The organism is Winogradskyella thalassocola, from assembly GCF_900099995.1.
Lineage (GTDB): Bacteria > Bacteroidota > Bacteroidia > Flavobacteriales > Flavobacteriaceae > Winogradskyella > Winogradskyella thalassocola.
Map to the genome: position 1 here is coordinate 57,672 of NZ_FNCZ01000010.1, position 88,089 is coordinate 145,760.

Here is an 88,089-nt window from a genome sequence, read left to right on the forward strand (position 1 = left end):
AGCAGAACAAATCGTATTAACTAAGGTATAAATATGAATATTAAAAACGCACAAAAAGAAGTTGACGATTGGATTAATGAACACGGTGTACGTTATTTTAATGAACTTACAAATATGGCGCAGCTAACCGAAGAGGTTGGAGAAGTAGCACGTATTATAGCCAGACGTTATGGGGAACAAAGCGAAAAAGAAAGCGACAAAAATAAAGATTTAGGTGAAGAGTTATCTGATGTCATGTTCGTGGTATTATGTTTAGCAAACCAAACAGGTATAGACTTACAGGCTGCTTTTGATAAAAAAATGGATAAAAAAGCAAAACGAGACCACAACAGACATCACAATAATGATAAATTAAAGTAGTTTTGTCATTCATTTTATTTTAGAGCTTTCTTATGGACATTAGTATCCAAAAATCAAAACTGCATAATCAACAAAAGGTTCAAATTACGGGGTCAAAAAGTGAGTCTAATCGCTTGTTGCTCCTTCAGGCGTTGTATCCTCAAATTAGTATCAACAATGTGTCTAATTCAGATGATTCTGTGCTGATGCAAAAAGCATTAGTTTCAGAAGAAAAACTGATTGATATCCATCATGCTGGTACGGCCATGCGTTTTTTAACGGCCTATTTTTCAATTCAAAGTGGCAGAGAAACTGTAATTACAGGATCACCTCGTATGAAAGAACGTCCAATTAAAATATTGGTCGATGCTTTAAAAATGTTAGGAGCAGAAATTACGTATTTAGAAAATGATGGTTTTCCACCTTTACGAATAATAGGTAAAGAATTAACGGAGCATAAGGTGACTTTAGAAGCCAATGTGAGCAGTCAGTATATTTCGGCATTATTGCTAATTGCGTCTAAATTAGAAAACGGATTAGAATTAACGCTAAAAGGAAAAATAACATCTGTGCCTTATATTAATATGACTTTGAGTCTGTTAAATAGTATTGGTATAGAAACTAGTTTTGTAGAAAACACCATTTCAGTAAAACCTAATGCAGCAAACCTAGAACCTCAATCACTAACTGTTGAATCGGATTGGTCATCAGCCTCCTATTTTTATGGTTTAATAGCTTTAAGTGATGTCGATACAGAAATTACTATCGGAGCCTATAAAAACAAGAGTTTGCAAGGGGATTCTGTATTAGCTGATATTTATGAAAAATTTGGAGTTACCACTACTTTTGAAGATGATTCGATTACACTTCGAAAATCCTCAAATATTGACATTAAATCTATTATCGAATTAGATTTAAAAAATGCTCCAGATATTGCACAAACCATAGCTGTAACAGCATTTGGTCTAGGATTAAAATGTTCTATGATAGGTTTACATACCTTAAAAATTAAGGAAACAGATCGTTTAGTAGCGCTTAAAATCGAATTAGAAAAATTAGGAGCCGAAGTACACATTACAGACCTTTCTTTACATTTAGAACCGTCAAAAACAATCAATAGCAACGTAGCAATAGCAACATATAATGATCATAGAATGGCGATGGCTTTTGCTCCTTTAGGTTTAAAAGTGCCAATTGTTATCGAAAACGCTGATGTGGTGAGTAAATCATACCCTCAATTTTGGGAAGATTTTAAAGCGATTGGGTTCAATTTAAAATAAACCCTTATTTACTTGACAAGGCCTATGTTGAGATTGTATCTTTGCAATTCGAAAAAAAAATAATATACATGAAATTATCACATTTCCATTTTGACCTTCCAGACGAATTATTAGCAGAACGTCCTGCAGAACACAGAGACGAATCTAGATTGATGGTTCTTGATAGAGCAAAACAAACTATCGAGCACAAGCAATTCAAAGATATTATCGATTATTTTGATGAAGGTGATGTGATGATAATGAATGATACCAAAGTGTTCCCGGCACGTTTATTTGGTAATAAAGAAAAAACAGGCGCACGTATCGAAGTGTTTTTATTACGTGAGTTAAACCAAGATCAACGTCTTTGGGATGTATTGGTAGATCCGGCTCGTAAAATAAGAATTGGTAATAAATTATATTTCGGTGACGATGAGACTTTAGTTGCTGAAGTAATTGACAATACAACATCTAGAGGTAGAACGTTACGTTTCTTGTATGACGGATCTTATTCTGACTTTAGAACAAAACTAACGCAACTTGGTGAAACACCATTACCAAAGTATATTAATAGAGAGGTAGAGCCAGAAGATGAAGAGCGTTACCAAACTATTTATGCGAAAAATGAAGGAGCTGTAGCAGCACCAACAGCAGGTTTGCATTTTTCTAAGCATTTATTAAAACGTTTAGAGATTAAAGGAATTAAAACAGCAGAAGTAACATTACATGTTGGTTTAGGTACGTTTAACCCAGTTGAGGTTGAAGATTTGTCTAAGCACAAAATGGATAGTGAAGAGATTGTAATCAAACAAAGTGCAGCAGACATTGTAAATAATGCAATCGAAAATAAAAAGCGTGTGTGTGCTGTAGGTACAACATCAATGCGTACAATTGAAAGTTCAGTATCATCAAACGGAAGATTAAATGAATTTGAAGGTTGGACCAATAAATTTATATTCCCTCCGTATGATTTTAGTATCGCTAACTGTATGATCACTAATTTTCATACACCAAAATCGACGTTGTTAATGATGACATCAGCTTTTGCAGGTCATGATTTTATGAAGAAAGCATACGAAGAAGCCGTAAAAGAGAAGTATAGATTTTACTCTTATGGAGATGCTATGTTAATCATCTAAGCATTCAAAAATCATAAAGTTTTAAAAAAGTCTCTTCATTGAGGCTTTTTTTGTTTTTAATATTTTTGGCGTTACCCAAGGGGCAGGCTGTTCGCTGCAAGTCCTCGCAATTTGGATAAAAGATCCAAACTTCTGTGGGCTTTCCACTATAGCCAAGTTGAATATGTATTTTGGTAGAAATAAATTGAATTATTTTTAGATTAATAGAAACGAAAAAATCTTAGCATAGCCTGTGTTACGGTACTATTTTTTTGTGAAAAGTAAGCTAAAAAGAAACGATTTTCGACAACATTACATGTTTAATTTGGCATTTATCCTTAACGCGCCATCCGATGTTAAATTGTCGCATCAAACCAAATATGATACTCTCAATCGATATGAATTGAGATTTTTATCTTTGCAGCATCGCGACTTTACGAGAAGCCTAAATTTTAATAATACATTCACTACTTTTGCAAAATATGGAAACTAAGAAAAAAGACGTAAGAGCACTAACCAAAGACCAATTAAGAGAATTCTTTGTGTCACAAGGAGATAAAGCTTTTAGAGGGAATCAGGTTTATGAGTGGTTATGGCAAAAGTCAGCACATAGTTTTGAGGATATGACTAATGTATCTTTAGAAACACGACAAATGTTAGAAGCTAATTTTGTAATTAACCATATAAAAGTAGATCAGATGCAACGTAGCTCTGATGGTACTATTAAGAACGCTGTAAGACTCCACGATGATTTAATAGTAGAATCTGTACTTATTCCTACAGCGACGAGAACAACGGCTTGTGTGTCGTCTCAAGTAGGTTGTAGTTTAGATTGTAGGTTTTGCGCAACGTCGCGTTTAAAACGTATGCGAAATCTTAATCCAGATGAAATATACGATCAAGTTGTCGCTATCGATAACGAAAGTCGATTATATCACAACAGACCCTTGAGTAACATTGTGTTTATGGGAATGGGAGAGCCTTTAATGAATTATAATAACGTTCTTAAAGCAATCGATAAAATTACATCACCAGAAGGTTTGGGAATGTCGCCAAAACGAATTGTAGTATCAACCTCTGGAGTGCCAAAAATGATTAAGAAGATGGCAGACGATAATGTGAAATTTAAGTTAGCAGTTTCACTACATTCTGCAATCGATGAGATTCGTACGTCTATAATGCCATTTAATGCTACATTTCCGTTAAGTGACTTAAGAGAATCTCTTCAATATTGGTATGCCGCAACGAAGAATAGAATAACTTATGAGTATGTGGTATGGGATGGTATCAACGATAAGCGAAAGGACGCTGAGGCTTTAGTAGAGTTTTGCAAATTCGCACCAAGTAAAGTCAACCTTATAGAATATAACCCAATTGACGATGGTGAGTTTCAACAAGCCAATTCAAAAGCAATCGATATGTACGTCAGTGTTCTTGAGGCTAATAATATTACGGTAACCGTAAGACGAAGTAGAGGAAAGGATATTGATGCTGCTTGTGGTCAGTTGGCTAATAAGAGTTAAAGTAAAAATTATTTAGATTTTAGACATAAAAAAAAGCGGCAATTGCCGCTTTTTTTAGTTTAGAAGTTTTTTAATTCTTCGCAAATTTGATTGTTTCAGTATTACCATTAATACTTACTTTTGCTAAATACACTCCGGTACTTAATGAAGAAACGTCAATAGTTTCAGTTGTATTAGATAATGATTTTGATATTATATTTTGTCCTAATAAAGAATAGATTTCTACGCTTGTCATTGCCAAGTTAGAAGATTCTATGATTAAAGATTGACTATTTTTGTTATAAAAATGTTTAAAAGTATTAGCATTAAATTCAGTAACGCTAAGAGATTCACTTGTTACACTAAAAGCATCAACAACAACTGAGTTTCCTTGAGTAGCAGTAGCTAAGAAACTAGATTTATCATGAATACCAAAATAATATTCTCCATCAACTGTTGGAGTGAAAGTTGCCATACGTTGTGTGTAAGTTATATTATCTAAATCATCTAATGAAAGTATAACAGTGTCAGTAGTACCGTCATTGCTAGTTGAGATAGTAATGTCAATATCTTTATTTGGTCTAGTAAAAGAAGATGTAGCTATATTTCTTTGAAAAAACGAGAAAGTATATTCATTTAATGTTGATAGATTAAAAGGACCTACATACAATCTAGCGTCAGCATCTACAGTAGTTGTAGTATTGTTCGAGAATATTGATGCAACTCCATCGTATGCATAATCATTAGTAGTATCTCCATCAGTAGTGTCATCTACATTATAATTCCAATCACCATTACCTGCAAAGGAAAGTCCAAGATTCAATAATAAAGCCTGGTTAGCTTCTGCTTCTAGATCTTCGCTAAAAGGGATGGAATTAGATGGACTTGTGCCTACAATTAATTCAATATATTCAGAGTAATCTCCGCCACCACAATTTTGTCTTACAAAAACGTTATAAGAAGCCCCAGGTATTAATCCCGTTAATTGGTAGCTGTCATCAGCTGTAACTGTAGCTGTGCTTCCGCCCCCACCTTGCGTATAAGGAAAAACACCCCATTCTATGTCATAATTGTTAGCGGTTGTCATTGATATATCAACAGTTGACTGTGCGAAAGCATCAAAAGTAGCAACAGGATTAGCACAAGTAGGTGCTACTGTAAAATCAACATTATCAAGTGCCCAACCATCACCATCATTATTCTCCATAACAAATGCTACATAAACTGAACTTCCTATATAAGTAGATAAGTCTACAGACCAAGGCAAGAAACCACCACCATTGGTATCTAACTCATCTATTGTTAAAACAGTAGTAAAAGCCGAAGTATTAGTTTGGCTGGCATCCGTAGAAATTCTAACGGTAACTTGAGAGTTATAATCAGGAGCATTAAAATCCGTCATTTCAAATGTCAACAAGTTTGTAGTTGCTGTGACGGCTACTTGAGGTGTAACAATCCAATCTTCTGCTATCTGTCCAGCAGGAAGAATCTCGGACCATCTTACAGATACGTTCTCATTAACGTCATCTACGGTCCAAGAGTGCGTGGTTCCAATACCATTATCATAAACAGCCCAACCAGAGGGTATTGTGGTGCCTCCATCAAAACTTTCTGGGAATTGAGCATAGCTCATAAAGCTTACGCATAATGTTAATAATAATAAAGTAATTTTTTTCATGTGTTTTTGATTTTTTTTAATTAGTAGGGATAAAGTTACAAATTATTCTGAGTAGTAAAAGTTAAAATTCTATAATTCCCATTTTATAAATAAGTGGAATTACTTTTAAATATAATTAAGGAATGTATTCTTTATAAAGTAGTTTATTCTATGAATTTTAATTTAATTGAAAATTTATTTCAATAATGAAAACTGACTAAGTTGTTATTGAGGATATAACTACTAACGATTATAGCATAGTAAGCTTTTTTATCTCATCAGAATTAGCCTATCTATTTTGAAATATTTTGTTTCTGTAGAAGTCCAGTTTTTTTATAAAATAGCAACAATTAAGGAGGGGGATTTAAATGTAGAGTCATCCATTTATATTGCAAAAAAAAAACACCTCAATAGAATATTGAAGTGTTTTTTTTATTAAGGTTATTATATGTTATAATACTATTTTTTTGCGAATTACTGAATTCGTAAACGTATCTTCTAACTCTACAATATAAACTCCTTGTGAAAATCCTTTTGCTTCAATGACATAGCTGTGGTCATTGATTGAGCCATTTAATATAGATTTTCCAGAAATATCATATACATTATAATTTGTGTTTTCAGGCAAATTATATAATCCTATTGAGTTATCTAAACCCACAATCCTAACTTTTGTTATAGCGAACTGGTCAACACTTAAGGTTTGACCTGCTTGAATAGCTTCACCTGCAGTTGCATTATAAGCATATTCTTTAACTGTAAAACTATCACCAGATGCGCTTACGTCTAATTTTGCCCAACCGTAATGTGTGTTTCCTGCAATTTGAAAACGTAGACCTAAATATTTATCAGTTACACCGCACCAATTACTTCCTCCAACACCACCATAGCAACTACCATAGTTTAATGTACCTACACTGTAAAATGATGTCTGTGCAGAGCTTATAGCAGCTCCATTATCCAAAGCAAAAGGGTAAACAAAAGATGGTTGTGATCCTAAAATTGAATTTGAAGAAATTGAAGCGTTACTAATTTGAACAAAATTACCAGAAGAATATGTTGCACCAGCAAGTATATTAAAGTCAACAGTTCCGTCGTTATCAAGATCTAATCCGTAGTTAATTGTGACACCTCCAGTGAAATCAGGATCTACATCTGTGTAAATAATTTGACCACTTACATCTGTTAAGCCACCAATAGCGAGTGATAAAGCACCATAGTTGGCTAATTTTTTTGATAAATTTTTAGAAGTAATTTTTTTCATAAAAGAGTGAATTAAGAGTTAAAGAAAGTAATATAATTAAAAAATGCAAATCTTGTTGGGTTATGAGTTTAAAATGCTAAGACTGAGTGTCTTTTTTGTCGCATTAGTAAATAATGCTATTATTTTTAAGGATTTAATAAATTATTTTTTCAAAAATCTAAAAATTAGGTTTTCAGTATTATGTTTTGTTTTTTTATGTAAAATTACTTTTTATGACTATTGATAATGATAATTCAGTTAAAGCAAATAACTTTAATATAACAGAGAAAGGATCTTTAGGATTACTTGCCTTGGGAGATATTGGAATAAGAGAATGGAGAAAGGTGAAAAAGAATATAGAAAAAGCTAAGGGAAACACGGATGAAAAAAGATAAAGTACTGTTAATAGGATGGGATGCTGCAGATTGGAAAATTATTGGCCCGCTTTTAGCAAAAGGGCGGATGCCAGCCTTAAAAAAAATAATAGACCGTGGTGTTTATGGTAACATGAGCACCATGAATCCTCCATATTCACCTATGCTTTGGAGTACTGTTGCTACTGGGAAAACACCAGATAAACATGGAGTATTAGGGTTTATAGAAGTTTCTCCTGATAGAAAGGGGATTAGGCCTGTAACTGTAAATTCAAGAAAATCTAGAGCTTTATGGAATATTTTTCATAATCAGGGTTTAAAGAGTAATGTAGTAGGTTGGTGGCCTAGTTTTCCTGCAGAACCTATAAAAGGTGTAGTGGTCTCAGATAAATTTCAAAAAGTAAATAAAGATCCTAATAAAAAGAGTCCAATTGTAAAAGGTACAATCCATCCAGAAGATTTGGTCAAAGACCTTCATGATTTACGCTTATTTCCTCATGAAGTTACAGAAGCTCATATTTTACCTTTTATACCAAAAGCTGCTGAGATTGATCAAGAAAAAGAACAAAGTTTATATAGTTTTGCAAAGATGTTGGCAGAGAATACATCTGTACATGCTGCTGCGACTAACCTGATGAGGACTACAGAATGGGATTTTATGGCTGTGTACTATGATTTAATAGATCATTTTTGCCATGCCTTTATGAAATATCATCCGCCTAAATTAAAGCAGATACCACAAAGTAAATTTGAAATTTATAAGGATACTATATATGGAGCTTATATGTATCAAGATATGATGTTAGAAAGAATGGTGGACTTAGCAGGTGAAGACACAACTATTGTTATAATGTCTGATCATGGTTATGAATCTGGGAATAACCGAATTTTAAAAATGCCTAAATACCCAGCAGCTCCAGCTTTAGAGCATCGTAAATTTGGTATGTTCGTTGCTGCAGGTCCTAATATTAAGAAAAATGAAAAAATTTTTGGTTTAAGCTTAATTGATGTCGCTCCAACAATTTTGCACATATATGGTTTGCCTGTGGGAAAAGATATGGATGGTAAAGTTGCCTTAGATATATTTAAAGAGCCTAAAAAGGTAAATTATATTGATAGTTGGGAGGATGTAAAAGGAGATTTTGGAGAACATGAGTCAGATTTAAGCGATTTGTTAGATGAAGAAGAATCCATGCAACAATTAATAGATTTGGGTTATATTGAAAAACCTGATAATAATATAGAAATAGCCATACTTAAAACAAGTTGCGATTTAAAACATAATTTGGCTAGGGTGTTTTTAGGTAAAAAAGACTACTCTGAGTCTAAAAGAATACTTTTAGAGTTAATAAATTATCCATACCCTACTTATGATGAAAATGCATTTGAAGGTGAGAATAAAGACATGTTGACGACTCAAGGTTTTAAAGTTGGAGATACTGTTGTGGATACGATTCCATTTTACATGGATTTACTTTCTTTAGCACTTGCAGAACATGATTATGATGCCGCAGAAGTTTATCTTAACAATTTGCGAAATTTTGATAAAAAATTTGAGCTAAACACTTTGGTGTCTGAAGCTAAAATTTTATTAGGAAAAGGAAAAGTTCATCTTGCTTTAAAATGTTTAGAAGATGCTAAAAATAAAAACCCAAATTCATTAGTCTGGTACCAGATAGGTAAAATATATAAAAGATTAAGTCAATTTGAAAATGCTAAAGCTGCTTTTCAGTCAGCACTAGTTTTTGAGATTGATAATGCAAAATCACATCAAGCATTAGCAGATATTTTAATTGTGCTTAAAGATTATGAAGAAGCTGCAGAACATGCATTAACAGCAATAGAGTTGGTTAAGTATTTTCCGGCAGCACATTACACTTTAGGGCAAGCTTTAGAAAAGTTAGGGGATTTAGAAAATGCTAAAATGGCTTATGAAACTGCTTCCAAGTTAAAACCAAAGGATCATCAAAGAGCGGTAAAAGCAATTGAAAATATTAATGAAAAACTTAGTGAACCGATAAGTTTAATTGATAAAGCAGAATATAAATTTAGAAAAGATCAAATAATAATTGTTTCTGGTTTACCACGTTCCGGTACGTCTGTAATGATGCAAATGCTAAATAATGGAGGTATAGATGTGCTAACCGACGGAAATAGAAAATCTGATGAATCAAACCCTAAAGGGTATTATGAATATGAGCCTGTTATGGCTTTGCATAAAGATAATTCTTGGTTAGGTAAGGCGCAGAATAAAACTGTAAAGGTAGTGGCGCCATTACTTAAGTTTTTAGATCCTAAATATAGGTATAAGGTTATTTTCATGAATAGAGATTTAACTGAAGTTGTGAAATCTCAGCAAAAAATGGTTGGTAAAAATTCTGACATTCTATCTGTTAAACTTTTTGAATCTTATAACAAACATTTAAGCCAAGTAGAGGTTTGGAAAGATAATGAACCAGGCGTAGAGCTTATTTATGTAGATTATAAAGAGGTGCTTTTCAATACAGATCAGGTTTTAGATAAAGTGACATCTTTTATAGGTCTAGATTTAGATAAGCCTGAAATGATTAAAAGCATAGACAAAACATTGTATAGAAACAAATCCTAAATTTAAGTTGTAAAATAGTATATCAAAAGCATTTTTAGTACGTTTGTTTTATACGCATTTTTCAATTGAAAATAACTGAACAAATAAAACTACCAATCGCCTATGAGATGGATCTTTTTGAGCAAAAGTTCCAACTCTCCATGGCGAGTAAGGTCGCACTGCTTAATCGGATAACACATTACATAGTAAACCGAAAAGGGAAGCAAATGCGACCTATGTTTGTGTTTTTGGTGGCTAAAATGATGAATAATGGTGAGGTAAGTGAGCGTACATATCGTGGTGCTTCGGTAATTGAGCTTATTCATACCGCAACATTGGTTCATGATGATGTGGTAGATGATAGTAACCGAAGACGTGGTTTCTTTTCTATTAACGCACTATGGAAAAATAAAATTGCTGTTCTTATAGGTGACTTTCTTCTATCTAAAGGGTTGTTGTTATCTATAGATAATAATGATTTCGATTTACTAAAAATTATCTCCGTCGCAGTACGCGAAATGAGCGAAGGAGAATTACTTCAAATAGAAAAGGCTAGACAACTAGATATTACCGAAGCTATTTATTATGAAATCATCCGACAAAAAACAGCGACCTTAATAGCGGCTTGTTGTAGTTTGGGTGCCGCTTCAGTAAAACCAAATTCGCCAGAAGTAGAAACCATGCGAAAGTTTGGTGAATTAATTGGTATGGCATTTCAGATTAAAGATGATTTGTTCGATTATGGAAAAGAAGCTATCGGCAAACCTACCGGTATAGATATTAAAGAGCAAAAAATGACCTTACCTTTAATATATGTCTTAAATAACTGTACCAAGAAAGAAAAATCTTGGTTAATTAATTCGGTTAAAAATCATAATAAAGATAAAAAGCGAGTTAATGAGGTTATTGCTTTTGTAAAGGAAAAAGGAGGATTGGAATATGCGGTTTCTAAAATGAAAGCATTTCAAGAAGAAGCCTTAGGTATATTGGCAAATTACCCAGAGTCACCATACAAAGCATCTCTTAATCTTATGGTCGATTATGTAATTGATCGAAAAAAATAATTTTCAAACAACTTAAAATCAAGTAATTAAAAATTATTTTAATTATTTTTCACTTCCCAAGCAACCCTTGGCTACAAAATTGCGTCTTTATAAATAGAAAGGCATCTGAACGTATTCAGAATTTAAACCCAACCATGAAAGTTATACAACTTCATAAAAATGAAACAAAACTCATAGAGCGTGCAGCGAATAAAAATCGTGAAGCACAGCATATAATGTACGAGTTGCATGCTCCAAAAATGTTGAGTGTTTGCAGATACTATATTAAGGATGTGCACCAAGCTGAGGAGGTAATGTTGAATGGTTTTTTTAAAGTGTTTAAATATTTGAAGACCTATAAACATGAAGGCAGCTTTGAAGGTTGGATAAGGCGAATTATGGTAAGAGAATCCATATCCTATTTAAGGCAAAAAAAGAAAATTGAATTCGCTGTTGAAGATGATTTTTTAGATCAAGGTTCATCAAACAACATTAATACAAATATTGAAGTTGCAGAAATACAACAACTTATAGATAGTTTGCCAGAAGGGTACCGAATGGTCTTTGTAATGTATGCGATTGAAGGGTATAAACACAATGAAATTGCCGAATTATTAAAAATTTCTGAAGGGACTTCTAAATCGCAACTATTTAAAGCACGACAGATGCTTCAGAAAAAATTAAAAGAATTAAATAACAACAGTTATGGCACCAATTAAGTTTGAAGAAAATATAAAAGATAAGCTAGAAAAGCGCACGTTGACACCATCATCAGAAAGTTGGTCTAAACTATCTGAGCGTCTAGATGCAGAAGACAATTCATCAAAAAAACCAATTTTCTGGTGGTTGAGTATAGCAGCAGGTTTAATTATTATGATAGCGATATCAACACAGTTTTTTAGCACAAATGAATCGCAAAATGTATTGCCTCAAATCGTTAAAGAGGACGTTATTAATGAACAGTTAAATAATAAACAACTAGAGCCTATTCAAAAAGAAGCGATAGAAATCGTCAATGAAGACGACAGTATTGAAGCGTTAAAAGAGACATTTCCAGCGGTTAAAGAATCAAAAATTATAGATCATAAAAAAGTGATTCAGAAAAAGCCTGAGCCAAAAACTCAACTTGCTAACCAAAGTCAACCAGTTGAAGAACCTGTTAATTTAAATCAGCAAGAGCAGTTAAATAACGAAACACAACGTCTTTTAGAAGAGGCAAAACTAAAAATGGCGGTTGCAGAAGCCGTGACAACTATAAAATCGAAGAATACGACAATTACAGATCAAGAAATTGATTCTTTATTAAAAATAGCAAGCAAAGAACTTTTTAAGGACAACTTAAAAAACGAAATCTTAATAGCGGTAGATGCAAATACTTTATTAATGAGCGTTGAAGACGAAATGGGACAATCTTTTAGAAGCCGAGTTTTTGAAGCTTTAAAAGAGAGCTACGAAACGGTAAGAACTGCGGTTGCAGATCGAAATCACTAAATCAAAAATCAAATTATTTTGGTTACTAGCGTTACCGAAGTAAACATCAATAATCAATAAATCAAAAAACGAACAGTTATGAACAACATTACCAGATTAGTAGTATGCTTAGTGATCGCACTAACATTTACAACAGTACAGGCACAAGACACAAAGATTGACAGCACGCAAACGTCATCAAATCAACTAAAAATTAATGCACTTAAAGAACTCAAAACAAATATTGAGAATGAAGAGCGCGAATTTTTAAAATCTGAAGTAGCAGCAATAAATAAACGTTTAGATGATGGAAAAATAACAGCTTCAGAAGCAGAAAATTTAAAAAAAGAAGCAGCAAAAAACAGAGCTTTAAATATTGAAAACCGTTTAGCGATCATAGACAATAAAATTGCATTGTTAGAGCGTAACGATGATGGTTATGATGCAGAGGATGGTGACGGAGATGGGTTTGTGCTTAGAATAGGTGGAGGAGAAGAGGATAAAGAAAGCTTTGTTTACTTTGGTGAAAAATCTAATGATAAGCCGAGAAAATACGACAGACGTACTACGACAAATGTTGTTTTCGCATTAGGATTTAACAATGCTATAATTGAAGGGCAGAGCTTAGACGATTCACCATACAAAATAGAAAATTCTGATTTCTTTGAGTTGGGCTATGCTTGGAAAACCAGACTTTTTGAAAACACTAATTTCTGGAGATTAAAATACGGCTTCTCGTTTCAATGGAATAAATTTGAAATGAAAGACAATAATTACTTAGTGAATACTGATGGTGAGATAGCACTTCAAGAATTTCCTTCAGACTTAAACAAAGCAAAATTTAGAACGACCAATTTAGTGTTTCCAATGCATATAGAATTTGGGCCTTCTAAAAAAATTGAAAAAGACGATTACTTTAGATATTCAACGTACAAAAAGCTAAAAGTCGGGTTAGGTGGATATGCCGGTCTTAATATTGGTAGCATGCAAAAATTAAAGTACAAGGAAGACGGAGATAGAATAAAAAATAAACAACGTGGTGGTTTTGAAGTTAGTGAATTTGTATATGGATTAAGTGGTTATGTAGCTTTGGGTGATATTGCCTTATATGTAAAGTATGATCTTAGTCCAATATTTAAAGATCAACTAATAGATCAGAATAATATTTCGGTAGGAATACGTTTCGATATGGATTAAATCAATCATCAATCAATCAATCAATCAATCAATCAATCAATTTTTGAGTGTTAAAAGGCCTTAATCGAGTTTAGATTAAGGCTTTTTGTTTTTATAAAATCAATCTGCAATTGTGGGTTTTTATAACAAAATCAAATTAGTTTTTGCGAATAGCTTTTAATACAAATTGTTTTATCTTAAATTTGCAGACTTGCTAAAACTCTAAAATTGATCTCACAAAATTCTATTGCACAAGTATTTGAAACCGCTCGCGTTGAAGAGGTAATTGGCGATTTTGTACAGTTAAAAAAAGCAGGTACAAACTATAAAGGTTTAAGTCCTTTTAGTGAAGAACGCTCTCCGAGTTTCGTAGTATCTCCTGTAAAACAAATTTGGAAAGATTTTTCGAGTGGAAAAGGTGGTAATGCGGTGACATTTTTAATGGAGCACGAGCATTTTACGTATCCTGAGGCTATAAAATATTTAGCTAAAAAATACAATATTGAAATAGAAGAAACCGAACGTACCGACGAAGAAAAGGCACAAGCGGATAACAGAGAAAGCTTGTATTTGGTAAGTGAGTATGCGAGTAGCTATTTTCAGAATGTCTTACACAAAACAAACCAAGGGAAAGCTATTGGTTTAAGTTATTTTAAAGAGCGTGGCTTTACCGAAGAAACCATTAAGAAATTTGATCTTGGGTATTCGTTAGATGAGTGGCAAGCCTTTACCGATGATGCTTTGGGAAAAGGGTATAAACTCAATTTTTTAGAGCAAACGGGTTTAACTATTGTTAAAGGAGAAAAACGTTTCGATCGATTTAAAGGCCGAGTAATGTTTCCTATTCATAGTATGAGTGGGCGTGTTCTTGGTTTTGGTGGACGTATTTTAACTAATGATAAAAAAGCGGCTAAATACCTAAATTCACCAGAGAGTGAAATCTACCACAAAAGTAAGATATTATATGGTCTATATCATGCAAAACAAACGATAGCAAAAGAAGATAATTGTTATTTAGTCGAAGGTTATACTGATGTCATTCAATTTCATCAAACGGGTATTACTAACGTTGTGTCTTCTTCAGGTACGGCTTTATCCCCAGATCAGATACGCTTAATTAATAGACTAACAAATAATATTACCGTGCTTTTTGATGGTGATGCAGCAGGAATTAGAGCGTCGATTCGTGGTATTGATTTAATACTAGAGCAAGGTGTAAATGTTAAGATTTGTACGTTTCCTGATGGGGAAGATCCTGATAGTTTTTCTAAATCGAATACCTTAGAAGAACTTAATGCGTATCTGGAAGGTAATGCCAAAGATTTTATTCAGTTTAAAGCCTCGCTTTTAGTTAAGGAGGCTAATAATGATCCGATTAAAAAAGCGGAGACCATTCGCGAAATCGTGAACAGTATTGCTAAGATTCCAGATCAAATAAAACGTGAAATTTACATTCAAGAATGTGCGCGTATTATGGATATAAGCGAGAATGTTCTATTTACAACTTTAGCACAAATTAATAATAAACAGGCTCAGGATAATAATAAACCCAAATCTTATATTTCATCGAGTTCTTCTGACCCAAATGAACCTCCATTTGAAGTTTTTAGGAATGAAGAGCCTAGTCGTAAGCCAAAAGTTGATATTCAATATGAATTAGAAAAAAAGATTATTGAAATCTTGATGCTATATGGTGATAGGACCGAGGAATTTGAAGATTTAATTTTACAAGAGGACGAGACCTCAGGCGAGTTGCTTTTAGAGCCAACAAAACATGAAGCGCGCGTATTTGAAAAAGTATATTTAGATCTTCAAGAAGACGAAATGCAATTTTCTAATCCACAATTTAAAGCACTTTATTATTCTATTATTGATAGATTGAATCAAGAGGAAGGTTTTTCAACCAAAAATTTCATTAATCAATTAGATCAAGAGTCTGCAAGTACAGTCACAAGTATTTTAATGGAGGATGAGCGCTATAATCTTCACGATTGGGAGCGTAATCTAATTATACCTAAAGAAAAGAAAGATTCTGTGTCACAGCTGGTGAGTCAAACTATTTTAAGTTTGCGCTGTCATTTAATTGACCAAAAGGTTGCCGAATATAAAAATGAAACCTTGAAAGAAAACGTAGATATACGTGCGGTTATGGAGGATGTAAAAGACTACGTTGGTCTCAAAATGTTATTATCTCGTAAGTTAGGTAAAGTTTTGGGCTAAGTAAATAGTTTGTTAGGTTAAATTGTGGTGTTTTGCTTGGTGAATTAAATCTACGATATTCGTTACATTTAGCTTTTTAAACAATCTCGCTTTGTATGTACTAACGGTTTTTTCATTAATATCTAGCTCTTGTGCAATTTCTTTGTTTTTGCGACCAATAGATAGTAGTTTTAGAACTTCAATTTCTCTAGTGGAAAGCTTTTTAAACATGCGGCTTCTACTTTTGCGCGTATCTTCATAGCGGAAGTGTTTATCCATTTTTTCACTAAGAGACGTTTCTCCAGCACTAATCTTTCGTATTGCAGTTTCGAGTTCATCAACACTCGCACCTTTGTTTAAGTAGCCAGATGCACCTGCTTTAATTGTGCTTATCGCATAAATTTCTTCAGGTTGATTGCTAAACATTAAAACTTGTACAGACTTATTTTCTTTTTTTATAGCTCTCATTGCAGTAATTCCATTAAGTTCTGGCAAATCGACTTCAGATATTATAACGTCAACTTTATGGCGTCTTACAAATTCAAATATCTCAATTCCACTTCCTAAACTACCGATGACTTTAAAATCTGCTTTACTGTTTAAGAATAGTTCTAATCCTGTTCTCACAATCGGATGACTATCTACAATCAGAATATGTATCATGATAATTGTATTTTGGTTTTTGGTTAGGGTTAATTATTATTATAGATAATGTTAATTTCAAAAACTTTATGGATGCTTATTGAGTAAAAATAGTTAAAAATTAAATAATTTAGCTAATTTGTTTGGTGAAATGCAATAATTATTTTAAATTTTTAGGAATTTCGCAAACCGGTATTGGGTTCATTTTGTGTTTATTGGAAGAATTGTAACGTAAATAGATTTCAATTACTTCACGTTTTCGTCCTTCGAAATCAGTAACCGTTTTTCCGTCTTCCGTTACTTGCATAGCCCATTCTAATTCTGGGTAAGATGCTCCGATTTGATCCTCATCGCTACGAGCATCACCAAAAAGACCATCGCTAGGAGCAGCCTCTATAATTGATTGTGGTACGTTTAGATAATTACCAATGTCGTAAACTTCTGATTTCATTAAATCGGCAATAGGACTTAAATCAACACCACCATCACCATATTTTGTGTAAAAACCAACACCAAAATCTTCAACTTTATTACCCGTACCTGCCACTAAAAGGCCTAAAAGTCCTGCGTGATAGTATAAGGTTGTCATTCGTAAACGAGCTCTTGTATTGGCTAAAGCCATATCTACTGTGGTTTGTTTACCATCTAAACTGACCTCAGTTTTAAATTCTTCAAAGACGGGTGTTAAATTTACAACGGTATCTTTTACATTAGGAAACTTACTTTTTAAAAACGAAATGTGCTCTTGGGCTCTTGTTACATGACTTGGAGCTTGGTGAATTGGCATTTCTATGCATAATACGTCTAAGCCCGTTTTGGCGCAAAGTGTAGAGGTTACTGCAGAATCAATTCCTCCAGATATCCCGATAACAAAACCATTTACGTTGGCTTTTGTGGCATAGTCTTTTAGCCAATTTACAATGTGATTTACTACGTTTTCGGATTGCATAATTTTTTAATTTTTAAAACAAAGAAGTGTACCTTTGCACAACAAAAATAACGTAATCGAGTTAGGATTAAAAATATTTTACCAAATGCAGATAAGAATTTACTTTATTTTATTATTAGGATTTATAATGCTTTCCTGTAATGAGGAATCTAAAGTTAAAGAAGAAATTGCTAAAGTTGAAGTCGATTTTACAGTAGAACGTTTTGATAAAGCATTTTTTGAAGCGACACCCAAAGATTTGCCAAAGCTAAAAGAGGCTTATCCTTTTTTCTTTTCTAAGCATGTGCCAGACTCTATTGTGATTCAAAGAATGGAAGACACCCTACAGAACGAAATTTTACAAGAGGTTAATCAGACTTTTAAAGATTTTAAGAACACAAAGGAAGAATTAGTTTCCATGTTTCAGCATATTAAATATTATGATAAAGTGTTCTCTGTGCCAAGAGTAATCACCTTAACTAATAATGTGCAGTATAGAGATAATGTTATTGTTACAGACAGTATTGCGTTAGTAGCACTCGATAATTACTTAGGGGAAGAGCATCGGTTTTATGTAGATGGTAATATACCGGCGTATTTGGCTAAAAACTTTACAGAGGAACAAATTGTAGTGGATTTAGCGGATGGTTACGCAAAGAAATATGCTTTTCAATCTACTAGAAAAGCATTGTTAGATGAGATGATTTACTTCGGAAAATTACTTTACTTTAAAGATGTAATGATTCCGTTTAAAACAGATGCTGAAAAAATGGGTTATTCTGAAAATCAGATAAAGTGGGCAGAAGCGAATGAAAGTCAGATCTGGAGTTATTTTATTGAGAAAGAATTATTATACAGTACAGATCCTAAATTGCCAAATCGCTTTATTGCAGATGCTCCGTTCACAAAGTTTTATTTGGAGTTAGATAACGAGTCTCCAGGGCGTTTAGGTCAATATATGGGCTGGCAAATTGTAAAAGCTTACGCAGAAACTACAGGTGATGATATTATAAAAATTATGCAAACTGAACCTGAGGAGATATTTAGAAAATCGAAATTTAAACCAAAAAAGTAATGTCTAAAGTTATAAAATCTAAAATAGTATTAAACGTAGAACTCGATGAGAATAGAGTGCCAGAAAAATTAAACTGGTCAGCTCAAGACGGTGGAGTAGATAATGAAGAGGCTAAAGCGATTATGTTGTCTGTTTGGGATAGTAATGCGCAAGAAACATTGAAAATAGACCTGTGGACGAAAGATATGCCCGTAGATGAAATGAAACTTTTCTTTCATCAAACTTTAGTGACAATGAGCGATTCTTTTTTAAGAGCAACTCAAGACGAAAAAATGACAGAAACTATGAAAGATTTTTGTGATTATTTCGCTGAAAAATTAGAGCTTAAAAAGTAATATTATTTATTACTCACCTAAATCATGATTTACTTTGTAATAAGGAACAAGATTAAAGCTATCTGATTCTATGTTCATATAGTTTGTTCTGTTTTTTCTTTTGTGTTGTACAAAGTTAGTTGTGTCATAGATTTGCCAAACCGTAAGTTCATTTAATCGACCGGTTGAGGTTTTCATGTCAATTTCTATCTTTTGTATCATGCGGTCAACGGTTTTTTGATCTGCTATTTTTAGTACCTTTTCAGAACTCGAGCCATTGTTAATTTTATAAATGACCCAATAGTTAGAATGTGCGTTGTTGGTTATGGAATTCGCTATTCTCCTCGTTGGTAGTTTGGGTTTTGTAGATTTTACGCTCTCGACTTTATATAAAGGAATTCTATTGCTAATCAGAGTGTTTTTTTTAGCGGTAAGTTTTTCTTGGACTGTTTGTTCAGCGGGAGTCGCTTTTTTTCCAGATAATCTCAAGTCGGTTTGACTTCTATTGCTTTCAGATCCATAGGGTATGTTTTGAGCTAAAGAATCTAGTTTTACTGGGTGTTTGGCAAGTATTTTAAACTTTTTAGGTGGATTTTCCGCATTAGCAATGATTGTTTTTAGTTGTACTAACGTTTTACCACTAAGATTCGTTTTGTTAGTTATTGACGGAGTTCGTTCTTCTAGCCCAAAAGATTCGTTTCTTAATAATGTAATAATAATTAACTTATCGCGTAGTACGGCTTCAACAGCGTAGCGTCCAACCGGTATGTCCGAAATTTGGATTTTTGCGACAGTATCTTTAACTTTTATAACGCGCTCAAAATCATCATTAAAAATCATGAGTTCGTAAATAGTACGGTCGCATTTAAAGACTATACTGTCTTCAGTTTGGTTAAGGTGGTGCTTAAGCTCTTTGGCTCTTGTATTAGTGTTTTGAAGTAAAACGGATTTTTGACCATAAACTAAGGACGACAAAAAGAACAATACGATGAAGTATAGTAGTCTCATAATAAGTAGGTTTTTTGTTTTGGGAAACAATTTTAACACCAAACAAATCAATTAGATTGCTTTAATGTTATGTACAAAGTTATTGGCTTTTTAATGTGTTACATTAAATAATAGATGCGTGGTGAATTTTTGTAGCTAACGTGCTATGACGATCGATATAACACATATATTATCGTATAAAGTGCTGTAATTTAATCTTGAAATACGATCTAGTTCCATTGAAAACCATGAAAACGAAATATTTAAAATTCAATATCAGTTGTCAGATAGTTATAAACTTTGAAGATTATTAGTTGTTGAATAATAAGGAGTAGGATTAAATAGATCCGTTGTAGCTGAATAAACAAAGTCTGGGTTCGAAACCTGATTCTCCATAAATTCACTTTTTTTATAGACCTCCCAAACAGTTAATTTATTTAATCTTCCAGAATCACTGTTTGTTTCAAGTTTATGTCTGAGAATCATAGTTTCTACTGATTTCTGATCTACCAAACGCATTGTTTTACTAGAGCCACTATCGTTATTTATTTGTGCTTCAATCCAAAAGTATTTTTGATTTTTGGTGGTATGATTCTTGGTGCCTCCACGAGTTAAAAGAAACGCTATACTTTTGTTAGGGGAACTCTTAATGACGTTTAATTCTTCATCTAACATCATGCCTTTTCCTTCTATTATGTGTTCTGTATTACGAGATGTGTTTGAATTAGAGATATTATAAAAATCTTTATGTTTTGCTAAATCTAAAACTATAATCTTTTCTGCTAATTTAGTCTCAATGATAAAATTACCTATAGGAATGTCTTTTAAAGAAATTCTTGTTTTGTTAGCTTCGACTATAACTATTTGTTCGTAATCTTCATTGAAAATTTCAACTTTCTGAATTTTCGAATCACATTCCAATACTAAGCTATCCATAGTGGCATTTAAACCATGTCTTAATTCTTTAGCTTTTGGGTTGGTGTTTTGAAGTAATGTAATTTTTTGACCATAACTAATAGTAGTCAAAAGTAGGACGAGTAATATGCTTATGTTTTTAATCATAATAATCACTTTTTTTAGGTTAATGGGGTTGCAAATAATCCGTTTTTAAGCATCAATACTTGCGTTTCTAAAGGCTAATTTATGGCCTAATTACTTAACTTGCATTTATATAAGGTGTGTTGCGTTTTTTATAGATAATGGACGTTCAATCACGACGTAAAGCAAAAAAACAAGATTTAATTATACCTGATTTTGGGTTTGTTCAATTGTAATTTGTTTAAATTAGCCTATGCGAAAAATACTATTTGGTGTCATAATTACATTAGTTGTTGTATTCACTTTTAGATACTGTGATAATAAGCAGGCAGATAAAATTGTACTTAAAGAAAGTAGTGCTTTAATTCAAGAGCAAATTAAAAATGTTGGTAAACTCGTGGTTACCGAAGGGCATTTTAGTGAGGTGTTTACGTATAAGAATTCTAAAGGTGTTTTCGGGGATTTAATTTCAGCCGAAAAGAAAGCTGTAGTCATCGTAAATGCGGATGTAACTATTGGATACGATTTAAGTAAAATTGAATATAAAATTGATGAAGCAACTAAAACCCTTCAAATTCTAAGTATTCCAAAAGAAGAGATTAAAATCAGTCCAGATTTTGAGTATTACGATATGCAGGCAGATTATCTTAATCCGTTTGAAGCCAAGGACTATAATAGTATAAAGGAGACCGTGAAAAAGTCGCTAATGAAAAAGATTGAAGCGTCCGACTTGAAATCAAATGCACAAAACAGATTAATTAGCGAATTGTCAAAGTTCTTTATGCTGACTAATTCTTTAGGTTGGACACTAGAATATAATCAAAGTCCTATTTCAGAATTAAGCGAACTTAATAATTTAGAACGTATATTCGATTAAATCTTAGCTCAATTTTCTTTGTAAACTACCTATTCCGCCACCATTTATGGCATCAACACCTTTAGATTTTAATAGGCTAGTTGCGCTACCAGAACGCATGCCGCTTGCACAATAGGCAATTACTGGTTTGTTTAATTTTTTAACTTCATTAAATCTATTACCCAATTCCTGAACCGGAATATGTATTGCGTTTTTAATATGGCCGCCTTGGTATTCACTAGGTGTTCTAACATCTAAAATTACAGCGCCTTTTTCTAAGTATTCTGCAACGTTATTAGTCGGTTTTCCAAATAAAGCATTAAATAGTCCCATCGTATTTCTTTTTAGGCAAACTTCCGAAAAGTTAACGGAAGCCTTCGTAACCAAAGTTACATTAAAATTACGATGCGCCTAAAATTCTGACTATTTTAGTACTTTAGAGCGCTATGAAACAAGAGACACGTCAAGAAGAAATTATAAGAGTTGCAGCTCAACTCTTTAAAGAAAAAGGGTATAGTGCTGTCACTATGCGAGATTTAGCGACAGCCATGAACATCAAAGCTGCGAGTTTATATAATCACATCAATTCCAAACAAGATATATTAGAAAGTATTATTATTTCTATCGCAGAAAAATTTACGGTTGGTATGACTTCTGTTTTAGCAAGTGATGCTACCTGTATCGAAAAACTAAAAGAAATCATTGCGCTTCATGTCGAAATTTCAAGCCAAAACATATATGGAATGGCAGCTTTAAATCACGATTGGATGCATTTAGAAGCACAATTAAATCATTACAAAAAGTTGCGTAGCGATTATGAAAACGATTTTAAAACGATTCTTATCGAAGGTGTAAATTCAGGTGAAATCATAGATATAAAACCAGACGTAATGATGTTTTCTATCTTAACGACCTTGCGTTCTCTTTATTTATGGATTCCCAAAAAGGAAGATGTAAACCTTAAAGAACTCACCAATAACCTCAATGAAATTCTTATAAAAGGTGTTGTGAAATAAATTTAAATTTATTTACTAACTTTGTCAAACAAACTAACAAGTGTTAGTTTGTTAGTTCAACAACATCTATGGCGCAGTTTTATAAGCTTAAAATTAAAGATATATATAAGGAAACCGAAGATACTTCAGTCATAACCTTTGAAGTTCCCTTGGAATTACATAGTGCATTCAAATTTCGTCAAGGTCAGCATTTAACTTTAAAAGCAGACATTAACGGAGAAGATGTACGTCGCTCGTATTCACTTTGCTCAAGTCCATCAGACGGTCAATGGAAAGTTGCTGTAAAGCTGATTCCAGGCGGAAAATTTTCAACCTATATAAACGACGAATTAAAAACCGGTGACCAATTAGAAGTAATGTCACCTAGCGGAACATTTGGTGTAGAAGTTAACTCGTCAAAGCCCAAAAACTACTTGTTTTTCGCAGCAGGAAGCGGAATCACACCAGTGCTTTCAATGGTAAAAGCGCATTTACAAGCTGAACCAAATTCAACTTGTAAATTATTTTACGTTAATAAGACGGCAAAATCCATTATCTTTAAGGAAGAACTTGAGCAGCTTAGAAACACCTATTTCGGAAGATTCGAAATTTATTATTTCTTAACTAAAGAGCGTAGAGATATCGAATTGTTCAACGGAAGATTTGATGATGAAAAGATGCAGGTTTTAACAAAAACGTTTATTGATATTCCAGATACAAGTGAAGTATTTTTGTGTGGCCCGGAAAAAATGGTGAATTATGTCAGTGAATATCTCATCAATGCAGGATTACCAAAAGAGCTCGTGCATTATGAGTTGTTTGTAACCGGACTTTCAGATGAAGATATAAAGCGAGCAGAGCGTTTGGCTCAGCAAAATGTAGAAGGGGTCGAAGTCACTATTGTCGATGGCGGAAAAGAATTCGTTTTCACCATGACCAAGGAATACGATAATATATTAGATGCCGCTTTAGGAGCAGGCGCAGATTTGCCTTTTGCATGTAAAGGAGGCGTTTGTAGTACTTGTAAATGTAAAGTCATCGATGGTGCGGTTGAGATGAAAATCAATTACGCACTAGACGAAAAAGAAGTATCACAAAATCTAGTATTAAGTTGTCAAGCTGTACCAACAACAGAAAAAGTGGTTGTCGATTTTGATGTCTAAAAGTCCCTTTGAAAAAAGGGTCTCATGAATAATAACAAATTCATGAATTGAAATGAAAATTTTGGCGTTACCCTAAAAAGGGTCAGGCTTTCCGCTTAAATCTTTTTTGAGAAAAACAAAAAAGGATAACGCTGCAATCCTTAACGCGCCAACAGCGAAAGGCCAACAGCCACAGCTAATAAAAAATAAAGTTCAACAAGCTAAAGGCCAACAGCCAAAAGCTAAAAGCTTAAAAAAATGAGTGAAGAACAAATAAAAAATCTAGAAGTACAATTCGAAGCACGTATCGCAAGAGACGAGAAAATCGAACCTAAAGACTGGATGCCAGAAAAATATCGTAAAACGCATATTCGTCAGATGTCGCAACACGCACATTCCGAAATTGTAGGCATGCTTCCCGAAGGCAATTGGATTACTAGAGCACCTTCGTTGCGACGAAAAGTAGCTTTATTAGCAAAAGTTCAAGATGAAGCCGGTCACGGTTTGTATCTCTATTCTGCTTGCGAAACCTTAGGTGTTTCTCGAGATGAGTTATACGAACAATTGCATTCCGGAAAAGCAAAGTATTCTTCCATATTTAATTATCCAACCATTACGTGGGCTGATATGGGAGCTGTAGGTTGGCTAGTTGATGGAGCTGCGATTATAAATCAAGTACCACTTTGTAATACATCTTATGGTCCTTATGCAAGAGCAATGGTTCGTGTGTGTAAAGAAGAAAGTTTTCATCAACGTCAAGGTTTTGAAATCATGATGAAGTTGGCAAATGGAGCACCGGAGCAAAAAGAGTTAGCTCAAGATGCTTTAAACCGTTGGTGGTGGCCAAGCTTAATGATGTTAGGTCCTACAGACGCAGAATCTATACATACAGAACAATCCATGAAATGGAAATTGAAACGAAAATCGAATGATGATTTGCGTCAGCAATTTATAGACCAAACGGTTCCTCAAGCAGAATTAATTGGACTTACCATTCCAGATCCAGATTTAAAATGGAATGAAGAACGTCAAAGCTATGATTTCGGAGAAATTAATTGGGATGAGTTTTGGCAAGTGGTCAAAGGTCATGGACCAATGAATAAAGAACGAATGAAAGCAAGAGTTGGTGCATGGGAAGAAGGCGAATGGGTTAGAGATGCAGCTATGGCTTATGCCGAAAAGAAACAAGCAAGAAAACAAAAACAAGCAATTTAAGAAGTCGAAACTGAAACTGAAGTTGAAAAATGAGCGACAGGAAATTTGATTTAACGGAAAGACTTGAGGATTTTGCAGCTACAATCATAATTTTATATGATAAAAAGCCTTTGTCTTATGCAGGCGATTATCTAGCTAAACAATTGATAAGGTCGTCATGTTCTTCAGCTTTAAATTATGGTGAAGTTTTAGGTGCAGGAACCGATAGAGATAAAATAAATAAACTGAGAATTTGCTTAAAAGAGTTAAGAGAATCGCTAAGAAACTTAAATATTCAAACTAAAGCAAGGTTGTTTTCAGAAGAAGATTTAAAACGTCTGAAAGACGAAAATGACCAATTAATTAGAATAATAGTAACAAGAATTAAAAACATAGGTTGAATTTTAGATTGATGTATTTCAATTTCGAGTTCAACTTCAAATTCAATTTCATAATGAGTAAAAACTGGCCACTTTGGGAAATCTTCGTAAGAAGTAAAAATGGATTAGAACACCGTCATTTCGGAAGCCTTCATGCTGCAGATGCAGAAATGGCTTTAGAAAATGCAAGAGATGTGTACACAAGACGAAATGAAGGTGTGAGTATTTGGGTTGTGGAATCAGTAAATATCACAGCATCAAATCCAGAACACAATGGTGAAATGTTTGAGCCTGCTCAAGATAAAGTTTATCGTCATCCAACATTTTACGATTTGCCAGACGAGGTGAAACATATGTAACAGTGAAATCGAAATTGAATCTGAATCTGAAAATATGAATGGGATAAAATTTGATTTAACAGAACGACTTGAAGATTTTGCGGCTGCAATAATTATTCTGTATGATAAAAAGCCATTGTCTTATGCAGGAGATTATTTAGCAAAACAGCTTATACGCTCATCTTGTTCTTCAGCATTAAATTATGGAGAAGCATTAGGGGCTGGAACTGATAAAGATAAAATAAATAAATTGAGAATTTCTTTAAAAGAATTAAGAGAGAGCTAACGAAATTTGAATATTCAATCTAAAGCTCAATTATTTTCAGAGGAAAGTCTTTCAAATTTAAAAGATGAAAATGACCAATTAATTAGAATAATGGTCACAAGAATTAAAAACATTAATTAGATTTTTTGATTTCGAGTGAGTTTTCAACTTCGATTTCAAGTTCAATTTCAATTTAAAATGAAACAAAACTTATACAACTATATACTTGGCATAGCAGACAACAGCCTAATTTTAGGTCAAAGACTAGGAGAATTAACAGGTCATGGTCCAAGTTTAGAAACAGACATCGCTTGCACAAATATCTCATTAGATTTGTTTGGCCAAGTGCGAAGCTATTTTCAATATGCTGCAAAAATAGCAGGTGACGATAGAACAGAAGACGATATCGCCATGCTTCGAAAAGAGCGCGAATATAAAAGTGTATTGTTGGTAGAACAACCAAATACAAATTTCGCCTACACTATGGCGCGTCAGTTTTTATTCGATGTGTACCATTTAGCGTTTCTTGCCGAATTACAAAAAAGCACCGATTTAACATTGTCTGCAATTGCGAATAAATGTATAAAAGAAGTGAGTTATCACGAACGTTTTTCTTCAGATTGGATAAAGCGTTTAGGTGACGGTACAGAGGAAAGTAAAGCAAAAATGCAAGAAGCTATGGATGGTTTATGGACGTATACCGATGAGTTATTTCATCAAACTGAAGCAGATAAAGCTATGGTTGTAGAAGGAATAGGTGTTGATGTTACAAAACTGAAAGACGCTTATTATACCCGAGTGAGTGCGGTTTTAGAAGAATCAACCCTTGAAACACCTGAATCGAAGTGGTTTCAAAAAGGAGGGAAAGAAGGGATTCACACCGAACATTTAGGGTATTTATTAGCAGAGCTTCAATACATGCAACGTGCTTATCCTAATATGGAATGGTAAAAAATAAAAGAAATTGAAATCGAACTTGAATTTGAAAGAAGAACACTTCAAATTCAGTTTCAACTTCAACTTCAAATTCAAAAAATGAAAACAACAGAACAAAACATAGACGAAATCTTAATTCCAATTCTGGAAAAAGTTTCCGATCCCGAAATCCCCGTATTATCCATCATGGATATGGGAGTGGTACGTTCTGCGGTTATAAAAAATAATATCGTTAAAGTCGAAATCACACCAACCTATAGTGGTTGTCCAGCAATGGATGTGATTGGCGATGATATAAAATCAGCATTAAAACAAGCCGGATACGAGTCTAAAGTAGAATTGATTTTACATCCAGCATGGACCACCGATTGGATTACACCAAGAGGTAGAAAAGCTTTAGAAGATTACGGAATTGCAGCACCTTTAAGCGCAGAAGCAGATAAAGATGTATTGCTTAACGATAAAAGAATAGTTAAGTGCACCAATTGTGGTTCACAAAACACAAGATTAGTAAGTCAGTTTGGTTCCACAGCTTGTAAAGCGCAGTTTCAATGTGACGATTGTCAAGAACCATTTGATTATTTCAAGTGCTTAAAATAAAGTAAAAGTCAGATTTGAAACTAAAAATCTAAATCGAACGATTGTCCCCTTGAGGGGACTGTAGGGGTGTTTTAAATTAAAAATAAATTATAAAATGAACTCAATTCTTTTAAAAATAGAAAATAAAATAGCATACATAACGCTAAACCGACCAGAAGTATTTAATAGTTTCAATCGTGAAATGGCATTTTTATTGCACGACACATTAGATGCTTGTGAAAAAAATGAAGAAGTAAGAGCAATTGTTTTAACCGGAAATGGAAAAGCATTTTGTGCTGGTCAAGATTTAAAAGAAGTGACGGATCCAGATTTAAATCCTGGATTCAAAAAAATATTAGAAGAGCATTATAATCCAATAATTACTAGAATTAGAAATATTAAAAAACCAGTAATTGCAGCTGTAAACGGAGTAGCAGCAGGAGCGGGAGCAAACATTGCTTTAGCTTGTGATATTGTTGTCGCACATGAAAAAGTAAGTTTCATTCAAGCCTTTAGTTTAATTGGTTTAGTTCCGGATAGTGCAGGGACGTTCTTTTTGCCAAGACTAATCGGTTTTCAAAAAGCATTAGCATTAGCGATGCTAGGTGATAAAATTGGAGCTGAAGAAGCTGAAAAAATGGGCATGATTTACAAATGTGTTCCAACAGAAGAGTTTGAAGAAACGATTAATAAGCTAGCTTTGAAACTAGCAAACATGCCAACAAAAGCTCTTGGTATGATTAAAGAATTATTCAACAAGTCCATGACAAATGATTTAGAATCGCAATTAACCCTAGAATCTAAATTACAAATTGAAGCAGCACAAACTGAAGATTACAAAGAAGGAGTCGCTGCATTTATAGAAAAACGTCAACCAAACTTTAAAGGAAATTAAAATTATTCACCCGAGTATTGTCCCCTTGAGGGGACTTTAGGGGTGTTTTAACAAATGATAAAGAACTTTTAGGAATATCAAACAAGAGTGAGAAATAATATAATTCCATACAATCCAAAATTAAAAGAATACGCTAGGCAACTACGTAACAATAGTACTTTGGCGGAGGTATTGTTGTGGAAGAATATTAAGAATGAGGCTTTAGGTGTTCAGTTTCATAGACAAGTACCAATGTTAGATTATATCGTAGATTTTTATTGTCACGAGCTCATGCTAGCTATTGAAATTGATGGTGATTCTCATGACCATAGATATTTCGAAGATTTAAATCGGCAAAATAAGCTAGAAAATTTAGGTGTAAGATTTATTAGGTTTACTGATGGAGATGTTAAGAACAATATGTTTAGTGTTTCGATGTCTTTGGAAGAAAAGGTGAAATCGTTAAAAACACCCCTAAAGTCCCCTCAAGGGGACAATCCATTCGATTTAAGACAAACTCTCATAGAAATTCACAACCGAATAAAACCCTTTATTCACAAAACACCTGTGTTAACATCTCAGTTGTTGAATGAAAAAGCAGGGTGTAATCTGTTTTTTAAGTGTGAGAACTTTCAAAAAATGGGTGCCTTCAAAATGCGAGGTGCAGCTAATGCCATTTTATCACTTTCAGAAGAAGAAAAACAGCGAGGAGTGGTGACACATTCGTCAGGTAATTTTGCTCAAGCGGTGTCATTAGCGGCACAGAAATTAGGCGTTAAGGCATACATTGTAATGCCAGAAAATGCACCACAAGTCAAAAAAAATGCGGTTAAAACTTATGAGGGAGAAATCATAGAATGTGAATCGACACCACAAGCAAGAGAAGCAACAGCTAATAAAATTAAAGAAGAAAAAAGAGCATCATTTTTTCACCCATCTAATCAAGATGAGGTTATTTATGGCAATAGTACAGCAGCGATAGAGTTGTTAGAGGAGCAACCAAATTTAGATATTATTCTAGCACCTATTGGAGGAGGAGGTCTTATTGCAGGAACCGCTTTGGCAACACATTATTTTTCAAAAAAATGTAAAGTGATTGGTGCTGAGCCTAAAGCTGTAGATGATGCCTATCGCTCATTAATTTCAGGTAAAATAGAAACAAACACTACGTTTGCAACTATTGCTGATGGCCTAAGAACACATTTAGGCGATCGTAATTTTCCTATCATTCAAAAACATGTAGAGAAAATAATTTGTGTGGAAGAAGATGAAATTATAAATGCTATGCAATTAATTTGGGAACGTATGAAAATTATTGTAGAACCATCAAGTGCGGTAGCTTTTGCAGCCGTATTAAAAAATAAAGAAGAATTTGCAACTAAAAACGTCGGAATTATTGTTTCTGGTGGTAATGTAGATGTGAAAAACCTACCATTTTAGATAACTGTCACCCCGAGAGCAGTCGAAGGGTCTCAATTAAAAAATAAATAATTTTGTCATTCCTGCGTAGGCAGGAATCCACAATAATAGAAATTATATGAATATAGGAATTATAGGTTCTGGAACCATGGGAAGTGGCATCGCACAAGTTGCTGCAACGTCTGGATGTAAAGTGAAGTTATACGATACCAATCAAGTGGCTTTAGATAAAGCAAAAGCCTCACTAGAAAAAATATTGAATCGCTTAATTGAAAAAGGAAGAATTGATACGCCTGAAAAAGATAGAATTCAGTCAAACATCGCTTACGTCAACAACCTAAAAGATTTAGCCGATTCAAACCTTACTATTGAAGCTATTATTGAAAACCTTGACATCAAGAAAAAAGTGTTTTCAGAATTAGAAAGCTATGTTGCTGACGATTGTATTATTGCATCAAACACTTCTAGTTTATCCATAGCATCTATTGCTGCATCACTTAATAAACCAGAACGTTGTATAGGGATTCACTTTTTTAATCCGGCACCTTTAATGAAATTGGTTGAGGTTATTCCAGCCATTCAAACATCAAATGAGGTTCTTGAAAAATCCATACAAACCATTAAAGATTGGAAGAAAGTTGTAGCAGTTGCTAAAGACACACCAGGATTTATAGTAAACAGAGTGGCTAGACCATTTTATGGAGAAGCATTGCGTATTTATGAAGAAGGATTAGCAGATTTTTCAACGATAGATCATAGTTTAAAATCTTTAGGTGATTTTAGAATGGGACCATTTGAATTAATGGATTTTATAGGAAACGATGTGAATTACACAGTAACCGAAACTGTTTTTACAGCATTCTATTTCGACCCAAGATATAAACCATCATTAACCCAAAAACGCTTTTCAGAAGCAGGTTATTTAGGACGTAAATCAGGAAAAGGTTTTTATGATTATGATAAAAATGGAAAAATAATTGAGACAAACCATGCAAATACAAAGACTTTTGAAACTTATGAAGACGAAGAGTTTTTGAAAAATCAAATTTTCGATCGTGTATTGGTAATGCTCATCAACGAAGCAGCAGATGCCTTATTTTTAAATATTGCATCCGCAGAAGATATAGACAATGCCATGACTAAAGGTGTCAATTATCCAAATGGATTATTGGCTTGGGCAGACGAAAAAGGAATCGATTGGTGCGTAAATAAAATGGATGAATTGTATAACGAATATCACGAAGATAGATACCGTTGTAGTCCGTTATTACGTAACATGAAAAAAGAAAATAAAACGTTTTTTAACTAGGAGGTCATTCCGAACGAAGTGAAGGAATCTCATAATGAGATTGCCACGTCCTTCGTCCTCACAATGACAAAACAGAATATGAAAGGAGAAAAAATTCCACATAAAATGCTTTCCCAAGACGCCTACAGCACGTGGCTAGGCATAGAAATTCTAGAATGTGAAATCGGACGCTGTAAAGTCGGAATGACCATTAGAGGCGACATGCTAAATAGCATGAATAAAGCTCATGGTGGCATCAGTTATTCATTAGCAGATACAGCTTTCGGATTTGCCGCAAACACCCATGGTAAATATGCCGTTTCTATCGAAACAAGCATTAATCATATTGAAGCCTTAAACGAAGGTGATTATATTGTAGCAGAATCTGTAATAGAATCTGTAAAAAACAGATTAGGATTTAATATTATTGAAGTAAAACGAGGAGAAGAATTAGTCGCGCTTTTTAAAGGTGTCGTTTATAGAACTCAAAAGGATTGGGAATAAAATAGTAAAAATATAAAATTATGAAATGGAAAGGTAGACGACAAAGCGGGAATCTTGAAGACCAACGCGGCATGGGAACTAAAGGTAAAGTAGCAGCTGGTGGTGGAGTTATTGCCGTAGTTGTAATTTTATTGCAACTTTTTGGAGGTGAAACTGGTCAGCAAATAGCACCAATCATAGAGCAGGTAGCTAATAGTCAAACCACTCAGCAAGTAGAACAAAGAGATTTAACCAGCGAAGAGCTTGAAATGGGCGATTTTATGGCAACTGTTTTAGCCGACACCGAAGATGTGTGGAACCAAATATTTAGAGACTACAATCTAGGGGATTATAAAGAACCAAAAATGGTGTTATTCACAGATGCGGTTTCTACAGCTTGCGGTAGTGCAACTTCAGCTTCTGGACCTTTTTACTGTCCTGGCGATCAAAAATTATATATGGATTTAACTTTTTTTGACGAACTAAAAACACGTTTCGGAGCAAAAGGTGGCGATTTTGCAATAGCTTACGTCACAGCACACGAGGTTGGTCATCATATCCAAACACTTTTAGGAACTTCAAACAAAGTAAGACAATTACAAAGTCAAACAAATCAAACCGGAGCAAATAAATTGTCTGTTGCACAAGAATTACAAGCCGATTTTTACGCAGGAGTTTGGGCACATCACAATAAAAAATATTTACAAGCAGGAGATATTGAGGAAGCAATGAGCGCTGCCAATGCTGTGGGTGACGATGCTATACAAAAACGATCTAGAGGAAGTGTAAACTCTGATAGTTTTACCCACGGCACATCGCAACAACGTATGGAGTGGTTTATGAAAGGCTATAACACAGGTGATATTAGAAATGGAGATACGTTTTCTGCACTTTTAGATTAACCAATTCCAGCTAAAACAAGACAATTTATTGTTTATAACAATTTGTCATTCCTGCGTAGGCAGGAATCCACAATAAGAGTAAAAATATTAATTTGAAATAGAAGAATCAATTTCAATATCAATTTCAAACATGGAAGCATACATAATAGACGGCATTAGAACACCAATAGGAAATTACAAAGGCACATTATCTGCTGTTCGTACAGACGATTTAGGAGCCTTAGTCATTGCAGAAATCGTAAAACGTAATCCAAACATCCCAAAAGAAGCGTATGACGATGTGATTATGGGCTGCGCCAACCAAGCAGGTGAAGACAATCGAAATGTAGCGAGAATGTCATCTCTGTTAGCCGGATTGCCATTTACAGTGCCAGGAGAAACCGTAAACCGTTTATGTAGTTCTGGATTATCAGCAATCATTCACGCCAATCGTGCTATAAAAGCAGGAGATGGAGACGTGTTTATTTCTGGTGGAGTCGAGAATATGACACGCGGACCATACGTCATGGCAAAACCATCAACGGCTTTTGGAGGCGATTCAAAACTATACGATTCTACTTTCGGATGGCGTTTTATCAACCCGAAAATGCAACAAATGTATGGCACTGACGGCATGGGAAACACTGCCGAAAATCTTGTAGAGAAATATAATATTTCGAGAGAAGACCAAGATAAGTTTGCACTTTGGAGTCAACAGAAAGCAACCAAAGCACAAGAAAACGGTCGACTAGCAAAAGAAATTGTAACCGTTGAAATTCCACAGCGTAAAAAAGACCCCATCCTTTTTTCTAAAGACGAATTTGTAAAACCAACAACTTCTTTAGAAATCTTAGGAAAACTAAGACCGGCATTCAAAAAAGAAGGTGGTAGTGTAACCGCGGGAAACTCTTCAGGATTAAACGATGGCGCAGCAGCAACCATTATAGCATCAGCAGATGCCGTAAAAAAATACAATTTAAAACCATTAGCACGAATCGTAAGTTCTGCTGTGGTTGGTGTCGAGCCTAGGATTATGGGAATTGGCCCTGTTACAGCTTCTAATAAAGCGTTGGCAAAAGCAGGATTAACCATGGACGATATGGATATTATCGAGCTTAACGAAGCGTTCGCTGCGCAAGCATTAGCATGCACTAGAGCTTGGGGATTAGCAGACAATGATCAGCGATTAAATCCAAATGGTGGTGCTATCGCTATTGGTCACCCATTAGGAGTAACAGGCGCAAGAGTTGCGTATTCTGCCGCTTTGGAGCTGCAGGAGCAAAACAAACGTTATGCCTTAATTACCATGTGTATTGGAGTTGGACAAGGTTATGCAGCGATTATTGAGAATGTGAATTTGTAACATCATTTGGGCGTTACCACAAGGGTCGCGCTTTCCGCTATATCTTTTTTGCTTTTAATGGCCAATAAGGATGCCGCTGCAATCGCTAACGCGTGCGCAGTTAATTGAATAAAAATAACGTCACTTCGAGAGGTTTGAGAAGAATAACCAAATCGTATCGAAAAGACATAAATTAGATTTCCGTTTTTAAGGAAATGATAAATGAACGTATCAATGAAAAAATTACAAAATTACGTCACAGGACAATGGCTAGAAGGTAAAGGTGAAGGAGTTCCTATGTTCGACGCCATTACAGGAGAGCTTGTTGCACTTTCAGATACCGAAGGCTTAGATTTTGCCGAAATTCTTCAATATGGAAGAACTAAAGGTGGTGAAGTGCTTCGTAAAATGACTTTTCAAGAACGTGGCAACATGTTAAAAAGCTTAGCTTTATATCTTACGAAAAGAAAAGCTAGTTTTTACGAATTAAGTTACAGAACAGGAGCTACCAAAGTAGATAGCTGGATAGATATTGAAGGTGGTTTTGGAAATCTTTTTGCTAATGCGTCATTACGTAAACTATTTCCAAACCAACCGTATCATGTAGAAGGTGATGCTATTGATTTGTCTCGTGGTGGACGCTTTATGGCACATCACATTATGGTGCCAAAACGCGGTGTGGCGATTCATATCAATGCTTTTAATTTTCCAGTTTGGGGCATGTTAGAAAAATGTGCTGTCAATTGGATGGCTGGTGTTCCAGCTGTGGTTAAACCAGCAACAAACACTTCATTTTTAACAGAAGCAGTTGTTCGAGAAATTATTGCTTCAGGTATTTTACCAGAAGGTGCTTTACAACTGATTACAGGTTCGGCAAGAACAATTTTAGATACTGTCGAGTCTCAAGATGTTGTAACCTTTACAGGGTCTGCTACGACAGGAAGACTTTTAAAATCTCATAAACGTATCATTGATGAAGCAGTGCCTTTTACTATGGAAGCCGATTCATTAAATGCATCAATATTAGGTGAAGATGCTGTCCCTGGAACACCTGAATTCGATTTGTTCATAAAGGAAGTTCGTAATGAAATGACGGTTAAATGCGGACAAAAATGTACTGCAATCCGTAGAATTATTGTACCTCAAAATCTTATAGATGATGTACAGGCTGCTCTAGGAAAAGCCTTAGATAAAATTACCATTGGAGATCCACGACTTAAAGAAGTGCGTATGGGAGCCTTGGTAAGTAAAGATCAAGTTACCGAAGTTAGAGAACGTGTACAAGAATTAGCAAAAACAGCTAGTATTGTTTATGGAGATTTAGATAAAATTGAAACCATTGGTGCAGATGCTAAAAAAGGTGCGTTTTTAGCACCAATACTGCTTCGCGAAGATCAACCATTTAGCAACTTAGCCGTTCACGAAACAGAAGCATTTGGCCCTGTAAGTACCATAATGCCTTATAAGAGTTTAGACGAAGCTATTACTTTAGCGCAGATGGGTAAAGGCTCTTTAGTGTCTTCTATTGCAACTTATGACGATAAAATCGCCAAAGAGTATGTGGTTAATGCAGCTAGTCATCATGGTCGAATTTTAGTGGTTAATCGCGATATGGCCAAAGAAAGCACTGGTCATGGTTCTCCATTACCATATTTGGTACATGGTGGTCCTGGTCGAGCTGGAGGTGGAGAAGAAATGGGAGGCATGCGTGGTATTAAGCATTATTTACAACGTACTGCCATTCAAGGGTCACCAACAACGTTGACGGAAATCACTGGTATTTATCAGCAAAATGCAAAATATAAGGAAGCAGAGCAGCATCCATTTAAATACCATTGGGAAGACATCCAACCAGGAATGTCTATGAAAACCCACAATCGTACATTCACTGACACAGACATCATTAACTTTTCAAACCTTACTTGGGATCACTTCTATGCACATACAGACATCACCTCATTAGATGGTAGTATTTTCGAGAAGAGAACCGCACATGGGTATTTTATTATTTCAGCAGCTGCAGGATTATTTGTATACCCAAATAAAGGACCAGTGTCTGCAAATTACGGATTAGAAGAATGCAGATTCCTTCGTCCATTATATCACAACGATACCATTTACGTGCGCTTAACCTGTAAGCAAAAAGTAGATCGCGATGTGGCTTCAGCAGAACATCCAAGTGGCATTGTAAAATGGTATGCCGAAATTTTTGATGCAAACAACGATGAGAAAGTAGCATTCGCAACAGTCTTAACCATGGTTCAGAAAAAGCAAGAAGTGTTAACGGAAATGACGGAGGATAAAATAAGCGAATGTCTTTATGCATTAAAAGAAGATGCAAAACCAAAATGGGGAATTATGACACCTCAGCATATGATTGAGCATTTAGAGTATACCTATAAAATTGCTTCAGGAGAGATTCAAGATTTTGAAATCGCAACACCTTCAACCATTTTAGATAAAGTGCATAATAGTTTATGGAATTATGATAAGTTCCCTAAGAACTCTCAATTTCCACAATTAGAAAAAAACACTTTAGAACCTCTAAAGCATCCAGATTTAGCAACAGCAATCGAAAAGTTTAAAGCGCAACGTGAAAAGTATTTAGAGTTTTTTAAAGAAAACCCAGAAGCTAAATTAAAGAATTTAGTTTTCGGAGAATTGAATAAATACGAATCGTATTTATTAGAACGAAAACACCTGAATCATCACTTTGAGCAATTCAACCTTTTATAGAAGGCTGAATTGTTCAAAGTTCCCACGAAAGTGGGAATCTTATAAAAGACGTTCAAAATATGAAGCATTACGTCTACATAATTACAAATAAAAAGGATGGTGTTTTGTATATTGGTGAAACCAAAAGATTAAAGAAAAGAATATATCAGCATAAGAATAAAGTGCATCCAACAACATTTTCGGCCAGATATAATTTAGATACGCTTGTTTATTTTAAAGAATATAATACTGAAGCAGAAGCTAAATTAAGAGAAAAGCAAATGAAGAAATGGAATAGAGTTTGGAAAATTGAATTAATAGAGCAGTTCAATCCGGACTGGAAGGATTTATATGAAACAATATAAGTTTAATTCTTAAACTGAGTTTCCTATAATTAGAGTATCAATAAAGAAAAGTATAACATTTTAAAGATTACCGCTTTCGCGGAAAGTAAACATGAACACACCATACGTAAAACTAGACATAAAAAACGAAGTAGGATACATCGAGTTTTTCCATCCTGCACACAACTCGCTACCAGGAGATGTTCTAGCCAAACTAGCACAAACCATTTCGGATACTGGAACTAACGACGCTATTAAAGTGGTCGTTCTTAAAAGTGGCGGATACAGAACCTTTTGCGCAGGAGCTAGCTTTGAAGAACTAATAAACATCAACGATGCCGCAACAGGAAAAGTATTCTTTTCCGGATTTGCAAATGTGATTAATGCGATGCGTAAATGTCCAAAATTCATCATTGGTCGCATTCAAGGAAAAACTGTTGGAGGTGGTGTTGGTCTTGCTGCTGCAACCGATTATTGTATGGCTACCAAATTCGCTGCCATCAAGTTAAGCGAATTAAATATTGGTATTGGACCATTTGTGGTCGGACCAGCAATCGAGCGTAAAATGGGATTAAGCGCCATGTCGCAAATCGCTATAGACGCCAACACATTTTATCCTGCAGAATGGGCAAAACAAAAAGGTTTATTCACGCATATTTTCGATACCACAGAAGCATTAGACGAAGCTGTAAAAACAACAGCAGAACACTTGTGTACATATAATACAGAAGCGATGTTAGAAATGAAAAAAGTATTTTGGCAAGGAACAGACCATTGGGATGCGCTTCTTGCAGAACGTGCAGCAACAAGTGGAAAACTAGTTTTGAGTGAGTTCACTAAAGAAAAATTAAAAGGATTTAAATAAAACTTTCATTACGAGAAGGAAAAACGTGGCAATTTCTTGATGAGATTCTTCGCTTCGCTCTGAATGACAAACTCGAGAAAAAAAGATGGCTATTTATTCATTCAAAGGTTATACACCAGTAGTACATAAATCCAGTTTCGTGCACCCTTTGGCTGCTGTAACAGGAAACGTTATCATTGGCAAAAACTGTTATATTGGTCCAGGTGCAGCCATTCGTGGAGATTGGGGACAAATCATTTTAGAAGATGGTGTAAATATCCAAGAGAACTGTACCGTGCATATGTTTCCTGGCAAGTCCATTACGCTTAAGGAAAGCGCGCACGTTGGTCATGGAGCGATAATACATGGAGCTAATTTGGGTAAAAATTGCCTAATTGGTATGAACACTGTTATTATGGACGATTCCGAAATTGGTGACGAATGTATCATAGGAGCCATGTCTTTTGTAAAAGCAGAAACAAAAATTCCATATCGAAGTTTAGTGGTTGGAAATCCTGCAAAAATAATCAGAGGAGTTACCGATGAAATGATAGACTGGAAAACAAAAGGCACCCAGTTATATAAGCAGTTACCAGCAGACTGCCATGAGAGTTTAAAAGAAGTTGAGCCATTAAGAGAGGTGCCAGAAAACATGAAAGTTCAGGATGATATTTATAAAACACTTCGGGAAACGTTTAAAAAATAATGAATGAGAGACCTGTCAGGTTTTTAAAATCTGACAGGTCTTTTGAAGAATCACAAAACGCGACTCAAATCAATCTCATTAGTTTCCTTACTCGTAGAAAGCGCAATCAAACTTTGAACATTTCCTAGATAAGGAAGTAGCGTCAATTTTGAAATAATAAAAGTTTCATAAGCCTCAATATCTTCAACAACTAACTTTAATAAATAATCAAAGTTTCCGCTGACACGATGGCATTCTACAACTTCAGGAAAGTTGTTAATTTCCTTTACAAACTTTTCCAAATAACTTCGCGTATGCCCTTGCAACGTGATTCCTATAAAAACAGTCAGTTTTAATCCAATCTTCTTGTTGTTTAAAACAGCCACATATTTTTCTATATAACCTTCTTTTTCAAGCTTTTTAATGCGTTCAAATATTGGTGAAGTGCTCATGCCGAGTTCCTCAGCAATACTTTTTGTGGTTCGATTGCTATTTTTTTGTAGTATCGCTAACAGTTGTGTGTCTATTTTATCGAGTGTATGTGGCATGAGAAAATTAGTTGCTTTAAAGCGGTAAATTTAATGATTAAAAGTCAAATAATCTGTAATAGTATTTAATTTAAGAACAATATCCTTTTTGATAGTAAATTAAAAGATTTTAACAATTGTATAATTCAATATACATTATCTTTAATTCTTAGAATCCTAAACTACGATAGCTTGATGACTTTTGAATTAAAAATGCCTAAAATGGGTGAAAGCATAACTGAAGGTACTATTATCAATTGGTTAATTTCTGAAGGAGACTCTTTCGAAGAAGGAGATATTATACTAGAAGTAGCAACAGATAAAGTAGATAACGAAGTACCAGCACCAGCAGCAGGAACTTTAATTAAAACCATATTTCAAGCTAAAGATGTAGTTCCTGTTGGAGAAGTTATGGCTATTCTTGAAATTTCAGAAGAAGTAAAATCTTCTAATAAGAAGTCTGTCATTTCGAACGAAAGTGAGAAATCACATAAGCAAGAGAAAGCACCAAAAAGAACAAAACCAGTTCAGCAAGCATCAACTTCAACTTCATTTTCAACATCAAACACAAACACCTTCTTTTCGCCATTAATTATAAACATAGCCAAAGAACATCATATTAGCTTTGAAGAATTAGCACGAATACCTGCAACAGGAAATGAAGGCAGATTACGCAAAAGTGACGTCTTTCAGTATGTAGAAGACGGACGACCTTATAAATTTGCACAAGCTGTAACGCAAGATCCAACGGCTTACAGAATTCCACAATTAAATTTCGATAAAGGCAAAGGAAAAGTCATCGAAATGGACAGAATGCGCCAAATGATTGCAGATCACATGGTCTACTCCAAACATACATCACCTCACGTTACTGCTTATGTAGAGGCAGATATGACAAATATGGTCAACTGGCGTAATGCTAACAAAGTTGTCTTTCAAGAAAAGTATGGAGAACGTTTAACCTTCACACCATTACTTGTTGAAGCCGTAGCTAAAGCCGTTAAAGATTTTCCAAATATTAATGCTTCCGTAGATGGTAATAACATCATTGTAAAAGAAGATATAAATATTGGTATGGCAACCGCATTACCTAGCGGAAATTTAATTGTTCCTGTGGTAAAAAATGCAGATACAAAAGACCTAAAACAAATTGCAGTTAATGTTAACGAGCTCGCAAGAAAAGCAAGAGAAAACAAATTATCTGGCGACGATATAAAAGGAAGCACCTTCACCATTTCAAACGTAGGAACTTTTGGAAGTGTTATGGGAACACCAATAATTAATCAGCCCGAAGTTGCCATTTTAGCATTAGGAATAATCAAAAAACGACCAGAAGTTATCACTACAGAAAAAGGAGACGAAATCGCTATTCGTAGCATGATGTATTTATCATTATCATTCGACCACAGAGTCGTAGATGGCTTTTTAGGCGGAAGCTTCGTACGACGCGTAGCCGATTATTTCGAACAATTTGATACTAATAGAGAAATATAATGTCATTCTGAGCGAAAGCGAAGAATCTTATAAAGAGATTGCCACGTCCTTCGTCCTCGCAATGACAAACAAATACAAACCACATGAAACCTAACATTTCAATCACTAAAGTAGAAACATCAAAAGTTGATGCCTTAGACTTCAACAATATACCATTAGGCACCACATTCACCGATCACATGTTTATTTGCGACTACGAAAACGGAGAATGGGTTAACCCAAGAATTGAACCATTAGGATTAATTCCTACACATCCAGCTGCAATGGCTTTACATTACGGACAAGCTATTTTTGAAGGGATGAAAGCCTATAAAGATACCGAAGGTGCACCAATGTTGTTTCGACCAGAAGAAAATGCCAAGCGTTTAAACAAAAGTGCAGACCGAATGGGAATGCCTCATATTCCTGAAGATTTATTTGTAGAAGGACTTAAAGAATTAGTCGGCTTAGAGCATAATTGGATTCCGCCAACCGATGGAAGCGCACTCTATTTAAGACCATTCATGTATGCCGATGAGCCCTTTATTGGTATGCGTGCAGCAACCCACTATAAGTTTATAATAATGGCGTCACCAGCAGGTCCATTTTTTAGTAAACGCATTAAATTATGGGCAGAAAAGCAATTCATTAGAGCAGCACAAGGTGGAACGGGTGAAGCTAAAGCCGCTGGAAATTATGCAGCAGCCATTCGTCCAACAGAATTAGCAAAAGCCAAAGGTTACGATCAAGTATTATGGTTAGATGCCGCTGAGCATAACTACATTCAAGAAGTTGGTACCATGAATATTTTCTTCAAAATCAATGGAGAATTTATCACACCAGAGCTCGACGGTTCTGTGTTGCATGGCATCACAAGAGCAAGTGTTATAGAGATGTTACGTGCTATGAATTTCACGGTAACAGAACGAAAGATCACTATTGATGAAATTAAAACAGCATCAGAAAACGGGACTTTAGAAGAAGCCTTCGGAACAGGAACGGCCGTTGGTATAGCGTACATTCAAGAGATTGGATTAGAAGACGAGACGATTCATGTTTCTGATGAAAGTCCAATTGGATTAGAGGTTAATGATACCTTGAATGCTATTAAAACGGGTAAGCTAGACGACCAATTTAACTGGATGACTAAAGTAGAAAAGGAATTAGCTTAGGGTTATTTGGGCGTTACCACAAGGGTCGGGCTTTCACTACTCGCTCTTTTTGAAAAAAGCAAAAAGGAGCTCAAACAGGTCGTTCAATCCCTAACGGGTGAGCAATGTCACTTCGAGTGATTCCGATTTTTTATCAGAATTGTTTCGAGAAGTCATGTAAAGTTCTCGATACAAAATTGCAAGAAAAGCAATTTTACTCGAACTGACGTAAGGTTTGTCATTCCTGCGAAAGCAGGAATCCAAAATATTAGAGAATTTAAAAAATAGATTCCTGCCTACGCAGGAATGACAACTATGAAAAAAGAAACACTAGAAAAAGGATTTTCAAAACTCTGCACAGCAAAAGCTATGGCAGAATTATACGAAGCTAATTTTAAACAAGTTTCAAAATACGTACATGCAACATCTCGTGGACACGAAGCCATTCAAATAGCTTTAGGTCTTCAATTATTACCTCAAGATTATGCCTTTCCATATTATAGAGATGATGCTATGTTGTTATCGTTTGGTTTAGAGCCTTACGATTTAATGTTGCAATTGTTAGCTAAAAAAGACGATCCATTTTCTGGAGGAAGAACATACTATTCGCATCCAAGTTTAAAGGACGACGATAAACCAAAAATTCCACACCAATCCTCTGCAACAGGAATGCAAACCATTCCAGCAACAGGAGTTGCTATGGGAATGCAGTATAAAGAATTACAAGGTTTAGACGATTATAGTTTAGAATCTGACCCTGTCAGTTCGAGCGCAGTCGAGAACGCTCTAAAACCAATTACCGTTTGTAGTTTAGGAGACGCATCAGTAACCGAAGGTGAAATAGCAGAAGCGTTTCAAATGGCAGCTTTAAAGCAAATGCCAATCTTATATTTAGTACAAGATAACGGTTGGGATATTAGTGCCAATGCAGCAGAAACGAGAGCGCAAAATGCGTTTGAATATGCACAAGGGTTTAAAGGTTTAGAGGCGATCTCAATAGATGGATCCGATTTTACAGAAAGTTATGAAGCCTTAGAAAAAATCATAGAAACCATTCGTACAGAGCGTAGACCATTTTTAGTACACGCAAAAGTACCGTTATTAAATCACCATACGTCTGGAGTACGAATGGAATGGTATCGCGATGATTTAGAAGAGGCACGTTCTCGTGATCCTTATCCGGTTATTAAACAACAATTGCTAGATTCAGGATTTTCAGAAGAAGACGTTTTAGACATTGAAAATTCCGCGAAAGCGAAAGTACAAGCAGACTTTGAAAAAGCATTATTAGCCGAAGATCCAAAACCTGAAGATTTATTTACAAACGATTTTGTACCAACACCTATTACCGAAGAAAAAGGAACACGTTCACCAGAAGGTGCAGAGAAAGTAGTCATGGTCGATTGTGCTTTATTCGCAGTTGAAGAATTAATGCGAAAGCACAAAGAATGTTTACTCTATGGACAAGATGTTGGTGGACGACTTGGAGGTGTTTTTAGGGAAGCCGCAACTTTAGCTCAAAAATTTGGAGACGACAGAGTTTTTAATACACCAATACAAGAAGCCTTTATTGTCGGTTCTACAGTTGGTATGTCTGCAGTTGGATTAAAACCAATTGTTGAGGTTCAATTTGCCGATTATATTTGGCCTGGTTTAAATCAGTTATTTACAGAAGTAAGTAGAAGTTGTTATTTATCTAACGGTAAATGGCCGGTTTCTATGATTCTTAGAGTGCCCATTGGTGCTTATGGAAGTGGAGGACCTTATCATTCATCGTCAGTAGAATCTGTTATAACAAATATTCGTGGTATTAAAATAGCGTATCCAAGTAATGGAGCAGATTTAAAAGGATTAATGAAAGCAGCTTACTACGATCCTAATCCAGTTGTAATTTTAGAACACAAAGGTTTATATTGGTCTAAAGTACCAGGGACGCAAGGTGCAACATCTTTTGAGCCAAGTGAAGATTATGTATTACCTTTTGGTAAAGCATGGGTTTTACAAGAAATTTGGAAGCAAGAAAATGTAGAAACCTTAACTATTGTGACTTACGGAATGGGAGTGCATTGGGCAATGAATGCATCGGAAGAATTAGGGATGCAAGATCAAATAGAAGTTATCGATTTACGTACGTTGTTTCCTTTAGACGAAGACACGATTATGACATCGGTTAAGAAAACAGGAAAGTGTTTGGTTGTAACTGAAGAACCTTCAAACAATAGTTTTTCACGCGCATTATCTGGAAAAATTCAGGAAGAGTGCTTTAAATATTTAGATGCACCAGTGATGACTATTGGTAGTGAGAACATGCCTGCAATTCCTTTGAATTCAACTTTAGAGCAAACCATGATTCCTTCTACGGACAAGGTGAAAGTAAAAATTAATACACTTTTGAATTATTAATTTGAAAGTGTGTTAATCCTTGATTGTAGTAATTATTGAACATAAAAAAGCCTATCTAAAAGACAGGCTCTATTCTTAAAAAGATTGTAAGATATATAATTATATAACTTTTACATTAACTGCGTTTAATCCTTTTTTTCCTTCTGCTAAATCGAATTCTACATTATCTCCTTCTCTAATCTCATCGACTAAACCAGAAATGTGTACAAAATGCTCTTTGTTGTTTCCTTCTTCTGTTATGAATCCAAAACCTTTAGAGTCATTAAAAAATTTTACTGTACCAGTACTCATATTAAAATATATTAAATTAAGTTGCAAATATAAGGTAATTAATTGAATTTCAATTAATTTAATGTGGTTATTTTTTATTAGAGTAACTGTCTCTGTTATTAATGTTTATCTGTTAAGAAAACTAAACATTATACTCAGATAAAGGCCTTGTGAATTTTTCAGGATCCGCCGCTAAATGGTAACGTGGATCGTCAATAGCTTCAACGATAACATCTTTAAATTTAGGACTCGCTTTATACAGTAATATCTTACAATCTTCACTTAAGTGTTTAAGTTTTATGGTTTTTCCTTCAGCCTGGTATTTTTCAACTATAATAAAAATAGCTTCAATAGCAGAGTGATCCGAAATACGAGCTTCAACAAAATCAATTTCTACATGATCCGGGTCATTTTTAATATCAAATTTTTCATTAAACGCGGTAATACTTCCAAAGAATAAGGGGCCCCAAATTTCATAGGTTTTAGTTCCATCTTCTTGAATACGCTTACGTGCTCTAATTTTCTTTGCATTTTCCCAAGCAAATGATAAGGCAGAAATAATAACACCAACAAATACTGCAATGGCTAAATCGAAGAAAACAGTAACTACCGAAACAATAACAAGTACAACGGCATCTGATACTGGTATCTTCTTCATGATTCGGAAACTAGACCAAGCAAATGTTTCAATAACCATCATAAACATAACACCGACTAAAGCTGCAATTGGCACCTGCTCAATATATTTATCAGCAAATAGGATGAATGTAAGTAGTGTAATTGCCATCATTACACCAGATAAACGTCCTCTACCACCTGCATTAATATTAATTACGGTTTGTCCTATCATACCACAACCGCCAGTACCTCCAAAGATTCCGCTAAGCATGTTTCCTGAGCCTTGTGCGATACATTCTCTGTTTCCATCACCTCTCGAGTCTGTTAATTCATCTACCAGGTTCATGGTCATTAAGGTTTCAATCAAACCTACTGATGCCGCTAAAAAGGCGTAAGGTGCAATGAATTTTAAAGTGTCTAAGTTAAATGGCAAATGACTCCATAGTTCCGCAAGGTTGAGTTTGCTAGACAATTCATCAAAGCCATTTAAACCTGCTCCACCACCATCTCTAATAAAATCTCCTACGTTAATGGATTGAAGGCCGCTAAAAATAGAGATCAAAGTCACTATTAAAATCGCCGTCAATGCAGCAGGCATTTTTTTTGTTAATTTAGGCAAGCCCCAAATTATGAACATGGTTAAGAAAACCAAACCAATCATGATGTATAATTTTTGGCCTTCCATAGTAGACTTTACAACTCCATTGTCTCTTATAGAATAGAAGCCATTGTCTTTGATATTAAAAACAACTTGTTTAGTATCTATATCGTAAACTTGATTGTCCGATATAATAAAAACGGCTTCACCTGTGCTAATATTGGTTACTGATTCCTCGTTAATTGAAAAGATTTTGGTGTCAGAAATTAAATCTTTAACAGAATTATCACTTAAATTGTAAACGCGCTCTTTTGACACGGTTTTGCGCATGTTTTGTCCAAAAATATCCTTTGTATTCTCTTTAAACATTCCAAGTTGTGCTAAGAAAATGACAATAGCTAATCCGTTTACAAACCCTAACATTACTGGATGTGGAATTAAACGTACAAATTTACCAAGCTTAAAAACGCCCGCTAATATTTGAATGAATCCCATTAACACGACAGCCGCTAATAAATAAAAATAGCCCATGTTATCCACAGGTGTATCAAATAATAAGCCTTTAGCGTGTCCTTCTTGAATCATATGAACAAAAATAACAGCAACCGCACCAGCCGCTCCAGAGATTAATCCTGGTCTTCCTCCAAAAAGTGCAGAGATGATTCCAATTATAAACGCTCCAAAGAGGGCTACAATTGGACTAATTTGAGCAACAAACGCAAAGGCAACCACCTCCGGAATCATTGCTAGTGAAACCGTGATACCTGCAAGAATGTCATTCTTAGGGTTTTGTGTGAAATTTTTAATGGTTTTTTGACCGAACATAATACTTTTTATTTGTAAAAGGCGGCAAAGGTAGACTTTTTGAATTTAATCTAAAAAGCAGTAGTTTGTTAAACAAAAAAAGCATCGGTGGATACCAATGCTTTTCTGTTCTTTTTGTGTGCAATATATTATTTTTCCTCTGGCGGAAATTGTACCAACATTTGCGATACAAATTCTTTAATACGGGCTTCTTTCTTGTCAGGATTATTAGCGTTCAGATTTCCTGTACCTGAACCTTGCCAGATGAGTTCTTTTTTGTTCGCATCAATAAGATCTATAAATAGCATACCTTCGGTTGTGGTTGTAACTTGGTTATTGTTCCAGCCAGATCTCCAGCCCCAGCCGCCATAACCACCCCAACCCCAAGCACCATTACCCCAAGCGTTGTTGTATACATCAACACGTTGATTAGATTTGGTAAATATACTCACTAGCATATCTGGGTTTTCTGATTTGGTATAACCTTTCGCCATTAGTTCGGCTTCAATGGCTCTTAAAATACGTCGTTTGTCAATGTCGTTGATTTCTGCCTTGTCAATTCCGGGTTTGAAAAATGCAAAGGTTTTATAATTGTCAAAATTTGCTTCTCTATCGTAATCAGCTGCAACTCGTACGGAGCTGCAAGAAGCTAATCCTATCAATAAGAGAAACATTGGTGTAAATTTTAATAGCTTTTTCATAATTTCTTTTTTTTTAATTACACTTAATTTAATAGTTCATCATCAACAAAATTTGGCAAAGTAACTTTTAAGTTCGGTTCAATTTCCATAGCGCGTTTTATTGCAAAAACAGCTCCTTCATTTCTAGCCCAACTTCGTCTTGAAATGCCGTTATTGACGTCCCAAAACAGCATATGTTTTAATTTTTTTGATGCTTCCTTAGTACCATCAAGAACCATACCAAATCCACCGTTTATAACTTCGCCCCATCCGACACCTCCACCATTGTGAATGCTTACCCATGTGGCTCCTCTAAAGCTATCACCAATCACATTTTGTATAGACATATCTGCTGTAAAGCGTGAGCCGTCATAAATATTACTGGTCTCTCTGTATGGTGAATCGGTTCCTGAGACATCGTGATGATCTCTTCCTAAAATAACGGTTCCGATTTTACCATTTTTTATGGCTTGGTTAAAGGCTTCGGCAATTTTCATTCGACCTTCTGCATCTGCATATAAAATTCGAGCTTGAGAACCTACCACGAGTTTGTTTTCTTGTGCTCCTTTAATCCATTGAATATTATCAGCCATTTGTTGTTGAATCTCTTCAGGAGAATTCTTTTTAATGTCTTCTAAAACTTTACAGGCAATAGCATCCGTTTTTATCAAATCTTCCGGCTTACCAGAAGCACAAACCCAACGAAAGGGGCCGAAACCATAATCAAAACACATTGGTCCCATAATATCTTGTACGTAACTTGGGTATCTGAAATCAATACCATTTTCTGCCATAATATCAGCACCAGCACGAGACGCTTCTAATAAAAAGGCATTTCCATAATCGAAGAAATAAGTGCCTTTTGAGGTGTGTTTGTTTATAGCGTTTGTATGACGTCGTAAGGTTTCTTGAACTTTCTCTTTAAATAATTCTGGTTGATTCGCCATCATGTCGTTAGCATCCTCAAAAGAAATATCCACAGGATAATAGCCTCCGGCCCAAGGATTATGCAGCGATGTTTGGTCGCTTCCTAAATCAACATGAACATTAGCTTCATCAAATTTTTCCCATACATCAACAATGTTTCCGAGATAGGCGATTGAAATGGTTTCTTTATGAGCTTTAGCTTTTTCAACACGAGTAACAAGTTGATCTAAATCGGTTATTTTTTCATCGATCCAACCTTGATCTAATCGTACTTGTGTGATTTTAGGGTTTACTTCAGCACAAACGGTAATACAACCTGCAATGTTTCCTGCTTTTGGTTGCGCGCCAGACATACCTCCTAATCCCGAGGTGACAAATAAATTGCCTTTTGGTTCCTTTTTAATTTTCCTAAAACCGTTAAGCACTGTAATAGTTGTACCATGTACGATGCCTTGTGGGCCAATATACATGTAGCTTCCGGCAGTCATTTGGCTGTATTGTGTAACGCCTAAAGCATTGAATTTCTCCCAGTCATCTGGTTGGGAGTAATTCGGAATCATCATACCGTTAGTTACTACAACTCTTGGTGCTTCTTTGTGCGATGGAAACAATCCCATAGGGTGACCAGAATACATGGTCAGGGTTTGTTCATCATTCATTTCTGCCAAATACTTCATGGTTAGTCGGTATTGTGCCCAATTTGAAAACACGCCTCCATTACCACCGTAAGTGATTAATTCGTGTGGATGTTGTGCTACAGCATAATCTAAATTATTCTGAATCATTAGCATAATAGCAGCAGCTTGTGTTGATTTTGCAGGATATTCAGAAATTGGCCTGGCATACATTTTATAGTCTGGTCGTAAACGGTACATGTAGATTCTGCCGTAAATATCTAACTCGTTTTTAAACTCAGGTAATAAGGTTTTATGATTTTTTTTATCAAAATAACGCAAAGCATTTCTAAGTGCTAATTTTTCTTCTTCTGCAGAAAGAATTGCTTTACGTTTCGGTGCATGATTTATCGAAGTATCGTAAGGCTTTGGTTCTGGTAATATGTTTGGAATGCCTTCTAATATTTGATCTTTGAACGAGAGTTTTGTAGTATGCATTACTTCTTTTTTAATGTGTTTTTGTTGAATCCATAAGGACAATGTCTGCAGCCGCTTTCGCAACAATAACCACGTTTTAAATGGTATTGCTCAGTAAAACAGCGGTAACCTTCTGGTGTCAGATAATAATCACCGTCTTCAATTGGGACGTATTTTTTCATATTTAATACCAAATAAACATCAAAATTATGGGTTAAATTCGTTGCTATTTCCTTTATATTTTCAATTTAATTTAAAGAAAATATATTCCAAATTTAGCTTCGATAATTATAAAATTCATTTGGTATAACAAAGATAACGTAATTTGGTTTGATTTTTGAAACGAATAAAGCATGATATTGATTTCGAAATATTTAGTGCCAAAAGGTTATTTGGGAGTTACTCTTTTTCCTTTTATGTTTTTAAAAACAGAGGATTTAAAGCGTAATGCAGTACTTATAAATCATGAAAGAATTCATCTCAAGCAACAGCTTGAATTGTTTGTTCTTCCATTTTATGTGCTGTATACAATTGAATTTTTATGTCGATTAATTCAATATAAAAAATGGGATTTAGCCTATCGAAATATTTCTTTTGAACGCGAAGCTTATAGGCATGAAAAAGATCTCGACTATTTAAAATCTAGACCTTTGTTTAGTGTGTTTAAATTTATTAGAAATTAAATTTTGCGATTTTTTATTCCCCATCAACTAACTTTGTTGCTGTAAAACAAAGCAGTTGTTAAATAATAGTACTCATAATCAGGATTTATCTATTCCAAATACTTCGATTAAAATCGCAATTAAACGCGAAGATTTAATTCATCCGTTTATTTCTGGAAATAAGTATCGTAAGTTAAAATTCAATATTGAAGAGGCTAAAGCGAATAATGAAAAAACCTTATTAACTTTTGGAGGTGCGTTCTCTAATCATATCGCTGCTGTGGCTTACGCCGGAAAAGAATATGGTTTTAATACGATTGGAGTCATAAGAGGGGAGGAGTTAAGAGAAAAGAAGGATTTAAACGCAACGTTGACATTTGCAAAATCTTGTGGTATGCAGTTTGAGTTTGTGTCTCGGGAGGTGTATCGAACGAAAATGAATAGTGATTTTATAAATAGCTTAAGAAATGAGTTTGGGGATTTTTATTTAATTCCGGAAGGAGGCACGAATGAATTGGCTGTAAAAGGTTGTGAGGAAATCTTGGAAGCAGACGATTCTGAATTTGATTATATCTGTTGTGCTGTAGGAACAGGTGGGACAATTTCAGGGTTAATTAATTCGTCGAAAAAGCATCAGAAAATATTAGGCTTTCCGGCTTTAAAAGGTGATTTTTTACAAGAAGATATTCGTAAATTTGCAAATCAAGATAATTGGAAATTAATAACAGATTATCATTTTGGTGGTTATGGGAAAATAAAGCTCGAGTTGATTTCGTTTATTAACAAGTTTAAGAATGATTATAATATACCGTTAGATCCGATTTATACAGGTAAAATGCTATTTGGAATATTTGATTTAATTGCTCTTGGATATTTTCCAACAGATTCTAAAATACTTGTCATTCATACCGGAGGTTTGCAAGGTATTGCAGGTATGAATGATATGTTGAAACGTAAAAATTGCCCTTTAATTGAAATATAAAACATGAAGTTTAGATATTTAATCTTATTAGTTGCAGTATTGGCAATGAGTTGTGGTCCTAAAAAAGGTATTGTAACTAAAAAGAAACGAAGTAGTACTACTAAAACAGTTGTAGTAAAAGACAAAAAAGAAGAGGTTACAACGGTTGAAACAAATCCGTCAGTTGTAGAAGAAAATAAAGCTCCAAGTAGCGTTGAGGTTTATATCGACTTATATGCTGAAATTGCCAAAAATAAAATGCAAACTCATAAAATTCCAGCTAGTATTACTTTGGCTCAAGGTATTTTAGAATCTGGTGTTGGAAAAGGACTTTTAGCTGTAAAAGCCAATAATCACTTTGGGATTAAATGTCACGGTTGGACAGGTGCTAAGATTTATCACGATGATGATCGCTCACAAGAATGTTTCAGAAAATATCCAAAAGCGGAAATGTCTTATGAAGATCATTCTGAATTCTTAACAGGTCGAAAACGTTATGCTAGTCTATTTGAACTTAAGCCAGATGATTATAAAGGTTGGGCTAAAGGCTTGAGAGCGGCTGGTTATGCTACAGACCGTAAATATCCTGAAAAACTGATTAGCTTAATTGAACGTTATAATCTTGATAAATATGATGAAGAAGTCCTTAAAGGAACAACAGCCAAGTCAACCCGAAAATCAACCACTATAATAGAAGGGACAAAGAAAGATGCGTCTAAAAAGCACACGGTTGCTAAAGGTGATACGTTATACTCGCTTTCAAGATTATATAAAACTACGGTTGATGCTATTAAAGCTGAAAACAATTTAAAATCAAATGACCTTACTATTGGTCAACAACTTATTATTCCGAATTAATTTATGTTATATAAAAGAAGTAGTGCTTTATTTCAAGAAGCACAAAAGGTTATTCCTGGAGGTGTAAATTCACCTGTAAGGGCTTTTAATGCCGTTGGTGGAACTCCTATTTTTGCTAAGTCGGCAAAAGGAGCTTATGTTTATGATGAAGATGGAAATCGTTTTATAGATTATATAAATTCTTGGGGCCCAATGTTGCTTGGTCATGCGTTTCCTCCTGTAGTTGATGCGGTTATTGAAAAAGCTAAACAAGGAACTTCATTTGGGATGCCAACAGCTATTGAAACTGAGATTGCAGAATTGGCGGTTTCTATGGTGCCGAATATTGATAAAATTCGTTTTGTTAATTCAGGGACTGAAGCGTGTATGAGTGCTATTCGTTTAGCTAGAGGTTTTACAAAAAAAGATAAGATTATAAAATTTGCGGGTTGTTATCATGGTCATAGTGATTCGTTTTTAATTGCAGCAGGAAGTGGTGCTATAACATTTGGAACCCCCAATAGTCCTGGTGTCACAGAAGGTACTGCAAAAGATACTTTATTGGCAAGGTTTAATGATCTTGAAAACGTAAAGGAATTAGTTGAAGCAAATAAAGACGCCATAGCAGCAATTATTATTGAGCCTGTTGCAGGTAATATGGGCTGTATTCCTCCGGTTGATGGGTTTTTAGAAGGCTTAAGAGCTATTTGCGACTCTAATGGCATCTTATTGATTTTTGATGAGGTGATGACCGGTTTTAGATTGGCAAATGGCGGGGTACAAGAACTTAAAAATATTAATGCAGATATCGTTTGTTTCGGAAAAGTTGTTGGTGGAGGACTACCTGTTGGTGCTTTTGCTGCTCGAAATGAAATTATGGATTATTTAGCTCCAATTGGCCCCGTGTATCAAGCAGGAACGTTAAGTGGAAATCCGTTAGCTATGGCTGCAGGTTTAGCAATGCTTAAAACTATTAATGCCGATAAAGGATTGATGAATAGGTTAGAGGAGAAAACTAAATATCTTCATAACGGTATTGCCGATGCGCTTAATAAGAATAATATAACACATACTATCAATAGAATAGGGTCTATGATTTCTGTGCATTTTTCAGAAGATGCAGTTGTGGATTTCGATTCTGCAGCTAAAGGAAATAATGAAACGTTTAAAAAGTTCTTTCACGGCATGTTAAACAAAGGTATTTATATTGCTCCAAGTGCTTTTGAAACTTGGTTTATAACGGATGCTTTAACTTATGAAGATTTAAACGAGACGATTGCAGCCATCGAGGACATTGCAAAAGATTTGTAAATAAAAAAGTCTCGCTATGTGCGAGACTTTTTTATATAAAATAAGTTATTTAACTTTTTGAAAATTGCTTATAACGTTCAAATTGATCTTCACTTAAAATGGTTTTCATTCTAGTTTCCAATTGCTCGCTTATAGCTTTCAATTTTTTTGCGGTTCCTTCTTCAACTACATTTTGTTTTTCAATCAAATAATTGTCTTTGATAAATTCTTGTTGTGCTTCATAAATTTGATCTCTTTGATTGTTATCAAACTTAACAAACTTTCTTAACGCTTCAGTTTTCTCAGCAGCTTTAGTATTTACCGTTTTCATCATCTCTAATTTATTGTTTTGAGCAACAGAGGTTTGAGTTCCTAAAAACAGAGCAAATACAAATAAGCAAAGTGTAATTATCTTTTTCATTATGGATTAATAATTTAAAATTGGACACTAAAATAACAATTTTATTCAATAAAATGAAAAAGTATCGCTTAAGCGATACTTTTTATTTACAAAATACGTTCGATTACTTATTTTTCATCGTGTTGTTTGTCACGTTTTTGATCCTGTTTTTTATTGCGATGACCTCTTTTTTTGTGTTCTCTAGGCTTCATTTTTTCAAATTTAGCATATTGCTCGGCATTTAAGATTGTTTTCATTTCGCGCTTCATTTCAATCTGTTGATCTAATCTAAGATTTTGCATTTTAATGAATTCTTCTTTAGAAGGCTTTTCTTTTTTCTCACCCTCCACTGCGGTACGCTTTTTCCTTAAGCCTTCATTAGCTTTTGCTTCGCTTAATAGGAGAGCATGTACTTCTTTTTGTTGTGCTTCAGTTAAATCTAGTTTTAAAGTCAATTTTTTAGATTTTAAATCTGCAATATCGCTAGGTGTCATTTCCATTCTTCGTTCTGATCTGTCTTTGCGATCTGATCTCTTATCTTTTTCTTGTGCCATACCATTTAATGTAAATAGTGCTAAGGCGATTACTAATAGTTTTTTCATGTCTTTTGTGTTTTACGTTATATTAGTTTAGACCGTGGGATGCTAGTTAGGTTTAACTAAGATTTGTTATTTAACACGTATTTTAACATTTGTTACATCTCTATTAGTCTAAGTGTTGTTTGGTATAAGTTGCCTTCCTCTGCCTTATTTTTTAGCCATGCATAAAAGCTAAGTATAAAAATATCTTCTTTATTTACGGTTGTCCATTCAAACGATATTTCTAATTTGTGTCTAAACTCTAGTGTATTTATGATTTCTGGTTTTACGTAATATTGTTCGGCAATCGTTATAAAAGTAAGAATTCGAGATTGTCCTATTTGTTTCAAGTAGATTGTATAACGACGTCTAAAACTTTTTAATCGGGAATAGAATAAATCATCTTCCTGTAATTCTATATATAATAAAAGTTCGGCAACATTTTTTTTAATCACCCAATCCATACCTGCTTTTTCAATATACCATTGATCTGTATGATAGAATTTAGACGAAATGGATTTGGCTTTTGTAAAGTCTCCTTTTTGAAAGTAAAACATAAAGCAGGTTAGCTGTAAGTCGAGTAAGGTTTCTGTGTCTTCATGTTTTTTATTAGTGAAGCTTTCAATTAATGTAATAGCGTCATCTTGTTTATTGCTATAGTTGAGATTTAAAGATTTAACTAAGGTTTTCTTTAATATGAATGATTTGTGAAAGGCACGATTTTTTAGTTGCATCAGTTGTTCCATTTCTTTGATGTAGCGTGTAGAAGCTTCAAATTTTTTATTCCTGAAAAGTGTGTTAGCAATGATATAAACGATTTCAATTTGATAAAAAAGTTGCTTTTCAGTTTCTTTCTTTTGTTTCAGGGTATCATAACTCTTCATCACAAAGCTTTCGATGGAATAATACTTTTTTGTGACTAAAGCCGAAATATGAGCAATCGCTAGAATCTGATATAAGGATTTAAAGGACAGTGATGTGTTGATTTCAATGTGATGTGCTTTTAGTAAGTGTTCGAGTTCTAATTCAAAGTCAATAACATTTCCTTTATATGTTACGTCATGTAACATCGATTTTAATTTGGCATACACAATATTGAGTTGGTCTTCTAATTGGTGTTTTTTCTGATTTTCTTCTTGTTTAATTATTAACTCTTCTAAATCTATTTTTGGATATTTTGAAGCATACTGGATTTTGGTGTGATAAATCTCATTCAGCATAGCAAACAATAAATGCTCGTCTGCCAAGCGTTCTGCTTTGTCTAAAATTTTATAAGCAATACTAAAATTGTTCTGAAGTAAAAATGTGCGTGATGCTAAAATGTATTTAATGATCTGCATGTCTACGGAATTCTCATCTTCAAGATTTTGATTGGCTGTAAAATCAATTAAAGATTGAAATAAACGTTTTCTGAGTGCGTGATAGGCATTACTGTTATCTACATTATATAAGTGTTTACAAATGGCTTTAGAATCGTCGTTAGAAGTAGCTAGTAATTTAAATAGTTGAATGTTCTTAGTGTCCTTCCGTTTATTCTTTTGCTGAAGATAATTCACGAATTTCTGGTGATCTTTAGCTGTTAATGTGTCTATTATTGATTTAATTCCTGTCATTTAAACGTCATTATGGTGTGGTAAGTTATAATAAATATAGAAGTATTTTAATTATTTGTTTAAAATATATCGTCAGTTTTGTTTGAATTGTGGTTTTCGATTTCTTGACTTTTGTTCGAGATTTGTCTCATAATCATTAAAACAAAACAGTATGAATTATCAAACAACAGTATCGGTAAAAGATGAAGAAAATGTAAGATTAAAGAAGAAAGAAAAGAAAGTGTATAACCATAAACCTACCCCTGCATTTATTGGAGCCTCTTGGACAGCCTTGCTTATAGGAATGGTTGCTTATTGTATTGGACTGTGGAATGCAGAAATGGAACTCAATGAAAAAGGCTATTATTTTACCATTCTATTATTTGGATTGTTCTCAGTCATATCGGTTCAAAAAGCCGTTAGAGATAAACTCGAAAACATTCAAGTTACCGAAATGTATTATAGTATCAGTTGGTTCACGTCTATAGCGGCCATTGTTTTATTAACCATTGGACTTTGGAACGCAGATTTAGAACTTAGTGAAAAAGGGTTTTATGCGATGTCCTTTACCTTAAGTTTATTCTCGGCAATTGCTGTACAAAAGAACACAAGAGATGTCGCTTATATTAATAATGAATTAGAAACTAAAGACGACGAAGATTAGTTTTGATGATCGGTTAGTTGTTAACCCAAAACCTTGCAGTACTAAGTGGTGCTGTGAGGTTTTTAAAACGCTTTAATATTGAGGGTAGTTGGTTTGTTATTTAAGACCTCCTATTTCAAAGGATTATTGTAATACCTTTAACTATTAAATATTAAGAAACAAATGGCGCTCACCATTATAATGAAATTTAAAAAACAACTAAAAAAGTTCGTAATTGTACTTTTAAGCATATTTGTTATGATAGCATCCGCACTTTATTTTTTGCAAGAAAAATTATTGTTTTTTCCAAGTACTCTAGAACAAAATTATCAATATCAATTAAATCATAATTTTGAAGAACTATTCTTCAAAACAGATGAGCATACCATTATAAATACACTTCATTTTAAGGTTGAAAACCCAAAAGGGGTTATTCTCTATTTTCATGGAAATGCTGGAGATTTAAGTCGTTGGGGAACGGTTTCAGAATACTTTGTAGATATGGAGTATGATGTCTTAATGATGGATTATAGAACCTATGGAAAAAGTACAGGTATTTTAAGTGAAGATGGAATTTATGGTGATGCCCAGTATTGTTACGATTATCTTTTAAAACAGTATTCCGAAGATGAAATCACCTTATATGGAAGATCTTTAGGTACAGGAATAGCTTCATATTTAGCGTCAAAGAACAAGCCCAAACAGCTCATTTTAGAAACTCCATATTATAGTATTTTAGACGTGGCGAAAGATCGGTTTCCGATTTTGCCTGTAAAACAATTGTTGAAGTATCATTTTCCGACGTATCAATTTTTACCAAAGGCAACGTGTCCGATTACAATTATTCACGGAACTAAGGATAGCGTTGTACCTTTTGCTTCGGCTAAAAAACTTTCAGATTTAAAAATTGAAAATTTGGACTTTATAACTGTTAAAGGTGGTGGTCATAATAATCTGATTGAGTTTGAGGCATATCATAATACCATTCAAACAATTTTGAAATAAAAAAAGGCTTCAAGTTATCTTGAAGCCTTTTTTAAAATGTATTTAAATTTAGATTACTTAGGATCTAAAATAAGATTAATGCGTTCAATAGCATCAGAAATATGGATTCTACTCATTGCGTCTCCTCCACGAGCTGAACGTAATTGGCTACGTAACGACGTTAACTCAGCTCTTACAACAGCTCTGATATCAGATTGGCTAGTGTTAACAGGTGTTACTTTAACATAAGGACTAGATCTTCTTCCGGCAGTTTGATTATCTGCTGTCATTAAGTATTCTAATCGATCAATATGTGCACGTTGTAAATTACGTCTGTATGTATCAATTTTCTTTCCTGTACGTAATTCACTCCAAACGCCTTTACGTAAATCGCTCATCATGTCTGTTAAAGCATATGCATTACTGTCATACGTATTTGCTTCGATAAGACGTTGCATTTTACCTAAACTCATTATGTTGTTAAGTGTTCTAGATTGCATTGCTCTAACGCGCTCAATAGAACCCGTAAACTCAATACGGTCAAAAATGTTTTTGTCAATTAACCATTCTGGAGTTTCAAATAAATTTTTTTGAATAAAAGCCATTGCTTTTTTCTGGTGATCTTTAGGTACAGCCGTATAAACAGCACCGTCTTGGTCAGCTGCTTTATAGTATTCGTAAACGCCTCCAATGTTATTAGAAACATGTCCCATATAACGATTAAACTGAGAAACTACGTGGCCATACATTTCATCCAAATCATCATAACCTTCACCAGCTTCAGTCGTCCACTCAATTAAGTTAGGTACGATACGCTTAAGGTTTTTAATACCGTATTCACTAGCCAACATAGCATCATCACCTAAATCCTCAGTTTGAGAACTTGGATCAACGACGTCACCAGCTTGTTGATGACCAAAACGATACATTGGGTCACCAGCGTGCTTCATAATCCACTCGTTAAGAATTGGTTTTTCTTCTTCAGCTGTTTTATCTAAAATTGGTCTATAACCCCAAGAAATAGCATACTTATCATAAGTTCCGATATCTGGCATTAAAGCCACACCTTCATCACCTGGTTGTGCGATATAGTTAAAACGAGCATAATCCATAATAGATGGTGCAGTTCCATATACTTTAGTGAATTCTGCATCACGTAATTTTTCTACAGGATAGGCAACACTAGACCCCATGTTGTGAGGTAAACCTAATGTGTGACCAACTTCGTGAGACGATACAAAACGAATTAAACGACCCATAACTTCATCCTTAAATTGTGGACTCTGAGCTTCAGGGTTAATCGCTGCAGTTTGTACAAAGAACCAACCACGTAATAATGACATTACGTTATGATACCAATTGATATCGCTTTCTAAAATTTCACCAGTTCTTGGATCACTTACGTGTGGTCCATTAGCATTTGGAATTGGAGAGGCTAAATAACGTACTACGGAATAACGTGCGTCTTCTGGACTCCAATCTGGATCTTCTTCAACCGTTGGTGGTTCTTTTGCAATTATAGCATCTTTAAAGCCTGCAGCTTCAAATGCGACTTGCCAATCTTCGATACCTTGCTTAATATATTTTTTCCATTGTTCTGGAGTTGCTCTGTCAACGTAGTATACAATTTGTTTTTTAGGTACTACTAATTCACCACGCTTAAATTTTTCGAGATCTTCATCTTTAACTTCTAATCTCCAACGGTCTAAAAACTCTAAAGATTTACTTTTTTGATCTTTTAAGCCATAATCTGTTTGGTTGCTTGTAAACCAACCTACGCGTTCGTCAAAATAACGACGCTTCATTGGTACAGCAGGTAACAAGATCATAGAATTGTTAATTTCTAAAGATATAGCACCTGTATTAGAATTTGATGGTGGTGCTCCAGCAGCATAAGTTTTTACTGTACGAGATTCAATGTTCGTCGGGTAAGATTTGATGCTTTCAATGTACGAAAGCTGACCGTCTAAACGTGAAATTTTATATTGCTGTCTTGCGCGTTGTGGAAATCCTAAAGACTTTACATCTTTTTCGAATAAATCTGTAACATCAATTACAGTATTTAAAGAATCCTTACTGAAAGCTTTAATTGAAAAAGTCGCAATTACAGGTTCGAAATTTGAGTTAACAACGGCCTCATGGACTGGTAAAGAATCAGAAGCAACAACTTGATGAGACACCATACGTAACAATACCTTTTTGTCTTTCTTTTCCCAACGCAATACTTGCTCGCTTAATTTACCACCACCAAAACCAAGTCCTGATGCCGTTTTAGCGATACGTGTAACCATAAGCATTTCTCTATCAAAAAGAGAATCTGGAATTTCATAAAAGAATTTATCATCTACAGAATGAACTGTAAATAAGCCTTTGTCACTTTTTGCATCTTTAGTGATAACTTTGCTATAAGGTTGTGGGTCGTTTTTTCCAGGTTTCTTAGCTGGAGGTTTAGCCATCGCTGTGGCATCTTTTCCTGATTTCCCTGCTTTTTTTGCGGTAGAGCAAGAAAATGCTAGAAATGCGGAAACTACAAAGAGTAGTTTAAGGGATACGTGTTTCAAAATAGTCGGTTTTTTTAAATTTTGTTGAAAATACATATTCTATTAAGAATATGTTAATATAAAAACCGATTTTAGTATTTCTTTAACGCTGTTATTCTAAGGTTTCTAGGTAAGATTGAATTAGTGCAACTCCTTCTGTATGCATCATTGAGGTTCCTATAAATGGCATGCTCAAACCATCTAAATAAAACGAGACTCTGTAGTCGATACTAAAACTTTGTTCTACAATATCACTGTCTTCTAATGGGGTTTCAAAAGCAAGATTTAGAGTCGATTCATCCTCACAGTGACCTCCAGGAATATGACAATGTGCACAATTAATATCCATATATGCTCTCGCTCTATTTTCTAAACTTTCATTGTCATCTTCCCAATTTGGTAGGCTTCTAACGGAGGCACTATTAGTTATACCTGTTAATTGAGAATTGGTAATAAATTGTTCTAACTGATTAACTCCATTAATTTCAAAATTCATGGATCTTAATTTTGGACCAATCGGTATAATATTTTCATTATTACCATGGCATGTAAAGCAATCGGTGTTTGATGGAATTTTATAGGTTGTAGAATTACTATTGCCATCGGTATCAATCCATGTAACAGGTAGTGAGCTGCCATCTAAATCTAAAACGGCATCTGTTTGAGCGTCGTTCCATTTGTAATCTCCTGTTTCCCAAGTTCCATTCGATTTAATTAAAATACGTGTTTCAATAATGTGTCTCCCTAATGATACATCACGTTCGTCAATATTGTAGTAGAAGGTTTTTGCAATAACCGTATTGTCTGGAAAAATAGGTAAGCCATCTCCGTCATATGCCATGCTTGTGCCTTCTGGTAAGGCTATGATGCGCTGTTTATGAGCATAGTCTGAAAATAAGGTAGTACTGAGGTTGTATTCAAATCCTTTTGAAGTAATATTTAATTCGTTTAAAGCACCTGAAAATAAATTCAACTCAGAAAGATTCGTTTTAAATTCTGGTATGACGTTAGGGACTAAGGTTGTAAAGCTATAAACATCGGAGTATAAGCTAATGTTGTCCGAACCGCAAATGGTTTGGATATAGATGTCGTAAGTGGTGTTGGCTTGTAATCCGGTGAGTTCTAAAGTTGTGCTAGATGTGGAAATATTTGTTCCATTACCTAATGTAAACCCTAAAATACCATATTCTATAGTATAGGACAACGAAGAATTTGTCGTTTCCCAAATGATGGTGGCAGAATTACTAGTTACAGAATTTGAAGATACATTTGTAGCAGTTTCGCAAACAGGAACAATATCGTCATCGTCATTATTACATGAAAATATAAAACATGTAAAGGTGAGTAGTAAACAGATTTTTTTTAACATCACGTAGGATTTTCTAATTTATAGCTGATTGCTAATGTAATGAAAATCTTTTTTAAGTAAAAGATTATATGTTTTTCAATCTTTGTTACTAATTTACGAGTGATTCGAGAATACTCAAACCAGGCTTATCTTTTTAAAAATTTAAAGCTTTCTGTTTGGTTTTGTGAACTTATAATTTTTAAAATATAGCTTCCTGAAGCTAAAGTACCAATTTCAATATTTTGGGATTCATCTAAGTCAGCGGAAGTCATTAGCCTACCTGAAATATCATAAATAGCGTATGGATTATTGACTAAAGGAACATCGGAAATGAGTTGTAATATATGATTAGATACGTCTGTTATTAGTTTAGTTTTTTGCTCGGTAAAACTATTAATAGACAGGGTTTGCCTACCATAGTTAAGTTCTGATCCATTACTATTATATATGGTTAGCATAGCATCGGAACCGCTTCCAGTAATTTCAAATGTAAATATATCTTCAGGTATATTACTGAGCGATTGAATGTAAGACATTTCAAAAGATCCCGCTGCATTTGGCTCGCACATTAATAAAGTCCATGCGATACTTCTTCTTATAAATGAGTTAGGTTGTATTGGATTGTCGTAAGTGCCATTAAACCCATTACAAGTAGAGTTGCCATAAAATTCACTTTGTCCATTAATAATATCGTCAGAAAAGAATATATTTAAGTTAGGGTCGAAAGTATTTTCAAGTAAAATATCAAATTCCCATATAGAATGTAGAAACCATTCTCCACTTAGATGGTTCGTAGGTGCGTCTTCACGGCCTAAGTTAATGATGTCTCCCAGGCTATTGATAATACTTAAATTGTGTAAATCATTAGTAAATGAATACGTTAAATTTCCAGGTTCTTGTAAAATTGAAAAGTATAAATTCTCAAAGTCAGTTTCCTCAGTTGTAGCACATGTATTGTCTGTAGTTTCAAAATAAGGAATAAGACTTATAGCATTATTTTGTTCGTTCTCAAAGTAAGAGGTAAAAGAGTTACATATGCCATTGCCGTATATATAACGTCCCCAATATTGGTCTAGTGGCGCACTGCTAAATGAATTGTGAAATTCAATATTTGGAGGTGTTGTAACCGTTGAAGGTAAATTTATGGTATTCCCATTAGATTCAATAGAAATTACATTCCAATTACCAATGAAGTTCTGTGAATTTATGACTATTGTAAAACATAAAAATAAGATTAAGGTTGCGTAGCTTTGTTTCATAAAATGAGCGTTTTTATAAAGGTTCTAATTATTAGTAACGCTCTAATATATAGTTTTTAAACTAAAAAAAAAGGAATTACCTCTCGATAATTCCTTTTTTATAAATTTATGTTAGAGGCTTTTAAACAAGCTCAACAAATAAGCCATCATCAGTTTTTTCAACCTTTGTTAGTCCATGTTTACTCAAGCCTTTTAAACCTTTGTCCCAACCTTTATTACTTAAGCCAGATTTTGATTTAAGAACGTTTAAATCCATGCGCTTTTCAGATTTTAAAACTTCTAAAATTGCTTTTTCATTATCACTAAGATCTACTTTCTTCTTCTCTGGTCGCATTTGAGGGAAGAATAATACTTCTTGGATACTCTGATTGTTGGTTAAGAACATAATTAAACGGTCCATTCCAATTCCCATTCCAGATGTTGGAGGCATTCCATATTCAAGCGCACGTAAAAAATCGTGATCTATAAATTCTGTCGCTTCATCATCTCCTTTTTTAGCTAAGCTTAATTGGTGTTCAAAACGCTCGCGTTGGTCTATTGGATCGTTAAGCTCGGAGTATGCATTTGCAACCTCTTTACCACAAACCATTAGCTCAAAACGCTCTGTTAATTCAGGGTTTTCTCTGTGCTCTTTACATAACGGACTCATCTCTTTCGGGTAGTCGGTTATAAATGTTGGTTGAATATAATTTCCTTCACATTTTTCACCAAAAATTTCATCAATCAACTTGCCTTTACCCATGGTCTCGTCAACTTCAATATGCATGCCTTTTGCAGCCGCTCTTATGTCGTCTTCAGATTTATTGTAAATATCAAAACCTGTAAATTCTAAAATAGAATCGCGCATGGTAATACGCTTATAAGGCGCTTTAAAATTAATTTTATGCTCACCAAAAGTAGCATCTGAAGTTCCGTTTACAGCAATAGCACAATGCTCTAATAATTGCTCACAGAAATCCATCATCCAGTTGTAATCTTTGTAAGATACATAGATTTCCATGGCTGTAAATTCAGGATTATGCGTTCTGTCCATTCCTTCATTTCTGAAGTTTTTAGAAAACTCATAAACTCCATCAAAACCACCAACGATTAAACGTTTTAGATATAATTCGTTAGCAATTCGCATGTATAATGGAATGTCTAAACTGTTGTGATGTGTTATAAACGGACGTGCCGCAGCTCCACCAGGAATCGGTTGTAAAACTGGTGTTTCAACTTCAAAATAACCCGCATCATTAAAAAACTGACGCATCGCATTAAAAAGTTTTGTACGCTTTACAAACACTTCTTTTACATGTGGATTAACTACTAAATCGGCATAACGTTGTCTGTAACGCATTTCAGGATCTGTGAACGCATCATACGTTTTTCCGTCCTTTTGTTTTGGTATTGGTAACGGTTTTAAAGCTTTACTCAATAATTTAAAATCCTTTACCATAACGGTCTTTTCTCCAACTTGCGTTGTGAAAAGTGTGCCTTCAATACCTATAAAATCACCTAAATCTAATAATTTCTTAAAGACATCATTGTAAAGCGTTTTATCCTCACCTGTACAAATTTCGTCTCTATTAAAATACACCTGAATACGACCTTCGCTATCTTGTAATTGTGCAAAAGACGCTTTTCCTTGAATGTTAATTGCCATTAAACGACCAGCAATAATCACCTGTTTACCGTCTTCAAAATTAGATTTTATCTGTTTTGAAGTGTGGTTTACCGGAAATAAATCCGCTGGATAAGGGTTAATCCCTAAAGCTCTAAGCTTTTCTAACTTTTGGCGTCTTACCAATTCTTGTTCTGAAAGTTGCATTCTGATTAATTTTTATTGACTTACGTGTTTTTAAGTAAGCAGATGCAAAATTACGCTTTTTACAAAAATTAGAGAACTCCTTTTTAATTTGATTTTAGTGAAACTCTATTTTTGAAAAATTGCATAGCAATTGTATTGAAAATAGCGAGCTGAACTTATCTCGTTGAAGAATGGGATCTCATATTTATTTTGACTTAATAATATTTAGATTTTCTTTTAAATCTTTATTATCAGGATGTAATTGAATAGCTTCCTCTAACACTTTTATAGCCTCTTGTTTTTTGCCGGAAGCACTGAGTGTGTTAGCTAAACTGACAAAGGTTCTAGCTTGCTCAGGAAACAACTTAGTGTTAAGTTCGTATACGGCAATCGCTTCTTCTATGCGGTCTGTAGCGGACAAAATATAACTATAAGTATTTAGTCCGTACATATTTGGGACTTTACCTTTAAACGTTTTTAGAAGTTTTTTGTGTTTACGTTTTAGACCTTTGACTCCTTTTTTGTTTAGAATGTGGTCAACGGTTGTTACAATCTGATAATTAGATTTGTAATTATTAGTGGTAATTATATTCTGAATATCGTCTTCAAAAGTGTCAATAGGATGTTCTACAATGCGGTTAACTTCTTTTCCGTCTTTATAAAATATCACTGTAGGAACACGGTGAATGTTTAAACCTGCTTCTTCGTGTTGAGGGCTCTGTTTGTACATGTCTGCTTGTCTGCTTACCGCAATAACGCTTAACTGCTCCATCGGAAAATTACTTACTTCTAAAACTTTGTAAAGCTTCGGGACTTCTTGTTGGCTATCCCCACACCAAGTTCCTAAAAATAAGGTTATGGAATAGGTTTTTAATTTTGAAGCAATAGCGTTAATAACTTCAGAATTGGGTTCGTAAGCGTCATAGTTTTTTGTAAACCAAGATTTGTAATTATCACCTTCTAAGCCTTCTTTGTTGATTTCTCCGAGTAGAAATGGAGTGCCTCCTTTATCTGTAATTTCTTGATTGAGGTCTTGGGCATTAATTTGAAATGCAGTTAGTAATGTGATTAGAATAATTAAAATGTTCGTTTTCATCGTGATGTTTTTTATTGATTAATATGAAAACAAACATCAATGATTAAGCTCTAAATTTGAATAATTGAAGGTTGGAAATCGGTACTAGTACCAAGGTTGAATTTTGTAACTATTTAGTGAATAGTGATTTGGCGTCGTCTCTAGATTGCACGTTTAACTTCTTGTAGATGTTGTTAGTATGCGTTTTTACCGTGCTTACGCTTAAAAAAAGAGATTCAGCAATGTCTTTATTGGTTTTGTCTAAGAGTAAATGCTCTAAAACCACTTGTTCTTGCTTTGATAATTTTGCTTTTAAATCTACAATTTTAGATTGGTTTCGTTTCCAGAAGCGATACAAGAAAAATAGATTCAGAAAAATGGACAATCCTAGAATAGAGTAGAGTAAAAGGCTCCAGTTCGATCCTGTGTTTCCATGTGACGCAGACAACATATAGCGGTCAGCTTCTAATTCGTTTGTATATTGTTTGGTGTAAGGGGCATTAGGATAAGTCGTTTCTAATCGTGTTTTTAAATTATCGTAGTATTGATTTTGCTTCAAGTCTTCAACATAATAACTGTGCAAATCACTACTTCTGTCAGATAAATAAGAATAAATATAAAGTTCAGCTATGGGTTCATTTAAAGCCTCTCCAAAATACTGAAGGGTTTTAAACCACTTTTTGTTATTCAGTTTGCGGTTGGCTTCACTTCTAAATTCGCCATAGGCAAAACGCATATCATTTTTTAAGGAATCGATTTTTACAAACGCATTTGCTTTAGGGTTGTTAGATTCCACACGGCAAAATACTTGATTACCAAAAGAAAAAGGCAATTTTAAGGTGTCTGTATTTTTGGCAATAAACAAGAGTGCTTCACTATCACTACAATGACCATTAAAATGATTGGCGCCTTGCTGAATGTCAGAACATTTGTCCACATGAATGCGGTAAATTCGGTTTTCAGCCTCGAGCATATTACCTTTAAATTCAAAGAAACCAGTTGAGTCAGCAATTGTTTTGGCAATAATTTGCTCTGAATACACGCCAGACATTTTTCGGTAATCTTCAACAATAGAAAGATATACGGCTCTGTCCCATTCTTCAGGATTTGTGTAGCCCGAAAATGAATATTGAGCTTTACAAATTGAAGTTATAGCTAAAAAAACGAAAAGAATTCTGATTCGCATAAAACGAAACTACATAATTTTATTCTGATTGCAATACAGTGAATTCATAAAAAGTGTAACATTTATATTGAAATAGCGTCCTATAAATACATCAAATCATCAAACGAAATTATGAGTATCTGGCGCGTTATCCTTTCAATTATTTGTCCACCTTTAGCTGTCTTAGATAAAGGGTGCGGTTCAATTCTTATTACATTTCTATTATGGCTTTGTGGTTGGGTGCCAGGCGTTATAGCAGCATTAGTTATTCTCAATAACCCAAAGCGATAAAATTCTTACCTTTGCGGTCTTAATATTGTATTTAAAAGATTAAAATGAAGAAGGTTTTTACGGTGATTTCTTGTGCGTTTATAATGCTGCTAACAAGTTGTCAGTTTTCTGAAAATATCTATATCAATGAAGACGGTAGTGGTAAGGTGAAATTCTCAATGGATGCATCAGAAATGATGGATGTGTTAGGGCAATTGGGTGAGAATGCCTCTGATGAAATGAGTAAAGCTGTGGATTCAACAATCATTTTTAAGGACTTTTTGGTAGAATATAAAGACAGTATAGCGAATTTGTCTGTAGGTGAACAGGAAAAGATTAAAGCCATGGAGGATTATAAAATTCATATGGTTATGAATCCAGATAAGAAGAAGATGTTTTTTGATTTAGAAACAGACTTTGATGATGCTAGTGAGTTGCGCGATATGTACAAAGCAATGAATAGTTTTAATAATTTAAAAGGTGATGACACTGCTAGTGATAATTTGCCTTTAAGTCCATTTTCTAGTATGGGTAATGAAGGCTCAACTTTGGTTAGTTATTCATATGATGGTACAGTTTTTAAAAGAAGTGCTGAGATTATTGATTTAGAAAAACATCAAAAATCTTTAGATAGTATAGATAAATCGGCCATTATGTTGGGGTCTTCTAAGTATATAATTAATTATCACTTTCCTAAAGCTGTAAAATCATTTTCGAAAGAAGGGGCCATGTATAGTGAAGATCGGAAAACGGTTACTTATGAGGTTGGGTTTATAGATATGCTTAAGGATCCTGAGATATTAAATATTGAAGTTGTTTTAGAAGATTAAAAGAATAATTATTTTGAATAAAAAAATACAACTCCAAGATTTAGGAACTAAAGATTTTAAGGACACTTGGGATTACCAGGAAACACTCTTTAAAGCCATTTTAGAGACTAAAATAAAGAATAGAAGAGAGGACGCTGGCTTAGTAACTGATAATCATTTTCTCTTTGTAGAACATCCGCATGTCTATACTTTGGGTAAAAGTGGTGATCTCTCAAATCTATTGCTTTCTGAAAGTCAATTAGCAGAAAAAGGAGCGACGTTTTACAAAATTAATAGAGGTGGAGATATTACCTATCATGGTCCAGGGCAGATTGTGGGTTATCCGATTCTAGACTTAGATAACTTTTTTACAGATATTCATAAATACTTACGATTTTTAGAAGAAGTGATCATTCTAACATTAGCTGAATATGGTCTGAAAACAGAACGCAGTCCAGGAGAAACAGGTGTATGGCTTGATGTTGGAACGCCATTTGCACGTAAAATTTGCGCCATGGGAGTAAGAGCAAGCCGTTGGGTTACCATGCATGGATTTGCCTTAAATGTGAATGCAGATTTAGGTTATTTTGATCATATTATTCCATGCGGCATTCGAGGTAAAGCTGTAACAACCTTGAATAATGAATTGGGTGTCGATAGCGTAGATGAAAATGAAGTTAAAGAGAAGCTTTTAAAGTATTTTAGTGCGCTTTTTGAAGCAGATTTTGTTTAATATTTTAGAACACAGCTATGCCGTCCTTTTTAATTAGAACACTCTCCGTTAAGCATGTGCATTTCACTTGGATTATAAGCATTATTTGTGGCAAAATTATAGCCATTCATAAAATCATCTATTTCAGAAATTAATGTTGTTAATCCGCATAAATCGGACAACAGAGAATTAAAATGAATATTAATTAACCCTCTATTGAAAGTGAAATTTTGCAAAGGATCTAAATTGGTGATATTTGTGTTTCCTGATATTATTAACGCGTGGTAATTGGCTTGATTATCGCTAAAAGTAATATTTTCAATACCGTTAAGTGTGGTTAGTCCAGTATTGTCAGATATTTCTAAGGTATGATTAAGATCTGTTAAATTTTCTAAACCGTTTAAGCTAGTTATTAGTGGATTGCCTGTTACATGAAGTGATATGGCTTCTTGTAAACTTGATAAACCATTTAAGTTTTGCAATGTGTTATTATCGGTTATAATTACTGATGAGTTACTAGATGAAAGATTGTTCAGCCCTTCTAAATTTAATAAATTATTATTATCAATAATTCTTAATTCACCAGTCGCTGTAACACCTTCTAAGCCTAGTAGTGTTGTTAGACTATCGTTGTTAGTTATTGAAAGGGTTTGCGGCACAAAGGTTAAATTTTCTAATGCTTCAAGCGAGTTCAGATTTGGATTGTACACAACCCAAAAATAATTAGTCACGGAGCTTAAAGATGATAAGCCATTTAAGTTTAAAAGGTTGTCATTATCTGAAATGTATACTTGGTTTGCGGCGGTAATACTATTTAAGCCTTCGCAATTTAACAATTGATCGTTGTCTTCAATAGTCAGTTTGGCGTAATCATACTCTAAATCAATATTTTGAAGTCCACTAAAATTCGTGCAAATTGTATGTCTAATTGAAAGGTTACCTTTTACAGAATATATTGTTTCTAATAAAGATAGGTCAGATACGTCAGTTAAATTTTCTCCAATACTACCAATGTTTAAGTTACCGTTTATCTCATTATAGCCATCATTTCCAAAGTTTTCAACCATAGACTGATTACTTAATAACAAATCATCATCATAAACTTTAAGATCAGTGGTAAAGCTAAAAAGGACTGTTGTCGTTTTTCCTTGTTCATCCACGGCTTCAACACTTCCTGAATAATCTGTTAATCCTTTTAAACTTTCAAAGGTTTGATTTAAAGTGGTCGTTTCTTCTTCAATTAGCGCATTGTCTAAATAGATGTTGTAGGTTATTGGGCGGTCTTCTGGGTCAATAGATTCAGTCCATTCAATGCTTGAATAAAAAGGATTTGTACTCGTCACAGTAATTTCAAATAGGGAAGGAGGCTGATTTAATGCCGTCTCAAAATTAAAAGGAGCTGAAACAGTATTTCCTTCTGGGTCAGAAGCTATAATTTCACCTGTGAAATTTTCATTTTCCGGTAAATTTTCAAAATGATAAGTCATCTCTGTAATGTTATCTGCTTGTTTCACGTTGTTAAGATAGACATCGTAGAAAACGGTGCTTCCTTCAGGATCAATAGATGCTGTCCAAGTAATTTCTGCTGAGGTATTCGTAAGGTCGTTTAATGAAACCTCAAAAGCTGATGGAGGTTGATTTTCGGTCTCATTAACGTCGTTGTCTGAGCACGTGGATAAAAATAATAGTATGAAACCTAAAAAAAGATGTTTTTTAATTACTGCAATTTCCATTAGTAATATCAGTTATTGATGGGTTATATAAGTTGTTGTAGATAGATGGATTATAGCTAGGAGAGAAATTCTGCATTAAATTTTGTATGGCGCAGAAATTAGATAAATTACTGTTGCCAACAAAGTTAATGGTACTACCTACTTGGTTTAAATTTTCTAAACCATCTAAACTAGCAAGGCTAACATTAGTGTAAAAACTTAAGCTTCCATAGGTGATTTCTGTTAGAGATGCAAGTCCTGTGATGTTTTGTAAAGCTGAATTATCCTGAATATCGAATTCGCCTTGAACTGTGGTAAGAGAGGATAAAAAGTTGACATTTGCGAGTAAAGTATTTTTAATAAATATGCGACTAATAGTTGTTATGTTTTCAGTACCATTTAGTGTCGTTAAGGATGTGTTATCCGTGATATTAAAGTCACCTGCTAATGTGGTAACGCTATTAAAAGCATTGATTTGAGTTAAGGACCAATTAGCTTGGATCCAAATACCATCTGCAGTATTTAAATTATTAAACCCAGAAACAGTTATTAAATTTATGTTATTGAGTATTGCTAAACTTTCCCCAACTATTATTAGGCTATTTATGTTTGATATATCTAGTAAATTACTGTTTTGTTCTATTCTGAATGTACCTAAGACTTCTTCTAGATTTTCTAATCCATCTAAATTAGTTAATCCATCATTATGTGTTATACGAAAACTTTGGCCAACATGTTTTATACCTAAACCTGATAAACTAGTGAGGTTGTCAATAAAGTTAATGGTGAAATGCCCTCGCACCTTTTTTATACTGTTAATTGGCGATAAGTCAGTGATATCAGTAAAAGCAGCAAGCGCATCCATTTCTAAATTCCCGGTGATTTCAATATAACCAAGTTCTCCAAAATTATCAACGCTAGCTTGTGTTCTTAAACTTAAATCGCCATGGTAAATACCATCTAAAGTTTCTAAATTAGCGATTAGCACGGTTGTATTGCCCGCTTCATCTTTTGCTATAATTTTTACGTTATAAATAGTTGCTGCATTTAGGTTTTCGAAAATGAAATTTTCTTCGATGAGGTTCGAAGATATTAATTGTTCATTGATGTATAAATCATAGGTAACATTTTCGTTTTCAGGATCTATAGCTTCTGTCCAATTGACATCAAGTGAGACATTACTCGGTGTAGCTGAAGTTAGCTCAAAATTACTTGGTGGTAAATTTTCAGTTGTTGTGAATGAAAAATTAGCGATACGCTCATTATCATCAGGGTCATGGGCTACTACATAACCATCGTAATAGTTAGAGACTATTAAATCTTCAAAAGTATAGGTTCTAATGCTTTGATGGCTAGAGTGTTCTTGATTTTCTAAAAAGACAGAATATTTAATCGTTTCTCCTTCTGGATCAAATGACTCACTCCAACTAATTTCTACATTAGTATTACTCGTGGAGTTTACCGTAACTTCAAATTCTGAAGGGATACCACTATTGTCATTATCTGTTGCACAGCTGAAAATGATTAACCCAAGAAAAAATAATGCGAATTTTGCTAAATTATTGTAGGTTAGATTTTTTTTGGAAAGTAATTGAGTCAATAGTTTAGTGTAAAAATTAGTGAACTAAGTTCGACTATTTTTTTAAAACACCCAAATTAAGTCTCGTCATTAAAAAATACCTTATAAAAATGCATTTTCTTCTCTTCATCGTAACCGCGTTCTAGATATTCTGCAGAAGCATCCGGTGCATCAACATCGAGTTTTATTTGTATGTTGGTATCGAGTTTTATTTCGGTTTTAATTTTTTGCTTTTGCTTTTTTAAAGCAACTTCAGAAACGTCAAACTGGTTTCTAATCAGTACTTTGTTGTCCGTTTCGTAGGTTTTTTTATAGTCTTCAAATAATTGAATTTTATCTTCTTCATCAAAAACTTCTTCTTTGAAAGTGTCGATATTTACAATTTCATTTTCTTTGAAAAAATCAACCGTTTTAGCTAGGAAGTTGCTTTGCTCTTGACCTCCAAAATTAGGTTGCAAAACTTCTTTTGAAAACTCTCTACAAAGCTCAATACAATTTTTGGTATGCTGATTACTATCATCTGGATAGCTAATGTTTAGGAAACTTTTAATCCAATATTGTGTATCATAAGTGTTGTTGTCTACACTAAACACAATTTTACCTTCCATATCGGAAGTATTTAAGATTAAACAACCTTTATCTACTTTTTTGGCTTGGATGCCTTTTTGAACTAAAATATCGTAGTTGTTATCTTCTAAATAAGTCTGAAAAAACTCTGTCTTATTTTCAATTTTAAAGATCCCAATAGCATCAGTAAAATAGTCCTCGTATTGCACGTTTTCAAAATGACAAATAAGCACATCTCCAGTTTTGATTTGAGCAGAACTACTTTGCTCAAACAGATGGGTTACAATATGTTTTGAAATCTCAACAAAATCTGCATCTTCTTTAAAGAGTTGATCGCTATAGATGTTGATTTCATTGAGCCCAACGTCGCTATGATGATGAAAACGATAACTTTCAGCAACGCTAACAAAAGGCTTTAAAAGATAGGGTAGCATTAAATTATAAGTAGCTTCATCAAAATCTACAATAGCGTCTGAAAAGGCATTTTTTGTACCATTAAATTTGTTGCCAACTTTGTGAATTATACAACTTCTTAAGGTTGCTTTTTGTCTTTTTATCATGATGAAATTGTCGTCTAAATTTTGAAATTACAATACTACAAAAGTATGGGCTTATTCTAGTGCGAAAATAGCGCTTAAATAGAATTGATTTTAATGTAATTTGTAAACCACTATAGTTTTCTCATCACTTTGGGTGATCAATTCTAAACCGCTATCGTTATCTAGTTTTTCGAGAACTGCAGCTGAAGTACCAAAAACCGGGAAATTTGGAATTGATTTCGCTTGACTATCAAAAAGATACACTTTCTTAGATTGTTTGTCAGTAGTCGTAACATAGATCTTGTCATTCAAATAGAAAATTCTAGGCGCAGTATAGTCTCCGTAATCTAAATCAATGGTTCTAGATTTAATAATTAATCTATTTTCCCTTAATGAAACTAAGGTTTTACTAGTGGTGGCTATTTTGTGTTTATCAGTAAGATTCAAATCTTTTGTACTTAGATTTCCTTTTGTGTCTACTTGGATAAGTTGGCCAAGTGTATTGGTTGTCGTAAACTTATTTTGGTATAAGTAGATATCATTATCTGAGAAACGAATCCTATCTTTTGTATTAATTCTAACAGTACCTTGTCTGTTTAAAATTTTAAGTTTTTCTCCAGCTCCGAATACGATATAATCTTTACTCCCAATTCTGAAATGTTTGGGTTGTGATGAAATTTCAGAATCATTATTTTTATAATTAAAACCACCAACAGATTGCCCTTTTGCGTTATACATCAATAGATTTTTTCCTTGTGTAACTAGTAATCTATAGTCTTTGCGCTTATCGTAATCAAAAACTGAAAGCGGTTGGGTAATAGCATCATTAAATTTTAAAGGAAATGGGGAAACATCATTGCCATTTCGGTCTAAAATGTATAGTTGGTTTGGTGTTGTAAACGCTAATTGTAATCGGCCATTTTTATACATGTCAATCTGTTCGATCTGTCCTAGGATTTGACCCTGTAGTTGTTTTTTCCATAGAATAGTACCAGAACTTGAAATCAGATAAATTATATTGTTTACATCCTGAACGACGATATCATGCGATTTAGAAACATGATTCTTAACGGCTTGTGGAGCTGTTAATAGTGTGGTTTCAAGTTGGGTGGTAAATGTTTCAACAACAGAATTTGAAGCGGCTCTTTTTTTGAATTTCTGAATAATTCCGTTGATGTGAGTGTAATTGTCTTCGCGTATAAATTGGACAGCGTTGGCATTATAGCCATTCATTGGTTGGTCTAAAATTGTCGATAATTCTTTAGAATTCTTAAAGATAAATAAGGAGGCTTCATCACTCAAATGATCACTGATACTTTGAAAAGCATCCGAATTAACAAGTGTGTTGTTGTTTAATACATCTGTTAGAATCGATTTTAAGGTTTCAGAAGAGCTAGAAAACACAATAAAATTTTCAAAAACAGAAAAGAAATTAGCATTTTCAAAACTTATAAAAGGGTTTAAGTTAGACTTGAAGAAGTCGGGTTGTCCAAACTCATAAATGTCAATATCTCTAAATGATTCAGATATTGACTTGTCTTCAATAGATTCAATAATTAAGTTTGGGTCTAATGAATGAAGTACCAAAACATCGTCAATTAGGGCAATTTCATCTGTAAAGTTTAAGAAAGTTTCAGAAACGTCTGCTATGCTATCATTTAGCTGATTGTTTTTGTTAAATATTGAAAAATCATCATAAGTAATACTAACTAAAGAACCTGTGTTATATGGCGCAATTGAAGTTGAATTTGTTTTTTGAGGGATGGTATTTTTAAAGCGATCTAGGTCGTTAGCACTTGAGTCTTTTGAAGTTAATATACCATTGTAGTTCAGTCCTTTTTCTGTGTAATCAAAATCTAAAATTGTATAGTTCGAATTGCCCTTATTTACAAGATCTGAAAATAATAATTTTGAATAATTAGTAGCCTCTGATTTAAATAGGATAGAAGCGACTGATTTTTCATCCGTAGTCTCAATTAGCTTACTAAGTTCAGGGTCTTCATTTTCAGAGTTTAGAGTTTTTAATAGTTCTAAGTTATTTGAACCAGCAAAAGTGTTTCCTATAATTTTGTGATAGATGATATGGTCGTTAATTTGGGTTTCTTCAATTTTTAAATTGACCAAAGTTTTCGAAATGATATTTTTTATGGAGTCTAATACAAATAATGTACTGTCGTTTTCTGTAAGAATTAGATAATTAGAATCTTTAAATGACACATAAACCTGCTTTGTTGTATTAAGGTTGTTTAGGAGGGCAGCTGCATCTTTTAACTCCTCATTATATAGGGTAGAGAGAACATCATTATTTTCAATACTACTAACAAAATCGTTTAATTCATTTACTCGAATAACTGTAGACGTTTCAGCTGGAATAAATTTATAAGGTTGTTTGGTTTTGTTGTAGTCTTTTTGGCAAGCCAATACTAAGGTGAACACTATTAATAAAAAACCAAGTCGCTTCATTAGGTTGAAAATTTAATTTACAAATATAAAAAGTTATATATCCAATTTGTATTGCTCAGGCAATAATCTAAATGATTTTCTATGATATTTAGTGATGCCGTATTTTTTTATTGCCGCTCTGTGTTCTTTTGTTGGGTAACCTTTATTTTGTTTCCAATTATACATCGGGAATTCTTCGTGTATTTTTTCCATATAATTATCTCTATAAGTTTTTGCTAATACAGAAGCCGCTGCAATACTCATAAACTTACTGTCACCTTTAACTATCGTAGAATGCGGTATGTCTTCAAAGGGTTTAAATCTATTTCCATCTACAATAATATATTCTGGAATTGTTTTTAATTGCGATATAGCTCCATGCATCGCTTTTATAGAGGCATTTAATATATTAATGGTGTCGATTTCTGATTCAAAAATATGTTGAACACCATATGATATGCTTAGATCTTCAATCATAGGTTTTAATAATATTCTGTTTTTTTTAGAAAGTTGTTTGGAGTCATTTAATAATTTGTTTTTATAAGAAAGCGGTAAAATAACGGCTGCAGCTGTTACGGGACCAGCTAAACAACCTCGACCAGCTTCATCTGTACCACATTCTAAATTAAATGTTGAAAATTGAATTTTTAAAGCCAAAATGTTAATTTTTAAACAAAGTTAAAATTTTAACGCAACCCTTTTACACTTTTCACATCTAAGTAATGAGTTTAAGGTTGAAAACAAAGGAAAAAATGATTTACTGGTATTGTTATCAATATCGCAGAGATGTTAACATTTTTTTAGCAAAAACACTTGGTTATTTAATATAAAATTAAGATGTTTGCAAATAGACTAACTCAAATAATTGTTTTATGAAATTAAAGTTAACATGGTTATTAACGCTTTTTATGGCGTTCGTGATGCAATTTTCTTTTGCACAAGAGAAAACTGTCACAGGTACAGTTACAACAGTAGCGGATGGTTTACCCCTTCCTGGCGCAAGTGTAATTGTAAAAGGGACCTCTAGGGGTCAACAAACAGATTTTGATGGTAAATATACCATTCAAGTCAATCAAGGAGATGTTTTAGTGATTTCTTATGTAGGTATGACACCTGGAGAAGTTCTTGTTGGAGCTGGAAATACTTACGACGTTGCTTTAGAGGATGCAAATACTCTAGATGAAGTAATCGTTGTTGGGTACGGTACAACAACAAAAGATGCTTTTACTGGTACTGCGACAAAAATCGCTGCTGAAAATTTAGAAGCTAAAACAGTATCTAACATTTCTCAAGCTCTTAAAGGTGAGGTTGCGGGTGTTAACGTTGTTACAGGGAATGGTGCTCCAGGATCTGATGCAACAATTCGTATTCGTGGTTTTGGTTCAGTAAATGGTAACCAAGCTCCTTTATATGTAGTAGATGGTGCGCCATACAATAGTGATATCTCTTCTATTAATGCAGCAGATATTGAAAGTACTACTGTATTAAAGGATGCGGCAGCTACTTCTATTTATGGTTCAAGAGGTGCTAATGGTGTAATCTTAATTACAACTAAACAAGGTAAATCAGGTAGTTCTGTAATATCTGTGGATTTTCAGACTAGTTTGAATACTTTGCTTTTACCTCAATATGATGTTATTGAGTCTCCAGAAGAGTATATTGAATTATCTTGGTTGTCACTTAAAAACAAAGGTGTTTTATTAGGTCAAGCAGATCCACTAGCGTATGCAAGTGCAAACTTGTATGGTACAGCTGAAGGTATCAACAATCAATATAATATTTGGAATGCAGCAGGAGCTGATTTAATTAATCCTTCTACAGGTAAATTTAACTCAGGAATTGAGCGTAAATACACGCCAACTAAATGGTCTGACGCAGCTTTTAATACTAGTTTTAGACAAGAAGCTAACATTCAGTTTAGTGGTGGTAACGAAAAAACAAGATTTGCAACTTCTTTCGGTTACTTAGATGATCAAGGTTATGCAATTAAATCTAGTTACAAGAGATATACTACAAGAATCAATTTAGAGCACAAAGCAAAAGATTGGTTAACTATTGGTGGTAATCTTGCATTTACAGGTGGTAGATATACAAATTCTGGTGGAGATGAAAACGTGTCAAGTTCTTCAGGTAACGTTTTTGCATTAACTGCTACGACACCTAGAATTTATGATATTTATCTTAGAGATAATGATGGGAATCGTATCGATGATCCTATTTTTGGCGGTTTTCAGTATGATTACGGTGGAGAATATGGTAGAAGATCATGGACAAATACCAATGGTATTGCAGATGCAAATTACAATTTAGAACAAACTGATGTAGTTACAATGTTAGGTAACTTTAATGTTGGTGTTGATTTTACTGATTACTTAAAGTTAGAAGTTCGTTACAGTGGACAATATAATAATTCTGATAATTCATCTCGAGCAAATCCATTTTATGGTGGTTCTGCGGATGTAGGTGGAACATTGTTTAAAGATCAACGTACAAATACAAATCAAAACTTCTTACAGTTATTGCGTTTCAATAAATCTTTTGGAGAGAGTAATATAGAAGCATTTGTAGCACACGAGTCTACTGAAAATAGATATAAGCGATTCGGAGCTGGAGCTCAAACAGCTATTTTACCTAATACATTAGATTTAGCACAATATACTACACCATTTGGTAAAGCATATTCTTTTAGTCAAGGATGGACATTAGATAGTTATTTTGCACAATTAAATTATAGCTATGCTCAGAAATATTATGTTACAGGTTCTGTTAGACGAGATGGTTCTTCACGTTTCTTAAACGATAAATGGGGTACATTTGGCTCTGTAGGTTTAGGTTGGGTAGCTTCTAAGGAAGATTTTCTTTCGAATGTTGACTTTATGGATTACTTGAAAGTAAAAGCTAGTTACGGTGTAATTGGTGATCAAGGTACTAATTTACAGTACGGATGGCAGTTGTATAATATTAACGATACAGCAGATGGTAGTTATTCATTTACTCAAGGTTCTACATTAGCTAACCCAGATTTAACGTGGGAAACTTCTAAAATTGCACAAGTTGGTTTTGAAAGTACTTGGTTTAATGATAGATTAGATTTAGATGTAGATTACTACGTTAAAAACACAACAAATTTATTCTTTAACCAAAGTTTACCTGGTTCTAGTGGTTCTGCTCAGATTCAATATAACGATGGTACTATGCGTAACAGTGGTATTGAATTCAATGCTTTAGTAAGAATTATTAAAGACGGAGATTTCAGATTATCTGCTGGTATTAATGGTGAATTATTTGATAATGAAATTACTGAAATGCCTAAGGATTTCTATACTGGTGAGGCTAAGGTATTGGATGGTAGATATTCAAAAGGTAAATCACTTTACGATTGGTACATGCGTGAGTGGGCTGGTGTTGATCCTGCTTCAGGTGCAGCATTATGGAATTTATACTATGACGATTTAGATAATAACGGTATTCTTAGTTCTGGTGATATTGAAATTAGCAGTATGACATTGTACTTAGATGATAATCCTAATGCTAATGTTAAAAGGACTACTACAGATACATATACAAATGCTACTAACAAGTATGTAGGTAAATCAGCTATTCCGAAAGTTAGAGGTGGTTTCCGTATCAATACTGGGTTTAAAGGATTTGATTTAACTGCTCAATTTAGTTATAGTTTAGGTGGTTATGTTTACGATGGTGGTTACGCTGTGTTAATGAACAACAGAAACTTAATTGGTAGTGATAACTTCCATACAGACGTAAGAGACTCTTGGAAAGAACCAGGTGATATTACAAATGTTCCTAGAATTTCTGCAGGTTACAATACAGATACACAGTTTCATTCAACATCTACTAGATTTTTAACTAAAGCAGATTACCTATCTTTAAATAACGTGAACCTTAGTTATACGTTACCAAAGAAGGCTATTAGCGATATGAATCTTACAAATGTTAGATTGTATGTTTCTGGTGATAACCTTATGATGTTAAGTGCTAGAGATGGTCTAAACCCTTCAACACTTATCAGTAGTGGTAATTCTGGTATATATATGCCAATGACTACATTTAGTCTTGGAGCAAAAATTGAATTTTAAAAAGAAAAATTATGAAAAGAAGTATTGTATGTTTAATCGCATTTGCCTCATTAAGTATAATGGGCTGTGGAGAGGATTTTTTAGATCCAGTTAGAAACACGAATGTTATTACTAGTGAAGATTTCGCAGAATTCTCTGAGCAGAATCCTGAGTTAATCGAAGGAACTCTAGATGGTATCGCTAGTTTTATGATTCAAGATCAAGGAATATTAGCTGGTCAACATTATGATTTAGGTCAAAAAGGTGTTGATATCTGGTTAGATATGTTAACTGGTGATTTGTCATTAGCTACTAGTTCTTATGGATGGTATAATGGAACAGCAAACTTAGTTGCAACTGTAGATTTTACAGCAACTGAGAATAGAATTATATGGGATTACTATTATAAGGTCGTTAATTTGTCTAATAGTGTAATTGCATCTGCTGGTGGTAATGATGCCAATCCAGAAGGAGCAGAGGTACGTCGTATTTTAGGTCAAGCTAAAGCGTCTCGTGCGTATGCATATTTCTATTTAACTCAGATTTTTCAAAGAGAGTATGATCCTGCTCAACCTATTTTACCTTATTATGATGGTGATGTAGCAAATGCAGCAAAAGTACCTGCGTCAGAGATTTATGCTTTAATAGTTAGTGATTTAACTGATGCTATCGATTTATTAGATGGTTATACTCGTGAATTAAAAAATCAAATAGATAAGCCAATTGCACAAGGTTTATTAGCATACACATATGCTGCAATGGGCAACTATGCTGATGCGAAAATTCAAGCGGATGCTGTAATTAATAGTGGTTATCCACTAACGACTGCAGGTCAATTGGCTTTCCCAGGTGCAGGTTCTGGTTTTAATGATGTAAACACGGCTTCATGGATGTGGGGTTTTGATTTAACTGAAGATTTAGGTCATCAGTTAATTGACTGGTGGGGACAAATGGATTATTTTACATATAGTTACGCATGGGCTGGTGATTCAAAATCTATAGATAATGGATTATATGCACAGATACCTGCTAACGATATTAGAAAAACACAATTTGGAACTGCTAACGCGCCATTAATGCCAATCAATAAGTTTTTTGATCCGGGTAGAGCTGCAGGTGGTCAGTATATCATTACTACAGATTTAATTTTTATGAGAGTAGAGGAGTTTTATTTATTAAGTGCGGAAGCTGCGGCTAAAACAGGTAATGAAGGAGCTGCTAAAGCTACTATGATAGAATTGTTATCTAACCGTTTAGGAAGTAGTGAAGCCAATGCTTATATTTCTCCACTTTCTGGTTCTGCACTTACTAATGCAATTTATTTGCAAACGAGAATTGAACTTTGGGGTGAAGGTAAAGCATACTTTGCTTTAAAAAGAAACCAGAAATCAGTGACAAGAGGATCTAACCATGTGTTCCGTGCTGGTGAAACGTTTTTGGCTAATTCTGATGAAATGTCGTTTCAAATTCCACAAAATGAAATTGATAACAATCCAAGTATCAGTGAACAAAATTAAAACAAATTATTATGACAAAATATTTTAAAATTATTGCAATCGTTGCAGCTGCTTTCTTTATTAATTGTGAGGCGGACGATGAAACTAAACTAAGTAAGTTTGTTGGTTTTGAAACTAGCCCTATTTATTTAGAGCTTCCTAAAAACTCTACAGATAACACTAAAGAGGTTACTATTGCTGCAAGTGAAACAGTTTCTTCAGATCGTACATATTCAATATATGTTGATGAATCTTCTACATTTGCACCTAATTATACAGTGCCTTCAACGGTAACAATTCCTGCGAACTCTAATTTAGGAACATTTACAGTTACTTTTTCTGATGATGATAACCTAGACTTTTTTGATCAATTCTTAGTTATTCAATTTGATAGAGAAGAAGGTTTAGACTTTAGTGATGAATTGGTTTTTACACTGACTGAATTGTGTGAAGAAACATTAGTAAATTTATTTTTAGAATTTGATAGTTATCCTACTGAAGCAGTTTTTGAGCTATATGATCTCTCTGACACCTCTGCACCTCTTTATACAGGTGGATCTGGTTCTGAGTATGCTGGTCTTACAGATTTTTCTATCAGATTTTGTTTAGAGCCAGGTAACTACCTAGTTGCTGTATATGATCTTTATGGTGATGGTGGTACTGATTTTACATTAACTTATAAATCGGATGGTTCTGAAATTGCTTCGGGATCATCTCCGGATGCCGGAAGTGGTTATCCAGTAGTGACTAATGTGACTGCTGAATTTACAATAGATTAGTAGATATTTTTTTTACTTATTAAGCCATCATATTTATATATGATGGCTTTTTTTATTTTTAGTATCTATGAATTATATCAAAATAGCCGTATATTGCAAAGAAAAATTTACTTTTTAAAAACATGAAAAACTATTTATTCCCTATAGTGTTTTTGGCTTTACTTAATTTTGGTCATAGTCAAAATACTTCTACTGTAACTATTTCTCAAGAAAACCTTAATTTAATTAAACATTTTGAAGCCAAAGAACAGAATCGTTTGGCTAGAGTGCAAACGTACCTAAAGTCTAATCCTGAGACTAAAACGACATTTAAAGACGGAATTAATATTACACAGATTTATGATGTTGTAGATGGTGTGGTTCTTTATAGATCTACAAATAATTTAGATGCAGGAAGAGCAACAAAAACATCTTACTTGCAAGTTGGTGGTGGTTTAGGTTTAGATCTTGATGGAACGGGTATGACTATCGGTGTTTGGGATGGTGGACCTGCAGATGCCTCTCACCCTGAGTTTCAAAATAGCACGGATACCGGATCTCGTGTAACAATTATCGACAACGCTATTGTTGATGATGATATAGGTTTTAGTAGTCATGCGACACACGTTTCAGGTACAATATCTGCTAAGGGAGTAGATCCTGATGCTAAAGGAATGGCAACTAATATCAACGTTAAGTCTTATAATTGGACTAATGATATTGCAGAGATGATAGCTGCAGTTAATTCTGCTACTGATCCAATTATTCTATCGAATCATTCATATGGAGTGCCAATTGTGAATAATAGTGGGGATTATTTACCTTCTTGGTATATGGGGTCATACAATCAAGACGCAAGAGATGTGGATAATGTAGCAAGAAATAATCCAAAATATTTAATTGTTGCCTCAGCTGGTAATAATGGTACTACATCTTATCCTGATGGCATGTATGCTGGGTACGATAAATTAACTTCAGATAAAAATGCAAAGAACAGCTTAGTTATTGCTAACGCTCAACCTACATTAACTTTATTTAATTATGACCTACAAACTTTGGGAATTAACTCAAGTAGTAGTCAAGGTCCAACGGATGATTTAAGAATCAAACCAGATATCGCGGCTGATGGTACTAACTTGACTTCATCAATTCCTGGTGGTCTCTATGCGAGCTTTACTGGTACTTCAATGTCAGCACCTAATACAACGGGTACACTGGCTCTTTTACAACAATATTATAACCAGTTAAATGGTGATTATATGAATTCTTCTACCTTAAGAGGATTAGTATGTCACACAGCTGTTGATGATATTGCAGCTACTGGCCCAGACCCCAAATTTGGTTGGGGGTTTTTAGATGCAAAAGTATCTGCTGAAACAATCTTAGACGCTACTACTGGTGATGCCTTAATTAGTGAAGACACTTTGAGTGAAGATGAAATTTTTGAGATGACGTTTTCTGCACAAGCAGGGGATAAGTTAAAAGCTACAATTTGTTGGACAGATATGCCTGGAGGAATTTCAAATCAAACATTAAATGATCCTACTCCAAGGTTAGTTAATGATTTAGATTTAAGGTTATCTAAAGATGGTAATACTTTTATGCCATGGAAACTAGATTATTCTCAGACTTCTGGTTTTTCTAATTCAAAAGGAGATAATTCAGTAGATAATATTGAAGTGGTTGAAATAGAAGCGCCGACATCTGGGGTATATACTTTAACTATTACGCATAAAGGTACTTTAAAAGATATTGGAGGTGGGCTTTTTGATCCTAAAGATCAAGATTTTTCTTTAATTATAACAGGTAGTAGTCTTACTTTGGGTACAACAGATAATGCTTTATCTAATAGTTTAATAGTGTATCCTAATCCTAATAATGGTGAGTTTACAATAAGTTTTGATTCTAACTTAAATAACAACAGTGATGTTAAAGTTGATATTTATGACATTAGTGGACGATTAGTATATAAAAACTCTTTTGTTAATGATTCAGTTCGATTTAATAAAACTATAAATTTAAGTGGTGTTGCTTCTGGCGTATATATCGCAAATATTTCTAAAGGAAATAACATTACATCTCAAAAAATTATTATTGAATAAACACTTCAATAATTACAGAAAATTAAAGACCAACAATAATTACTGTTGGTCTTTTTTATGTTAAGTAAATTGTAATTTTTCATTCATAAACAATAATTTATAGTTTACTTTGTTTGAAAACTAGATAGTATCAAATGCAGATCAAATATTTCTACATACTTATATTTTGTTTATTTACGGTAGGGCTTAGTTCTCAAACTAAACTTAACAAGGCATATGCTGGTAATGGACAAGATAGTTCATCCGCTAAAAAATCTAAAGGGTTTAAGGAGTTAGCAACAATAGATATGTATCTACAGTTTAATAATGCACTAGACTCAATTCAAGTAGATACCACTTTGACAATTAAAAAAGATTATAAATTTAATTATCTTCAGAAGGATAATTTTGATTTAATGCCATTTGCTAATATTGGGCAAACATATAATACGCTTAGTTTTAATGCTTGGGATAATAATACGTCACCTTTGTTTGGAGCAAGAGCTCGTCATTTCAATTATTTAGAACATAATGATATTATGTCTTATGAGGTTCCGACGCCATGGACACGTTTAACTTACAAGACAGCATTTGAGCAAGGGCAACTTTTAGATGCTTTCTTTACGGTAAACCTGTCTAAACAATTTAACTTTTCATTTGCATATAAAGGATTACGATCTTTAGGGAACTATCAAAACTCACTGACTAGTTCAGGAAATTTTCGTTTTATATCAAAGTATAAAGCAAAGAACGAAAAATACCATGCTAAAGGATATGTGGTAATGCAAGATCTACTCAATCAAGAGAACGGTGGATTGGACACAGAAGATATAGATAATTTTACTTCTGGAAATGAAGAATTTTTAGACCGTTCTGTATTTGACCCTGTCTTTGAGAATGCAGAAAACATATTGAAAGGTAAACGTTTTTATTTTGAACAGACCTATGGGATCCTTCAAGATACCGATTCCTTATCCAATAACAGCATCAAGCTTATTAATAAGGTGTCTTTAGAAGATAAGTATTATCAGTATAGTCAAACAGCATCTGCTACAAGTTTTTTTGGAGATGCCTTTACAAATAGTATTAATGATAAAGTAAAGTTAGAGAATTTTAAAACATCACTAGGACTTAGTTATATTAATAATGTAATAGGTAATATTTCGTTTGCCGTAAATTATACAGATATTAACTATGGTTATAATAGTGTGGTATTATTGGCTGGTGAAACTATTACAAATAGAATTAAGTCAAACTTCTTTGGTGTAGAAGGTGAATACTCAAAAACATATAAAGGTTTTAATATTACAGGTAAGGGAGGTCTAAATCTTTCAGATACATTTGTAGGGAGTTATTTAGATGGAACATTAAACTTAAGGTTAAATGAAGACATCAGGTTAGCTGGTGGAATTGCAATTAATTCTAGGCTTGCAAATTATAACCACTTATTGTATCAAAGTGATTACATAAATTACAATTGGTATAATTTAGAGGATTTCGAAAACGTCAACACACAACAATTAAAATTCAATTTAAAATCTGAAAAATGGTTGAACGCCACTTTAGATTTATCTAATATAGAGAACTACACCTATTTTAATTTAGAAGAAACTGTAGACGGTGTCAAGATGATTGAGCCAAAGCAATACAATAAACCACTTCAATATTTAAGGTTAAAACTACAGAAGGAAATCAAAGTTGGTAATTTTGCCTTAGATAACACGTTAATGTATCAAAATGTGGTGAGTGATGAAGAAGTTCTTAATGTACCAGCAATTATTACAAGAAATACACTGTATTACTCCAATCAATTGTTTAAAAAATCAATGACCCTACAAACGGGAGTTACCTTTAATTACTTCTCTGAGTATAATATGAATGGTTATGACCCGTTACTCGCTGAGTTCTATACTCAAAACGAAACCAAGCTAGGAGGTTTTCCCAGGTTAGATTTCTTTATTAATGCTAAGGTTAGACAAACACGTATCTTTTTTAAAGCAGAACACTTCAATTCATCGTTTACAGGATACGATTATTTTTCAGCACCAAATAACCCTTACAGAGACTTTACTATTAGGTTTGGTATAGTTTGGGATTTCTTCTTATAAAATTATAATAGCGTTACCCTTTTGTTTTTAAGCAACAAAAGCGTCGCGTCATCCGCTATATCTTTTTTTTACTAGGTTTACATAAGGGTAGAATATGTTATCCTATATACTATGTTATTATTGTATCATTATAATAGGATGTAAAAAAAAGGATGCCGCTTCTACCGCTAACGCGAGTACTTATTAGTGTTCAAGAACCCCCAATATTCGTTTTCATTTAAGAGTGTTAAGTGTAAAGTATCGCTGATCCATTAAATTCCAAAAAAACTTTAGGGTGTAAAATAGTGGTTTCAAGAGTCTTGTGAAATATATTAAAATAAAAGCAAAAAAGGTGTTGTAGGTTTGTAAAAGGGTTATATATTTGCACCCCGAAACAAAAACATTTAGTTGCGTTTCGAACGTTCATTTCCAGATAGATTTAGCTTCGAAAAAATAATAAAATATTTTTTCAAATTAAATTTGTGAGAGTGAAAAAAGGGTTTTATATTTGCACCCGCTTAGCGAAACAGTGTTAAGTAAAAGTAAAGAAAAGTTCATTAACATATTGAATTGACAGCGTAAGAATCAACTGGAAACGGTTGATTTAAAACAAGAGAATAAATCATTTAGAGTACTAGAATAATTCCTATTAGTTGTTGAAAAAATAGTCGTAAGACTTAAAATTTAACGATGAAGAGTTTGATCCTGGCTCAGGATGAACGCTAGCGGCAGGCCTAACACATGCAAGTCGAACGGTAACAGAGAAGAGCTTGCTCTTTTGCTGACGAGTGGCGCACGGGTGAGTAACGCGTATACAATCTACCTTTTACAGGGGGATAGCCTTTAGAAATGAAGATTAATATCCCATAGTAAGTAGTTTTGGCATCAAGACAACTTTAAAGTTTCGGCGGTAAAAGATGAGTATGCGTTCTATTAGCTAGATGGTGTGGTAACGGCACACCATGGCAACGATAGATAGGGGCCCTGAGAGGGGGATCCCCCACACTGGTACTGAGACACGGACCAGACTCCTACGGGAGGCAGCAGTGAGGAATATTGGACAATGGGCGGGAGCCTGATCCAGCCATGCCGCGTGCAGGAAGACTGCCCTATGGGTTGTAAACTGCTTTTATACAGGAAGAAACCTCAGAACGTGTTCTGAGCTGACGGTACTGTAAGAATAAGGATCGGCTAACTCCGTGCCAGCAGCCGCGGTAATACGGAGGATCCAAGCGTTATCCGGAATCATTGGGTTTAAAGGGTCCGTAGGTGGATAATTAAGTCAGGGGTGAAAGTTTGCAGCTCAACTGTAAAATTGCCTTTGATACTGGTTATCTTGAATTATTGTGAAGTGGTTAGAATATGTAGTGTAGCGGTGAAATGCATAGATATTACATAGAATACCAATTGCGAAGGCAGATCACTAACAATATATTGACACTGATGGACGAAAGCGTGGGGAGCGAACAGGATTAGATACCCTGGTAGTCCACGCCGTAAACGATGGATACTAGCTGTTCGGTTTTCGGACTGAGTGGCTAAGCGAAAGTGATAAGTATCCCACCTGGGGAGTACGTTCGCAAGAATGAAACTCAAAGGAATTGACGGGGGCCCGCACAAGCGGTGGAGCATGTGGTTTAATTCGATGATACGCGAGGAACCTTACCAGGGCTTAAATGTAGATTGCATTAGGTGGAGACACTTATTTCTTCGGACTATCTACAAGGTGCTGCATGGTTGTCGTCAGCTCGTGCCGTGAGGTGTCAGGTTAAGTCCTATAACGAGCGCAACCCCTGTTGTTAGTTGCCAGCGAGTCATGTCGGGAACTCTAACAAGACTGCCAGTGCAAACTGTGAGGAAGGTGGGGATGACGTCAAATCATCACGGCCCTTACGTCCTGGGCTACACACGTGCTACAATGGTAGGGACAGAGAGCAGCCACTTCGCGAGAAGGAGCGAATCTATAAACCCTATCACAGTTCGGATCGGAGTCTGCAACTCGACTCCGTGAAGCTGGAATCGCTAGTAATCGCATATCAGCCATGATGCGGTGAATACGTTCCCGGGCCTTGTACACACCGCCCGTCAAGCCATGGAAGCTGGGAGTGCCTGAAGTCCGTCACCGTAAGGAGCGGCCTAGGGTAAAATTGGTAACTAGGGCTAAGTCGTAACAAGGTAGCCGTACCGGAAGGTGCGGCTGGAACACCTCCTTTCTAGAGAAAGACGACTAATAAGGAAAGTTCTGATATAAGGAAATATTTAGTTTATTCTCTTGCTGTTAATTTAATTTTATAATAATTAAGTAGAGTCTCATAGCTCAGCTGGTTAGAGCGCTACACTGATAATGTAGAGGTCGGCAGTTCGAGTCTGCCTGAGACTACTAATTAAAAATAAAGGAAATTCTAGAACTGAGAATTCTAAATTCACATTAAGGATTCTACAAGTTAGGATTTTAATGGGGGATTAGCTCAGCTGGCTAGAGCGCCTGCCTTGCACGCAGGAGGTCATCGGTTCGACTCCGATATTCTCCACAACGGCTTAACGTTGTTGCTGATTTAATTATCAGTGGCGATTCGCCACAAGTTCATTGACATATTGAAAAGATACATGAAATATTATAGAGAGATTAATCTCTTTGTAAAGTAATAGTGTTTAATTACAGCTTACGAGCTTTGTAATTAGGCACAAAGTTTAGTTTAAATTTTCGGATTTAAGCTAAATAGTAACTCATTAAAAAGACAAAAGTACACAATAAGCTAAATAAGAGCGTATGGGGAATGCCTAG

77 protein-coding genes, 2 tRNA genes, 1 rRNA gene and 1 pseudogene (1 of these 81 cut by a window edge) are annotated in these 88,089 nt (G+C 34.3%); 54 read left to right on the forward strand and 27 right to left on the reverse strand.

What is annotated here, in order from left to right; translation table 11 throughout:
- The 5 genes from BLT80_RS17385 to rlmN form a co-directional block, all read left to right on the forward strand.
- Nucleotides 1–31: the final stretch of a transglutaminase domain-containing protein gene (locus BLT80_RS17385; RefSeq protein WP_092470358.1), read on the forward strand. The gene continues 1,922 nt to the left of window position 1, outside the view; the window shows 31 of its 1,953 coding nt (coding positions 1,923–1,953); its start codon lies beyond the left edge, outside the window; the stop codon is at nt 29–31.
- A 2-nt stretch (nt 32–33) separates the two neighbouring features.
- Nucleotides 34–360 (forward strand): nucleotide pyrophosphohydrolase, encoded by a 327-nt coding sequence (locus BLT80_RS17390; protein WP_092470360.1) that lies wholly within the window; start codon nt 34–36, stop codon nt 358–360.
- 32 nt (nt 361–392) lie between these two features.
- On the forward strand, nt 393–1,619 hold the full coding sequence (locus BLT80_RS17395; protein ID WP_092470362.1) for a 3-phosphoshikimate 1-carboxyvinyltransferase: 1,227 nt from the start codon (nt 393–395) through the stop codon (nt 1,617–1,619).
- 68 nt (nt 1,620–1,687) lie between these two features.
- Nucleotides 1,688–2,737: a tRNA preQ1(34) S-adenosylmethionine ribosyltransferase-isomerase QueA gene (gene queA, locus BLT80_RS17400; RefSeq protein ID WP_092470364.1), complete on the forward strand. Its 1,050-nt coding sequence runs from the start codon at nt 1,688–1,690 to the stop codon at nt 2,735–2,737.
- A 461-nt stretch (nt 2,738–3,198) separates the two neighbouring features.
- The gene (gene rlmN, locus BLT80_RS17405; RefSeq protein ID WP_092470366.1) at nt 3,199–4,239 is read left to right on the forward strand and encodes a dual-specificity RNA methyltransferase RlmN; all 1,041 of its coding nucleotides are present in this window, start codon (nt 3,199–3,201) and stop codon (nt 4,237–4,239) included.
- 70 nt (nt 4,240–4,309) lie between these two features.
- Here rlmN and BLT80_RS17410 read toward each other — a convergent pair whose 3' ends face one another.
- On the reverse strand, nt 4,310–5,896 hold the full coding sequence (locus BLT80_RS17410) for a T9SS-dependent choice-of-anchor J family protein (RefSeq protein WP_092470368.1): 1,587 nt from the start codon (nt 5,894–5,896) through the stop codon (nt 4,310–4,312).
- A gap of 430 nt (nt 5,897–6,326) precedes the next feature.
- Nucleotides 6,327–7,139, reverse strand: a complete 813-nt coding sequence (locus BLT80_RS17415) for a T9SS type A sorting domain-containing protein (protein ID WP_092470370.1) — start codon at nt 7,137–7,139, stop codon at nt 6,327–6,329.
- 212 nt (nt 7,140–7,351) lie between these two features.
- Here BLT80_RS17415 and BLT80_RS20160 point away from each other — a divergent pair, with 212 nt between their 5' ends.
- From BLT80_RS20160 to dnaG, 7 genes are all read left to right on the forward strand, one after another.
- Nucleotides 7,352–7,513 (forward strand): hypothetical protein, encoded by a 162-nt coding sequence (locus tag BLT80_RS20160; RefSeq protein WP_175455643.1) that lies wholly within the window; start codon nt 7,352–7,354, stop codon nt 7,511–7,513.
- Entirely contained in the window at nt 7,500–10,100 is a 2,601-nt protein-coding gene (locus BLT80_RS17420) for an alkaline phosphatase family protein (protein ID WP_092470372.1), read from the forward strand. Before BLT80_RS20160 ends, BLT80_RS17420 begins: the two co-directional genes overlap by 14 nt.
- Before the next feature lie 65 nt (nt 10,101–10,165).
- Nucleotides 10,166–11,143, forward strand: a complete 978-nt coding sequence (locus BLT80_RS17425; protein ID WP_092470374.1) for a polyprenyl synthetase family protein — start codon at nt 10,166–10,168, stop codon at nt 11,141–11,143.
- A gap of 134 nt (nt 11,144–11,277) precedes the next feature.
- Nucleotides 11,278–11,841 carry an RNA polymerase sigma factor gene (locus BLT80_RS17430; RefSeq protein ID WP_092470376.1) on the forward strand — a complete coding sequence of 188 codons (564 nt, stop codon included), beginning with the start codon at nt 11,278–11,280 and terminating at the stop codon, nt 11,839–11,841.
- Entirely contained in the window at nt 11,828–12,613 is a 786-nt protein-coding gene (locus tag BLT80_RS17435) for a hypothetical protein (RefSeq protein ID WP_092470378.1), read from the forward strand. The genes BLT80_RS17430 and BLT80_RS17435 overlap by 14 nt, the downstream gene beginning before the upstream one ends.
- 78 nt (nt 12,614–12,691) lie before the next feature.
- Nucleotides 12,692–13,789, forward strand: coding sequence for a hypothetical protein (locus tag BLT80_RS17440; protein ID WP_092470381.1), 1,098 nt, complete (start codon nt 12,692–12,694; stop codon nt 13,787–13,789).
- Between the two features lie 207 nt (nt 13,790–13,996).
- Complete coding sequence (gene dnaG, locus BLT80_RS17445; protein WP_092470383.1) at nt 13,997–15,988, forward strand: DNA primase; 1,992 nt, start codon at nt 13,997–13,999, stop codon at nt 15,986–15,988.
- Nucleotides 15,989–16,000: 12 nt separating this feature from the next.
- Here the strand turns inward: dnaG and BLT80_RS17450 are convergent, their stop codons facing one another.
- Both BLT80_RS17450 and nadE read right to left on the reverse strand, forming a co-directional pair.
- Nucleotides 16,001–16,630 (reverse strand): response regulator, encoded by a 630-nt coding sequence (locus BLT80_RS17450; RefSeq protein ID WP_092470385.1) that lies wholly within the window; start codon nt 16,628–16,630, stop codon nt 16,001–16,003.
- 139 nt (nt 16,631–16,769) lie between these two features.
- Nucleotides 16,770–17,558 (reverse strand): NAD(+) synthase, encoded by a 789-nt coding sequence (gene nadE / locus BLT80_RS17455; protein WP_092470387.1) that lies wholly within the window; start codon nt 17,556–17,558, stop codon nt 16,770–16,772.
- An 85-nt stretch (nt 17,559–17,643) separates the two neighbouring features.
- Between nadE and gldB the strand changes: the two genes are divergently transcribed.
- Both gldB and gldC read left to right on the forward strand, forming a co-directional pair.
- Nucleotides 17,644–18,612 carry a gliding motility lipoprotein GldB gene (gene gldB, locus BLT80_RS17460; RefSeq protein ID WP_092470505.1) on the forward strand — a complete coding sequence of 323 codons (969 nt, stop codon included), beginning with the start codon at nt 17,644–17,646 and terminating at the stop codon, nt 18,610–18,612.
- Nucleotides 18,612–18,947 carry a gliding motility protein GldC gene (gene gldC, locus BLT80_RS17465; protein ID WP_092470389.1) on the forward strand — a complete coding sequence of 112 codons (336 nt, stop codon included), beginning with the start codon at nt 18,612–18,614 and terminating at the stop codon, nt 18,945–18,947. The genes gldB and gldC overlap by 1 nt, the downstream gene beginning before the upstream one ends.
- A gap of 9 nt (nt 18,948–18,956) precedes the next feature.
- Here gldC and BLT80_RS17470 read toward each other — a convergent pair whose 3' ends face one another.
- On the reverse strand, nt 18,957–19,934 hold the full coding sequence (locus BLT80_RS17470) for a hypothetical protein (RefSeq protein ID WP_139181099.1): 978 nt from the start codon (nt 19,932–19,934) through the stop codon (nt 18,957–18,959).
- Nucleotides 19,935–20,204: 270 nt separating this feature from the next.
- Entirely contained in the window at nt 20,205–20,975 is a 771-nt protein-coding gene (locus BLT80_RS17475) for a hypothetical protein (protein WP_092470392.1), read from the reverse strand.
- Nucleotides 20,976–21,204: 229 nt separating this feature from the next.
- Here BLT80_RS17475 and BLT80_RS17480 point away from each other — a divergent pair, with 229 nt between their 5' ends.
- On the forward strand, nt 21,205–21,828 hold the full coding sequence (locus tag BLT80_RS17480) for a DUF4230 domain-containing protein (protein WP_092470394.1): 624 nt from the start codon (nt 21,205–21,207) through the stop codon (nt 21,826–21,828).
- Nucleotides 21,829–21,831: 3 nt separating this feature from the next.
- On the opposite strand, the gene BLT80_RS17485 is transcribed toward BLT80_RS17480, so the two are convergent.
- Nucleotides 21,832–22,140 carry a rhodanese-like domain-containing protein gene (locus BLT80_RS17485; protein WP_092470396.1) on the reverse strand — a complete coding sequence of 103 codons (309 nt, stop codon included), beginning with the start codon at nt 22,138–22,140 and terminating at the stop codon, nt 21,832–21,834.
- Between the two features lie 113 nt (nt 22,141–22,253).
- On the opposite strand from BLT80_RS17485, the gene BLT80_RS17490 reads away from it, so the two are divergent.
- The 19 genes and pseudogenes from BLT80_RS17490 to BLT80_RS17575 all read left to right on the forward strand — a co-directional run bounded on the left by BLT80_RS17490 (nt 22,254) and on the right by BLT80_RS17575 (nt 38,532).
- A complete protein-coding gene (locus BLT80_RS17490) occupies nt 22,254–22,823 on the forward strand; it encodes a TetR/AcrR family transcriptional regulator (RefSeq protein ID WP_092470398.1) in 570 nt (189 codons plus the stop codon).
- A gap of 68 nt (nt 22,824–22,891) precedes the next feature.
- On the forward strand, nt 22,892–23,965 hold the full coding sequence (locus tag BLT80_RS17495; RefSeq protein WP_092470400.1) for an FAD-binding oxidoreductase: 1,074 nt from the start codon (nt 22,892–22,894) through the stop codon (nt 23,963–23,965).
- Nucleotides 23,966–24,202: 237 nt separating this feature from the next.
- Nucleotides 24,203–25,159 carry a 1,2-phenylacetyl-CoA epoxidase subunit PaaA gene (gene paaA / locus BLT80_RS17500; RefSeq protein WP_092470402.1) on the forward strand — a complete coding sequence of 319 codons (957 nt, stop codon included), beginning with the start codon at nt 24,203–24,205 and terminating at the stop codon, nt 25,157–25,159.
- A gap of 29 nt (nt 25,160–25,188) precedes the next feature.
- Nucleotides 25,189–25,539, forward strand: coding sequence for a four helix bundle protein (locus BLT80_RS17505; RefSeq protein WP_092470404.1), 351 nt, complete (start codon nt 25,189–25,191; stop codon nt 25,537–25,539).
- A 53-nt stretch (nt 25,540–25,592) separates the two neighbouring features.
- A complete protein-coding gene (gene paaB, locus BLT80_RS17510; protein ID WP_092470406.1) occupies nt 25,593–25,877 on the forward strand; it encodes a 1,2-phenylacetyl-CoA epoxidase subunit PaaB in 285 nt (94 codons plus the stop codon).
- A 34-nt stretch (nt 25,878–25,911) separates the two neighbouring features.
- On the forward strand, nt 25,912–26,142 hold the full coding sequence (locus BLT80_RS17515; RefSeq protein ID WP_245710292.1) for a four helix bundle protein: 231 nt from the start codon (nt 25,912–25,914) through the stop codon (nt 26,140–26,142).
- Nucleotides 26,143–26,319: 177 nt separating this feature from the next.
- Nucleotides 26,320–27,072: a 1,2-phenylacetyl-CoA epoxidase subunit PaaC gene (paaC, locus tag BLT80_RS17520; protein ID WP_092470408.1), complete on the forward strand. Its 753-nt coding sequence runs from the start codon at nt 26,320–26,322 to the stop codon at nt 27,070–27,072.
- An 84-nt stretch (nt 27,073–27,156) separates the two neighbouring features.
- Complete coding sequence (gene paaD, locus BLT80_RS17525; RefSeq protein ID WP_092470410.1) at nt 27,157–27,657, forward strand: 1,2-phenylacetyl-CoA epoxidase subunit PaaD; 501 nt, start codon at nt 27,157–27,159, stop codon at nt 27,655–27,657.
- Nucleotides 27,658–27,751: 94 nt separating this feature from the next.
- A complete protein-coding gene (locus tag BLT80_RS17530; protein WP_092470412.1) occupies nt 27,752–28,531 on the forward strand; it encodes an enoyl-CoA hydratase-related protein in 780 nt (259 codons plus the stop codon).
- 87 nt (nt 28,532–28,618) lie between these two features.
- Nucleotides 28,619–28,936, forward strand: a pseudogene (locus tag BLT80_RS20340) (endonuclease domain-containing protein); the annotation flags it as partial.
- A 126-nt stretch (nt 28,937–29,062) separates the two neighbouring features.
- Entirely contained in the window at nt 29,063–29,950 is an 888-nt protein-coding gene (locus BLT80_RS20210; RefSeq protein WP_394331394.1) for a pyridoxal-phosphate dependent enzyme, read from the forward strand.
- Nucleotides 29,951–30,047: 97 nt separating this feature from the next.
- Nucleotides 30,048–31,238 (forward strand): 3-hydroxyacyl-CoA dehydrogenase NAD-binding domain-containing protein, encoded by a 1,191-nt coding sequence (locus BLT80_RS17540; RefSeq protein WP_092470416.1) that lies wholly within the window; start codon nt 30,048–30,050, stop codon nt 31,236–31,238.
- Between the two features lie 78 nt (nt 31,239–31,316).
- Nucleotides 31,317–31,721 carry a hotdog fold thioesterase gene (locus BLT80_RS17545; protein WP_092470507.1) on the forward strand — a complete coding sequence of 135 codons (405 nt, stop codon included), beginning with the start codon at nt 31,317–31,319 and terminating at the stop codon, nt 31,719–31,721.
- A 20-nt stretch (nt 31,722–31,741) separates the two neighbouring features.
- The gene (gene ypfJ, locus BLT80_RS17550; RefSeq protein ID WP_092470418.1) at nt 31,742–32,602 is read left to right on the forward strand and encodes a KPN_02809 family neutral zinc metallopeptidase; all 861 of its coding nucleotides are present in this window, start codon (nt 31,742–31,744) and stop codon (nt 32,600–32,602) included.
- Between the two features lie 130 nt (nt 32,603–32,732).
- Nucleotides 32,733–33,944, forward strand: coding sequence for a 3-oxoadipyl-CoA thiolase (gene pcaF, locus BLT80_RS17555; RefSeq protein ID WP_092470420.1), 1,212 nt, complete (start codon nt 32,733–32,735; stop codon nt 33,942–33,944).
- Between the two features lie 213 nt (nt 33,945–34,157).
- On the forward strand, nt 34,158–36,659 hold the full coding sequence (gene paaZ, locus BLT80_RS17560) for a phenylacetic acid degradation bifunctional protein PaaZ (RefSeq protein ID WP_092470422.1): 2,502 nt from the start codon (nt 34,158–34,160) through the stop codon (nt 36,657–36,659).
- 59 nt (nt 36,660–36,718) lie between these two features.
- Nucleotides 36,719–37,003: a GIY-YIG nuclease family protein gene (locus BLT80_RS17565; protein WP_092470424.1), complete on the forward strand. Its 285-nt coding sequence runs from the start codon at nt 36,719–36,721 to the stop codon at nt 37,001–37,003.
- A 91-nt stretch (nt 37,004–37,094) separates the two neighbouring features.
- On the forward strand, nt 37,095–37,847 hold the full coding sequence (locus BLT80_RS17570; RefSeq protein ID WP_092470426.1) for an enoyl-CoA hydratase/isomerase family protein: 753 nt from the start codon (nt 37,095–37,097) through the stop codon (nt 37,845–37,847).
- Between the two features lie 85 nt (nt 37,848–37,932).
- A complete protein-coding gene (locus tag BLT80_RS17575; RefSeq protein ID WP_092470428.1) occupies nt 37,933–38,532 on the forward strand; it encodes an acyltransferase in 600 nt (199 codons plus the stop codon).
- Between the two features lie 50 nt (nt 38,533–38,582).
- Here the strand turns inward: BLT80_RS17575 and BLT80_RS17580 are convergent, their stop codons facing one another.
- Entirely contained in the window at nt 38,583–39,059 is a 477-nt protein-coding gene (locus tag BLT80_RS17580; RefSeq protein ID WP_092470430.1) for an Lrp/AsnC family transcriptional regulator, read from the reverse strand.
- A 174-nt stretch (nt 39,060–39,233) separates the two neighbouring features.
- Here BLT80_RS17580 and BLT80_RS17585 point away from each other — a divergent pair, with 174 nt between their 5' ends.
- The 3 genes from BLT80_RS17585 (at nt 39,234) to BLT80_RS17595 (ending at nt 44,065) form a co-directional block, all read left to right on the forward strand.
- A complete protein-coding gene (locus BLT80_RS17585) occupies nt 39,234–40,532 on the forward strand; it encodes a dihydrolipoamide acetyltransferase family protein (protein ID WP_245710293.1) in 1,299 nt (432 codons plus the stop codon).
- An 83-nt stretch (nt 40,533–40,615) separates the two neighbouring features.
- Nucleotides 40,616–41,683, forward strand: coding sequence for a branched-chain amino acid aminotransferase (locus tag BLT80_RS17590; RefSeq protein ID WP_092470432.1), 1,068 nt, complete (start codon nt 40,616–40,618; stop codon nt 41,681–41,683).
- A gap of 294 nt (nt 41,684–41,977) precedes the next feature.
- Complete coding sequence (locus BLT80_RS17595) at nt 41,978–44,065, forward strand: alpha-ketoacid dehydrogenase subunit alpha/beta (RefSeq protein WP_092470434.1); 2,088 nt, start codon at nt 41,978–41,980, stop codon at nt 44,063–44,065.
- A 99-nt stretch (nt 44,066–44,164) separates the two neighbouring features.
- Here BLT80_RS17595 and BLT80_RS17600 read toward each other — a convergent pair whose 3' ends face one another.
- The 5 genes from BLT80_RS17600 to BLT80_RS20170 form a co-directional block, all read right to left on the reverse strand.
- On the reverse strand, nt 44,165–44,356 hold the full coding sequence (locus BLT80_RS17600) for a cold-shock protein (RefSeq protein ID WP_020895249.1): 192 nt from the start codon (nt 44,354–44,356) through the stop codon (nt 44,165–44,167).
- 121 nt (nt 44,357–44,477) lie between these two features.
- On the reverse strand, nt 44,478–46,376 hold the full coding sequence (locus tag BLT80_RS17605; RefSeq protein WP_092470436.1) for a SulP family inorganic anion transporter: 1,899 nt from the start codon (nt 46,374–46,376) through the stop codon (nt 44,478–44,480).
- Between the two features lie 128 nt (nt 46,377–46,504).
- Nucleotides 46,505–47,056 carry a DUF4136 domain-containing protein gene (locus BLT80_RS17610; protein WP_092470438.1) on the reverse strand — a complete coding sequence of 184 codons (552 nt, stop codon included), beginning with the start codon at nt 47,054–47,056 and terminating at the stop codon, nt 46,505–46,507.
- A gap of 23 nt (nt 47,057–47,079) precedes the next feature.
- Entirely contained in the window at nt 47,080–49,074 is a 1,995-nt protein-coding gene (locus BLT80_RS17615; RefSeq protein WP_092470440.1) for a urocanate hydratase, read from the reverse strand.
- Nucleotides 49,074–49,235 (reverse strand): C1orf53 family protein, encoded by a 162-nt coding sequence (locus BLT80_RS20170; RefSeq protein WP_161624671.1) that lies wholly within the window; start codon nt 49,233–49,235, stop codon nt 49,074–49,076. The genes BLT80_RS17615 and BLT80_RS20170 overlap by 1 nt, the downstream gene beginning before the upstream one ends.
- A 171-nt stretch (nt 49,236–49,406) precedes the next feature.
- Here BLT80_RS20170 and BLT80_RS17620 point away from each other — a divergent pair, with 171 nt between their 5' ends.
- Genes BLT80_RS17620 through hemL form a run of 4 tightly spaced genes read left to right on the forward strand, consistent with a single transcriptional unit; the run spans nt 49,407 to nt 52,824 of the window.
- On the forward strand, nt 49,407–49,736 hold the full coding sequence (locus BLT80_RS17620; protein WP_092470442.1) for a hypothetical protein: 330 nt from the start codon (nt 49,407–49,409) through the stop codon (nt 49,734–49,736).
- Nucleotides 49,737–49,791: 55 nt separating this feature from the next.
- Nucleotides 49,792–50,697: a 1-aminocyclopropane-1-carboxylate deaminase/D-cysteine desulfhydrase gene (locus BLT80_RS17625; RefSeq protein WP_092470444.1), complete on the forward strand. Its 906-nt coding sequence runs from the start codon at nt 49,792–49,794 to the stop codon at nt 50,695–50,697.
- Nucleotides 50,698–50,700: 3 nt separating this feature from the next.
- A complete protein-coding gene (locus BLT80_RS17630; protein WP_092470447.1) occupies nt 50,701–51,534 on the forward strand; it encodes a glucosaminidase domain-containing protein in 834 nt (277 codons plus the stop codon).
- Between the two features lie 3 nt (nt 51,535–51,537).
- Nucleotides 51,538–52,824 carry a glutamate-1-semialdehyde 2,1-aminomutase gene (gene hemL / locus BLT80_RS17635; RefSeq protein ID WP_092470449.1) on the forward strand — a complete coding sequence of 429 codons (1,287 nt, stop codon included), beginning with the start codon at nt 51,538–51,540 and terminating at the stop codon, nt 52,822–52,824.
- A gap of 49 nt (nt 52,825–52,873) precedes the next feature.
- On the opposite strand, the gene BLT80_RS17640 is transcribed toward hemL, so the two are convergent.
- The 3 genes from BLT80_RS17640 to BLT80_RS17650 all read right to left on the reverse strand — a co-directional run bounded on the left by BLT80_RS17640 (nt 52,874) and on the right by BLT80_RS17650 (nt 55,394).
- A complete protein-coding gene (locus BLT80_RS17640) occupies nt 52,874–53,224 on the reverse strand; it encodes a hypothetical protein (RefSeq protein WP_092470451.1) in 351 nt (116 codons plus the stop codon).
- A 107-nt stretch (nt 53,225–53,331) separates the two neighbouring features.
- Nucleotides 53,332–53,805, reverse strand: coding sequence for a hypothetical protein (locus BLT80_RS17645; RefSeq protein ID WP_092470453.1), 474 nt, complete (start codon nt 53,803–53,805; stop codon nt 53,332–53,334).
- Between the two features lie 92 nt (nt 53,806–53,897).
- The gene (locus tag BLT80_RS17650; RefSeq protein ID WP_092470455.1) at nt 53,898–55,394 is read right to left on the reverse strand and encodes a hypothetical protein; all 1,497 of its coding nucleotides are present in this window, start codon (nt 55,392–55,394) and stop codon (nt 53,898–53,900) included.
- A gap of 151 nt (nt 55,395–55,545) precedes the next feature.
- Here BLT80_RS17650 and yiaA point away from each other — a divergent pair, with 151 nt between their 5' ends.
- Complete coding sequence (gene yiaA, locus BLT80_RS17655) at nt 55,546–56,037, forward strand: inner membrane protein YiaA (RefSeq protein ID WP_092470458.1); 492 nt, start codon at nt 55,546–55,548, stop codon at nt 56,035–56,037.
- Nucleotides 56,038–56,274: 237 nt separating this feature from the next.
- Nucleotides 56,275–57,021: an alpha/beta hydrolase gene (locus BLT80_RS17660; RefSeq protein ID WP_245710294.1), complete on the forward strand. Its 747-nt coding sequence runs from the start codon at nt 56,275–56,277 to the stop codon at nt 57,019–57,021.
- A 53-nt stretch (nt 57,022–57,074) separates the two neighbouring features.
- On the opposite strand, the gene BLT80_RS17665 is transcribed toward BLT80_RS17660, so the two are convergent.
- The 6 genes from BLT80_RS17665 to BLT80_RS17690 all read right to left on the reverse strand — a co-directional run bounded on the left by BLT80_RS17665 (nt 57,075) and on the right by BLT80_RS17690 (nt 66,197).
- Nucleotides 57,075–59,597, reverse strand: a complete 2,523-nt coding sequence (locus BLT80_RS17665) for a zinc-dependent metalloprotease (RefSeq protein ID WP_092470462.1) — start codon at nt 59,595–59,597, stop codon at nt 57,075–57,077.
- 55 nt (nt 59,598–59,652) lie between these two features.
- Nucleotides 59,653–60,909 carry a fibronectin type III domain-containing protein gene (locus tag BLT80_RS17670; protein ID WP_139181100.1) on the reverse strand — a complete coding sequence of 419 codons (1,257 nt, stop codon included), beginning with the start codon at nt 60,907–60,909 and terminating at the stop codon, nt 59,653–59,655.
- A gap of 125 nt (nt 60,910–61,034) precedes the next feature.
- Nucleotides 61,035–62,147: an META domain-containing protein gene (locus BLT80_RS17675; RefSeq protein WP_092470464.1), complete on the reverse strand. Its 1,113-nt coding sequence runs from the start codon at nt 62,145–62,147 to the stop codon at nt 61,035–61,037.
- A 121-nt stretch (nt 62,148–62,268) separates the two neighbouring features.
- On the reverse strand, nt 62,269–63,957 hold the full coding sequence (lysS, locus tag BLT80_RS17680; RefSeq protein ID WP_092470467.1) for a lysine--tRNA ligase: 1,689 nt from the start codon (nt 63,955–63,957) through the stop codon (nt 62,269–62,271).
- A gap of 184 nt (nt 63,958–64,141) precedes the next feature.
- Nucleotides 64,142–65,032, reverse strand: a complete 891-nt coding sequence (locus BLT80_RS17685) for a thioredoxin family protein (RefSeq protein WP_092470469.1) — start codon at nt 65,030–65,032, stop codon at nt 64,142–64,144.
- A 109-nt stretch (nt 65,033–65,141) separates the two neighbouring features.
- Nucleotides 65,142–66,197, reverse strand: a complete 1,056-nt coding sequence (locus BLT80_RS17690) for a LuxR C-terminal-related transcriptional regulator (RefSeq protein WP_092470471.1) — start codon at nt 66,195–66,197, stop codon at nt 65,142–65,144.
- 111 nt (nt 66,198–66,308) lie between these two features.
- Between BLT80_RS17690 and BLT80_RS17695 the strand changes: the two genes are divergently transcribed.
- Genes BLT80_RS17695 through lipB form a run of 3 tightly spaced genes read left to right on the forward strand, consistent with a single transcriptional unit; the run spans nt 66,309 to nt 67,988 of the window.
- Nucleotides 66,309–66,467, forward strand: coding sequence for a YqaE/Pmp3 family membrane protein (locus tag BLT80_RS17695; protein WP_092470473.1), 159 nt, complete (start codon nt 66,309–66,311; stop codon nt 66,465–66,467).
- Nucleotides 66,468–66,511: 44 nt separating this feature from the next.
- Nucleotides 66,512–67,276: a hypothetical protein gene (locus tag BLT80_RS17700; RefSeq protein ID WP_092470475.1), complete on the forward strand. Its 765-nt coding sequence runs from the start codon at nt 66,512–66,514 to the stop codon at nt 67,274–67,276.
- 13 nt (nt 67,277–67,289) lie between these two features.
- Complete coding sequence (lipB, locus tag BLT80_RS17705; RefSeq protein WP_092470477.1) at nt 67,290–67,988, forward strand: lipoyl(octanoyl) transferase LipB; 699 nt, start codon at nt 67,290–67,292, stop codon at nt 67,986–67,988.
- A 29-nt stretch (nt 67,989–68,017) separates the two neighbouring features.
- Here lipB and BLT80_RS17710 read toward each other — a convergent pair whose 3' ends face one another.
- From BLT80_RS17710 to BLT80_RS17730, 5 genes are all read right to left on the reverse strand, one after another.
- On the reverse strand, nt 68,018–69,700 hold the full coding sequence (locus tag BLT80_RS17710; RefSeq protein ID WP_092470479.1) for a fibronectin type III domain-containing protein: 1,683 nt from the start codon (nt 69,698–69,700) through the stop codon (nt 68,018–68,020).
- Nucleotides 69,681–71,279, reverse strand: a complete 1,599-nt coding sequence (locus BLT80_RS17715) for a fibronectin type III domain-containing protein (RefSeq protein ID WP_092470481.1) — start codon at nt 71,277–71,279, stop codon at nt 69,681–69,683. The genes BLT80_RS17710 and BLT80_RS17715 overlap by 20 nt, the downstream gene beginning before the upstream one ends.
- 56 nt (nt 71,280–71,335) lie before the next feature.
- Nucleotides 71,336–72,385: a nucleoid-associated protein gene (locus tag BLT80_RS17720; RefSeq protein ID WP_092470483.1), complete on the reverse strand. Its 1,050-nt coding sequence runs from the start codon at nt 72,383–72,385 to the stop codon at nt 71,336–71,338.
- 90 nt (nt 72,386–72,475) lie between these two features.
- Nucleotides 72,476–74,827, reverse strand: coding sequence for a hypothetical protein (locus BLT80_RS17725; RefSeq protein WP_092470485.1), 2,352 nt, complete (start codon nt 74,825–74,827; stop codon nt 72,476–72,478).
- Nucleotides 74,828–74,860: 33 nt separating this feature from the next.
- On the reverse strand, nt 74,861–75,463 hold the full coding sequence (locus tag BLT80_RS17730; RefSeq protein ID WP_092470487.1) for a ribonuclease HII: 603 nt from the start codon (nt 75,461–75,463) through the stop codon (nt 74,861–74,863).
- 215 nt (nt 75,464–75,678) lie between these two features.
- Here BLT80_RS17730 and BLT80_RS17735 point away from each other — a divergent pair, with 215 nt between their 5' ends.
- The 8 genes from BLT80_RS17735 (at nt 75,679) to BLT80_RS17770 (ending at nt 87,835) form a co-directional block, all read left to right on the forward strand.
- Nucleotides 75,679–78,903: a SusC/RagA family TonB-linked outer membrane protein gene (locus tag BLT80_RS17735; protein ID WP_092470489.1), complete on the forward strand. Its 3,225-nt coding sequence runs from the start codon at nt 75,679–75,681 to the stop codon at nt 78,901–78,903.
- Between the two features lie 11 nt (nt 78,904–78,914).
- Entirely contained in the window at nt 78,915–80,399 is a 1,485-nt protein-coding gene (locus tag BLT80_RS17740; RefSeq protein WP_092470491.1) for a RagB/SusD family nutrient uptake outer membrane protein, read from the forward strand.
- A gap of 11 nt (nt 80,400–80,410) precedes the next feature.
- Nucleotides 80,411–81,157, forward strand: coding sequence for a hypothetical protein (locus tag BLT80_RS17745; protein WP_092470493.1), 747 nt, complete (start codon nt 80,411–80,413; stop codon nt 81,155–81,157).
- Nucleotides 81,158–81,279: 122 nt separating this feature from the next.
- A complete protein-coding gene (locus BLT80_RS17750) occupies nt 81,280–83,238 on the forward strand; it encodes a S8 family serine peptidase (protein WP_092470495.1) in 1,959 nt (652 codons plus the stop codon).
- Between the two features lie 134 nt (nt 83,239–83,372).
- The gene (locus BLT80_RS17755) at nt 83,373–85,325 is read left to right on the forward strand and encodes a putative porin (protein WP_092470497.1); all 1,953 of its coding nucleotides are present in this window, start codon (nt 83,373–83,375) and stop codon (nt 85,323–85,325) included.
- A 666-nt stretch (nt 85,326–85,991) separates the two neighbouring features.
- A 16S ribosomal RNA gene (locus tag BLT80_RS17760) occupies nt 85,992–87,517 on the forward strand.
- Nucleotides 87,518–87,610: 93 nt separating this feature from the next.
- A tRNA-Ile gene (locus tag BLT80_RS17765) sits at nt 87,611–87,684 on the forward strand.
- A 77-nt stretch (nt 87,685–87,761) separates the two neighbouring features.
- Nucleotides 87,762–87,835 (forward strand) — tRNA-Ala (locus BLT80_RS17770).
- Nucleotides 87,836–88,089 lie beyond the last annotated feature (254 nt).

Bases quoted from the DNA above. Each gene is read 5' to 3' on its own strand.
- BLT80_RS17390 (WP_092470360.1), top strand. From the start codon at position 34: ATGAATATTAAAAACGCACAAAAAGAAGTTGACGATTGGATTAATGAA.
- BLT80_RS17395 (WP_092470362.1), top strand. From the start codon at position 393: ATGGACATTAGTATCCAAAAATCAAAACTGCATAATCAACAAAAGGTT.
- queA (WP_092470364.1), top strand. From the start codon at position 1,688: ATGAAATTATCACATTTCCATTTTGACCTTCCAGACGAATTATTAGCA.
- rlmN (WP_092470366.1), top strand. From the start codon at position 3,199: ATGGAAACTAAGAAAAAAGACGTAAGAGCACTAACCAAAGACCAATTA.
- BLT80_RS17410 (WP_092470368.1), bottom strand. From the start codon at position 5,896: ATGAAAAAAATTACTTTATTATTATTAACATTATGCGTAAGCTTTATG.
- BLT80_RS17415 (WP_092470370.1), bottom strand. From the start codon at position 7,139: ATGAAAAAAATTACTTCTAAAAATTTATCAAAAAAATTAGCCAACTAT.
- BLT80_RS20160 (WP_175455643.1), top strand. From the start codon at position 7,352: ATGACTATTGATAATGATAATTCAGTTAAAGCAAATAACTTTAATATA.
- BLT80_RS17420 (WP_092470372.1), top strand. From the start codon at position 7,500: ATGAAAAAAGATAAAGTACTGTTAATAGGATGGGATGCTGCAGATTGG.
- BLT80_RS17430 (WP_092470376.1), top strand. From the start codon at position 11,278: ATGAAAGTTATACAACTTCATAAAAATGAAACAAAACTCATAGAGCGT.
- BLT80_RS17435 (WP_092470378.1), top strand. From the start codon at position 11,828: ATGGCACCAATTAAGTTTGAAGAAAATATAAAAGATAAGCTAGAAAAG.
- BLT80_RS17440 (WP_092470381.1), top strand. From the start codon at position 12,692: ATGAACAACATTACCAGATTAGTAGTATGCTTAGTGATCGCACTAACA.
- BLT80_RS17450 (WP_092470385.1), bottom strand. From the start codon at position 16,630: ATGATACATATTCTGATTGTAGATAGTCATCCGATTGTGAGAACAGGA.
- nadE (WP_092470387.1), bottom strand. From the start codon at position 17,558: ATGCAATCCGAAAACGTAGTAAATCACATTGTAAATTGGCTAAAAGAC.
- gldB (WP_092470505.1), top strand. From the start codon at position 17,644: ATGCAGATAAGAATTTACTTTATTTTATTATTAGGATTTATAATGCTT.
- gldC (WP_092470389.1), top strand. From the start codon at position 18,612: ATGTCTAAAGTTATAAAATCTAAAATAGTATTAAACGTAGAACTCGAT.
- BLT80_RS17470 (WP_139181099.1), bottom strand. From the start codon at position 19,934: ATGAGACTACTATACTTCATCGTATTGTTCTTTTTGTCGTCCTTAGTT.
- BLT80_RS17475 (WP_092470392.1), bottom strand. From the start codon at position 20,975: ATGATTAAAAACATAAGCATATTACTCGTCCTACTTTTGACTACTATT.
- BLT80_RS17480 (WP_092470394.1), top strand. From the start codon at position 21,205: ATGCGAAAAATACTATTTGGTGTCATAATTACATTAGTTGTTGTATTC.
- BLT80_RS17485 (WP_092470396.1), bottom strand. From the start codon at position 22,140: ATGGGACTATTTAATGCTTTATTTGGAAAACCGACTAATAACGTTGCA.
- BLT80_RS17490 (WP_092470398.1), top strand. From the start codon at position 22,254: ATGAAACAAGAGACACGTCAAGAAGAAATTATAAGAGTTGCAGCTCAA.
- BLT80_RS17495 (WP_092470400.1), top strand. From the start codon at position 22,892: ATGGCGCAGTTTTATAAGCTTAAAATTAAAGATATATATAAGGAAACC.
- paaA (WP_092470402.1), top strand. From the start codon at position 24,203: ATGAGTGAAGAACAAATAAAAAATCTAGAAGTACAATTCGAAGCACGT.
- BLT80_RS17505 (WP_092470404.1), top strand. From the start codon at position 25,189: ATGAGCGACAGGAAATTTGATTTAACGGAAAGACTTGAGGATTTTGCA.
- paaB (WP_092470406.1), top strand. From the start codon at position 25,593: ATGAGTAAAAACTGGCCACTTTGGGAAATCTTCGTAAGAAGTAAAAAT.
- BLT80_RS17515 (WP_245710292.1), top strand. From the start codon at position 25,912: ATGAATGGGATAAAATTTGATTTAACAGAACGACTTGAAGATTTTGCG.
- paaC (WP_092470408.1), top strand. From the start codon at position 26,320: ATGAAACAAAACTTATACAACTATATACTTGGCATAGCAGACAACAGC.
- paaD (WP_092470410.1), top strand. From the start codon at position 27,157: ATGAAAACAACAGAACAAAACATAGACGAAATCTTAATTCCAATTCTG.
- BLT80_RS17530 (WP_092470412.1), top strand. From the start codon at position 27,752: ATGAACTCAATTCTTTTAAAAATAGAAAATAAAATAGCATACATAACG.
- BLT80_RS17540 (WP_092470416.1), top strand. From the start codon at position 30,048: ATGAATATAGGAATTATAGGTTCTGGAACCATGGGAAGTGGCATCGCA.
- BLT80_RS17545 (WP_092470507.1), top strand. From the start codon at position 31,317: ATGAAAGGAGAAAAAATTCCACATAAAATGCTTTCCCAAGACGCCTAC.
- ypfJ (WP_092470418.1), top strand. From the start codon at position 31,742: ATGAAATGGAAAGGTAGACGACAAAGCGGGAATCTTGAAGACCAACGC.
- pcaF (WP_092470420.1), top strand. From the start codon at position 32,733: ATGGAAGCATACATAATAGACGGCATTAGAACACCAATAGGAAATTAC.
- paaZ (WP_092470422.1), top strand. From the start codon at position 34,158: ATGAAAAAATTACAAAATTACGTCACAGGACAATGGCTAGAAGGTAAA.
- BLT80_RS17565 (WP_092470424.1), top strand. From the start codon at position 36,719: ATGAAGCATTACGTCTACATAATTACAAATAAAAAGGATGGTGTTTTG.
- BLT80_RS17570 (WP_092470426.1), top strand. From the start codon at position 37,095: ATGAACACACCATACGTAAAACTAGACATAAAAAACGAAGTAGGATAC.
- BLT80_RS17575 (WP_092470428.1), top strand. From the start codon at position 37,933: ATGGCTATTTATTCATTCAAAGGTTATACACCAGTAGTACATAAATCC.
- BLT80_RS17580 (WP_092470430.1), bottom strand. From the start codon at position 39,059: ATGCCACATACACTCGATAAAATAGACACACAACTGTTAGCGATACTA.
- BLT80_RS17585 (WP_245710293.1), top strand. From the start codon at position 39,234: ATGACTTTTGAATTAAAAATGCCTAAAATGGGTGAAAGCATAACTGAA.
- BLT80_RS17590 (WP_092470432.1), top strand. From the start codon at position 40,616: ATGAAACCTAACATTTCAATCACTAAAGTAGAAACATCAAAAGTTGAT.
- BLT80_RS17595 (WP_092470434.1), top strand. From the start codon at position 41,978: ATGAAAAAAGAAACACTAGAAAAAGGATTTTCAAAACTCTGCACAGCA.
- BLT80_RS17600 (WP_020895249.1), bottom strand. From the start codon at position 44,356: ATGAGTACTGGTACAGTAAAATTTTTTAATGACTCTAAAGGTTTTGGA.
- BLT80_RS17605 (WP_092470436.1), bottom strand. From the start codon at position 46,376: ATGTTCGGTCAAAAAACCATTAAAAATTTCACACAAAACCCTAAGAAT.
- BLT80_RS17610 (WP_092470438.1), bottom strand. From the start codon at position 47,056: ATGAAAAAGCTATTAAAATTTACACCAATGTTTCTCTTATTGATAGGA.
- BLT80_RS17615 (WP_092470440.1), bottom strand. From the start codon at position 49,074: ATGCATACTACAAAACTCTCGTTCAAAGATCAAATATTAGAAGGCATT.
- BLT80_RS20170 (WP_161624671.1), bottom strand. From the start codon at position 49,235: ATGAAAAAATACGTCCCAATTGAAGACGGTGATTATTATCTGACACCA.
- BLT80_RS17620 (WP_092470442.1), top strand. From the start codon at position 49,407: ATGATATTGATTTCGAAATATTTAGTGCCAAAAGGTTATTTGGGAGTT.
- BLT80_RS17630 (WP_092470447.1), top strand. From the start codon at position 50,701: ATGAAGTTTAGATATTTAATCTTATTAGTTGCAGTATTGGCAATGAGT.
- hemL (WP_092470449.1), top strand. From the start codon at position 51,538: ATGTTATATAAAAGAAGTAGTGCTTTATTTCAAGAAGCACAAAAGGTT.
- BLT80_RS17640 (WP_092470451.1), bottom strand. From the start codon at position 53,224: ATGAAAAAGATAATTACACTTTGCTTATTTGTATTTGCTCTGTTTTTA.
- BLT80_RS17645 (WP_092470453.1), bottom strand. From the start codon at position 53,805: ATGAAAAAACTATTAGTAATCGCCTTAGCACTATTTACATTAAATGGT.
- BLT80_RS17650 (WP_092470455.1), bottom strand. From the start codon at position 55,394: ATGACAGGAATTAAATCAATAATAGACACATTAACAGCTAAAGATCAC.
- yiaA (WP_092470458.1), top strand. From the start codon at position 55,546: ATGAATTATCAAACAACAGTATCGGTAAAAGATGAAGAAAATGTAAGA.
- BLT80_RS17660 (WP_245710294.1), top strand. From the start codon at position 56,275: ATGATAGCATCCGCACTTTATTTTTTGCAAGAAAAATTATTGTTTTTT.
- BLT80_RS17665 (WP_092470462.1), bottom strand. From the start codon at position 59,597: ATGTATTTTCAACAAAATTTAAAAAAACCGACTATTTTGAAACACGTA.
- BLT80_RS17670 (WP_139181100.1), bottom strand. From the start codon at position 60,909: ATGTTAAAAAAAATCTGTTTACTACTCACCTTTACATGTTTTATATTT.
- BLT80_RS17675 (WP_092470464.1), bottom strand. From the start codon at position 62,147: ATGAAACAAAGCTACGCAACCTTAATCTTATTTTTATGTTTTACAATA.
- lysS (WP_092470467.1), bottom strand. From the start codon at position 63,957: ATGCAACTTTCAGAACAAGAATTGGTAAGACGCCAAAAGTTAGAAAAG.
- BLT80_RS17685 (WP_092470469.1), bottom strand. From the start codon at position 65,032: ATGAAAACGAACATTTTAATTATTCTAATCACATTACTAACTGCATTT.
- BLT80_RS17690 (WP_092470471.1), bottom strand. From the start codon at position 66,197: ATGCGAATCAGAATTCTTTTCGTTTTTTTAGCTATAACTTCAATTTGT.
- BLT80_RS17695 (WP_092470473.1), top strand. From the start codon at position 66,309: ATGAGTATCTGGCGCGTTATCCTTTCAATTATTTGTCCACCTTTAGCT.
- BLT80_RS17700 (WP_092470475.1), top strand. From the start codon at position 66,512: ATGAAGAAGGTTTTTACGGTGATTTCTTGTGCGTTTATAATGCTGCTA.
- BLT80_RS17710 (WP_092470479.1), bottom strand. From the start codon at position 69,700: ATGGAAATTGCAGTAATTAAAAAACATCTTTTTTTAGGTTTCATACTA.
- BLT80_RS17720 (WP_092470483.1), bottom strand. From the start codon at position 72,385: ATGATAAAAAGACAAAAAGCAACCTTAAGAAGTTGTATAATTCACAAA.
- BLT80_RS17725 (WP_092470485.1), bottom strand. From the start codon at position 74,827: ATGAAGCGACTTGGTTTTTTATTAATAGTGTTCACCTTAGTATTGGCT.
- BLT80_RS17735 (WP_092470489.1), top strand. From the start codon at position 75,679: ATGAAATTAAAGTTAACATGGTTATTAACGCTTTTTATGGCGTTCGTG.
- BLT80_RS17740 (WP_092470491.1), top strand. From the start codon at position 78,915: ATGAAAAGAAGTATTGTATGTTTAATCGCATTTGCCTCATTAAGTATA.
- BLT80_RS17745 (WP_092470493.1), top strand. From the start codon at position 80,411: ATGACAAAATATTTTAAAATTATTGCAATCGTTGCAGCTGCTTTCTTT.
- BLT80_RS17750 (WP_092470495.1), top strand. From the start codon at position 81,280: ATGAAAAACTATTTATTCCCTATAGTGTTTTTGGCTTTACTTAATTTT.
- BLT80_RS17755 (WP_092470497.1), top strand. From the start codon at position 83,373: ATGCAGATCAAATATTTCTACATACTTATATTTTGTTTATTTACGGTA.